Source organism: Streptomyces aurantiaciflavus (genome assembly GCF_049808595.1).
GTDB lineage: Bacteria > Actinomycetota > Actinomycetes > Streptomycetales > Streptomycetaceae > Streptomyces.
This window is the reverse complement of record NZ_JBNCAQ010000004.1, coordinates 57,015-172,357: the sequence shown is the minus strand read 5'-3', so window position 1 is coordinate 172,357 and position 115,343 is coordinate 57,015. Positions and strand designations below refer to the sequence as shown.

Genomic DNA, 115,343 nt, shown 5'->3' with positions numbered 1-115,343 from the left:
GATCTGCGCGAGCGCGGCCAGCGCAAGATGGCCGAGATCCTCGACGGGCGGGAGTGGACCGGTGTGGTCCCCTTCCGGATGCCGGACACCGCCGACGGCCGGCGCGGTGAGGAGGGCCTCGCCGAGGTGTACGTCATGCCGACGCGCACTCAGGAGGGCGAGAAGGCCGCCGTGTGCATCGTCGTCGACGTCCGCACGCTGCGCAGCATCGAGACCGATCTCGCCGCATCGCAGGCGATATTCGGTCAGTCTCCGTTCGGATTCCTGCTGATCGACCCCGAGTTGCGGGTCCGCCGCGCCAACGAGCGGTTCGCCTCCGTCTTCGGGGGCACCCCCGACGACCACCGCGGCAAGGGCGTGCACGACTACCTGCCCCGGTCCGAGGCCGAGCGGGTCAGCGCGATCCTGCGCCGGGTGCTGCAGACGGGCGACTCCATCACGGACATGCACGTCACGGGCTTCGTGCCCGGCTCCGACGAGCGCCGCCACTGGTCGATCAACCTCTACCGCGTGAACAGCGGTTCGGGCCGCCCGATCGGCGTCGCCTGGCTCGGCATCGACAACACGGCTCGCCGCGCCGCCGCCCGCGAGGCCGCCGCCGCACGGCGCAATCTCGCCCTTCTGAACGAGGCGGGCGCCCGCATAGGGAACTCCCTGGACCTGGAGACGACGGCGCGCGAACTCCTCGACGTCGTCGTGCCCGGCTTCTGCGACCTGGCCACCGTCGACCTCTACCAGGGCCTCCTCGTCGGCGACGAGACCCCGCCCGGGCTCGCCGACGGCAGCGCCGAACTGCGCCGCGTGGCCTTCGCGTCGGCGGTCTCCGACGCCCCCTTCGCCGGCACCGGCGCGCCCGTCGCGGTCGGCGCGGTCCACCACTTCCCGTTCAACTCGCCCTGCGCGGACGCCCTGCGCACCGCCCGCCCGCAGTCCATCCCCGGCGAGGACGGCGGGCTCGTGCAGTCCACGCTCGCCATTCCGATGGTCGCCCACGACACCGTCGTAGGCCTCGCGCAGTTCTCGCGGACGAAGGGCAGCGAGCCGTTCGGGGACCGGGACCGGGATCTGGCGGTGGAGTTGGCGGCGCGGGCCGCCGTCTGCATCGACAACGCGCGGCTGTACCGGCGTGAGCACGAACGGGCGTTGATACTGCAGCGGTCGCTGTTGCCGCCGGGCGACCCCGTGGCCTCCGGCCTGGACATCGCCTGCCGCTACCTGCCCGGGAACGCCTCCACCGGACGCCCCAGCGAGGTCGGCGGCGACTGGTTCGACGTGATCGAACTGCCCGGCCACCGTACGGCGTTGGTGGTGGGCGACGTCATGGGCCGCGGCCTGCGCGCGGCCGTGGCCATGGGCGAACTCCGCACGGCGGTGCGCACCTTGGCGCTCCTGGACCTCGAACCGGCCGAGGTGCTGTCCGCGTTGGACGAGATCGCCCGGGGACTCGGCACGCCCGGCGGGGTCCAGCAGGCCACCCGGGCCGCCCGCCGCCCCCGCGAGGCCGACCTCTCCGAGGTCTACCTGGCGACGTGCGTGTACGCGGTGTACGACTCCGTGACGCGCCGGTGCACCTTCGCCAACGCCGGTCATCTGCCGCCGGTCCTCGTCGAACCCGGCGAGCCGGCCCTGATGCTCGACGTGCCGCCGGGCATGCCGCTCGGCGTCGGCGGGGAGCCCTTCGAGGAGGTCGAGGTCGAACTCCCCGAGGGCGCGCTGCTCGCGCTCTACACGGATGGACTGGTCGAATCCCGCGACCATCCGCTCGACGAGGGCCTGCAGGCGTTCGTCGGAGCGCTCACCGACCCCTCCCACCCGTCACCCGACCACCACTCCTCGACGGCGGCGGCACGCGCCGACACCCATCGAAACCTGGAGGACGTCTGCGACCACGTCCTCAACACCCTCGACACCCACCACGGCGAGGACGACATCGCGCTGCTGATGGCACGTGTACAGGGCCTGCCCGCCGAGTCCGTCGGCGACTGGACCCTGCCGCGCGAGCCGCGCAGCGTGGGCCGCGCCCGCGAGTACGCCCGCGGTCAGCTCCTCAGCTGGGACATGGAACCGCTCGTCGACACGGCCGAACTGCTCGTCAGCGAGCTGGTGACGAACGCGCTGCGCTACGGCGAGGGCGAGATCAGGCTGCGGCTGCTGCTCGACCGGACGCTGGTGTGCGAGGTCTGGGACGCGGGTCTGGTCCAGCCTCGCCGTCGCCGGGCCCGGGACACCGACGAGGGCGGCCGGGGCCTGCAACTGGTCGGCCTGCTCTCCGCGGCCTGGGGCTCGCGGCGGACCGGACGCGGGAAGACGGTGTGGTTCGAACTGCCGCTCCCGGACGGGGAGACGGGGCTCACGGACCCGGCCGAGGCGCTGCTGAGTCTGTTCTGAGACGAGGGGACGAGGGCCCGGGGCTCAGCTCCCCGACGGCTGCGGACGGTCGCGGCGGGCCGCCGTGCGGGGGCCGCCGAAGCTGTTCGCGGGGGCGGGGTCCAGGGCCGGGTTTCCGTGCAGGCGCACGTCCTGTTCGGCGAGTTCCCGTGCCCGGCGGGCCAGGGTGTCGGCGTGCATCCGGCCCGTGAGGGTGGCGGATGTCGGGGCCGGCCCCTCCGCCACGGTGTCCGGCCGGGTGGGTTCCGCCTGCAGTGTGTCCCGGGCCGCCGCCAGCAGGGTGCGCGCCTCGGCGCCCACCACCGCCCGGTGCGTCTGCACGAAGCCGTCCGCGCCGGCGATCGCGCCGCGTGCCGTGAGCAGGGCAGCCGCCGCGAGGACGCCGGTCCGTCCGGCGGCGATCGGTGCGACCGCCTCGACGATCCGGCGCAGGAGGTCGAGCGGGTCGTCGCGCTGCCCACCGGTCAGCGCGCGTCGTACGGCGGTCAGGACGGTGTCGGCGTGGCCGAGCCGCGCCCGCAGCTCGCCCTCGGGGAGGTTCGGCGCGGCGGCGTCCGGCTGCCTCGGCGCACCCGCGAGCACCTCCCTCACCACCGCCAGTTCCGTCTCCGCCCCGGTCAGCGCCGCCGGCACCAGCCCGGCCGCCGTCCTCAGGTCCCCGGCGAGCCGGTCGACCGCGGTGAGGAACACGTCGGCCTGGGCCACGGCGCTCTCGGCGGCACGGAGGCTGTGCACCGCGCGGTCGGTGTCGTCCGCGTCGCCGGCCTGACGGGAGTGGTTGAGGTGGGTCGTGGCGAGGACCAGACGGTTCTTCGCTTCTTCGACGTATCCGGTGACCGGGGCGGTGGCGGAGGGGGCGTACCGCCGGGTGAGGCCGGTGACGGTCGCCTCCGTGACCGGAGTGCGGGCGGTCAGCTCCCGGAAGCGTGTCTCCGCGATCCGCACGGCGTCGCCGGCCTCCCGTTCCAGAGCGCGGAGTTGGTCGAAGGCGGGTGCCTGCGCGTCCAGGCGGCTGCCCGCCTCGTGGCAGCGGCCCACGATGCCGGCGAGCGCGTGCCGTCGGGACGGCTGGTCCGCCGGGACGCCGGCGTCGTAGCGCCGTCGTATGCGGAAGGCGGCGGAGAGTTCGCTCTCCGCGTCGCGCAGGGCCCGGGCGAAGGGAGCGACGGCCTCGGCTCCGTGGCGGGCCTCGGCGAAGGTCAGTTCCTCGCGACTGGTGCGGATCCAGTTGTCGGCCTCGGTCAGCAGGGCCCGGGACTGGGCGTCGAGGTCGGTGAGGGGCGGGGCGGCCGGCGTGACGGGAGCGCCGCCGGGGGTCGTGCGGTCCCTGGCCCGACGGGTGCGTCGTATGTAGGCGTACCCGGCGAGTGTGCCCGCCGCGGCCATCACGACGACCGGCAGGGCCAGGTCCGTGGGCGACGTCTTCTCGTCCTGCGACTCGGCGGCGGCGACCGGGGTATCGGCCTTGATCGCAACCGGAACATCCGTACTGATCGTCGTCCCTGGCAACAGCAGCCACCCGACCCCGGCCGCACCGCCCAACAGGGCATGCGCCACCCGCACGGCTGTGTGCGAGGCAGGACGCCGGGGCCGGCCCCGTATCAAGGAAGACGTCACATTTGGGAGCGTATGAGGAGTAATGCGGGCACGCGAGCGGGGTGAGGTGGGTGGGGGTACGCCGATGAGAAGGGGGAGCGCGATGGAACGTTCCGGCGGGACGGGGCCAGAGACAGGGACGGACACGGAGTCGGAGAAGGAGACGGAGACGGAGACGGAGACGGAGAAGGAGACGGAGAAGGAGAGGGAGTCGGAGAAGAAGCCGGGAAGGGAAGAGGAGCAGGCGCCGGAGCGGGATGCGGGAAGCGAGTCCTCCGAGGGCGCCGAGGGGGAGCGGGGCGTACCGGAGCCGGGGACCGGGCGCCGGCCCTGGGTCCGCCGGGCCCGGCGCACCGCCCTCGGTCTCGTCCTCGCCCTGCTCCTCCCCGTCCTGGCCGCCCTCACCGCCCTGCGGATCAACTACATGGGCGACCCGGCCGACGGCACCCACACCCGAGGCAAGGACGCTCTCTGGCTCGGGCACGCCTGGGTCGACGGGCGCAAGAAGGACGCGGACGTCACCGCGTTGGCCGACCGCCTGAAGGACACCGGCATCCGCGACCTGTACGTCCACGCCGGACCCCTGGAGCACGACGGCACGCTCCCCGAGTCGGCCTACGCCAACGCGCGGTGGTTCATAGCCGCCGTCCACCGAGAGGCTCCCGGTGTCCGGGTCCAGGCCTGGCTCGGTGACGTGCTCGCCAGTGAGGGATCGCACGGCATGCGGCTGGAGCGCGCGCGGACCCGCGCCGCCGTCGTGCGGTCGACCCGCGAGATCCTCGCCACCGGCTTCGACGGCGTCCACTTCGACCTGGAGCCCCTGCACTCCGACGACCGGAACTACCTCACGCTCCTCGACGACCTGCACCGCGTCACCGCGGCCCAGGACGTCCCGCTCTCCGTCGCCGCCCACCAGATCGACCCGCTCCCGGGCCTGCACTCCGCCCGGGGCGCCGTCACCGGCCACCCGAAGTGGTGGTCGCAGGAGTTCTTCGGGCAGGTCGCCCGCCGCGTCGACCAGATCGCCCTCATGTCGTACGACACCATGCAGCCGCTGGAGAGCACCTACGGCGGCTATGTCGCCCAGCAGACCTCGCTGGCCCTGGAGGTCACCCCGGAGAGCACCGACCTGCTGATGGGCCTGCCCTTCTACCACCAGAAGGGGTTCGGCCACTGGGAGCACGCCGAGACCGTCTCCGCCGCCGTCCGCGGCGTCCGCCTCGGCCTGTCCCGCACGGACGCCGACCGTGCCAACTTCGGCGTCGCCGCCTACGTGGACTTCGCGGCGACGGAGGAGGACTGGACGGCGTACCGGGAGGGCTGGGTGCGGTCAGCGACCCGGGACTGAAGCCCCGGGCCTGCCCAGCGGGCGCCACGGCACCGGCGACCCGATCCGGTCTCAGCCCGACGAGGTCCGGCGGCGGATCCTGTTCCCGAGCCACACGATCGGGTCGTACTTGCGGTCCACGGCCCGTTCCTTCAGGGGGATCAGCGCGTTGTCCGTGATTCTGATCCCCTCGGGGCAGACCTCCGTGCAGCACTTGGTGATGTTGCAGTAGCCGAGGCCGTGCTCGTCCTGGGCCGTGCGCTTGCGGTCCAGGCCGGTCTCCTCCGCCGCGTCCAGCGGATGCATGTCCAGCTCCGCGACCCGCATCAGGAAGCGGGGGCCGGCGAAGGCCCGCTTGTTCTCCTCGTGGTCGCGGACGACATGGCAGGTGTCCTGGCACAGGAAGCACTCGATGCACTTGCGGAACTCCTGCGGCCGGTCCACGTCCTCCTGGAACATGCGGTACTCGCCGGGGCCCACCCCCTCGGGCGGGACGAACGCCGGGACCTCCCTCGCCTTCTGGTAGTTGAAGCCGACGTCGGTCACCAGGTCGCGGATCACCGGGAAGGCGCGCAGGGGAGTGACGGTGATCGTCTCGTCCCGCTCGAACACCGACATACGGGTCATGCACATCAGCCGGGGCCGGCCGTTGATCTCCGCGGAGCAGGAACCGCACTTGCCGGCCTTGCAGTTCCAGCGGACGGCGAGGTCGGGGGTCTGGGTGGCCTGGAGCCGGTGGATGATGTCCAGCACCACCTCGCCGTCGTTGACCTCGACCTCGAAGTCCTCCAGGCCGCCGCCGTCCGCGTCACCCCGCCACACCTTGAAGCGGGCCTCGTAGCTGCTCACTCGTAGAGCTCCTCTTCGGCGAGGTACTTGACCAGCTCCTCCTTCTCGAAGAGGGCGAGCAGGTCGGGGCGGATGGGGTCGGTGGTCTCGCGGGCGAGGGTGATCTGGCCGTGCGTCGGGTCGGTGGCCGCCAGGGCGCCCGTCGGATCGGTCAGCCGGCACAGCAGGTTCACGTTGCGCCAGGCGCGGTCCATCGACGGATGGTCCTCGCGGGTGTGGCCGCCGCGCGACTCGGTGCGTTCCAGCGCGGCCCGCGCCACACACTCGCTGACCAGCAGCATGTTGCGCAGGTCCAGGGCGAGATGCCAGCCGGGGTTGAACTGGCGGTGGCCCTCCACCCCGGCCCGCCGGGCCCGTACGCGCAGGTCCGCGAGCTTCTTCAGGGCCTGGGCCATCTCGCTCTCGCGGCGGATGATGCCGACCAGGTCGTTCATGGTCTGCTGGAGTTCCTGGTGGAGGGTGTACGGGTTCTCCGGCTGGGCCCCCGCCGGTTCCTCGCCCTCCGCCGAGAAGGGGCGCAGCGCCTCCGCGGCGGCCAGGTCGACCTGGACGTCGTCCACCACCGGGCGCTCGTGGGCCAGCCCCGCCGCGTACTCGGCCGCGTGCCAGCCCGCCCGGCGGCCGAAGACCAGCAGGTCGGAGAGGGAGTTGCCGCCGAGCCGGTTCGAGCCGTGCATGCCGCCGGCCACCTCGCCGGCCGCGTACAGCCCCGGCACCCCGCGCGCGGCGGCCGTGTCGGAGTCGACGGCGATGCCGCCCATCACGTAGTGGCAGGTCGGCCCGACCTCCATCGCCTCGGCCGTGATGTCGACGTCCGCCAGCTCCTTGAACTGGTGGTACATGGAGGGCAGCCGGCGCTTGATGACCTCGGCGGGCATCCGCGTGGACACGTCGAGGAAGACACCGCCGTGCGGGGAGCCCCGGTCCGCCTTGACCTCGGCGTTGATGGCGCGGGCGACCTCGTCGCGCGGCAGCAGCTCCGGTGGACGCCGGTTGTTGTCGGGGTCCTCGTACCAGCGGTCGGCCTCGTCCTCGGACTGGGCGTACTTCTCCTTGAAGACGTCCGGGACGTAGTCGAACATGAACCGCTTGCCCTCGGAGTTCCTGAGCACCCCGCCGTCGCCGCGCACGGACTCGGTGACGAGGATGCCCTTCACCGACGGCGGCCAGACCATGCCCGTCGGGTGGAACTGCACGAACTCCATGTTCAGCAGGGGCGCCCCGGCGAGCAGGGCGAGGGCGTGGCCGTCGCCCGTGTACTCCCACGAGTTCGACGTCACCTTGAAGGACTTGCCGATGCCGCCGGTCGCGATCACCACGGCGGGGGCCTCGAGGACGAAGAAACGGCCGGTCTCGCGGTCGTAGGCGAAGACCCCGGAGACCCGGCCCGCCCCCGCGGCGGAGCCGCTGGCCGGCACGGTCTTGAGGATCCGGGTGACCGTGCACTCCTGGAAGATCTTCAGCCCGGACTCGTAGTCACCGGTCTCCTTGTGGTCCTGCTGCTGGAGGGCGACGATCTTCTGCTGGAGGGTGCGGATCAGCTCCAGGCCCGTGCGGTCGCCGACGTGCGCGAGACGCGGGTACTCGTGGCCGCCGAAGTTGCGCTGGGAGATCCGGCCGTCCTTCGTGCGGTCGAACAGGGCGCCCCAGGTCTCCAGCTCCCACACCCGGTCCGGGGCCTCCTGCGCGTGCAGCTCGGCCATCCGCCACTGGTTGAGGAACTTGCCGCCGCGCATGGTGTCGCGGAAGTGGACCTGCCAGTTGTCGTGCTCGTTGACGTTGGCCATCGCCGCCGCGATGCCGCCCTCGGCCATCACCGTGTGCGCCTTGCCGAACAGCGACTTGCAGATCACGGCCGTACGGGCGCCCCGCTCGCGCGCCTCGATGGCGGCGCGCAGGCCGGCGCCACCGGCCCCGACCACGACGACGTCCCACTCCTGCCGGTCGACCACGGACATCACAAGGCCCCACTCATCTAGAAGAAGCGCGGATCGTCGAAGACGCCGGACGCGACGAGATAGACGTAGAAGTCGGCGAGCGCCACGCTCACCAGCGACGCCCAGGCGAGCTGCATGTGCCGGGCGTTCAGCTTCCCCACCCACTGCCACATCCGGTAGCGCACGGGATGCCGGGAGAAGTGTTTGAGCTTGCCGCCGACGATGTGCCGGCAGGAGTGGCAGGAAATGGTGTACGCCCAGATCAGGACGATGTTGATCAGGAAGACGAGGGTGCCGAGGCCCATGTGGCCCCACGCGTGGTGCTCGTCGCGGAAGGCGAGCACGGTGTCGTAGGTCAGGATCCCGGCGACGAGGATCGCCGCGTAGAAGAAGTACCGGTGGATGTTCTGCAGGATCAGCGGGAAGCGGGTCTCGCCGGTGTACGTCCGGTGCGGCTCGGCCACCGCGCAGGCCGGCGGGGAGGCCCAGAAGCCCCGGTAGTAGGCCTTGCGGTAGTAGTAGCAGGTCAGGCGGAAGCCGAGCGGGAAGATCAGGATGATGATCGCGGGGGAGATGCCCCACCAGCCGCCGAAGATCTCCCAGTTCGGGCCGGCGTGCATGGGCTCGCAGCGCTCGGCCAGGCAGGGCGAGTAGAACGGCGAGACATAGGGCGCCGCGTAGTAGTCCGCGTCCGCGAAGGCCCGCCACGTCGAGTACACGACGAAGGCCAGCAGGCCGGCGGCGGTGGCCGCGGGGGCCAGCCACCACCGGTCGGTGCGCAGATGCGGGGCGTCGATCGCGGCGCGCGTACCGGTGCGTACGCCGCCGCTGCCGGGATGGGGTTCCGTACCAGTGGCCAATTCATGACTCCGGTCGGCTCGGGACTCCGGGCGGTTCAGGGGGCACGGCGGTCACGGGCGCCGAGACCCTCGTCGTCCGTGTCGATCCACAGGGAGTCGTCGTAGGGGGTGTCGGGGATGGTGACGAGGTCGGGGCGCTTCTGCGTGGCCGGGGTGGAGGCCGCCTCGCGCAGCAGTGCGACGCTCTCGCGCAGGTGGTCGGCGTCGGCGCGGACGCGGCGCATCTCCAGCCCGCGGGTGCCCAGGTGCTGCTCCAGGCGGCTCACGGACCGCGACAGATCGTCGAGACAGCGCTGAACCGATGCCAGATCGTCTTGCACGGACATGACGTGACCTCACTTCCGCGGGCCCGGGGGCCCTGGACGGCGACGCTCATGTGCGCCTGCGAGTGTTGCGCGTCACACCTGTCGGTGTGAAGGCGTGTGCAGCGATTGGCCGATCGTGCACCACCGCCGCACGCCCGAACGCGCGCTGTGTGCGCCGGGGCGTGCGTTGCTCCGCACGGGTGGGGTTGTGCGCCCCCACCGCCGTGTCGCCCCCGGCAGGCGAACCCTTTCCTCTTCAGTGAGCCGTAGATCAGATCAGCTCCAAAATACTGCCAAATGTGAACATAACGCACTCGAATCAGCGGCGGCAGCGGCTCCACGGAGGTACCTGAGATGTCCCACGACGGCGTCGGACCCCGCGCGGTCACGCGCTCGGTCGCCTTCCTCACCGCGGGTGTGCTCGCGATCCCCACGCTGGCCGCCTGCGGCACCGACGACCAGGCCGGCAAGCCGCTGGCCGCCCAGGACATCGCCCCGGCCGCCCGCGCCCAGGTCGCCGACGGCGGCACCCTGCGCTGGGCTGTGGACTCCGTGCCGGAGACCTTCAACACCTTTCAGGCCGACGCCGACGCCACCACCACCCGGGTCGCCCAGGCCGTCCTGCCGTCGATGTTCCGGCTCGACGCGAGCGGGCGGCCCGTGCGCAACCCCGACTACCTGGAGTCCGCGAAGGTCGTCGAGACCGAGCCCAAGCAGGTCGTCCTGTACAAGCTCGACCAGCAGGCCGTGTGGAGCGACGGCCGCGAGATCGGCGCCGCCGACTTCGCCGCCCAGTGGCGTGCCCTGTCCGGCCGGGACAGCTCCTACTGGACCGCCCGAAACGCCGGCTACGACCGCATCGAGAAGATCGAGCGCGGCGCGAACGACCTGGAGGTCCGGGTCACCTTCGGCCGCCCCTACTCCGACTGGCAGTCGCTGTTCTCGCCGCTGTACCCGAAGGACGTCATGGGCACGCCCGACTCCTTCAACGACGGGGCGCGGCGCAAGCTGAAGGTCACCGCGGGGCCGTTCGTGGTGAAGCAGGTCGACCGGGGGAACGCCAGGATCCGGCTCACCCGCAACCCGCGCTGGTGGGGACGGCCCACCAAGCTCGCCGAGATCGCCCTGACGGCCGTCAAGCGCGAGCAGCGGGCCGCCGCGCTCGCCTCCGGCACGATCGACCTGGCCGACGTCGATCCGGCCACCGCCGAGCGCATCGACGGCGCCGCCCAGGGCGCCGCCGGACCGCTGACCGGCTCCGGCGGCCGCTCCGCCGCCAAGGCGCTGCGCTCCTGGGCCATCGCCCACGGCTCCGACGAGAGCGCGGCCGAGGACGAGCAGCACGCCCGCAGGAAGCTGAGCCAGGCGATGGCGACCTGGGAACGCCAGCAGAAGGCGCTGCGCGACTACGAGGTGCGCAAGTCGCTGGAGCCGGCGTACACACAGCTCGCGCTGAACGGCGCCGACGGCCCGCTCGCCGACGAACGGGTGCGCCGGGCGGTGGCCCGCGCGCTGGACCGCAAGGAACTGGTCAAGCTGGTGCTGGGGCCGCTGGGCCTGCCCACCGTGCCCCTCGGCAGCCACCTCGCCCTGTCCGGGCAGGAGGCGTACGCCGACAACAGCGGCGCGCTCGGCGGGCAGGACAGGAAGGAGGCGCAGGCGCTGCTCGCGGACGCCGGCTGGGTGCCCGGCGGCCCGGTCAAGGAGCAGAAGAAGACGGAGAAGGCGGCCGGACCCAAGGGCGAGAAGGCCGACGCCGACGCCACCGACCCCTCCGAGGGCGGCGACGACGGCACGTACATCGTCGGCGAGGACGACAAGGCGCCCGCGGAGACGGACACCGGGCAGCTCGCACAGGACGGCAGGCAGTCCGTCACCGGGCACGGCGCGCCCGGCGCCTACGCCCCCCGCGGCACCGCCGCCCCGGCCGGCGCCGCGGGCGGGGCGCTGGCCAAGGACGGCAAGGCGCTCACCCTGCGGTTCGTGCTGCCGAGCGGTCCGGGCGCGGAGCCCCTGCACCTGGTCGCCGGGCGGATCGCGCGGATGCTGGACAAGGTCGGCATCGGCACCGAGCTCACCAAGGTCTCCGACGAGAGCTACTTCAAGGACCACATCGCCTCCGGCCAGTTCGACCTCGCCCTGTACTCCTGGCCCTCCTCCGCCTTCCCGGCCACCGACGCCCGGCCGATCTACGCCAAGCCGGTCCCGGCCGCCGACGGCTCGCTGAGCGTCGAGCAGAACTACACCCGGGTCGGCACCGACCAGGTCGACCAGCTCTTCGACGAGGCGATCTCGACCCTGGACGAGGAGGAGGAGCGGTCCCTGATCCGCAAGGCGGACTCCCGTATCTGGGCGGCTGCCGGATCGATTCCCCTCTACCAGCGCCCCCAGCTCACGGCCGCGAAGAAGAACGTGGTCAACGCCGGTGCCTTCGGCTTCCAGACGCCGGTCTACGAGGACATGGGCTTCCTGAAGAAGGGCGCGAGGATCCCGGCGAGCGCGCCGGCCGAGAAGTGACGTGAGGTGAGCCTCGTGGCCCTGTGGAAGTCGTCCGCCGCGGGGCCACGTACCATGGGGTGAGGCCGTGGCGTGTCAAGCCCGGCAGGGCCCGCGTAACACAGACGTACGCAGCAGGGCCGGTCCTCACACTCCGGGAGAACGCCGCTTTATGGCCGTGTCCACAACACGTCACGACATCCGCAACGTAGCCATCGTCGCCCACGTCGACCACGGCAAGACGACCATCGTCGACGGCATGCTGAAGCAGGCCGGCGCCTTCGCCGCCCACCAGCTCGACTCGGTCGACGACCGCATGATGGACTCGAACGACCTGGAGCGTGAGAAGGGCATCACGATCCTCGCCAAGAACACCGCGGTGAAGTACCACCCGAAGGACGGCGGGGACCCGATCACCATCAACATCATCGACACCCCCGGCCACGCCGACTTCGGCGGCGAGGTCGAGCGCGGTCTGTCGATGGTCGACGGTGTCGTCCTGCTCGTGGACGCCTCCGAGGGCCCGCTGCCGCAGACCCGCTTCGTGCTGCGCAAGGCGCTCCAGCAGCGGCTGCCGATCATCCTGTGCATCAACAAGACGGACCGGCCGGACTCCCGGATCGACGAGGTCGTCAACGAGACCTACGACCTCTTCCTGGACCTGGACGCGGACGAGGAGCAGATCGAGTTCCCGATCGTCTACGCCTGCGGCCGTGACGGCATCGCCTCGCTGACCAAGCCGCAGGACGGCACGGTCCCGGCCGACTCGACCAGCCTGGAGCCGTTCTTCTCCACGATCCTGGAGCACATCCCGGCCCCCACCTACGACGCGGACGCCCCGCTCCAGGCCCATGTCACCAACCTGGACGCCGACAACTTCCTCGGCCGTATCGCGCTGCTCCGCGTCCACCAGGGCGAGCTGAAGAAGGGCCAGACCGTCGCCTGGCTGAAGCGCGACGGTTCGGTCGCCAACGTGCGCATCTCCGAGCTGATGATGACCGAGGCGCTCACCCGCAAGCCGGCCGAGAAGGCGGGCCCGGGTGACATCTGCGCCGTCGCCGGCATCCCCGACATCATGATCGGCGAGACGCTCGCGGACACCGAGAACCCGGTCCCGCTGCCGCTGATCACGGTCGACGAGCCCGCGATCTCCATGACCATCGGCACCAACACCTCGCCGCTGGTCGGCCGCGGCGGCACCGGCAAGGGCGCGGACAACAAGGCCGCCGTCAAGGACCGCAAGGTCACCGCCCGCCAGGTCAAGGACCGCCTCGACCGCGAGCTGATCGGTAACGTCTCGCTGCGCGTCCTGGAGACCGAACGCCCCGACGCCTGGGAGGTCCAGGGCCGTGGCGAGCTGGCGCTGGCCATCCTGGTCGAGACCATGCGCCGCGAGGGCTACGAGCTGACGGTCGGTAAGCCGCAGGTCGTCACCAAGGACGTCGACGGCAAGGTCTACGAGCCGGTCGAGCGCATGACGATCGACGTGCCCGAGGAGCACATGGGCGCGGTCACGCAGCTGATGGGCGTCCGCAAGGGCCGGATGGACAACATGTCCAACCACGGCTCCGGTTGGGTGCGCATGGAGTTCGTGGTGCCCTCCCGTGGTCTGATCGGCTTCCGGACCGAGTTCCTCACCCAGACCCGTGGCACGGGCATCGCCCACTCCATCCACGAGGGCCACGAGCCCTGGTTCGGCACCCTGCAGACCCGCAACAACGGTTCGCTGGTCGCCGACCGCGCCGGTGCCGTCACCGCGTTCGCGATGACGAACCTTCAGGAGCGCGGTGTGCTCTTCGTGGAGCCCGGCACCGAGGTGTACGAGGGCATGATCGTCGGTGAGAACTCCCGCTCCGACGACATGGACGTCAACATCACCAAGGAGAAGAAGCTCACCAACATGCGGTCGTCCACGGCCGATGTGGCCGAGTCGATCGTGCCGCCGCGCAAGCTGTCGCTGGAGCAGTCGCTGGAGTTCTGCCGCGACGACGAGTGTGTGGAGGTCACCCCGGAGGCGGTTCGCATCCGCAAGGTGAACCTGGACGCCCGCGAGCGCGCCCGCGCGGCGAGCCGCGCCAAGCACGGCTGACGCTTTTTCACCCGGCCCCGGCTCTCCGTCAGGAGGGCCGGGCGTTCGGCGTGCCCGCACAGCCGGCGTGGGGCGCGGTCCGGGCACGCTCCCGGCGCCGGCCGAAGGCTGACTGTTCGCGTCCGTGATGTGACCGTCCGGTTATCGGTTAACAGGCCAGCACGTTGCGGACATGTAAACCAAAATTGCTTACTTTATGTCCGAATTGCTAAACTGTCATCCGGCGTGTCAAGCGCGCGCAGGTGTCAATCTTTGCAATTTTTCCTCAAAATATGGACGGTAGGGAGATCCCTACGCCTTGTGCCCTTGACGCGCGTTGAACACTTTGGCGAAAGTTCCCCCAAACCACAGAACCTGCCGGTATCTGTGCTGCGCTCAACTCTCCAACCCCCCGGGGGAAGAACACACATGACCAGTCCAGTCAAGGCCGAGGGCTCCGGGTCCACGGTCGCCATGGACCCTGAGCTCGACGCGACCTCCGATGTCGCCAAGGGCGAGAAGAAGCTTGAGGGCCGCTCCCCCGGTCAGTTGATGTGGCAGCGCTTCAAGCGTGACCGTACCGGGGTCGTCTCCGCATGCGTAGTGATTTTCTTCTTCGCTGTGGCCGCGCTCGCCCCGGTCATCTCCAAGGTGTACGGCAAGGACCCGTACACGCTGTACGCGCAGGAGCCGGACTACCCCTTCCTGCTCGACGACTTCGCCATGCCGACGGGCTCGTTCGGGGGCATGTCGGGCGACTTCTGGTTCGGTGTCGAACCGAAGCTGGGCCGCGACGTGTTCACCATGCTGCTGTACGGGATGCGCACGTCCCTCTACATGGCCGTGGTCGTGACCTTGGCCAGCGTGGCCACGGGCGTGCTCGTCGGCATGGTGGGCGGCTACTTCGGCGGCAAGGTCGACTACTGGCTGGGCCGGGTCACCGACTTCTTCCTGGCCTTCCCGAGCCAGCTGTTCTTCATCGCCTTCATGCCCGTCGTCACCGCGATGTTCGTCTCCCCGCGGGACGAGACCCCCACCTACCTGCGGGCCGTCGCGATCATCCTGGTGATGTGGTTCCTCGGCTGGATGGGCATGGCCCGTCTGGTGCGAAGCTCCGTGCTCTCGCTGCGGGAGCGTGAGTTCGTCGAGGCCGCCAAGGTGTCGGGCGCCTCTCCCTGGCGCATCGTGCGCAAGGAGATCCTGCCCAACATCGTCACCCCGATCCTGGTGCAGGGCACGTACATCCTGCCCAGCACGATCCTTTCCATCGCCTTCCTGTCGTACGTCGGTGTCGGCTTCGTCGAGCCGACGCCGGACTGGGGCCGCATGTTCGCCATCGGCTCCGAGATCTACGAACAGGACCCCATGTTCATGGTCTTCCCGGGCGTGGCGATGGTGGTCTTCGTGCTGGCGTTCAACCTTCTCGGAGACTCCGTCCGGGACGCATTCGACCCCAAGACCGGGCGCTGAGCCGTCCGCTGGTGGTGGGGGGGACTGCCACCCCCGATCCGGGATTCCCGGACCGTCAGGCAGTACTCGTGGACAACTATCGACAGGCAGGTGCATCGGCATCATGACGCCCATCAGAACGCGCAGCGTGCGCGCCGTAGCGGTGGCCATCGTGGCCGGATCGCTGGCACTGACCGGCTGCTCCGACAACAGCAAGAACAGCTCCAAGGACACCTCGAAGTCCAAGGACGACGCCGCCGAGCAGTCGAAGCCTGTCGCCTACGGTGACGCGAAGGCCTCCACCGGCCCGGCCCAGGAAGTGGCCGGCGCCAAGCCCGGCGGCACGATCAACGTCTACATGCAGTCGGACCTGAGCCACATGGACCCGGGTCAGATCTACGTCAGCGACGCCGGCCAGTTCGCCAACCTGGTCCACCGCGGCCTGACGAACTACCAGGAGGACGCCAAGGGCAACCTGACGGTCGTCGGTGACATCGCCACCGACTCCGGCAAGTCCTCCGACGGCGGCAAGACCTGGACGTACACGCTCAAGGACGGCGTCAAGGACGACCAGGGCAACGTCATCACGTCCGCCGACGTCCGCCACACCGTCGAGCGGCTGTACTCGAAGGTCATCTTCGACGGCCCGACCTACCTCCAGAGCTGGCTGTCCGGTTCGGACTACCGCAAGGCGCTGCCGGACGGCCCGTACAAGGGCAAGCACCTGCCCAACACCGTCCTGGAGACCCCGGACGCCAAGACGGTCGTCTTCCACTTCGACAAGCCGCGTCCGGACCTGCCCCAGGCCCTGGCCATGGCCGGCTACTCCATCGTGCCCGCGAAGCGCGACACGAAGGAGAAGTACGACAAGGCGCCCGCCTCCCTCGGTCCCTACAAGATCTCGGACTACAAGCCGGGCAAGTCGCTCACGCTGGTCAAGAACGACCAGTGGGACCCGAAGACGGACGCGGTGCGTCACCAGTACGTCAACGGCTACCAGTTCACCACCACGATCGACCAGGGCAGCCAGACCAAGCGTCTGATCGCCGACCAGGGCGACGCCAAGAACGCCATCCAGTTCACCGACTCGGTGGACCCGGCCCAGCTCTCCACGGTCATCGGCAACGCCGACGCCAAGAAGCGCACGGTCCAGGGCTACCAGCCCTACGTGTGGCAGATGACCTTCAACCTGGACCGGATGAAGGACAAGAAGGTCCGGGACGCCATCACCTACGCGATCCCGAGCCAGTCCATGGTCCAGGCCGACGGTGGCCGCTACGGCGGTGAGGTCGCCGGTGGTCTGATGGCCCCGACCCTGCCGGGCTTCGACCCGAAGTACGACCCCTTCGGCAAGCTGAAGAAGCCGAACGGTGACCTGGAGAAGGCCAAGCAGCTGCTGAAGGAGGCGGGTGTCAAGGAGGGCACGAAGCTCACCTACGCCTACTCCAACAGCCCGCGTGGCCAGGCCCAGATGGTCATCATCAAGGACGCTCTCGCCAAGATCGGCTTCAACGTCCAGGCCAAGGAGATCGAGCGCGCCAGCTTCTACGAGCAGATCGGCAAGCTGAACAACCCGTACGACCTGTACATGACCGGCTGGGGCCAGGACTGGTCCTCCCCGTCCACGGTCATCACCCCGGTCTACGACGGCACCCTGGTCGCCGACGGCGCCTCGAACTACTCGCACATCAAGGACGCCCAGGTCGACGCCCTCATCCAGAAGGCGCTGACCCAGCAGCCGACCGAGGCCGCCAAGACCTGGGAAGAGGCGCACCACCGCATCGTGGAGCAGATCAACCCGGCTGCCCCGGTGTACTACTCGAAGCAGATCCAGCTCTTCGGTTCGAACATCGGCGGTGCCCGGTACAGCACCGAGTCGAGCTACATCGACATCAACGACCTGTTCCTGAAGCAGCCGTAACCGGTCAGCTCGGCTGACCCGCGGGGGTGTGCGCCAGGCGGAGCGCACCCCCGCGGTCGTTACCCCCTCACACCGCCGTATTTCGAAGAGAGCATCCACCCGCCATGCTTCAGTTCCTTCTCCGCAGGCTGACCGGCGCCGTCGTGATCTTGTTCCTGATCGGTGCCTTCACCTTCTTCCTGTTCTACACAATCCCCCAGGACTTCGCCGAGCTGTCCTGCGGCAAGAACTGCACCCCCGAGAACATCGCGGTGATCCGCGAGAACCTCGGGCTCGACAAGCCCATCACCTCCCAGTTCTGGGAGTTCATGCTGGGCATCGTGTCAGGCCGGGACTTCCCCCAGGGGCACTGCTCCGCGCCCTGTCTGGGTGTCTCCTTCAGCACCGGCGAGTTCGTCTGGGACTCCATCATCGACCGCTTCCCGCTGACGCTGTCGCTGACCGTGGGCGGCCTGGTCATCTTCCTGCTGTTCGGTCTCGGCACCGGCCTGCTCGCCGCCTGGAAGCGCGGTACCGTCGTCGACAAGGTCGTCAGCGGCGCGTCCATGGTCCTGAGCTCGTTCCAGATCTACTTCCTCGGACCGATCGTCCTCGGGATCCTCGTCTACAGCACGGGCTGGATGGACGACCCCAAGTACGTCCCGTTCACGGACAATCCGGGCGCCTGGTTCATGGGCATGCTGATCCCCTGGCTCGTGATGTCCACGATCTTCACCGCGCAGTACACGCGTATGGCGCGTTCGACCATGATCGAACAGCTGCAGGAAGAGCATGTCCGCACCGCGCGGGCGAAGGGCATGAAGGGCGGGTACGTCTTCTTCCGCTACGCCTGGCGCGGATCGCTCATCCCGATCGTCACTATCATCGGTATGGACCTCAGCGCGCTCCTCGCCGGAGCCGTGGTCACCGAGTTCACCTTCGACCTCGCCGGCATCGGCCGTCTCGCGGTCGAGTCCTCGCTGACCAAGGACCTGCCGCTGACGATGGGCGTCATGCTGTTCGGGGCGTTCTTCATCCTCGTCCTGAACATCATCGTGGACCTCGCCTACGCCTACATCGACCCGCGCGTGCGCCTCGCCTAGGAGAAATACCGTGACCACACTGACCAAGACCGAAGGTGCCCAGGCTCCGACCGGGCCCGAAGCCTTCCTGTCGGTCCGTGATCTGCGGGTGCGGTTCTCCACCGAGGACGGCATCGTCAAGGCGGTCGACGGGCTCTCCTTCGACGTCGAGCGGGGACAGACCCTCGGCATCGTGGGCGAGTCCGGCTCGGGCAAGTCGGTGACCAACCTGACCATCCTCGGCCTGCACAACCCCAGGACCTCCACCGTCGAGGGCGAGATCGTCCTCGACGGCAAGGAACTGGTGACGGCGACCGAGCGGGAGATGGAGAAGCTGCGCGGCAACAAGGTCGCGATGATCTTCCAGGACCCGCTGACCGCGCTGTCGCCGTACTACACGGTGGGCCGGCAGATCGCCGAACCCTTCATGAAGCACACCGGAGCCTCCAAGAAGGAGGCGAAGGACCGTGCCGTGGAGATGCTGGCCAAGGTCGGCATCCCGCAGCCCAAGACGCGCGTCGACGACTATCCGCACCAGTTCTCCGGCGGTATGCGCCAGCGCGCGATGATCGCCATGGCGCTGATCTGCAACCCCGACCTGCTGATCGCGGACGAGCCGACCACCGCCCTCGACGTGACCGTGCAGGCGCAGATCCTCGACCTGCTCAAGGACCTCCAGCAGGAGTTCGGGTCGGCGATCATCTTCATCACCCACGACCTCGGCGTGATCTCGCACATGGCCGACGACCTGTTGGTGATGTACTCGGGCCGGGCGGTCGAGCGCGGCAGCGTGCGCGAGGTGCTGCGCAACCCGCAGCACCCCTACACCTGGGGCCTGCTGGGCTCGATGCCGCGGCTGGGCGGCGACACGGCGCACCCGCTCACCCCGATCCCCGGCAACCCGCCGAGCCTGCTCAACCCGCCCTCGGGCTGCCCCTTCCACCCGCGCTGCGCCTACCGGTCCGAAGTGCCGGGGACCGCGTGCACGGACGAGCGGCCGCCGCTGGCCGAAGGACGCGCGGCCGCCTGCCACCTGACGGCCGAGCAGAAGCAGACCATCTTCATCGACAAGATCCAGCCTCGGCTGCGCTAGGAGATCCGAGACATGAGCGACAACGTCACACTCTCCGCGCAGCAGAGCTCCACGGACACTGCCAGGGAGACCCTCCTCCAGGTCGACGGGCTGACGAAGCACTTCCCGATCTACGGCGGCTTCCCGATCAAGCGCAAGGTCGGCGCCGTCCAGGCCGTCGACGGCGTCGACCTGACCGTCGGCGTCGGCGAGAGCGTCGGCCTGGTCGGCGAGTCCGGCTGCGGCAAGTCGACCACGGGCCGGCTCATCACCCGGCTGCTGGAACCGACCGGCGGCAAGATCACGTACGCCGGGCAGGACATCACGCACGCCTCGCGCCGGCAGATCGCGCCCGTGCGGTCCGAGATCCAGATGATCTTCCAGGACCCGTACTCCTCGCTGAACCCGCGCCAGACGGTGGGCACGATCATCAAGTCGCCCATGGAGGTCAACGGGATCAACCCGCCGGGCGGCCGGGAGAAGAAGGTCAGGGAGCTGCTGGAGCTGGTCGGTCTCAACCCCGAGCACTACAACCGCTTCCCGCACGAGTTCTCCGGTGGTCAGCGCCAGCGCATCGGCGTGGCCCGTGCGCTCGCCCTGAACCCGAAGCTGATCGTCGCCGACGAGCCGGTCTCCGCGCTGGACGTGTCGATCCAGGCGCAGGTGGTGAACCTGCTGCAGAAGGTCCAGGAAGAGATGGGCATCGCCTTCCTCTTCATCGCCCACGACCTGGCCGTGGTGCGGCACTTCTCGCAGCGGGTCGCGGTCATGTACCTCGGCAAGGTGGTGGAGGTCGGCGACCGCGAGTCCATCTACAACCGGCCTCGGCACCCCTACACGCACGCCCTGCTGTCGGCCGTGCCCGAGGTCGAGATCGAGGACGAGGACGCCGACCGCGAACGGATCCGTCTCTCCGGCGACGTCCCCTCGCCGATCCACCCGCCGTCCGGCTGCCGCTTCCGCACCCGTTGCTGGAAGGCCCAGGACAAGTGCGCCACCGAGGAGCCGCCGCTCGTCCAGATCTCCGGCAACCGTGAGGGCCACCTGACGGCCTGCCACTTCCCGGAGGACCCGACCACGGAGGCCCGCGACGAGGACGTCGTGATGGACCCGGCGCTCAAGGCGCTGGAGGAGAACGCGGAGGCGGACGCGGACGTCACGAAGGACTGACCCGCGCCCCACAGCCACTGGAGCCGGCCCGTCGCTCACCACGACGGGCCGGCTCCGGTCTTTCGATCGCCCCGGCCTCGCTGATCGGTGCGTTCGGGAGGCTCGTCCCACCGGGCGCGCCGCCCGTCGGCGGCACGGGAGGGCGGCTCGACGACCCTGCCCCTACCGGCCCCGACCCGTGCGCACCCCGGCGGGTTCCCCGGCTCCGGTCGCGGCCTCCGGGTGGTGGCACGCCGTGAGGTGACCCGTGCCGTTGCCCTCGATCCTGGTCAGTGGCGGCGCCTGAGTCGCGCACCGCTCCGTCGCCTTCCAGCAGCGCGTGCGGAAGCGGCAGCCGGAGGGCGGGTCGATGGGGGAGGGGACGTCGCCGGTGAGGAGGATGCGTTCGCGGCGCGGGGCGTCCCGGGCGGTGACCTCGGGGACCGCCGAGAGCAGCGCCCGGGTGTACGGATGGCGCGGGTTGTCGTACAGGTCGGAGCGGTTCGCGATCTCCACGATGCGGCCCAGGTACATCACCGCCACCCGCTGGGAGAAGTGGCGGACCACGGACAGGTCGTGGGCGATGAAGACGAAGGCGATGCCGAGGTCCCTCTGGAGGGTCTGGAGGAGGTTCACCACCTGCGCCTGGATCGAGACGTCCAGGGCGGAGACCGGTTCGTCCGCCACGATCAGCTTGGGGGACAGGGTCAACGCCCTCGCGACACCGATGCGCTGACGCTGGCCGCCGGAGAACTCGTGCGGGAAGCGGTTGTAGTGCTCGGGGCTGAGGCCGACGGTCTCCAGGAGTTCGCGGACCTTCTTCTCCCGGCCGCCCTTCGGGTCGATGTCGTGGATCTCCATGGGCGACTTGATGATCGTGCCCACCGTCTGGCGCGGGTTCAGCGAGGAGTACGGGTCCTGGAAGATCATCTGGATCTCCGGGCGGACGGTCGCCAGTTGCTTGCGGGAGGCGTGGGTGATGTCCCGGCCCGCGTAGGTGATCCGGCCGGCGGTCGGTTCCAGGAGCCGGGTGATCAGGCGGCCCGTGGTGGACTTGCCGCAGCCGGACTCGCCGACCAGGCCCAGGGCCTCGCCCTCGGCGACCTGGAAGTCCAGGCCGTCGACCGCCCGTACGGCACCGATCGTGCGTCTGACCGGGAAGCCACCGCGGATCGGGAAGTTCTTCGTCAGGCCGCTGACGTCCAGGAGGGGGTCTGGGGTGGTCATGCGTGGGCCGTTCTTTCTCTCGTACGCCAGTCGACCTGCTCCACCGCGTAGTCCGCGAAGTACTCCCGGCGCTGCTCCGCGGTGAGGTGGCAGGCCGCCCCATGACCGTCGGGTGCTTCCAGCGGTGGCTGCCGCGTGGCGCACAGCCCGTCCGGGACCTTCTCCGCGAAGGCGCACCGCGGATGGAAGCGGCAGCCGGGCGGCGGAGCGAGCAGGGAGGGCGGGAGGCCCGGGATCGGGGAGAGCGGCACGTCCACCGGGCCGTGCAGGCTCGGCATCGAGCCCAGCAGGCCCAGCGTGTACGGGTGCCGGGGCGCCCCGAGGACCTCCGCGCGCCGTCCCTTCTCCACGCACCGGCCGCCGTACATCACCAGGACGTCGTCGGCCATCCCGGAGATCACCCCGAGGTCGTGCGTGATGAAGATGATCGCCGTGCCGAACTCCTGCTGAAGGTTCCTGAGCAGGTCCATGATCTGGGCCTGGACCGTCACGTCCAGGGCCGTCGTCGGCTCGTCCGCGATCAGCAGCTCGGGGTCGCAGACCAGCGCCATGGCGATCATCGCGCGCTGCCGCATGCCTCCGGAGAACTGGTGCGGATAGTCGTCCACCCGGACGTCCGGCTGGGGGATGCCGACGCGGCGCAGCATCTCGACCGCCCGCTGCCGCGCCTCATGGCGTGACGCCCCGGTGTGCTTGCGGTACGTCTCGCCGATCTGCGCGCCGACCGTGTGGTACGGCGACAGGGAGGCCAGCGCGTCCTGGAAGATCATGGACATCGTGTTGCCGCGCAGCCGCTCCAGCTCCCGCTCGGTCGCCCCGAGCAGATCCCTGCCGTCCAGCAGGACCTCGCCGTCGAGGTCGGTGCGCGCGCGGTCGTGCAGGCCCAGGATCGCCAGGTTGGTGACGGACTTGCCGGAGCCCGACTCGCCCACGATGCCGAGGGTGCGGCCGCGCTCCAGGTCGAAGGAGAGACCGTCGACCGCCCTGACCACACCGTCCTCGGTGGAGAAGCGCACCCTCAGGTCCCGTACGGAGAGGAAGGGCGCACCCGCGTTCCTCTGTGTGCCTGTGCTCATCGGTCCTCCTAGACCAGTCGGACCCGTGGATCGATGAGCGCGTACACCGCGTCCACCACGATGTTCGCCAGGACGATGGCCGCGGCCGCGACGAGGACGACCCCGAGCAGCAGGGGCAGGTCGTTGTCCCGTACGGCCTTGATGGACAGCGCCCCGATGCCGTGCAGTCCGAAGGTCTCCTCGGTGATGATCGCGCCGCCGAGCAGGTAGCCCAGGTCGAGGCCGAGGATGGTGACGATCGGGCCCATGGCGCCGCGCCAGGCGAACCGGAAGAAGACCGTGTGGCGGGCCAGGCCCTTGGCCCGGGCCGTCCGTACGTAGTCCTCGTTCAGCGTCTCGACCAGCTGTGAGCGGGTCATGCGGGTGTAGTTCGCGGTGAAGATGAGCGCCAGGACCAGCCAGGGCAGCAGCAGGCCCTTGAACCAGGCGGCGGGGTCCTGGGTGAAGCCCGCGCTGTCCTGCGGGCGGGGCAGCAGATGCCACTCGTCGGAGAGGTAGTACATCGCGACCACGCCGACGATGTAGATCTGCAGGGACGAGCCGACCAGCGACGCCGACGACGCGATCTTGTCCAGGGCCTTCCCCTGGTTGAGCGCGGCGATCATGCCGGTGCCCACGCCGAAGACGACGAACACCGCCGCGCTGCCGAGCGACAGCGAGAGCGTGGTCGGGAAGCGGTCGGTGATCAGGCCCAGGACCGGTTCGTGGTTGGTGAACGAGTAGCCGAGGCACGGGGCCGAGCAGTGCCCGAGCCCCGTGTAGTCCCGGCCGGCGAACACGCCCACCAGCCAGTGCCAGTACTGGACGGGAAGGGGATCGTCGATGCCCAGGTTGTGGCGGACCAGGGCGAGGGTCTGCGGGGTGCAGACCTTGCCGCAGGCCGTGCGGGCGGGGTCGCGGGGGGCGACGTAGAAGAGGACGAAGGTGATGGCGCTGATGATCAGCAGGATCAGCAGCGCGCTCAGTGTCCTGCGGGCGATGAAGCGCAACATGGCGGACGTCAGGCCTTGGCGTACAGCTTGTAGAGGATGAAGGCGGAGAACAGCGGGTCGAACTCGGCGCCGCCGACCTTGGCGCCGTACAGGTAGTAGCGCCGCTGGTACGTCTCCGGGATGATCGGCGCCTCCTTCTGCATGATCTGCTTGTCCAGCGCCGCCCAGGCCGCGTTGGCCTTGGTGACGTCGGTGATCGCGGCGTCCGTCTTGATCGCCGCGTTGACCCAGCTGACGTTGAGCTGCGAGACGTTGTTGGCGCCGTTGGCGATCGTCGTGCCGTCGAAGAGGGGCTGGATGAGGGTGTAGGCGGCGGGCCAGTCCGGGGACCAGCCGAACCACATCACGTCGAACTGGTTGTCGATCTGCTGGACCTGGTCGTAGTAGCTGGTGGAATCCACCGGCTTGACGACCGGGTCGAAGCCCGCCTCCTTCAGGGCGTTGGCGATGACGACCTTGGTCTTGTCGTACGCGTCGTTGGCGCCCTGCGGATAGGTGTAGACGATCTTCTGGCCGAGCTTGCCGGCCTCCTTCAGCAGCGCCTTGGCCTTGGCCGTGTCGCCCTGCGGCTTGGTGAGCTTGCCGTAGATGTCGTACTTCACGCGGCCCGCGATGTCGGGGCTGAGGATGGTGGTCGCGTAGTCGCCCGCGGACGGGCCGCCGTAGATCGTGCGGATCTGCTCCAGCGGCCAGGCGTAGTTGAGGGCCTGACGCACCCGTACGTCGGTGATGCGCTTGCAGTTGATGGCGTAGTAGTACAGGCCGGTCAGCAGGCCGTCGACGGTACGGGCCTTGAGGTCGGGCGTGGTGATCACCTTCTGGATGCGCTCGGCCGGGACGCCGCTGTAGGCCATGACCGCGTACTGGTCGGTCCCGGAGTCCGCGATCAACCGGTCGGTGGCCTGGAGGGCCTCCGGGCCGAACTCGAAGGCGAAGGAGTCGGGGTAGGCGGTGCGGATGGCGTCCGTCGCCGGGTCCCAGTGCGTGTTGCGCACCAGCGTCATGGACTTGTCGACGGAGTGCTGCTTGATCCGGTACGGGCCGCAGGAGACCGGGTCCTTGTCGTACTTCTCCTTGGTGTCCTGCCCGACCGGCACGGCGCCGTAGGAGTGCATCGCCAGCGCCCAGTTGAGGTCCCCGCGGGGTGTCTTCAGATGGAAGGTGATGGTCTTCTTCGCGGTGTCCGTGACGATCGAGTCCAGGTGCTTGCCGCCGTACGGGCCCTTGTAGATCGACCGGAAGTCGGGGGAACCGGTCAGCCAGGTCTGGACGTAGGTGGCGCCCTCGGTGGTGAAGCTCGCGAAGCCGCGCTCGATGCCGTGCCGTACGTCGTCGACGGTCAGCTCGCTGCCGTCCTCCCACTTCAGCCCGTCCTTCAGGGTGAAGGTCCAGGTCTTGCCGCCGTCGGACATGGTGCCCGCGTCGGTGGCGAGGTCGCCGACGAGCTTCATCGAGCCGTTGGGGGCGATCTTGTAGCCGGTGAGGCAGCGGATGTAGAGGTTGCCGACCGTGGAGTTCCAGGCGAAGTAGATGCGCTGCGGGTCGAGGTGGGAGAAGTCGTCCGGGCCCAGGGCGTGGATCGTGCCGCCCTTCTTCGCGCCGGTGACCTCGGGGGCGGGTCCGGTCGAGTCGTCCTTCGTGCCGATCGTGACCGAGGAGTACTTGGCGGAGGCGGCCGAGCCGCCGCCCGTGTCACCGCCTCCACCACTGCTGCACGCCGAGAGGACCATGGAGCCACCCGCCGCGACCGAGGTGGCGATGACGAAGTTTCTGCGGGAGAGAGACATGCGGTGTCCTGCCTGAATCAGGGAGAGGGGGGAGCTGTGCGTCTCCGGCGGGCCCCGTCGCCCGGGCCGGAGGAGAGGGGATGCGGCGCGGGTCAGCGCCGGATCTTCGGGTCGAGCGCGTCGCGCACGGAGTCGCCGAGGAGGTTGAACGCGATCACGAAGATCACCATCGACAGACCGGGGAAGAGCATGTACGTGATGTCGTTCTGGTAGACCTGGGAGCCGCGCTGGATCATCACGCCCCAGTCGGGCGTGGGGTCCTGGAGCCCGACGCCGAGGAAGGCGAGGGCCGCCTCCGTCGTGACGTACATGGGCAGCGCGAGGGTCGCCTGGATGAGGATCGGCGTCCACAGGTTGGGCAGCAGTTCCTTGAAGATGATCCGGGCCGGTGAGGCGCCGGTGACCTTGGCCGCCTCGACGAACTCCCGTTCGCGCAGGGCGAGTACCTCACCGCGCAGCAGCCGGGCCATGGGCGCCCAGCCGAACGCGGTCATCACCGAGATCAGGCTGACGACGACCAGCCAGGTCGGCGTGTTGTCCTCCGGCGAGACGAACATCGAGATCATCACGGGCCAGAAGGCGAGGAAGAAGAGCGTGGAGGGGAAGGCCAGCAGGATGTCGATGACCCGGCCGACCAGGTTGTCGATCCGGCCGCCCAGGTAGCCGGCGGTGATGCCGACGACGATGCCGAGCACGATGACCAGCAGGGTCGTCACCGTGGCGATCAGCAGTGAGTTGCGGATGCCGTACAGCAGCAGGGTGAGGACGTCCCTGCCGAGCTGGGGCTCGATGCCGAACCAGTAGGAGCCGCTGATGCCGCCGTTCGGCTTGACGGGGAAGCCGAAGTCGTTCAGCAGACCCGGCTGGTTCTGGCCGTACGTCGTGTACGGGTCCTTGCCGTACAGCTTCGCGATCAGCGGCGCCGCGATGCCGGCCACGAAGAAGAACAGCACCACCCAGCCCGAGACGACCCCGGTCCGGTCGCGGCGGAAGCGTTGCCAGGCGATCTGCCGGGGGGAACGGCCGGCAGCGCCCTGTGACGGGGCGGCGGGCGCCGGGGGTACGGCACCCGGATCCGTCGCCACCTGCAACGGGGCGGCGGCCGGTGGCATGGGGGAGGTCATGGTGCTCCTGGCCTGGATGGGGCGAGGGGGCGGCGCGGGGTGTGTGCCGTCGGTACGACGGAACCCGACGCGCCGTCAGCACGGAGCGGACCCGCGTGCCGACAGCGCACCGCCGACTCCCGAGCCGTCGGGGCGGCAGAACTGCGGACTGTCGGTACGCGGCATCCCCGTGCCGGCGGCATGGGGGATGCCCATGCGGTCGGCACGGCGATGACTCCGTGCCGTCGGCACGAGGTGAACCGACGTGCCAAGCGCGACTTTTCAACTCCGTTCAGGCCAGCGTCAATGAATCGTTTACGGCTTTGATCTGCTCTTTTGCCGTTTGACCCCGGTGTGGGGGGCCGCATGGTGCCGCTTTGTACTGCGATGACCAAAGCGGGGGACGCGGCGCGCGCCGGCTGGTGGGTCCGATATGCGGGAGCCGGCCTGTCGGAATGCGTACATCCGGACGGCCGCGGCCCTCGCACGGCCGGGGAGAATGTGCGCCATGTGTGCAATAGGGCGATATGGGCCGGTAATGAACGGAGCCCGGCGCCCGGATCATCACGAGGAGGCCGTCATGCGTGCGGCCCTGGTGGTGGTCCCGCCCGAGGTGACCCGGGGGAATCATGGCGTCGCGGGCGCATACCAGCACATTTGTGCAGCAACTGCGTTAACACGCAGGCAACTTGGCTGACCCGATTCCGATATACGGACGCGTCAGGCTGAACAGCGTACGGCCGTGCGGGTGCCGTGAACGGGCCGGGGACGCGCCATGTCGTCCCCGGCCCGTTGCTGTGCCTAGACCAGGCCGAGCGAGCGCTTCAGGAAGTCCACCTGAAGCAGCAGCAGGTTCTCGGCGACCTGCTCCTGCGGGGTCATGTGGGTGACGCCGGACAGCGGCAGGACCTCGTGCGGGCGGCCGGCGGCCAGGAGGGCGGAGGACAGCCGCAGGGCGTGGGCGACGACCACGTTGTCGTCCGCCAGACCGTGCACGATCATCAGTGGACGGTGGGGCTCGGCGGGGGAGGAGAGTCCCTCGTCCGTGACGAGCGAGTTCCTCGCGTACGTCTGCGCAGCGGCCGTCGGGTCTCCGAGGTACCGCTCGGTGTAGTGGGTGTCGTACAGCCGCCAGTCCGTGACCGGGGCGCCCGCGATGCCCGCGTGGAAGACGTCCGGGCGGCGCAGCACCGCCAGGGCCGCCAGATAGCCGCCGAAGGACCAGCCGCGGATCGCCACCCGGGTCAGGTCCAGGGGGTGCGTCTCGGCCAAATCCCGCAGCGCCTCGATCTGGTCGTCGAGGGCGACCGTGAGGTCCTGGTGGATCGCCTTCTCCCAGCCGGGGGAGCGGCCCGGTGTGCCCCGCCCGTCGGCGACGACCACCGCGAACCCCTGGTCGGCGAACCACTGGGAGGTCAGATGCGCGTTGTGCGCGGCGAGGACGCGCGGTCCGTGCGGCCCGCCGTAGGGGTCGAGGAGTACGGGGAGAGGGGTGGCGTGCGAGGTGTCACCGGGGTAGTCCGTAGGCATAAGCACGGCGCACGGGATCCGCCGTGCGCCCCCCTCGGTGAGCTTCACGCGGGGGGACAGGCCGGGATCTTCCGCAAACGACCGGACAGTCGCCACCGTCGCCCAGCCTCCGGCCGGGGGGACCCCCATCTCCCTGCGCCCGCCGTCCCGCAGCACCCGCACCTGGCTCCCCGGCCGGTCCGGCACCGCCGAGACCAGCACGGTCACGTTCCCCGAGCGCACCGCCGAGTGGACCCCGGGCTCCTGGGAAAGGCGCTCGACGCCGAGCTCGTTGACGCGGTAGACATGCACCTCGCCGATCTCCGGACGCTCGGCCTCCGCTCCGGCCGAGGCGGACACCAGCACGTCGTCGGCCGTGACGTCCAGCACCGCCCGCACATGCAACTGCGCTCCGGTCAACGGCCGTTCGCCCACCGCGAGGACCCGCGCACCCCCCTCGTCGGCGATCCGCACGAGCTGTCCCGAGGGGCTCCAGCACGGCACCCCAGCGAAAAGATCCAGCCAAATCCGATCTTCGTCGGCGTGCACCATCCGGGTCGCCCCGGAGCCGGTGTCCACCGCCAGGTACAGCTGACTGCGCTGGTCGCGCGCCTGTACGAGCAGCAGCGGCGCACCCGCCGCTGACCAGTGCACTCGCGCCAGATACGGATAGCGCGTCCGGTCCCAGACGACCTCCGTGCGCGCCCCGTCGAGGCCGGTCAGGAACAGCCGGACCTCCGCGTTTGCCGTCCCGGCAGCCGGATACCGGACGTGTTGTGGGTCACGTTTCGGCTGGGCCGGATCCGAGATCCACCACTGCTCCACCGGCGTGTCGTCCACCCGCGCCACGAGCAGCCGGTCGGACTCCGGAGCCCACCAGAACCCCCGCGCCCGCCCCATCTCCTCGGCCGCGATGAACTCGGCCAATCCATAGGAAACCGCCTCCGACTCCGGTTCGGCGAGCGCCCGATCGCCCTCCCCCTCGGCGCCCACCACCCGCAGGGCGCCCTGCGCGACGTACGCGACGAGCCGCCCGTCGGGCGAGGGGCGGGGGTCGATCACCGGCCCGGCGACGGGGAGTTCGCGTGCCGTGCCGGCCCGCAGCTCCGCCGTGAAAAGCCGCCCTGACAAGGCGAAAGCCGCCAACTCGACGGCCTCGTCGGTGGCGTAGCCGACGATCCCCGCACCACCCTCGCGGCTGCGTTCGCGGCGCGCCCGCTCCTCGGGCGAGAGGTCCTCCGAGGCGCCTCCCAGCAGCGCGCGGGGGTCCGCGGCCACGCGCTCTTGACCGTCCGCCGGATCCAGCACCCACAGCGCGTTGGCGCGATCCGTGCCGGAGTGCGAGCGCAGGAACACGACTCGGGAGCCGTCGGGGGCCACCGTGAACGAACGCGGCGCGCCGAGCGTGAAACGCTGGGTGCGGGCGTGCCGCCGGGGGAAGGAGTCGGACTCGGTCTTCATGCCCTGACCATATTGGCCATGCGCCCCCTTGTGCGGCTGTGCGCCACTCGATGCGCACGCACTCATAGTTATGATCACTAGCGCTGTGTGGGTATGAACCTGCTGGCAGTTGTATGGATTTACAAGTTCCCTCGCTCTGTTTCCCCCACGTACCCGGGTTCTTGGAGGTGAGCCGCCGTGGCACTCTCGATTTCGGCGGTGGTGCTGCTGGCGATCATCGTCTTCTTGCTGATCAAGAAGTCAGGACTGAAGGGTGGTCACGCAGTCGTCTGCATCCTGCTCGGCTTCTACCTCGCCTCCTCGACGGTCGCGCCCACGATCAGCGATCTGACGACGAGCGTGGCGAGCATGATCGGCAGCATCAAGTTCTGACGCGGATCGCGCCGCGGGCTCCGGTGGGCGGTCGACCGGAGCTCGTCCTTCACCGCCACAGTCCGCGCCTTCCCCGCATTCGGATCCGTAAGCCTGCCGGATCCGGGACGGGTACGGGGCTGGAGCGGGGGCGTGAACGGTCACGGCGCCGCGGCGATCTCGCGGCCATGGACACGACGGCCGGAGCCGTGACGCCACACGGGGGGCCCGCCTCGTAGGGTTGCCCCATGACGGAACCGCCCTCCCGGCGTCTGCTGCTGGTGCACGCGCACCCGGACGACGAGTCGATCAACAACGGCGCGACCATGGCCAGGTACGCGGCCGAGGGGGCCCACGTGGCCCTGGTCACCTGCACCCTCGGTGAACGCGGCGAGGTCATCCCGCCGGAGCTGGGGCATCTCACCGGCGCCGCCCTGGGCGGGCACCGCCTGCGTGAGCTGAAAGCCGCCATGGCCGAACTGGGCGTCGACGACGTCCGGCTGCTCGGCGGCGCCGGCCGTTACGCCGACTCCGGGATGATGGGCATCCCCGACAACGACGACCCCGCCTGCTTCTGGCAGGCCGACGTCGACACCGCCGCGGCCTCCCTCGCCGAGGTCGTCCTCGAACTGCGCCCCCAGGTCCTCGTCACGTACGACGACGACGGCGGCTACGGCCACCCCGACCACATCCAGGCCCACCGCGTCGCCATGCGCGCGGTGGAGCTCGCCGCGCACGCCGGCTGGAACGTTCCCAAGGTGTACTGGAACCGCGTCCCGCGCTCCGTCGCCGAGGCCGCCTTCACCCTGCTCCAGGAGGAGCTGCCCGGCCTGCCGTTCACCAAGAGCGCCTCCGTCGCGGACGTACCCGGCGTCGTCGACGACGACCGCGTCACCACGGAGATCGACGGCACCGCGTACGCCGCCGCCAAGGCCGCCGCCATGCGCGCGCACGCCACCCAGATCGAGGTCGCCCCCGACGGCCGCTCCTTCGTGCTCTCCAACGAGCTCGCCCAGCCCCTCTTCGTCACCGAGTACTACGAGCTGGTGCGCGGTGAGCGGGGCGGGACGGGGGTCCCGCCGGCGGGAGGCCGGGGGAGTGCGGAGAGCGGCGGCCGGGAGACCGATCTGTTCGCCGGGCTGGAAGGGGTGGTCTGATGTCCGACCGCGGTTCGATGCTCGCCCAGCCCCTCCAGGGGCCCTCCGCCGGACGGATCGCCGCCTACCTCGGGCTCCTGCTGCTCGGCGCGGTCGCCGGCCTGGCCGGGGCGCTCGTGCAGGCCGGCTGGTTCCCCGGCGGGCTGCTGCTCGCGCTCGCGGGCGCCGCCGGGCTCTTCCTCGGCGGGGCACGCGCCGTCCGCAGTCGGGGCGGGGCCGTCGCGCCCGCCGCCGGCTGGCTGATCTCCGTCATCCTGCTCACCGCGGCCCGCCCCGAGGGCGACTTCCTGTTCGGCGCGGGAAGCGGCTCCTACCTCTTCCTGCTCGGCGGCATGGCCCTGGCTGTGATCTGCGCCACCCTTGGCTCCGGGCGGCAACCGGTCGGCGGCGACGTCCGACTTGGCAAGTGACGTACCACTTCTCCACGGCGCGGGCGTGCGAGTCCGGTGTGGGTTTCCCCGGCGGTCGTGGGATACGCGCCAGAAGTGGCCAGTATGGTGGTGCGCGCCGCCGAGCTGCCCGTGAGGTCGTGGCGGGCGGCGGAGCCAACCTGGAGAACCTGCCTTGAGTCGTGAAACTGACAGTCCGTCCTCCGGTCCGAACGGGCGCGGCGGAGCCGCATACCCCTCGGGCACGCCGCCGTACGGCACCCCCGTGGTGTCCGACGGCGGTGCGGACACGGGCCGTTCGGCCGTGCAGCCGGAGGAACGCAAGACCACCGAGACGACGCTGACGACCCGGATCCGGATCAACATCCCCGGGTCGCGGCCCATTCCGCCGGTCGTCGTGCGCAAGCCCGTCGCGGAGGCGGAGGGCGCGGGCGAGGACGGCGGCGCCGACGCGCGGGCCGCTGGCCCCGCCACGGGAACGCGCGCCCCGAAGGCCTCCGGACCGGCCGGCGGCGGGAGTTCCGCTCCCTCCGCGGGAACCGCCGAGGCACCGGCCGAACCGGCGCCGCCCGCCGGGGAGAAGACGAGCGACTGGTTCGCACCGCGCAAGTCCGGGCCCGCCAAGGGCGGTCAGGGCGGCGGCTCCGCCAACGGGGCGCCGACGGCGGGCGGTTCGGCCGCGGGCCCCGCGACGGGTGCCGGCGCCGCTTCGGGTGCCGCCGCCAACGGCGGTGCGCGTCCGGCCGGTTCGGGTTCCGGTGCGCCCGGTGGCGCACGTCCGGGAACCGGGCGGCCCGGCGGTGTCGTCGGCTCCATGAGCGCGCCGGGCGCCACCCGCCCCGGCGGCACGAACGGCGCCGGGCTCCCCGGCGCCACCGGCGGTCCCGTGGCTCCGGGACACGGCGGCGGCACCGGCTCCTTCGACGTGACCGAGGCGCTCGCCGCGGGCCCCCTGGGCAACGGCGCGCGTCCGGGACAGGGCGCCGCCGAGCCGCGCCGCGACGACCTGCCGTACTTCACGGACAACGACGGCGGCCGCGGCGGCTACCACGGGACCAACGGCCAGGGCGGCGCCCCGGGCGGTCCCGGCGCCCCGGGCGGCCCCAGCGACTTCAACGGGCCGGACGGCCCCGGCCGCCGCGGTGGCCGGGGCGGGCCGCAGGGCCCCGCCGGTCCGACCACCGGCCCGGTCACCGGCGACGGCCCGATGGTGCCGCCGATGAACGGCTCGGCCCCCGGCGCGCCCGCCGGTGCCGTGGGCGCGCCGCACGCGCCCGGTGGCCCCGGCGCCCCCGCCGGTTTCGGCGGCCCCGGCACCGGTCGCCTCCCCGGCGGCGGTCTCAGCGACGACACCGCGATCCTCACCCCGCAGAAGCCGGCCCCCGAGCCCGCCGCCGGCGGCTACGGCCGGCACGACAACGTCTCCGGACAGACCGTCACCAGCGGCATCCCGGTCGTGCCCCCGCCCGGCCAGGGCACCGGTCCCGGCGGGCCGTTCGCCCCCGGCGCGCACACCGACGGGCCGGCGCGGCAGACCCCGCCGAAGCGGCCCGAGCCGACCGCGCAGAGCACGCCCCCGGCCGCCTCGAAGAAGACGAAGAAGAAGGGCCGCAGCAAGCTGGTCCTGCTCGGCGGCTTGGTCGTCCTCGGCGGAGTCGGCGTCTACGGCGCCGGGCTGCTGATGAACCACTCCGACGTGCCCAAGGGCACCACCGTGCTCGGCGTCGACATCGGCGGCGGCACCCGCGACGACGCCGTCAAGAAGCTCGACGACGCCTTCGACGGCCGGGTGAACCAGGCACTGAAGCTGTCCGTGGACGGCACCACCGTCACCCTCAAGCCGGAGCAGTCGGGCCTGCAGTTCGACATGCAGGCCACGGTCGACGCGGCCGCCGGGAGCGACTACAACCCGGTCTCGGTGATCGGCTCGCTGTTCGGGGAACACCGCGTGGTCGAACCGGTCATGCCGGTCGACGAGGAGAAGCTCCGGGCCGCCCTGGAGACCGCCGCGGGCGGCTCCGGCTCGGCCACCGACGGCACCATCAAGTTCGAGTCCGGCAAGGCCGTCGCCGTCTACGGCAAGGCCGGCAAGGGCATCGACGCCGCGAAGGCCGAGACGGCCGTCGTGGACGCCTACCGCGCCCAGGTGGAGACCGGCACGCCCACCGAGGTCAAGGTCCCCACGACCACCAGGCAGCCGACGGTGTCCAACGCCGAGGTCGACCGGATGATGAAGGAGTTCGCCGAACCGGCGATGTCCGCCAAGGTCACCGTCGAGACCGACCCGGCGCACTCCGTCCCGATGAGCCCGAAGAACTCCCTGTGGAAGTTCCTCGGCGTCAAGGCCGTCAACGGCAAGCTCGTCGAGTACTACGACAAGGCCGCCCTGAAGGAGCTGTACGGCGGCGCCTTCGACGGCGTCCTGATCACCCGCGGCAACGGCCAGAAGACGCCCGTCACCGTGGAGGACGTCATCAGCGCCCTGCGCCCGGCCCTGACCAGCAAGACAGACCGGGTCGGGGTCATCGACACCGACCCGAGCTGACGCCGCACTTCAGCGAAGGGCACCCGGCTCCGCCGCCGGGTGCCCTTCGCGCATGACATCTGTCATACGGCACTCCGGACGCCCGACACTGCCGCCGGCCCGGCCCCCGCGGCGATGATCGACGCATGACGACGACACCACCGGTGGTCGAGTTCGACCAGGTGAGCAAGGGTTTCGGAGACGTACGGGCGGTGGACGGGCTCAGCCTCGCACTGCACCCGGGGGAGACCGTGGCGCTGCTCGGGCCCAACGGGGCCGGCAAGTCGACCACCCTCGACCTCCTCCTCGGCCTCAAGTACGCCGACAACGGCACGGTCCGCGTGTTCGGCACCAGCCCGCGCGAGGCGATCGTCGCCGGGCGGGTGGGCGCGATGCTGCAGAGCGGCGGCCTGATGGACGAGGTCACCGTCGCCGAACTGGTCCGCCTCGCCTGCGAGCTGCACCCGCGGCCGTACCGGCCCGCCGACGTGCTGGCCCGCGCGGGCGTCACCCAGATCGCCGACCGCAAGGTCGACAAGCTCTCCGGCGGCCAGGCCCAGCGCGTCCGCTTCGCCCTCGCCACCGCCGGCGACAGCGACCTGATCGTCCTGGACGAGCCCACCACCGGCATGGACGTCACCACCCGCCGGGCGTTCTGGGCCACCATGCGCGAACAGGCCGACCAGGGCCGCACGGTCCTCTTCGCCACCCACTACCTGGAAGAGGCCGACGCGATCGCCGACCGCGTCCTCGTCCTGCACCGCGGCCGTCTGCTCGCCGACGGCACGGCCGCCGAGATCAAGGCGAAGGCCGGTGCGCGCCGTATCTCCTTCGACCTGGACGGCGAGATCGACGAGCCGGCCCTGCGCGCCCTGCCCTTCCTCACCACGCTGACCGTGTCCAAGAGCGGCTCCGCCGCGGGGTCCGGCCAGACCGTCCGCATCCAGTCCGGCGACGCCGACGCCACCGTGCACGCCGTCTACGCCCTCGGCCTCTACCCCCGCAACCTCGAGGTCACCGGCCTCGGCCTGGAGCAGGCCTTCGTCACCCTCACCGCCGCCGAGGAGGCACGCACGTCATGAACGGCATGATCAAACTGGAGCTCACCCGCGCCCTGCGCAACCGCAAGTTCCTGTTCTTCTCGGTGATCTACCCCTCGGTGCTGTTCCTGCTCATCGCGGGCAGCGCCGACGGCACCTCGAAGGTCGACGGCACCGGCCTGACCCTGCCGACCTACATGATGGTCTCCATGGCCTCCTTCGGCGCCCTCACGGCCGTCCTGATGGGCAACAGCGAGCGCATCGCCAAGGAACGGCAGAGCGGCTGGGTACGGCAGCTGCGGCTGACCCCGCTGCCCGGCCGCGGCTACGTCCTCGCCAAGACCGCCAGCGCCGCCGTCGTCAGCCTGCCGTCCATCGTCGTCGTCTTCGCCGTCGCCGCCGCCGTGAAGGACGTTCGGCTGGACGCCTGGCAGTGGCTCGCGCTCACCGGCGCGATCTGGGCCGGCAGCCTCGTCTTCGCCGCCCTCGGGGTCGCGATCGGCTACCTCGCCAACGGGGACGCGGTCCGCCCGATCACCATGATCACCTACTTCGGCCTGTCGATCCTCGGCGGCCTGTGGATGCCGACGACGACCTTCCCCACCTGGCTGCAGGACATCGCGAAGTGGGTGCCCACACACGCGTACGCTGCCCTGGGACAGGCCATCGAGCAGAACCAGGCGCCGCACGCCAAGGACATCGCCGTCCTCGTCGTCTTCTTCGCCCTGTTCACCGGCGGCGCGGCCTGGCTGTACCGGAAGGACACGCTGAAGGCGTGAGCGGCATCGGCATCGGGCAGCGCCCGGAGAACCGCAAGCAGCGGATCGTGAAGTCCCTGTGGACCGGCATCTGGCTGGTGTACCTGAGCGCGCCCGTCACCGACCTGCTCCACGGCGGTCACAGCACGGGCGCCCGGGTCCTCGGCTGGATCGGCCTGGCCGCCTTCGTCGGCTGGTACATGGTGCTGGTCTTCCGCACCGGCCGCGGCGAGCACAACAACCTGGTGCTCGGCTCCCTCGGGGTCCTCGCGGCCCAGTCCACCCTCCTCGCCCTCACCCTGGGCCGCGAGTGGCTCGTCCTCTTCGTCTACGTCTCGATCGCGTCCGGCGCGGCGCTGCCCCTGCGCCTCGCCCGCTGGACCATCCCGGCCACGTCCGCCCTGATGGCGGCGCTCGCGTTCGCGGTGCCGGGCGGCAAGGCCTACCTGGCCGGACTCCTCATCCCGGCGCTGCTGGGCGGCTTCGCCATGACCGGCGTACGCGAACTCGTCCGCACGACCATCGCCCTGCGCGAGGCCCGCGCCACCGTCGCCCAGCTCGCCGCCAACGAGGAGCGCCTCCGCCTCGCCCGCGACCTGCACGACCTGCTGGGCCACTCGCTGTCCCTGATCACCCTGAAGAGCGAGCTCGCCGGCCGTATGCTCCCCGACCACCCCGACAAGGCGGCCCGGCAGGTCGCCGACATCGAACAGGTCAGCCGCCAGGCCCTCGTCGACGTCCGCGAGGCCGTCACCGGCTACCGCCGCCCCCGCCTCACCGCCGAACTCGCCGGCGCCCGTGCCGCCCTGACCGCGGCCGGCATCACCGCCGACATCCCCGCCGAACCCGACCTCGCCGGAGTCTGCGAGGACAGCGAGTCCGCGCTCGCCTGGGCCCTTCGCGAGGCGATCACCAACGTCGTACGGCACAGCGGCGCCCGCCGCTGCACGGTGGAACTGCTGCGCCGCCAGACCCTCGACGGCCCCGTCCTCGAACTCGCCGTCGAGGACAACGGCTCCGGCGCCCCGGGCCAGGGCCACGGCAACGGCCTCACCGGGCTCACCGAGCGCCTGGAGAAGGCGGGCGGCGTCCTGGACGCGGGCAGCACCCGGCAGGGCTTCCGCCTGGTCGCCCGCGTCCCGGCGGGCTCTTCGCCGGACGTAGGATCCCGGCCATGAGTGGCACGATCAAGGTTCTCCTGGCCGAGGACCAGTCGATGGTCCGTGAGGCGCTCGCCGCCCTGCTCGGCCTCGAGGACGACATCGAGGTGGTCGCCCAGGTGGCCCGCGGCGACGAGGTCCTCGCGGCCGCGCGGACCCACGGCGTCGACGTGGCCCTCCTCGACATCGAGATGCCGGGCGCGACGGGCATCGAGGCGGCGGCCCTGCTCCACAGAGAGATCCCGGGGGTGAAGCTGGTCGTCCTCACCACCTTCGGCCGCCCCGGCTACCTCCGCAGCGCCATGGAGGCCGGCGCCGACGCCTTCCTCGTCAAGGACGCCCCCGCCGCCCAGCTCGCCGACGCCATCCGCAAGGTCCTGCGGGGCGAACGGGTCATCGACCCCACCCTCGCGGCAACGGCCCTGGCCGAGGGCGCGAACCCGCTGACGGAGCGGGAGCGGGAGATCCTGAAGGCAGCGGCGGACGGCTCCACGAACGCGGAACTGGCGACGGCGCTCCACCTCTCCCAGGGCACGGTCCGCAACTACCTGTCGACGGCGATCCAGAAACTGGCGGTACGGAACCGGGCGGAGGCGGTACGGGTGGCAAGGGAGAAAGGCTGGCTGTAGCCGCCCCCGGGCTCCCGTGGACGCCGTACGACCTCAGTTGAGCCTCGCCCGCGCGGCGGACGCCTGCTCCCGCACCCGCTCGGCCGCCCCCTCGTCCACGGCCCCCAGGATCTCCGCGTACGCCTCCAACTCCACCGCCCCCTCGACGAAGTCCCCCCGCTGCACCAGCACCTGCGCCCGCTCGTAGCGCAGCCGGGCCGGATGAGAAGGCAGCAACAGCGACAACTCCACCGCCCACAGGGCGACATCCGACCGCTCCGGCCGTGCAGCGGCCCAGGCCCGGACGTTGTTCAGGATCCGCAGCACGACGTCCAACGGCTCCGCCGGCACCAGCATCGACGGATCCAGCGGAGCGCCCGTCGCCCCCGCGACCAGCAACTCCGCATCACGCCCCGTCAGCACCCGCCCCCCGTCGAACGGATCGACCAGCACCTGCTGATCCGGAGGACCGAACCCCACCACGAAGTGCCCCGGCAGGGCGACCCCGTACACCGGCGCCCCCGCCCTCCGGGCGACCTCCATCCACACCACGGAGAGCAGGATCGGCAACCCGCGCCGACGCCGCAGCACCTCGTGCAGCAGCGAGGACTCCAACCGCTGGTAGTCCGCGGCGGAGCCATGGAACCCGTACCGCTCACCGAGCAGCTCCCGCAGCGCCACCGCCCACGACCGCGGCCCGCCGGGCCGGAACGGCACCTGCCCCGCCAGCAGGTCCAGCTCGACCTGCGCCGCGTCGAGCCCGGCCTCGTCGAGCGTCCCGTCGGCCTCCGCGCCCACCAGCAGGCACAGCGCGGCCAGGTCGGGCCGCTCGGCCCGCGCCTCCTCGGCGAACCGCCGCCGCACCTCGGCGGGCTCGAACCCGGTCACGGCGCACCAGCCTCCGGTTCCCGGTAGTGGTGGTACGAGTGGTGTGCGCCGAAGCCCAGCCCGGCGTACAGCGCCCGCGCTCCCTCGTTGTCCTCCTCGACCTGCAGCCAGGCAGCGGAGGCCCCTTCCTCCAGCGCCCGCCGCGCCAGCGCGGCCATCACCACCGTCGCCAGTCCCCGCCGCCGCTGCCCCGGATCCACCTCGATCGCCGCGAACCCGGCCCACCGCCCGTCCACGACACACCGCCCGATGGCGGCCGGCGCCGCGCCCGCCACGCCCGGCACGGACGCGAACCACACCGACGGCCCTCCCCCGCTCTCGGCTTCGTTCGAGCGGTTCGCGCGGGAGGGACCCCCGTGCGCGGGGGATGCCGACCCCAGCACCTGCAACGCCACGTCGCTCACCCCCTTGCGCTGATACCGCGCCAGCCACGCCTCGTCGGCGGCGCGGGCGAGCACCACACCCTCAGCCTCCGCCCGGTCGGCGACCGGCGCCAGTGCCCCGATCCACAGCTCGGCGGTCACCTCCCGTATCCAGCCGCGCCGCTCCAGCTCGGCGCACAGCAGCTCCTGGGTGCCCTCCGCCCCGGTCGCGGTCTGCACATAGGCGGGCAGCCCGCGCTCGCCGTACCAGCGCCGTACGGCGTCCAGGGCCGCGTCGAGCGGCAGACCGGGGTCGCCGAGGGGGAGGACGGAGTTCGCGCGGCGGGTGAATCCGGCGGCGGCCCGCAGCTCCCACTCGCCGAGCCGCTCGCTCTCGACGGGCCGCCAGGCCCGCGAGGCGACCCGCGCGAGTTCCTCGTACGAGGCGGCCGGCCCCCGGCGGCGCGCCGGAGCGGCCGGGACGACCTTCCCGGCGACCAGCGAGGCCTCGTCGATCCGGACGCTCTCGCCGCTCTTCCGTGTGATCACCAGCACACCGGCGTCCCATGATGTGAGAACACCCACCGTGTCGGTGAATTTCCCCTCCGTGACTCCAGGTTCGCTCAAGCGCCGTACGGAGACACGTTTGCCCACGTCAGCAGCGGTGATTCGGACCTCGAGGCGTCCAGCGGCCGAGATTTCCACAGGTCGGTCCACCCCTCCTGTTCGGATCATGCCCAAGAACGGAGATACTAGGGGCGGGCATCGACGACGCCGCGCTCCCGCGCGCCAGGCGGCGGAGCCTGAGGAGGCCCGCCAGCGCCCTATCGAGGAGGAACGACAGCGTGACCTACGTCATCGCGCAGCCTTGTGTCGACGTCAAGGACAAGGCGTGCATCGAGGAGTGCCCGGTCGACTGCATCTACGAGGGCTCCCGGTCCTTGTACATCCACCCGGACGAATGCGTCGACTGTGGTGCCTGTGAGCCGGTCTGCCCGGTCGAGGCGATCTTCTACGAGGACGACGTGCCGGAGGAGTGGAAGGACTACTACAAGGCGAACGTCGAGTTCTTCGACGAGCTGGGCTCGCCCGGCGGCGCCAGCAAGCTGGGGCTGATCGAGCGTGACCACCCCTTCGTCGCCGCGCTGCCGCCGCAGGCCGAGTAACCACGCAAGCGGCCCGCGTCACCGCGCCGCCTCGGTCCCGTACGGCCTGATCGCCCTTGATCGCCGTACGGGACCGAGGCGTTTGCGGTACGAGCCGCCGTACCGACGAAAGTGAGCCAGTAACCGTGTCCGCAGTCTCCGACCGCCCGCCCGTCGCCCGCCACCACCCTTCCAAGGAGTCGCTGCGCGACCGCCTTCCCACTTTCCCGTGGGACAAGCTGGAGCCGTACAAGAAGACGGCCGCCGCGCACCCGGACGGCATCGTCGACCTCTCCGTCGGCACCCCCGTCGACCCGGTCCCCGAGCTGATCCAGAAAGCGCTGATCGACGCGGCGGACTCCCCGGGCTACCCGACGGTCTGGGGCACCCCCGCGCTGCGCGACGCGATCACCGGCTGGCTGGAGCGCCGCCTGGGCGCCCGTGAGGTCACCCACCGCCACGTCCTGCCGATCGTCGGCTCCAAGGAACTCGTCGCCTGGCTCCCCACCCAGCTGGGCCTCGGCCCCGGCGACAAGGTCGCCCACCCACGCCTGGCCTACCCCACCTACGAGGTCGGCGCCCGCCTGGCCCGCGCGGACCACGAGGTCTACGACGACCCGACGACCCTGGACCCGACGAACCTCAGGCTCCTCTGGCTGAACTCCCCGTCCAACCCCACGGGCAAGGTGCTGTCGAAGGCCGAGCTGACGAGGATCGTGGCCTGGGCGCGGGAGCACGGCGTGCTGCTCTTCTCCGACGAGTGCTACCTCGAACTGGGCTGGGAGGCCGACCCCGTCTCGGTCCTCCACCCGGACGTCAACGGCGGCTCCTACGAGGGCATCGTCGCGGTCCACTCCCTCTCGAAGCGCTCGAACCTGGCCGGCTACCGCGCGGCCTTCCTCGCCGGCGACCCGGCCGTCCTGGCCCCTCTCCTGGAGATCCGCAAGCACGGCGGCATGATGACGTCCGCGCCGACGCAGGCGGCGGTGGTGGCCGCCCTCGGCGACGACGAGCACGTCCGCGTCCAGCGCGAACGCTACGCGGCCCGCCGCGCCCTGCTCCGCGAGGCCCTGGTGCACCACGGCTTCCGCATCGAACACAGCGAAGCCAGCCTCTACCTCTGGGCCACCAGGGACGAGTCCTGCTGGGACACGGTCGCCCACCTCTCCGACCTCGGCATCCTGGTCGCCCCCGGCGACTTCTACGGCCCGGCGGGCGAGAACTTCGTACGCGTGGCACTGACGGCGACGGACGAGCGAGTGAAGGCGGCGGTGGAGCGCCTCAGGAGCCGCTAGCCGCCCGCAGCGCCGCGCACCGGGAGACCGGCCCCGGCCGCTGCCGACGCAGGCCGGCACAACGCGACGGGGCCCAGGGAAGCACCCTGGGCCCCGTCGCCGTTCAAGCCGCTGCTCAGCCGAGCGGCAGCGTCTTCCCGGTCTTGGTCAGCGAGTCCGTCGACACCCCGTTCTTCTTCGCGGTCGACTCGGCGTCACGGAGCACACCGCCGGCGGCGCCCGCCGTCTGCTTCACGGCCTTGTCGCCGGTCTTGTCCACGGTCGGCACCGCCTGCTTGACCGTGTCGACCGTGTCGCCGACGTTCGTCCCGTCCGCGGCGGTCACACCGCCGAGGTCCGGGGTGGTGGGCAGGGCGGGCGCCGCACTGGCGGAGCCGGCCGCACCGACCCCGGCAGCCGCTCCCGCAGCGACGAGCAGCGCGGCACGGGCGATCCTGCGGGACAGGGGGAGGGACATGATGCTCCTTCGACGGGTGGAACAGTCGTTGAACGTCCGGGCTCGGACGCAGTGACTACCGCTCGAAGCCCGCGAAGGTTGCGGACGGCCAACGTAAAGAGTTGGCAATACGTCGCATTATCGGCTGCGGATGAAAGGGGGCGAAAAGCCCCCGACGTGAAGGCCCGCCAAACCCCCGGAGCCCTTTGTTCTCAACGGTTTCGGCGGATACGGGGGTGAGGGCGCGAAAACCTGACCGCACGGCATCCCAGGCCCGCCGGACATAACTCGTGAGGGTGAGGACCCGTACTACCGCGCGGTGACGATCCGTACGGCGCTCGTACCGGAACCGGCCGTCGAACCCGAGGTCCCGGCGGCCTCCGTCCCGCCCGTCCTGGTCGCCCGCCACTTGCTGTCGGTGTTCCCGGCGACCCACTCCCGGCCGCCGTACGTGACCCGCTCGATGTGCAGGGCCGAGGCGTTGGCCACCGCCCAGTGGGCGAGCTGCCAGCCACGCTCGCTGATGCCGCGCCCGGCGGCGGTCTCGTCGGTCACGGGCAGCGTCACGGTCCGCCCACTGGTCTCGGCGGCGGGCACGTCCGCCGCCGCGGAGGGCGTGGCGGCCGCCTCCTCGACCTGCGCGCCCGCCTGTTCGAGCGCGCCCCGCCCGAAGTCCCGGACGAGCGCCGCGCGCACCGCGTCCGGACCGGTGGCCGTCGCGGTCTGCGGGCGCCCTTCGCAGGTCAGCGTGGCCGCCGAGGCGCCGGTGAGCGCGGCGGCCAGCAGTGTGGCGTCCGGCTCGTGCTTGGCGTACGCCTCCGGGTAACCGCTGCGCTGCACGCGCTGCGCGGCGACGGTGAGCGGCAGTTCGGTGTAGTCGCGCACCTTGGCGAGGTGCTCGTAGAAGATGTTGGCCGCGTAGGCGGGGTCGGTGACCTCCCGTGCGGTGCCCCAGCCCTGCGAGGGCCGCTGCTGGAACAGGCCGAGCGAGTCCCGGTCGCCGTGGTCGAGGTTGCGCAGCGCCGACTCCTGCAGCGCGGTCGCCAGCGCGATGGTCACGGCTCGTTCGGGCATGCCCCGGTTGGTGCCGACGGCCGCGATCGTGGCCGCGTTCACCGCCTGCTCCGGCGAGAACTCGTACGTCGTTCCCCCGCCCTCGGAGGAAACGACTCTGCACCCCGGATCGCCCGCGCCGCCGGTGACGTACTGGACCACGACATAACCCGCGACGGCGGACAGGACCACACAGGCCGCCCCGAAACGGAGGAGGCGGCCGCGGCGCTTGGGGGAGGGTGTCGGCTCTGGCACGCGTACAAGGTACTGGAGAGTAGGGAGGCTGGGGAGGTGAGATGCGAACGGTGGGGCCAGCGCGACGCGCAGTCGGCGCGTTAGGGTCGACGGCATGGCCGAGACCCCGCTTGACCTCACGCTGGATGCCGCTCTGCTCACCGCGCAGCTCGTCGACTTCCCCTCCGAGAGCGGCACCGAGAAGCCGCTCGCGGACGCGATCGAGACCGCCCTGCGCGCCCTGCCGCACCTGACGGTGGACCGCTACGGCAACAACGTGATCGCCCGCACCCGGCTGGGCCGGCCGGAGCGGGTGATCCTCGCCGGCCACATCGACACGGTCCCGATCGCCGAGAACGTCCCCTCCCGGCTCGACGAGGACGGTGTGCTCTGGGGCTGCGGCACCTGCGACATGAAGGCGGGCGTCGCGGTGCAACTGCGCATCGCGGCGACGGTCCCGGCCCCGAACAGGGACCTGACCTTCGTCTTCTACGACAACGAGGAGGTCGCCGCCGACCTCAACGGCCTCAAGCACGTGGCCGAGGCGCACCCGGACTGGCTGCGGGGGGACTTCGCGGTCCTGCTGGAGCCCTCCGACGGCCAGGTGGAGGGCGGCTGCCAGGGCACCCTGCGGGTCCTGCTGAAGACGAAGGGCGAGCGGGCGCACTCGGCGCGCGGCTGGATGGGCTCCAACGCGATCCACACGGCGGCCCCGATCCTGGCCCGCCTCGCCGCGTACGAGCCGCGCTACCCGGTCATCGACGGCCTCGAGTACCGCGAGGGCCTCAACGCGGTGGGCATCAGCGGCGGCGTGGCCGGCAACGTCATCCCCGACGAGTGCGTCGTCACGGTCAACTTCCGCTACGCGCCGGACCGCAGCCCCGAGGAGGCCGTCGCCCATGTCCGCGAGGTCTTCGCCGACTGCGGGGTCGAGGAGTTCGTCGTCGACGACCACAGCGGCGCGGCCCTGCCCGGCCTGTCCCACCCGGCCGCCGCGGCCTTCATCGAGGCGGTGGGCGGCACCCCGCAGCCCAAGTACGGCTGGACGGACGTCTCCCGCTTCTCGGCACTCGGCATTCCCGCGGTCAACTACGGCCCCGGCAACCCCCACTTGGCGCACAAGCGGGACGAGCGCGTGGAGACGGCCAAGGTCCTGGCGGGGGAGGAGCGGCTGCGGGCGTGGCTCACGGCGTGAGGGACCCCCGTCGGCGCTTCATGGCGGACACGCCGACGTCCCCCGCCCGTAACCCGCGTAGATCTAGGCTGAGGTGGAACAACCCGCAAGTGGAGGGAGCTCATATGGCTACCGGCAACCCCGAGGGCAAGAAGCAGCCACCGGAGGAACAGCGCCTGGGACCGGTCCTCCGAAGGCGGGATCAGGTGCAGCCGAGCACCACGGACCAGCGACTGCTGGACGAACGCGCCCCCTCCGACTGGGTCCACACGGACCCCTGGCGGGTCCTGCGCATCCAGTCGGAGTTCATCGAAGGCTTCGGCACGCTCGCCGAACTCCCGCCCGCGATCAGCGTGTTCGGCTCGGCCCGGACACCGGAGGACTCACCCGAGTACGACGCCGGCGTGCGGCTCGGCCGCGCCCTGGTCGACGCCGGCTGGGCGGTCATCACGGGGGGCGGCCCCGGCGCGATGGAGGCGGCCAACAAGGGCGCCAGCGAGGCGGGCGGCATCTCGGTGGGACTGGGCATCGAACTGCCCTTCGAGCAGGGGCTGAACCCCTACGTCGACATCGGCCTGAACTTCCGTTACTTCTTCGTCCGCAAGATGATGTTCGTGAAGTACGCGCAGGGCTTCGTGGTCCTGCCCGGCGGCCTCGGCACCCTGGACGAGCTCTTCGAGGCCCTCACCCTCGTCCAGACCCAGAAGGTCACCCGCTTCCCCATCGTCCTGTTCGGCACGGAGTACTGGGGCGGCCTGATCGACTGGCTGCAGAACACCCTGATCGCCCAGGGCAAGGCGTCCGAGAAGGACCTCCTCCTCTTCCACGTCACGGACGACGTGCAGGAGGCGGTGGCGCTGGTGTCCAAGGAGGCCGGGCGGTAGAGGTTGCCGGTCGGCGGACCGGCCTGTCCGGAGGTGCCCCTCTGAGGGAGTTCGCGGACGAGGCCCGTGCAGGGCCGACGCGGGCGTCCGGGGGCGGCAGCCCCGGAGGACGAGAAGGGCAGGGGCGGCGGGGGCGGGAAACTACGCCAGCCCCCGCCGCGCCACCGCCGGAGGCCGATGCCCCGCGATCGACGCGACCATGTCCACCACCTGCCGCGTCTCCGCGACCTCGTGCACCCGGTACACCTGAGCCCCCAGCCACGCCGACACCGCCGTCGTCGCGAGCGTCCCCACCACCCGCTCCTTCACCGGCCGGTCCAGCGTCTCCCCCACGAAGTCCTTGTTGGACAGGGAGACCAGCACCGGCCACCCCGTCTCCACCATCTCCCCGAGCCGCCGGGTCGCCTCCAGGCTGTGCCGGGTGTTCTTGTTGAAGTCGTGCCCGGGGTCGATGAGGATCGACTCCCTCGGCACACCCAGCCCCGCCGCCCGCTCGGCGAGCCCGACGGTCACCCGCAGGATGTCGGCCATGACGTCGTCGTACGTCACCCGGTGCGGACGGGTCCGCGGCTGCGCACCCCCGGCATGGGTGCACACCAGCCCCACCCCGTACCGCGCGGCGACCTCCGCCAGCCGCGGGTCGACGCCGCCCCACGCGTCGTTCAGCAGATCCGCGCCCGCCTCGCAGACGGCCTCCCCGACCTCCGCCCGCCAGGTGTCCACGCTGATGACCACGTCCGGGAAGCGCCGTCGCACCTCGGCGACGAAGCCGACCGTCCGTCGCGCCTCCTCCTCGGCGGTCACCTCCTCGCCCGGCCCGGCCTTGACCCCGCCGATGTCGACGATCGCGGCGCCCTCCGCCACCGCCTGCTCCACCCGCGCCAGCGCCGGCTCGTCACGGAAGGTCGCACCCTGGTCGTAGAAGGAGTCCGGGGTCCGGTTCACGATCGCCATGATCACCGGCTCGTGCGCGCCGAACTCCCGCCTGCCCAGCCTGAGCATCCCCTGTGACCTCTCCTAGTACGTCTTGGACATCCGCCGCCTGCGACCCTAACGGTCACACCCGCATGGCACGATCGGACCCTGACACATTCGACACCGAGCACAGCGAGCGTGGGGACCCACCGATGGTTATGTTCTTGTTCCTGGTCGTCGCGCTCGCCGTCGTGGTCGCCGCGGTGACACTCGCCGTGGTGGGCGGCGGCGAGGGCACCGGCCCGCTGCCCGACGTCGCCCCGGAGCGGCTGCACGACCCGCTGCCCCCGGACCGCCCCCTCAACCGGTCCGACGTCGACCGCCTCCGCTTCCCGCTCGCCCCCCGCGGCTACCGCATGGCGGACGTCGACGACGCCCTCAACCGCCTCGGCGCCGAACTCGCCGAACGCGACGCCCGTATCGCCGAACTGGAGTCCGCCCTGGCCGGTGCCCAGCCCCACGAGGCCCACCAGCCCCACATCTCCATGGAGAAGCCCGAGCAGGGGGAGCAGCGGTGAGCGACGGCACCGCCCTCGCCGGACCGGACGGCGCGCTGCGCTGCCCCTGGGCCCTGTCCACGCCGGACTACGTGACCTACCACGACGAGGAGTGGGGCCGCCCGGTCCACGGCGACGACGCGCTGTACGAACGCCTCAGCCTGGAGGCCTTCCAGTCCGGCCTGTCCTGGATCACCATCCTGCGCCGCCGCCCCGGCTTCCGCGCCGCCTTCGCCGACTTCAAGATCGCCTCGGTCGCCGCCTTCACCGACGAGGACCGGGCCCGCCTCCTCGCCGACCCGGGCATCATCCGCAACCGTGCCAAGATCGACGCCACCCTCGCCAACGCGCGCGTGCTGGCCGAGTGGACCCCGGGCGAACTCGACGACCTGATCTGGTCCCACGCCCCAGACCCGGCCGGACGCCCGGTCCCGAAGAGCCTGGCCGACGTCCCGGCGGTCACGCCCGAGTCGACGGCCCTGTCGAAGGCGCTGAAGAAGCGCGGGCTGCGCTTCGTGGGACCGACGACGGCGTACGCGCTGATGCAGGCGTGCGGGCTGGTGGACGATCACCTGGAGACCTGCGTGTCGAGACACGCCGCCTAGTGCCGCGGCAGGCAACGTTTGCCCGGTGAGGAGCGGCGTCCGGTGCGTGCTCTCGGTGTGCCGGCCGGAAGCCCTCGTACTGGATGTACTTGGGCTTTCGGCCGGTGCGGCGAGAGGGCGTGCCGGGCGTCGCGACGGGGCGAACGTTGCCTGTCGCGGCACTAGTTTCCAGGGGACGCGGGCCGTAGCAGTCTGCGGCTCCACCGAGACGGGGGTCCCCCGCTCCAGCGGAGCCGAGAGTGGGGGAGCGACCGGCGACGACGGTCCCGCGACCCCCGACGACTCCCGAGGCCCCGGACTCAGCGGCCCAGGTACTTCGGCTTCTCCTTGTTCACGAACGCCTGCACCGCGATCGCGTGGTCCTCGGACTGGCCCGCCCGCGTCTGCAGCTCGTCCTCCTTCTCCAGCGTCTCGGCCAGCGAGTGGGAGAAGCCGTACGACACAGCCTCCTTCAGCGCCGCGTACGCCACCGTCGGCCCCTCGGCCAACGCCCGCGCGACCTTCTCGGCCTCGGCCCGCAGCTCGGCGGAGGGAACGACCCGGTTGGCGATGCCCAGCTCGTACGCCTCCTGCGCCTTGACGCTGCGCGGGAAGAGCAGCAGGTCGGTGGCCCGGCCGGGGCCGACCACGCGCGGCAGGGTCCAGGAGACGCCGGAGTCGGCGGTCAGCGCCACGCCCGCGAACGACGTGTTGAAGGCCGCCGTGTCCGCCACGATCCGGTAGTCCGCGGCGAGCGCGAAACCGAAGCCCGCCCCGGCCGCGACCCCGTTCACCGCGGCGACGACCGGCTTGGGCGCCTCCGTCAGCGCCCGCACGATCGGGTTGTAGTGCTCCCGGACGGTGGTCATGGTCTGCCCCGAGCCGGTCTCCCGGTCGGCGGCCAGCAGTCCGATGTGCTCCTTGAGGTCCTGGCCGACGCAGAAGGCCCGGTCGCCGGCGGCGGTCAGCAGCACCGCGCGCACGGCCGTGTCCTCCGCCGCCGAGCGCACCGCCTCCCGCAGGGCGACCTTGGTCGCGATGTTCAGCGCGTTCATCGCCTCCGGGCGGTTCAGGGTGATCGTCGCGAGCCCGTCGCTCACCTCGTAGAGCACGGTGTCGGCCATGGGGTGTCCCCTCCGGTGTCGCGGCTGCGGCGTACTGACCAGTACGCCTGTCTCCGAAGGACAGCATGAAGGACGGGGACCGCGCAGCACGTGTGACCTGCGTCAAAGAATTCGGGACGATTTCCGGTCGGGGGAAGTCCGTGCGGATGCGAAGTATCGCAGTCACATCGCCGAATTGAGTGGTTTTGCTCGGGCGCGTTGCCCAAGCGATGCCAACCGATGTTGGTCATCGGGTCCTGAGATGCGGGATAATGGCCTGGAAGCAATGTGTTCGATGCCGGTGTCGCGTGTCCCTCGGGCCGCGCGTGCCCTTCACGGGCCGTCGGCTTTGACGATGAGCTGGTTTCAGGAAGGGGAACGAGCATGGCGGCCATGAAGCCGCGGACGGGCGACGGCCCGCTCGAGGTGACCAAGGAGGGGCGGGGCATCGTCATGCGCGTTCCGCTCGAAGGCGGCGGTCGGCTCGTCGTCGAGCTGACCCCGGACGAGGCCGACGCGCTCGGCGACGCCCTCAAGAAGGTCGTCGGCTGACGCAAGCGACCATACCCTTTCAGCCGCCCCGGCATCCTCTTCGGACGCCGGGGCGGCTGTTTCGCGGTCAGCGCTTGACCGCGCAGAGCAGCCCGTCCCCCACCGGAAGCAGCGACGGCACCAGCTCCTGGCTCTCCCGCACCGCCCGCAGCAGTTCGCGGATCCTTATGACCTCGGTGGGCTGTGGACCGGAGTCGATCGTGCGGCCGTTGGCGAAGACCCCCTCGAACACCACCAGGCCCCCGGGGCGCAGAAGCCGCAACGATTCAGCGAGGTAGTCCATGACCTCGAGGCGGTCGCCGTCGCAGAAGACGAGGTCGTAGCCGGCGTCCGCGAGGCGGGGCAGGACGTCGAGGGCGCGGCCGGGGATGAAACGGGCCCGGTTGCTGGCGAAGCCGCAGGCGCGGAAGGCCTGCCGGGCGAACTGCTGGTGCTCCGGCTCGGGGTCGACGGTCGTCAGAACACCGTCGGGGCGCATCCCGTACAACAGGTGGATCCCGGAGACGCCGGTGCCGGTACCGATCTCCGCGACCGCCTTCGCGTCCACGGTGGCGGCGAGCAGACGCAGTGCGGCGCCCGTGCTGGGCGACACCGAGCGCAGCCCTGCCTCACGGGCCCGGTCGCGGGCCCAGCGCAGCGCTTCGTCCTCGGCGACATAGGCGTCGGCGAACGCCCAGCTCGTCTGCCGGTTGCCGGTAATGACCCTCTCCTGTCCCCATGGTTGCCTGGGCGTGACTGTATCCGTTGCCGCCGGGAACCCGCAGATGGGACCGGTCGTTTGAAGGGGTGGGAAAGACGACGGGGGGACACAGTTGGATCACGACGAGGGACGAGACGTCGAGCAAGTGCTGACGCAGCCGCATGAGCCGTGTCAGCACAGATCAAATTCTCGTAAAACCGCTTATCCGGAGCTAACGGGCGAGGTGGCTATGGTAGGGGCTCCACTGGACACCACCAGAGCCGACAGGGGAGGTGCGGCTGCGCCTGTGGGCCGGGGAGGAGTGCTACGGCGCTTCCTCGGGTCGGCAGGCAAGCCGAAATCCGTGAACGACACCGCTGACCACAGCCACGCCGCCGGCCTCGCCGCCGGCCCTGCCCAGACCGCGACCTTCTCCACCGACGCGGACGGGCAGGCGTGGACTCCGCCCACGTGGGAGGAGATCGTCAGCATGCACAGCGGCCGGGTCTACCGGCTCGCCTACCGTCTCACCGGCAACCAGCACGACGCCGAGGACCTCACCCAGGAGGTCTTCGTCCGCGTCTTCCGCTCCCTGTCGACCTACACCCCGGGCACCTTCGAGGGCTGGCTGCACCGCATCACCACCAACCTCTTCCTGGACATGGTCCGCCGCAAGCAGCGCATCCGCTTCGACGCGCTCGGTGAGGACGCCGCCGAGCGGCTGGCCAGCAAGGAGCCCACCCCGCAGCAGGTCTTCAACGACGCCCACTTCGACGCGGACGTCCAGCAGGCCCTCGACACCCTGGCGCCCGAGTTCCGCGCCGCGGTCGTCCTGTGCGACATCGAAGGACTGTCGTACGAGGAGATCGCCGCGACCCTCGGCGTCAAGCTCGGCACGGTCCGTTCGCGGATCCACCGCGGCAGGTCGCAGCTGCGCAAGGCGCTCGCGCACCGCTCGCCCGAGGCGCGCGCGGAGCGGCGTTCCTTCGTGGCCCGCGTACCCGCTCTGGGGGGAGGGGGCGCGACCGCGTGAGTGGATCCCGTCCTACCCCGGCAGAGCAGCACCTCGGCGACCGACTGTCCGCCCTCGTGGACGGCGAACTCGGTCATGACACGCGCGAGCGCGTCCTGGCGCACGTGGCGACCTGTCCCAAATGCAAGGCGGAGGTCGACGCGCAGCGCCGGCTGAAGAACGTCGTCGCGGAAGTGGCCCCACCCGCCCCCTCCGAGAGTTTCCTGGCCCGTCTCCAAGGGCTCCCCGCAGGAGGTGACACGGACGGCGGCGGTATGCCGCCCGGGGGAGGAATCGACGACCGCTTCGGCTCCCGCCCCGGATCGTCCGGAGTCTTCGGAGTGAGACGGGACGAGCCGTTCGAATTCGGCTACGTCCCCGCGCGGGATCACGGCTCCGTGCTCACGCCCTCCGCGGACCGCGGTTTCCGTATCCACCCCGTCGGCCGTGGCGACGCCGAGCGCTCCCGCAGCCTGCGGTTCGCCTTCGTCGCCGCCGGCGCGGTCTCGCTGGCCGCGATCGCCCTGGGCGGAGTGAACGCCGGGGCCCCGGTCGACACGGACGCCCGCGGCGGCTCCGGCAGCAATGTGACCCCGGCCCGCAGCCAGGGCACCGGCACCAGCACGGCCCCCGACAGCCAGCGCCGCCGTACCACCGGGCCGCTGCTCGCCCAGAGCGGCCAGCTGCTCAGCGAGACACCGGTCGCCCCGACCCAGGTGTCCGCGCCGCTGCTGCCCGGAGTGCCGGCCCCCGCCGCGGGGCAGACCGACCAGGCCCTGCACGGGCTCACCACACCCGTGGTGGCCGGCGCCGCCGCCATGTCCCCGCTGATACGTCCGCTGGGCACGACCCCGCCGATCGCCCTGACCTCCTGGATCACCGCCCCCGAGGTCACGGCGCCCGGCCTGTTCGCCGCACCCGTCCCCCACACCACCTCCGCTCCCAGCACCTCTGCCTCTCCGCAGAACGCCCGCTGACCCGGTCCCTGCGCCGGTGCGCCGCGAACCTGGTTGAATCCTGGGAGGACCGCGCCCGAGCCCGGCGGCCGGGCGCGGGCGCGGAGTTCGACGAGCTGCGGCCCCCCGCCGACGAGCCATGCCGCGACGGGGCCCGAGTGCGGGGAGAGCATGAACGAGGGGAAGCCCACGAAGGCGAAGTGGTGGAGCCGGCCTCGACCGCAGAGCCCTGGCGGGCAGGAGAGCGGCCGGGAGAACACCGAGGGCGACTTCGAACTGGCGCGGCCGGTCGGGGCGGCGGTGGAGGAGAACGCGGCTGCCGGGCCGGTCGTCGCGGCCGAGGGCGGCCGTGACGACGGCGACTACGAGCTGAGCCGACCGGTGAGCGAGGGTTCGCCGGAGGCGGAGGCGAAGGTCCCGGCGGAGACCGAGCCCGAGCCGGCGGTGGGCGCCTCGGCCTCCGCCGGGTCCGCCCACCTCGCGGCGGCGGATGAGGTGTCGCAGCCAGTGGCTGCGGGTGAGCCGGTGTCGGCGCAGGGCGCTGTCGAGGTGGCGCGGTCGGTCGCCGCACATGATGTCGTCGACCCTGTGGCGGGCGTTGATGCGGTGTCCCGGCAGGGGCATGTGGAGGCCACTCGGCCGGTTGCCGCGACTGAGCACGTCGAGCCCGCGGCGGCCGACGCACCGTCGTTCGCGCCGGATGCCGCCGAGTCGGTCGAGTCCGTTCCGACGGGGGAGGCCCCGGAGCCGGCGGCCGAATCCGTGCCCGGGGGCGAGGCCCCCGAACCTGTCAGGCTGCCGCCGAGCACAGAAGAACGTCCCAAGCCCCTGCACGACCCCGACCCCTACAGCACCCCGCCGTACGGCGAGCCGGGCCCGTGGGCGCCCGCACCGCCCGTGCAGCACCCGGCGGCGGCCGCGGCGGCCCAGGGCGCTGCCCCACCCATGCCTGCCCTGCCCACACCCGTCCCTGGCTCGCCTGTCCCCGGCTCGCCTGTCCCCGGCTCGCCTGTCCCCGGTACGTCCGCGCCCGCCGTGCCCGTCCCCGGCATGCCTGTCCCCGGCGAGTTCACTCCCGCCGCTCCCATCCCTGGCACGCCTGCCGCGGGCGCCCTCACTCCCGCCGCTCCTGTCCCTGCGCCCGGCGCGACGGCTTCTGTGCCTGCCGTACCCGTCCCCGGTACGCCTGCCCCCGGTGAGTTCGCCCCCGCCGCTCCTGTCCCTGCGCCCGGCGCGACCGCCTCTGCGCCGGCCGTACCCGTCCCCGGCACGCCCGCCCCCGGCACTGCCACCGCCGCCCCGCCCGCTCCCACCCCCACCGCGCCCGACCCCGCGTCCGCGGCGGCCGTCTCTCCCCCCGGCGTGGGCATACCGTCCGGGCCCTCGGGCCCCGGTGGAGCACCTGCGCCGATCGCCTCCGTCCCCGGAGCCCCGGCCGCCCCCACCGACCCCTGGCACCGCTACGACCCCTGGGCCGCCCCCGCCGGTCCCCTCCAGCAGACCGGGGCTGCCGTGCTCACGGAGGGGCAGCGGCGCAGGCGGGTGCGGAAGAAGCTTGTCGGGGGAGCCATGGCCCTTGCCCTTGTGTCCGGGGTGTTCGGCGGGGTCGTGGGCGTGTACCTGGAGCGCAACGGCGGGCTGGACGGCGTGGAGCTGCCGCAGGCCTCCGCGGAGCCCGCCGGGCGGCCCGCCGACAGCGTGGCCGGGATCGCCGCCCGCGCCCTGCCCAGCGTCGTCACCCTGCATGTCAGCGGCACCGAGGAGTCGGGGACGGGAACCGGCTTCGTGCTCGACTCGCTCGGCCACATCCTGACCAACAACCACGTCGTCGAGCCCGCCGGATCCGACGGCGAGATAACGATCGTCTTCAACGGGGGCCAGACCGCCAAGGCCGAGGTCGTCGGCGGGGACAGCGGTTACGACCTCGCCGTCGTCAAGGTGACCGGCGTGAAGGGGCTGAAGCCCCTGTACCTCGGCAACTCCGACAACGTCCGGGTGGGCGACCCGGTCGTCGCCATCGGCGCCCCCTTCGACCTGGAGGGCACCGTCACCTCCGGGATCATCAGCGCCAAGGAGCGGCCCATCACGGCCGGCGGCGAGAGCGGCGACGGCAGCGACATGTCGTACGTCGACGCGCTGCAGACCGACGCGCCCATCAACCCCGGCAACTCCGGCGGCCCTCTCCTCGACGCGCAGGGCCATGTCATCGGCATCAACTCCGCGATCCGCTCCGCCGCCGACGGCACCGACTCCGACAGCGGCCAGGCCGGCTCGATCGGCCTGGGCTTCGCCATCCCGATCAACCAGGGCAAGCGGGTCGCCGAGGAGCTGATCAACACCGGTAAGGCGACCCACCCGGTCATCGGTGTCACCCTCGACATGGACTACTCCGGCGACGGCGCCCGCGTCGGCGCCAAGGGCAGCGACGGCGGATCCCCGGTCACCCCGGGCGGCCCCGGCGACCGGGCCGGCATCCAGGCCGGCGACGTCATCACCGAGGTCGACGGCCGGCCCGTCCACTCCGGCGAGGAACTGATCGTCAGGACCCGCGCCCACCGCCCCGGCGACCGCCTGGAGCTGACGATCCAGCGCGACGGGAAGAAGCGCACCCTCTCCCTGGTGCTCGGGTCCTCCGATTGACAGAAACCTCACAGGCCAGGACCCGAATCGTGGCCCCACAAGGCAAACAACGCGAAAAACAGGTCGCCCGTACGCACTCGGACACCTCGGGACGGTACCGGTCGGACAGGTGCGACAGGTACCGTGGACCCGGCCCGGACCACGGAAGACCCGAACTGACCACCGAGGGCCGAGGACCGCGGACATCGCAAGGAGCTTCAGGTGTTCAATGACATAGGGCCGCTCGAGCTGGTGACGATCATCGTCCTGGCCGTGCTCGTCTTCGGTCCGGACAAGCTCCCGAAGGTCATCCAGGACGTGACGCGCACGATCCGGAAGATCCGTGAGTTCTCGGAGAGCGCCAAGCAGGACATCCGGCAGGAACTCGGCCCGGAGTTCAAGGACTTCGAGTTCGAGGACCTCAACCCCAAGACGTTCATCCGCAAGCAGCTGGAGAACGAGGACCTGGGGCTGAAGGAGATCCGCAACGGCTTCGACCTGAAGAAGGAGATGGCCGAGGTCACCGACGCGGTCCACAGCCGTGAGTCGGAGTCGTCGTCGGGATCCTCTTCGGGTTCGTCGGGCAGCCGTGTCGACATGGAGAAGAAGCCCGAGACTCCGGGCAAGGACGACCGCCCGGTCTTCGACGCGGACGCCACCTGAGCCACCCGGGCCGCCCGGTGTGAGGGGGCGCACGCCCCACGCGCCGGGCGGCTTCCCCTCAGCCGACTCCAGGATGGCTATGCTGCCTGGTTGTTGTGCGGACCGGACGAGTACGCCCGAAGGGGGGCGGGCCGGGACGGTCCGGCGAGAGCGAGGAGGCGTCCGGGCACATGGAGACGACGAGTCGGGCAGTCGAACAGGCGCCGGCCGCGGAGGGTGGACAACAGCTGCCCTCCGTCCGGCGCACGGTCGACGGCTACCTGGAGGCACCCTTCCCCTGGTACGGCCTCGACGAGGCCTTCACGGGACCCCGCTGGCTGATGCAGGTCGGCGCGACGGCCGACGGGGCCGTCGAGCACGGTTCGATCGGGCACGGTGACGAGCCCTCCGTACGGCACGAGACGGCCGGGGAGGACCGTGGGAAGTTCGCGGTCGTCGTGACGGTCGCCGCCAACCCCGTACGGCGCAGCGCGGACGGCACGGGGCTGCTGGAGGCCACGTCCGTGTCCTCCGCGGCCTGGCTGGCGGGCGTGGGGCTGCTGTCCTTCACCTGGCCCGGCCATATGGACCACAGCCTGCGCGACGACTGGCTGGAGCAGCAGACCGAGACGGCCTGGGTCCTGGCCGACGACCTCTCCGGCCCGGACTGGTCCACCCTCTCCCTCCCGGTCGACGGCGTGCCCACCCCCTTCCACTACCGCGAGTCCGAATTCGGCTGGGTCCTGGCCGGTTCGACGAAGGAAGGGGTGCACGTGGGGGCGTACGGGAGAGGCATGAGCGCATACGGGCTCGGCTTCGCCGTGATCAAAAACATCTCGGAGTACGAGTAGTCACCGCCGCGACAAGCGGCCACCGTGACGACGACTGGCCACCGTGACGACGACTGGCCACCGTGACGACGACGGGGGCGCCGTCCCTGCCGGACGGCGCCCCCGTCGTCGTACGGGTAGCGGGAGTCGTGCTGCGCGTGTCAGAACTTGTTCTTGGGGGTGATCCCCAGGGACAGTCCCGACAGGCCGCGCTGCCGTCCCCCCAGCTTCCCCGCGATCGCGCGCAGCGCGGAGCCCGCCGGGGAGTCCGGGTCGGTCAGGACGACCGGCTTGCCCTCGTCGCCGCCCTCGCGGAGGCGGACGTCGATGGGGATGTTGCCGAGGACGGGGACGGAGGCGCCCGTCGTGCGGGTCAGACCGTCGGCGACCAGCTGGCCGCCGCCCGTGCCGAAGACGTCGACCATCTCGCCGCAGTGGGGGCAGGGCAGCCCGGACATGTTCTCGACGACGCCGACGATCTTCTGGTGGGTCTGGACGGCGATGGAGCCGGCCCGCTCGGCGACCTCGGCGGCGGCCTGCTGAGGCGTCGTCACGACGAGGATCTCGGCGTTCGGGACCAGCTGGGCCACGGAGATGGCGATGTCGCCCGTGCCCGGGGGCAGGTCGAGCAGCAGCACATCCAGGTCGCCCCAGTACACGTCCGCGAGGAACTGCTGGAGGGCGCGGTGGAGCATCGGGCCGCGCCAGACGACCGGGGCGTTGCCCGGGGTGAACATGCCGATCGAGATGACCTTCACGCCGTTGGCGGACGGCGGCATGATCATGTTCTCGACCTGGGTCGGACGGCCGTCCGCGCCCAGCATGCGCGGCACGCTGTGGCCGTAGATGTCGGCGTCGACGACGCCCACCTTCAGACCGTCGGCCGCCATCGCTGCCGCCAGGTTCACCGTCACCGAGGACTTGCCGACGCCGCCCTTGCCGGAGGCGACCGCGTACACGCGGGTCAGCGAGCCCGGCTTGGCGAAGGGGACCTCGCGCTCGGTCTGGCCGCCGCGCAGCGCGGACGCCAGCTCCTTGCGCTGCTCGTCGCTCATCACGTCGAGCGTGACGTCGACCCGGGTGACGCCCTCGACCCGGGAGACCGCCTCGGTGACGCGCTGCGTGATCGTGTCGCGCATCGGGCAGCCGGAGACCGTCAGGTACACGGTGACCGCGACCGCTCCGTCCGCACCGATCTCCACCGACTTGACCATCCCCAGTTCGGTGATGGGGCGGTTGATCTCGGGGTCGTTCACCGTCGCCAGTGCCTCGCGCACCGCGTCTTCCGTAGCCATAAGGACGATGGTACGGCGCTGTACCGGGGCGTAGGAAAGGCTGTCAGCGGTCGTCTGCGTCACGTCCGCGTGACCGTTCCGCCGGGAATACGACGGGGTCGTGGCGGTGGCCGTTCTGCCGTTCCTCCAGCTCCTTGACCAAGTCCTGCAGCTCCGAGCGGATCCAGTCCCGCGTCGCGACCTCCCCGAGGCCGATGCGCAGGGCGGCGACCTCGCGGGTGAGGTACTCGGTGTCCGCGATGGACCGCTCGTTCTGCTTGCGGTCCTGCTCCAGGTTGACCCGGTCGCGGTCGTCCTGCCGGTTCTGCGCGAGCAGGATCAGCGGGGCCGCGTACGAGGCCTGCAGGGACAGGACCAGGGTCAGGAAGATGAACGGGTACTCGTCCCAGCGCAGGTCGCGGGGTGCGGAGATGTTCCACAGCACCCACACGATGATCACGACCGTCATCCAGACCAGGAACCGTCCGGTGCCGATGAAGCGGGCGATGCGCTCCGACAGCCGTCCGAAGGCCTCCGGGTCGTACTCGGGCAGGATCCGGCGCCGGGGCGGGCGCGGCTGGTCCAGGCGGGCCCGGGGACGACCGGTGGCCGTGGCGCCGGCCGGGGCGCGCTCGGTGCGGACGCTCTCGCGCTCAGGAGGCATCGGGCACACCTCCCTCCTCCAGGTGGAACTCCGTCTCCCGCCAGTCCTCGGGCAGCATGTGGTCCAGGACGTCGTCCACGGTCACCGCGCCCAGCAGCGACCCCGCCTCGTCGACGACGGGCGCCGCGACCATGTCGTACGTCGCGAAGAACCCGGCGACCACGGGCAGCGCCGCGTCCGGCTCCAGCGGTTGCAGATCGTCGTCGAGGATCGAGCTGACCAGGGTGTACGGGGGGTCGCGCAGCAGGCGCTGGAAGTGGACCGTGCCGAGGTACTTGCCGGTGGGGGTCTCGTCCGGCGGGCGGCAGACGTAGACCTGGGCGGCGAGTGCGGGGGACAGGTCGCGGTTGCGGACCCGGGCGAGGGCGTCGGCGACGGTGGCGTCGGGCCGCAGCACGATCGGCTCGGTCGTCATCAGCCCGCCGGCCGTGTGCTCCTCGTACGACATCAGGCGGCGCATGTCGGCCGCGTCGTCGGGCTGCATCAGGCTCAGCAGCCGTTCCTTGTCGGCCTCCGGGAGCTCGGCGAGGAGGTCGGCCGCGTCGTCGGGGTCCATGGCCTCCAGGACGTCCGCGGCGCGCTCCTCCTTCAGCTTGCCGAGGATCTCGATCTGGTCGTCCTCCGGCAGCTCCTCCAGGACGTCGGCGAGGCGGTCGTCGTCGAGGGCGGAGGCGACCTCCGCGCGGCGCTTGGGGGAGAGGTGGTGCAGGACGTTGGCGAGGTCGGCCGGGCGCAGCTGTTCGAAGGTGGCGAGCAGGCTCTCGGCGCCCTGCCCGTGCTCCTCCAGGGAGAAGCCGGTGACGGCCGACCACTCCACGGTCAGTTTCTCGCCCCTGCCGCGGCGGAAGGCGCCCGCCTTCCGCCCCTTCTGCACGAAGACCCGGTCGATCTCCCAGTCCCGGCGGGCCTGCAGATGGTGCACCGACAGGTCGAGGACGGTGACCTCCTCGCCGGTCTCGGCGAGCGTGACGCGCCGGTCGAGCAGCTCGCCGAAGACGAGGCGCTCGGTGGGCCGCTGCTCGAAGCGGCGGACGTTGAGCACACCGGTGGTGATGATCTGCCCGGACTCGATGCTGGTGACCCGGGTCATGGGCAGGAAGATGCGGCGGCGGGTGGACAGTTCGACGACCAGCCCGAGCAGCCTCGGTGGCTTGCGCCCGACGCGCAGCATCACGACCAGGTCGCGCACACGGCCCACCTGGTCGCCGGCGGGGTCGAACACGGCGACGCCGGAGAGGTGCGAGACGAAGATCCGGGGGACGCCCGCGGCCATGGCCGCACCTCCTTCTCGTACGCGCACGTACGGGGTGGTTCCTGCAGTGATGGGTGGGGTGTTGCCGGTGAGGCTCTTATCCCGATTGCCCGCTCGTGCGGGCTTCAGGCTAGCCCGTCCCGATCGGGTACGCCCTGGTGAGCGGTCCGGACGGACTGGCTCCGCCGGGGGCCGGCGACCCCGGTACGCTGCGGTACGCCGGTCAGGACACCCCCGCAGAAAGGCAGCCTTCTCTGTGACTGCGATTCCCCAGGGCCGTACCCACCGCCGGGCCGCGCTGATGAGCGCGATGTGCGCACTGGTCGTGACGGGCATGGGTGTGACGGGGTGCAGTGAGGATCCGGACGCGGGCACGAACGGGGTCGGCAAGCTGCCCGCCGACAAGATCCAGGCCGAGACGAAGTCGGCCGCCGGCGCGGTCGACACGGTACGGCTGTCGGGGACCGTGGTCGCCGGCGGGAAGTCGTACAAGCTCGACATGCGCCTGAAGTCGGACGGCGGCACCGGGTCGGTCACCGCGCAGGGGGCCAGCTTCCACCTGCTGCGGGTCGGGGAGCAGCTGTACCTGAAGGCGGACGCGGCGTTCTGGAAGAGCGATGACGGCAAGGCCGGTTCCGGCGACTCGGACACGGCGGCCGCGGAGAAGCTCGACGGCAAGTACGTGAAGGTGCCGACCGGCGACCCCTCGTACAAGAAGTTCAGCGGCTTCACGGACAAGGACCTCCTTCTCGGCGATCTGCTGACGCTGCACGGTTCGCTGGGCAAGGACGGGCATCATGAGCAGGCCGGGGTGCGCACGATCCGCATCACCGGCGACGGGGGCTCCGGCGGCACGCTGGACGTCTCCCTGGAGGGCAAGCCCTACCCGCTGCGCCTGGTGCGCGCCGGCGGCGCCGGCACGCTGACCTTCTCGGCCTGGGGCAAGGACTTCGCCCTGCAGAAGCCGGCCAAGGGCGAGACCGTGGACTACGGCAAGGAGCTGCCGACGTCGTAGCGGCGGGAGCGGGCGGCGTCGTGGCGGGCAGGGACGGACGGCGTCGGCCGCGGCTGCTCCGGCCTGCGCCGAGCAGGAATCAGGCCTGCTTCCGTTTGCGCTTCTTCAGCAGCAGCCGGTGAAGCCCCGCGGGGATCGGCTCACGTGTGGTGGCCGGTGACGGCACGGGCGCCGCCGCCAGGTCGCCGTCGGGCAGCGGCAGCGTGCCACCCGTGGGCTCCAGGCGGACGACCCTGCACTCGGCCGCCCACCGCTCGGTCATCGCCTCGCCGTCCGGCGCGTTCAGCCGCTTGCCCTTGAGGTCGGCGACGGCCGCGTCCCACGCCTCGGTGCCGGGGGAGAGCTGCACGACCCGTGCGGTCCAGGAGACCAGCCGGCCGCCCTTGTCCTTGCTGCGCACGGTGACCTCGGCCGACGAACCGTCCGCCAGCCCCGCCAGCGGCTGCTCGCCCGGCCCGTCGCCGACCAGGCAGGCCGCGCCCTCGTGCCACACGTGCCACAGCGCCCGCGCGGCCGGAACACCGGCGGCCTTGACCCAGATGAGGCCGGACTTCTTGGTGGCCTCCTCGACGAGGGCCTGGTCGAGCAGCTCGCGTGTCATGGCCCCAGCCTATCCAGCAGCGTTCAGAGCCAGCCGTTGCGCTTCAGCGTGCGGTGGATGCCCAGGCAGAGGGCGACCGTGACCGACATGATCACGGGATAGCCGTACTTCCAGTGCGTCTCCGGCATGTAGTCGAAGTTCATGCCGTAGACACCGCACACCATGGTCGGTACGGCGATGATGGCCGCCCAGGACGTGATCTTGCGCATGTCCTCGTTCTGGGCGACGGACGCCTGTGCGAGGTTGGCCTGGAGGATCGAGTTGAGCAGCTCGTCGAAGCCGATGACCTGTTCCTGGACGCGGGCGAGGTGGTCGGCGACGTCCCGGAAGTACTTCTGGATGTCGGGGTCGATCAGCCGCATGGGCCGCTCGCTCAGCAGCTGCATCGGGCGCAGCAGCGGCGACACGGCGCGCTTGAACTCCAGGACCTCGCGCTTGAGTTGGTAGATCCGGCCGGCGTCCGTGCCGCGCGGGGCGCCCTTGCGGCCCGGCGAGAACACCTCGGTCTCCACCTCGTCGATGTCGTCCTGCACGGCGTCCGCGACCGCGATGTAGCCGTCGACGACGTGGTCGGCGATGGCGTGCAGCACGGCCGAGGGGCCCTTGGCGAGCAGCTCGGGGTCGTCCTGCAGGCGGTGGCGCAGTCCGCGCAGCGAGCCCTGACCACCGTGCCGGACGGTGATGAAGAAGTCCTTGCCGGTGAAGCACATGACCTCGCCGGTCTCGACGACCTCGCTGTTGGCGTCGAGCTGCTTGTGCTCGACGTAGTGGATGGTCTTGAAGACCGTGAACAGGGAGTCGTCGTAGCGCTCCAGCTTCGGCCGCTGGTGGGCCTGCACCGCGTCCTCCACGGCCAGCGGGTGCAGCCCGAACTCGCTCGCGATACCGGCGAATTCGGCCTCGGTCGGCTCGTGCAGCCCGATCCACACGAAGCCGCCGTCGCGCCGCACCTGGCGCATGGCCTCGTGCGGGGTGAGCGGCGTCGCGGTCGGGACGCGGGCACCGTCGCGGTAGACGGCGCAGTCGACGACGGCCGAGGGCGTGGCGGGGTCGCGGGTGGTGTCGTACGCGCCGCCGTGGTCCTTGCGCAGGGAGGGGCGGGACGGGCGGACCACGGCACGCAGGTCGCGGATCATCGACATGGCAGGCTCCTTCGCGACAGGCAACGAAAGGCACCGACGACGGGTGGAACCACCCGGAATGAGGACGTCCTGAGTGCGGATGTTTGGCACGTCCACAAAGCGGGGAGCACCGCACCGTCGCGGTGGCGGGTTTCGTTACTGATTCAGCTACTGCTTCAGATCGGACGGATCGGCCCGATCGGATCAGGCGGATCGGATCGGCCCGATCGAACAGATCAGGCGGATCCGGTAAAACGAAACGAAGTGCTCTTCCGTGTGAAGACGCGAGCGCGAGAGGCGGCGGTCAGCCGGAGCCACAGAGCTACATCAGCGGCGGGAAGAGCGAGTGGTACTGCACGGTCGACTTCGATCCATGACAGCCCCACCTCCTCCAGCCGGTCCCCCGTAAGGGAATCCCTTGGGCGTCGGGGTTCGATCGCGACTCCCCCAGTGCCTGAACGGCCTGGGCGGTGCCCCCGTCTGCGTGCTGCCCCGAAGCACCGGGCAAGAGTATCAGCCGACCGAAGTGTCAAGGCGCTGCTTTGCCCGGTACTGACGAGTTCTATGCTCGCGACATGGTTGATGTTCTCCCTTTGGTCGAGGCCCGGTTGCGTACCGCGCTGGGCGAGCCCGACGCCCGCGCCGCGGTCACCTTCCTCGGCACGGACCGCGTCGAGGTACTGCGTTTCCACGAGGGTGACATCGTCCGCTACGCCACGCTCGGCATGTCCGCGCAGCCGATGGGCGACCCCACCGCGATGCTCGCCGACCCGGTCAAGGGCCCGCGCGCCGAGCTGGTCCTGTCCGTGCGCGGCGGCCTCGCCGACACCGACAAGGTGCTGCGCCCGCTGGCCGTCCTCGCCGCGTCCCCGCAGGTCGAGGGTGTGATCGTGGCGCCAGGCGCCTCCCTCGACGTCGGTGAACCGCTGTGGCCCGGCGCGCCGTTCACCTCGGTGCTGGTCGCCGAGCCGGGCGGTCTGGTCGAGGATCTGGAGCTCGACGAGCCCCTCGACCCGGTCCGCTTCCTGCCGCTGCTTCCGATGACTCCCAACGAGGCCGCCTGGAAGCGGGTGCACGGCGCCCAGGCCCTCCAGGAACGCTGGCTGACGAACGGCACGGACCTTCGGGATCCGTCCCGGACGTCCGTCCCGCTGGACTGACGCCGCGTGAGGAAGGTCACCAACCGGTCGCCGACAAGCACCAGTTGGCGAAGACGGTGACTGCGCCCTCCGATGTGCCCTCCGGCTCCGGCTGCCGATTAGCGCACCTAACTAATGTGGAGTGCATATACCCGCCTGCTTCCGCCCGGACGGGTGATCGTCCTTGACGTGGGCGGGATGGGGTAGGACCGTGGGGCCCTATGAGGGGCGAACCCAGTTGCCCGAAGTGTGGTGGCCGGGTCAGGGCTCCCGGACTCTTCGCCGATTCCTGGCAGTGCGATGTGCACGGGACGGTGCATCCGCTGCAGCCCGTGATCCCGCCCAGCGTCGAGGCCCTCAGTGTCGTCGTGCATCGCACGCAGGTGCCGGTGTGGATGCCGTGGCCGTTGCCGGTCGGCTGGCTGTTCACGGGTGTGGCGTACGCCGGTGACGACCGCAGCGGCGGCCGTGCCACCGCCGTGGCGTGCTCCGGACCGGGTCCGCTCGGTGGCGTGGGCGAGCTGATCCTGGTCGCCGAGGAGCTCGGCGTCGGCCTCGGCGCGCGGTACGCCGGGATGGACGGCCCGGACCCCGGCCCGTACATGAACGTCGAGAAGCCGCCCCAGGCCAAGGTTCTGGCCGCCGGCCGCCCGACGCCGCTCTGGCATGTCTCCGGCGTCCCGGACGACCGTGCCGTCTTCGCCGGCGAGGCACGGGGGCTGTGGCTGTGGGCGGTGGTGTGGCCCGAGCCGGCCGGCCTGCTGATGTACGACGAACTGGTGCTGACGGACCTGCGGGACGCCGGCGCGGAGGTGGAGCTGGTGCCGTGCGGAGCGCTGTCGCCGCGCCTGCTCAAGCCGTGACGCTCCGCTCGGGTGTGCCGGGTGGGGGGTGCCCGCTCGGGTGCGGGGTGTCAGGCGTGCCGGGCGGCTGCGGGTCGGAGTGGGCTGGGCGGTGCCTGCGGGCGCGGTGGGCCGGCCGTGGAGTTCCCGCCTCCGGAGTGGTGCTCGCGCCGTGCGTGTAGGGGGCGATCGTCCGGTGCGGGTGTGACAGGGGGCGTTCGACTTCCCGTTATGCTGGAGCGTCCCCGTCCGTCCCTCATCGCCTGGAGTCCGCGTCGTGCGCATCGATCTGCACTGCCACTCCACGGCCTCCGACGGCACGGACACCCCGGCCGAGCTGGTCCGTCACGCGGCCGCGGCAGGGTTGGACGTCGTCGCGCTCACCGACCACGACACCACGCGCGGCCACGCCGAGGCGATCGCCGCGCTGCCGCGGGGGCTCACCCTCGTCACCGGCGCCGAGCTGTCCTGCCGTATCGACGGCATCAGCATGCACATGCTGGCCTACCTCTTCGACGCCGAGGAGCCCGCGCTGCTCGCCGAGCGTGAGCTGGTGCGCGACGATCGGGTGCCGCGGGCCAAGGGCATGATCGCCAAGCTCAACGACCTGGGCGTGCCCGTCACCTGGGAGCAGGTCGCCCGGATCGCCGGCGACGGGTCCGTCGGGCGGCCGCACGTCGCGACCGCGCTGGTGGAGCTGGGCGTCGTCCCCACCGTGAGCGACGCGTTCACGCCGGACTGGCTGGCCGACGGCGGCCGGGCCTACGTCGAGAAGCACGAGACCGACCCCTTCGAGGCGATCCGCCTGGTCAAGGCCGCGGGCGGGGTCACCGTCTTCGCGCACCCGGCCGCGAGCAAGCGGGGCCGTACGGTGCCGGAGTCCGCGATCGCCGAGCTGGCGGCCGCCGGCCTCGACGGCATCGAGGTCGACCACATGGACCACGACGCGGACACCCGCGCGCGGCTGCGGGGGCTCGCCAAGGAGCTGGGGCTGCTGGTGACGGGGTCCAGCGACTACCACGGCAGCCGGAAGACATGTGTGCTCGGCGAGTACACGACCGACCCCGAGGTGTACGGGGAGATCACCCGGCGGGCCACCGGGGCGTTCCCGGTGCCGGGGACCGGCGGGGCCTGAGGTCGACCCCCGTCCCCCGTTCACCTTCTTTCCCGCAAGGCCTCTGCACTGATGTTCGACGTCGCCGTCTTCGGCTCCCTGTTCCTCACCCTTTTCGTCATCATGGATCCCCCGGGGATCACCCCGATCTTCCTCGCGCTGACCGCCGGACGCCCCGGCAAGGTGCAGAAGCGGATGGCGTTCCAGGCCGTCTGTGTGGCCGGCGGCGTGATCGCCGTCTTCGGGCTGCTCGGGCACCAGATCCTCGACTACCTGCATGTGTCCGTGCCCGCGCTGATGATCGCGGGTGGGCTGCTTCTCCTGCTGATCGCGCTCGACCTGCTCACCGGCAAGACCGACGAGCCGAAGCAGACCAAGGACGTCAACGTCGCCCTGGTCCCGCTGGGCATGCCGCTGCTGGCCGGTCCGGGCGCGATCGTGTCCGTCATCCTGGCCGTCCAGAAGGCCGACAGCGCCGCCACGCAGGTGTCGGTGTGGGCGGCGATCCTCGCCATCCATGTCGTCCTGTGGCTCGTCATGCGCTACTCGCTGCTGATCATCCGGGTCATCAAGGACGGCGGGGTCGTCCTGGTGACGCGGCTCGCGGGCATGATGCTCTCCGCGATCGCCGTGCAGCAGATCATCAACGGCGTCACCCAGGTGATCCGGGGGAGCTGAGCCCCGGCGCGCGAACGCGCGGAGCCCCGTACGGCCATCCGGATGATGTCGTACGGGGCTCCGAAGTGTGTGTAAGGGACCCGTGGGTTACGAGGCCGAGGTGTCGGCCGGACGGATCCACAACCGCTGCCCGATGGCGGCGGCCTGCTGAACGATCCGGTTGACGGAGGCGGCGTCCACGACGGTGGTGTCCACGGGCGTGCCGTCGACGTCGTCGAGTCGCATGATTTCGAAGCGCATGGCTTCTCCCTTCGTCTGGTCATCCTCCTGAAGGAGAACTACTGGTGAGTGGCCCACGGGACGACGGTGCCCCCTGTTCCGTACGTACTCAACGCGATGCTTGTTACAAACATTCCCTACGCTAAAGAAATTTTTCGAACGACTAATTACTGACGGGTAAGCGGGTCTCGGGACCGAACGGGACCGGTTGTGTTCGCAGCGTGACCGCCGGGACAATGGAGGTGATGAACGACGACCTCGCGGCCCTCGCCGCCCGCATCGACCGCACGAACGAGCTGCTGACGCGCATGCTCGCCGAGGTGGCCAAGACGCCCTCGACCCATGCGATCTTCGTCGACGCGGGGTACCTGTACGCGGCCGCGGGCCGGCTGGTCGCCGGGACCGAGGACCGCCGGGCCTTCGACCTGGACGCGGAGGGCCTGATCGAGGCGCTCATCGACCGGGCCCGGACGATCTTCGCGGACAGCCGGCTGCTGCGCGTCTACTGGTACGACGGCGCCCGGCGCCGCATCCACACCGCCGAGCAGCAGTCCATCGCCGAACTCCCGGACGTCAAGGTCCGGCTGGGCAATCTCAACGCCAACAACCAGCAGAAGGGCGTCGATTCCCTGATCCGCAGCGACCTGGAGTCCCTCGCCCGGCACCGTGCCATCAGCGACGCGGCCCTGCTGGGCGGCGACGAGGACCTGGTGTCGGCCGTGGAGGCCGCTCAGGGCTACGGCGCCCGCGTCCACCTCTGGGGCATCGAGGCTCCCGAGGGCCGCAACCAGGCCGAGCCCCTGCTGTGGGAGGTCGACAGCCAGCGCACCCTCGACCTCGACTTCTTCAAGCCGTACGTCTCACGGCGCACCGCCCCCGCGTACGAGGCGGCCGGCGCCTCCCGGCCCACCCGCGAGGACGTCCGCTTCGTCGGCGCGCAGATCGCGGCGAAGTGGCTGGCGGCGCGGGGCAGGGAGTCCCTGGTGGAGCTGCTGCCCGGCCACCCGTACCTGCCCGGCTCCGTCGACCAGGACCTGCTGGTGGAGGCCGAGGGCATCCTGCAGTACTCGCTGCGCGGCCAGGCGGACCTGAGACGCGCACTGCGGGACGGGTTCTGGGAGCACTTGCAGACGCAGTACTAGCGCTTGCCCCCCGGGGCCGTCCCGTGTCCTGGTCCTGCGCTTCGTCCCAGACCTGCGCTCTCTCCCAGGTCGGTGCCCGCTCCTAGGCCTGGGGGTACTTGTCCCAGAAGTCGGCCAGGGCGTGGGCCGTCGGCAGGGGCTGGTCCAGGTTGGGGGAGTGCTCGGTTCCGGGGACGACGGTCCGGTGCGCGCCGAGTCGTACGGCCATGTCGTCCAGGACGGTCACCGGCCAGGTGTCGTCGCGGGCGCCGGACAGGACGTGGAACGGCAGCGAGACGGCGGCGAGTTCGTCGACCCGGTCCGGCTCGACGAGCAACTGACGGCCGGTGGCGAGGAGTTGGGCCGGCTTGTGGTTCAGCCAGCGCAGGCGCAGCATGGGCAGCTCGCCGAAGCCGCGGGCGGGGCCGCCGACCTCCTCCGGCGGGCCCATCGCCAGGATGGCCTCCCACACCTCGGGCATCGTCATCACCGCGAGCGCGTCGTGGAGCAGCTTCACACGCTGCTGCTGGGAGACGGAGATCTGGGCCGGACCCGAGGCGACCAGGGTGAACGAGACGAAGGGGGCGTGGTCCAGGAGGACCGCGGCCCGGGCGATCTGACCGCCCAGGGAGTGGCCGACGAGGTGCACGGGCGTGTCGAGGGCGGCCGCCTGCGCGAGCACGTCCCGTGCCAACTCGTCCTGCGCGTACGGTGATTCGTCGTCGGCGGGCCCGTCCGACTCGTTCTGCCCGCGTCCGTCGACGGCGACGGTCCGGTATCCGCGCACCGCGAGGGGCTGGTGCAGGAGGTGGAAGTCCTCCTTGCTCCCGGTGAACCCGGGCAGCAGCAGCGCGACGCCCCGCGGTTCGACACCGGCGGCCACGGGCGAGTCGACGACGGCGAACTCGCCGCGCGCGGTGCGCAGGGAGTAGGCGCGGGCGCCGGGGGGAGGGGTGAAGCTGATCGGCGTGGTCACGGGGTGAGGCTACCGGGAGGGCGCGGGGAGAGGCGGGGGCGGCTCCACGAACGCCTACGGCCCGGCCCCTCCGAGGGAGGGACCGGGCCGTAGGGCTGACTGGACGTCAGCCGTCCGTGGGCTCCGCGGCGGCCGTCGTCTTGCGCGTACGCCGGACCCTCGGCTTCGCCTCGGCCGCGTCGGCCGTGGCTTCCGCCGTCGCCGCGGTCTTGCGGGTGCGGCGGGGCTTGACGTCGGGTTCCTGCGTGGCCTGGGCCGGGATGTCGGCGGTGGTGGCCGCCGTCGGCTGGGTGGCCTTGCGGGTGCGGCGCGGCTTGGCCTCCGTGGCCTCGGCCGTGTCGACCGTGGCTTCGGCCGGGGCCGTCGCCTTGCGGGTGCGGCGCGGCTTGACCTCGGTGGCGTCCGACGCCGTCTCCGGTGCCTCGACGGTGGCGGAGGCCGCGGCCTTGCGGGTCCGGCGCGGCTTGGCTTCCGTGGCCTCGACGGTGTCCACGGCGGCTTCGGCCGGGGCCGTGGCCTTGCGGGTGCGGCGCGGCTTGGCTTCCGTGCCTTCCGCCGTGTCGACCGCGGCCTCCGCCGTCGCCGCGGTCTTGCGGGTGCGGCGGGGCTTGACGTCGGGTTCCTGCGTGGCCTGGGCCGGGATGTCGGCGGTGGTGGCCGCCGTCGGCTGGGTGGCCTTGCGGGTCCGGCGCGGCTTGGCTTCCGTGGCCTCGACGGTGTCGACGGCGGCTTCGGCCGGGGCCGTGGCCTTGCGGGTGCGGCGCGGCTTGGCTTCCGTGCCCTCGGCCGTGTCGACCGCGGCTTCCGCCGGTGCCGTCGCCTTGCGCGTACGGCGCGGCTTGACCTCGGTCGTCTCCGTCACCGTCTCCGAGGCTTCGGCGGTGGCGACCGTGGCTTCCGCCGGGGCCGCGGTCTTGCGGGTGCGGCGGCGCGGCTTGGTTTCCGTGGCCTCGACGGTGTCGACGGCGGCCTCGGCGGCGGGGGGTACCGCAGCCGTCTCCGCCGGTGCCGTGGCCTTGCGCGTACGGCGCGGCTTGACCTCGGTCGTCTCCGTCACCGTCTCCGAAGCTTCGGCGGTGGCGACCGTGGCTTCCGCCGGGGCCGCGGTCTTGCGGGTGCGGCGGCGCGGCTTGGTTTCCGTGGCCTCGACGGTGTCGACGGCGGCCTCGGCGGCGGGGGTTTCCGCCGTCGTTTCGACGCTTTCGACGGGGGCCGTGGCCTTGCGGGTGCGGCGGCGCGGCTTGGTTTCCGTGGCCTCGACGGTGTCGACGGCGGCCTCGGCGGCCGGGGTCTCCGCCGTCGTCTCGGTAGCCGTCTCCGCCGGGGCGTCCGCGGTGCGGCGGGTGCGGCGGCGGCGCGGCTTCGTCGGGGTTTCCGGGGTGTCGAGGGCCGGGCCCTCCGCCGTCGTCACGGCCGCTTCGGCAGCCTCGGGGGCGGTGGGCTCGACGGCGGCCGTCGCGGGGGCGGCGGCGACCGCCTCCTGTGCGGCCCCGCCCCGCGTACGGCGACGGCGGCGCGGCGTGCGGGACGAAGCCGACTCCTCCGTCGCGGGGGCCGTGGCCTCGGTCGCCGGCGTGGCGTCGAGGGGCGCCCCGCCCCGCGTACGACGGCGGCGGCGCGGCGTACGGGCGGGGCGCTCGCGGTCGGCGGAGCCGGACTCGTCCCGGCCGCCCCGGCGGTCACCGCGACCGCGTCCACCACGGCCGCCCGGCTCGCCCAGGTCCTCCAGCTCCTCCGCGTCGAGCCCGGCGCGCGTACGCTCCGAGCGCGGCAGGACGCCCTTCGTGCCCGCGGGGATGCCGAGGTCCTCGAAGAGGTGCGGGGAGCTCGAGTACGTCTCCACCGGGTCGTTGAAGTCGAGCTCCAACGCCTTGTTGATCAGCTGCCAGCGCGGGATGTCGTCCCAGTCGACGAACGTGATCGCCGTACCCTTCGCGCCCGCGCGGCCCGTACGGCCGACCCGGTGCAGGTACGTCTTCTCGTCCTCGGGGGACTGGTAGTTGATGACGTGGGTCACGCCCTCGACGTCGATACCGCGCGCGGCGACGTCGGTGCAGACGAGGACGTCCACCTTGCCGTTGCGGAAGGCGCGCAGCGCCTGCTCGCGGGCGCCCTGGCCGAGGTCGCCGTGGACGGCGCCGGAGGCGAACCCGCGGCGCTGGAGCTGTTCGGCGATGTCGGCCGCCGTGCGCTTGGTGCGGCAGAAGATCATCGCCAGTCCGCGGCCCTCGGCCTGCAGGATCCGGGCGACCATCTCCGGCTTGTCCATGGAGTGCGCGCGGTAGACGAACTGCTTGATGTTCGCGACCGTCGCGCCCTCGTCGTCCGGCGCGGTGGCGCGGATGTGCGTGGGCTGCGACATGTAGCGGCGCGCGAGTCCGATGACCGCGCCCGGCATCGTCGCCGAGAAGAGCATGGTCTGGCGCTTGGCCGGGAGCATGCTGATGATCTTCTCGACGTCGGGCAGGAAGCCCAGGTCGAGCATCTCGTCGGCCTCGTCGAGGACCAGGCTCTTGATGTGCTTGAGGTCGAGCTTCTTCTGGCCGGCGAGGTCCAGCAGGCGGCCCGGGGTGCCGACGACGACGTCGACGCCCTTCTTCAGGGCCTCGACCTGCGGCTCGTAGGCCCGGCCGCCGTAGATCGCGGTGACGCGTACGTTGCGCACCTTGCCGGCGGTGAGCAGGTCGTTGGTGACCTGCGTGCACAGCTCGCGCGTGGGGACGACGACGAGCGCCTGCGGGGCGTCGGTGAGGTCCTCGGGCCGGGCGCGGCCGGCCTCGACGTCGACGGGGACGGTGACGCGCTCGAGGAGCGGAAGGCCGAAGCCGAGCGTCTTACCGGTGCCGGTCTTGGCCTGGCCGATGACGTCCGTGCCCGACAGGGCCACGGGGAGCGTCATCTCCTGGATGGGGAAGGGGGTGGTGATGCCGACGGCTTCCAGGGCCTCGGCGGTCTCGGGAAGGATCCCGAGCTCTCGGAACGTCGTAGTCAGGGTGCTGCCTCTTCTGTGTGCGCGGTGCGAGGCGAGCGCGGGGGTCGTGTCGGACCGTGCCGGGGGACGTCGGCCGCCTCTCACGGGCAAGCCGTCAGGACACGGGACCTCGTCCGACGCTCTAGCCTTCGAACCGCTGAGGTGTCCCTCCGATCCCCGTACGCACAGTGCCGTACGGTCAGGGAGGGCTGTCGGGTCGGAGCCGATCGGGCCACCGACCGGGCATCCTCATACGTGCGGCCCGTCGAATACTCGGCAGGCGCATTACCACCATACCCCGGAATCGCGCACACGCGATGGCTGATTCGGTCACGTTGTGGTTGTCACACCGACGCGCCCGGTCCGTCGGGTCCTCGTGGGCACACAGATTGACCAGGGACTTCCGTCGGGCGGCGAGCGGGCTATTGTGCGCTTCATGACCACCTCTGACAAGTCTGAGAACGCCACCGCCGGTATCGCCTCCCAGGACTGGGCGCATGCCTCCGCCGATCCCCAGTACCGTGCCGCGGTCGTGGACCTGCTCGGCGCACTGGCGTACGGCGAGCTGGCGGCGTTCGAACGGCTCGCGGAGGACGCCAAGCTGGCGCCCTCGCTGGAGGACAAGGCGGAGCTGGCGAAGATGGCGTCGGCCGAGTTCCACCACTTCGAGCGGCTGCGCGACCGGCTCACGGAGATCGGTGAGGAACCGACGCACGCGATGGAGCCGTTCGTCGCCGCGCTCGACGGCTTCCACAAGCAGACGGCCCCCTCGGACTGGCTGGAGGGCCTCGTCAAGGCGTACGTCGGCGATTCGATCGCCAGCGACTTCTACCGCGAGGTCGCGGTGCGCCTGGACTCCGACACCCGCGCCCTGGTGCTGGCCGTGCTCGACGACACCGGTCACGCCGGTTTCGCCGTGGACCGGGTGCGCTCGGCCATCGACGCCGACCCGCGCGTGGGCGGACGCCTCGCGCTGTGGGCACGGCGGCTGATGGGCGAGGCCCTCTCGCAGTCCCAGCGGGTGGTCGCGGACCGCGACGCGTTGTCCACGATGCTCGTGGGCGGGGTCGCCGACGGCTTCGACCTCGCCGAGGTCGGCAGGATGTTCTCCCGCATCACCGAGGCCCACACCAAGCGGATGGCCGCGCTGGGGCTGGCGGCCTGAGGACGCGAGCGCCTGCCGGGCGGATCAGTGCGCAGGGAACCGGCGGTGTCTCATCGCCGCGGATGGGCGTGCCGAGCGCCGCGCCCGCGGCGTGATCCGCCGGACGGGCCCCGACGGCGCCGGCTGCTACGCCGGCGCCGATCGTCGCCGGAGGCGGCCCGCGGGGCGCAGCAGCAGGGAGAGCGAGGCGGCGGAGATGGCCGCCGCGCCCAGGAGGCTCGGCAGTACCGCGCCCGGGCCCAGCGCGCTGTGGGTGACGAAGTCACCGAACAGGGCTCCGGCGACGCCTGTCGCGAACACGAGGGTGGGCGCGGGCAGGCGGTGGGACAGGCGGTGGACCGCCGCCCACGCGAGCACGAGACCGAGCACAGCGGAGCCGAGCGCTTCCAAGATCATGCGGGTCCCTCCCAGACGGCGGGCTGTGCATCAAGGTCGTAGCCCGTCATACCCGTGACCTGCGGAATGCAATCCTCCCGTGTGGACGACTTGTGCGCCATCTGTGGAGAAGTTCCGGTGGTGAGCCGGATGCGGAAGCGGCGCTCGGAGAGGCAGCGGAGCAAACGGCGGTGGGGTGACCGCGTGGGGAACGGTGGGGAAACGGTGGCGGGTCCCCGCGTGGGGAACAGCGGGGAAACGGTGGTGGGTCCCCGCGTCGGGAACGGTCGGGCAACACCGCGGGGAGGTGCGGAACGGTCGGGCAGCACCGCGGGGAAGTGGGGAACGGTCGGGCAGCACCGCGGGGAAACGGTCAGGGGCCCGGCGGCCTGTCCGGCCGCCGGGCCCCTGTCGCTGGGCGTTCGCCTAGAGCGCGCCGAAGCCCACCTTGCGCGGGGCCGGCTCGCCCAGCTCGACGTAGGCCAGGCGGTCGGCCGGGACCAGGACCTTGCGGCCGTGCTGGTCCTCGAGGCTGAGCAGCTGCGACTTCCCGGCCAGTGCCTCGGCCACTACCCGCTCGACCTCCTCGGGGCTCTGACCGCTCTCCAGAACGATCTCGCGGGGCGCGTGCTGCACGCCGATCTTGACCTCCACGGCTATGTCCCTCCGACGGTCATGGGTGCGCGGGCGTCCGCGCCGTACGCTGCACACATTAGCCCGGTGAGGGGACGGACACGGCGCTGCCGTCCACGCCAGGAGCGAACAGCGGGCGGGAACAAACGGCCGAGGTGCGCGCGGCTCAGTGCTGTTCGGTGCCGTGCAGCGGGAAGCCGGCGATGCCGCGCCAGGCGAGGGAGGCCAGCAGCTGCACCGCCTCGTCGCGCGGCACGCTGCGGTCGCTGTGCAGCCAGGAGCGGGCCACCACCTGGGCGAGGCCGCCGAGGCCGGAGGCCAGCAGCATCGACTCCGCGCGGGAGAGGCCCGTGTCCTCGGCGATCACGTCGCAGATCGCCTCGGCGCACTCGTTGGTGACCTTGTCGACGCGCTCGCGCACCGCGGGCTCGTTCGTCAGGTCCGACTCGAAGACCAGGCGGAAGGCGCCGCCGTCGTCCTCGACGTAGGCGAAGTAGGCGTCCATCGTGGCGCGGACGCGCTGCTTGTTGTCGGTCGTGGAGGCGAGCGCGCCCCGCACCGCCTGGATGAGGGATTCGCAGTGCTGGTCCAGCAGGGCGAGATAGAGGTCGAGCTTGCCCGGGAAGTGCTGGTAGAGCACCGGCTTGCTGACGCCGGCCCGCTCGGCGATGTCGTCCATCGCGGCCGCGTGGTAGCCCTGCGCGACGAAGACTTCCTGGGCGGCGCCCAGCAGCTGGTTCCGTCGGGCACGGCGCGGCAGGCGCGTGCCCCGCGGGCGCGCCGCCTCAGTTTGCTCGATGGCTGTCACGCCGCCTCCCAAAGTCGTCCTCTTGCGGTGTGCCGCCGCGCCGCCATCGTACTTTTCGGTAACCGTGGTGTGCGCGGTGAGAGCGCAGAATTTCACGTACCGGACGATGACAAAAGCGGTGCGGAAGGTTTCAAACCGGGGCGATGCGGGCAGACTGCGGCCCCACTGCAGCTCGGCGCACGGTGCCGGCGTCAGCGATAGTCGTCCTCGTCGAGCGAGACGACGCGGGCCTGTTCGACGAGGTCGGCCTCGTTCGCACGGGCGGGGTCGACGCCCTCCAGCGGGTCGTCGCGCTGCGGCGTGACGTCCGCGTGCTGTTCGGCGGCATCGTTCTCCGGGGCCTCGACGTCGAACTCCGCGGCGCCGCCGTCGTCGTCCACGAACGTCTCGGGATCGGTGGGGTCGATGGCCATGGTGGGCTCCCTTCCTACGAACGTCCCCGGGGCGCAGGGGCCACACGCGGGTGCCCTCTGTACGAGCCTAGGAGACACTCTTTGCGGACGCTATGCGATGTGCCCAGGAATCGCGCCCCTATCTGTACGACGTACAGCCCGTCGTCTGTGACGGCGAACACACAAGTCCGGGCGTGATCGTCTCGTAACATTGCGGGCATGTCTTCGACCGAGTTGCCGTCCGTGCCGCCCACCAGTGTGCTGCCGAAGGCGGCTTCCGTCCGGGTCGCCGAGGGCGAGCGACTCCGATCGGTCGGACTGCCGGGCGTCAGCCTGACGATCCGCTCCAGGCCGCCCGCGCGCGCGGGACTCGAACCCGCGCTGTTCGTGCACGGGCTCGGCGGTTCCTCGCAGAACTGGTCCGCGCTGATGGCGCTGCTGGACGGGGTCGTCGAGAGCGAGGCCGTCGATCTGCCCGGCTTCGGCGACTCCCCGCCACCGGACGACGGCAACTACTCCATCACGGCACACGCGCGTGCCGTGATCCGCTACCTCGACGCGCAGGAACGCGGACCCGTCCACCTCTTCGGCAACTCCCTCGGCGGCGCGGTGTCCACGCGCGTCGCCGCGGTCCGGCCCGACCTCGTCCGCACGCTCACCCTCGTCTCGCCCGCCCTGCCGGAGCTGCGCGTCCAGCGCACCGCGGTGCCCACGGGCCTGCTCGGCATGCCCGGCGTGGCCGCGCTCTTCAGCCGCTTCACCCGCGAGTGGACGGCGGAACAGCGGGTCCGCGGGGTCATGGCCCTGTGCTACGGCGACCCCGGGCGGGTTTCGCCGGAGGCGTTCCGTCACGCGGTGGAGGAGATGGAGCGGCGGCTGCAGCTGCCGTACTTCTGGGACGCGATGACGCGGTCCGCGCGCGGGCTCGTCAACGCGTACACGCTCGGCGGCCAGCACGGCCTGTGGCGCCAGGCCGAGCGCGTCCTCGCCCCGACGCTCCTCATCTACGGCGGCCGTGACCAGCTCGTCGGCTTCCGCATGGCCCAGAAGGCCGCGCGCAGCTTCCGTGACTGCCGTCTGCTCACGCTGCCCCACGCGGGGCACGTGGCGATGATGGAGTACCCGGGGACCGTCGCCACGGCGTTCAGGGAACTACTGGCGGAGACGGGTTCGGCAAGGGGGCCGGGAACCGGTGCGGTCTCCGGCACGTTGTCCGAGCGGGCCGGTGGGTCCGCGAGTGCGGGGAGCTGAGGGGGGGGGGTCGTGGGACGCCACAGTCGACGGGGACCAGCGCCCAAGGGCGCGTCGAAGGGCAGTTCCGGGAGCGCCTCCCAGGGAGCTGAGCAGGGGGACGCACGGGGTGGCCGTGGCCAGGGGGCCGGCCGTCCCTCGGGCGGTACGCCGGTTCGTGGGGTGCCCCGGCTTCCCGACGGGACGCCCGCGCACGGTTTTCCCCGGCTTCCCGACGGCACTCCTGTCCGCGGCGTGCCCGGATCGCCCGACGGAACTCCCGCTCACGGCTTCCCCCAGGTCCGTGGCGGTCATCCCGAGCAGCGTGAAGGCGGGGGCGGCTGGGGGGAGTTGAGAGGGCGGACGGAGAGCGGGGCCGGGCCCCTGATTCCCCGCCAGAGGCCGGCGGGTGCCGGAGGCCCGCGCAGGGAGTACCTCGACGCCTTCGCCGAGGAGGACGACGACGTCTTCGCGCACCGCAGGCCCGCGTCCGTCGCCACGTCCTCACACGCGAACAACGCCTACGACCCGTACGCCTCCGTCACCGACTGGGACCCGGCCACGCGCGGGCCCGCCCCGGCCGACGACGACGCGCCGCCCACCGGCCGACCCGTGGTCGCCAAGGGCACCAAGGGGCGGACGTTCACCGGGATCGCGGCCGCCGCCGTCACCACCGTGCTGGCCGTGGTGGTGGCCGGGCAGGTCACCGACGCGCGGGACGAGGACTCCGCCCGGTCGCAGTCCACGACGGACCAGGCCGACCGTGACGCCCGCGACTCCGCCGCGCGCGGCAACGACCGGCCGAGCCCCTCGCCGTCCGCCAGTGTGGCGCCGCTGACGTACGAGCAGAAGATGGACGAGAAGTACGCCCTCAGTGCCACGCTCAAGGGGCCGGGGAAGTTCGACGCCGTGCCCGGCATCGACAAGGCGCCCGGCAAGGGGCAGAAGTACACCTACCGCGTGGACGTGGAGCAGGGGCTGGGGCTCGACGCCGAACTCTTCGCGCAGGCCGTGCAGAAGACGCTGAACGACAAACGCAGTTGGGCCCACGGCGGCGCGCGGACCTTCGAGCGGATCTACTCGGGCAAGCCCGACTTCGTCATCACGCTCGCCAGCCCCGGCACCACCGCCGACTGGTGCGCGAAGTCCGGCCTGGACACCACCGTGGACAACGTCTCCTGCAACTCGGCCGCCACCGAGCGCGTGATGATCAACGCGTACCGGTGGGCGCAGGGGTCGAAGACCTACGGCGACAAGATGTACGCCTACCGGCAGATGCTCATCAACCACGAGGTCGGCCACCGGCTCCGCTACGACCATGTGACCTGCGACAAGAACGGCGAACTCGCCCCGGTCATGCAGCAGCAGACGAAGTTCCTGGAGCACAACGGGATCCGCTGCCTGCCCAACCCCTGGCCCTACCCCAAGGGTTGACGCGTGGCTCGTGAGCCATGCCGGCATGCCCTCCGCACGCCCTCCGGGTGCGTGCCCCTCGCTGCGCGGCGCCGGATGACGCGCCTGGCGTAACGTTTCGCGACCGCATGATCTCTTAGCGCGACGGAACGCGACCCGCACGGGAAAGTTACGACCGTTCACCCCTTTTGGTGGCGCTGCGGACAACCGTCCGTCGCGCCACCGTCTTGTCCGCATACCTTCTTCCCGCTGCGAGCCGCCGGGTCAACGGTGGCTCCCCAAACGGGAGATCGGGGGTGCACACGTGCGCATCGGACTGCTTACGGAGGGTGGCTATCCGTATGTGAGCGGTGACGCCGGACTCTGGTGCGACCGGCTCGTGCGCGGGCTCGGGCAGCACGAGTTCGACCTCTACGCGCTCAGCCGCAGCGAGCACCAGGAGGCCGCGGGCCGGGTCGCACTGCCGCCGCAGGTCCGCCAGGTGCGGACAGCGCCCCTGTGGAGAGCCGAGGACGACGGGGTCGCGTACGGGCGGCGCGCGCGCCGGCGCTTCGCCGAGTGCTACGGCGAGCTGGTGGCCGTCCTGTGCGAGGGGGGCTCCGGCGAGGCTTCGGGGGAGCGTTTCGCGGCGCAGGCGGACCGTTTCGGCACTGCGCTGTACGGGCTCGCCGAACTCGCGCGCGACGAGGGCGGACTGGTGGGAGCGCTCCGCTCGGAGGGCGCCGTGCGCGCCCTGGAGCGCGCCTGCGGTGCGCCCGGCGCACTGCGTACGGCGCGTGAGGCGCGCGTTCCCGACCTGCTCGCCGTGGCCGCGCACCTGGAACGGCTGCTGCGCCCCCTCTCGCTCGACTGGTACGAGGACGGCGGCGCCGACGGGGCCGACGGGCTGGGCTCGGCGGACCTGTGTCATGCGGCGTCGGGGGGTGCGGCGGCCCTGCCGGGGCTGCTGGCGCGGCACTTCTTCGGGGTGCCCCTGGTGGTGACGGAGTACGGGGTGCGGTTGCGGACGCACTATCTGAGCTCCGGGGCCGGGGCGGCTTCCTCGGCTTCGTCGACCTCGTCGTCCTCCTCGTCCGCTTCCCCGGTCTCCGAACCGGCCCCCGCCGTGCGGGCGTTGCTCGCCGCGTTCCACGGGCGGCTCGCCGCCGAGGTGTACCGGCAAGCCGCGTGTGTCACGCCCGGGAACGCGCACGCCCGCCGCTGGCAGGAGCGGTGCGGCGCCGACCGCGCCAGACTGCGCACCGTCTACCCGGGCATGGACGCCTCCCGCTTCGCCGAGGTCGGCGACTCGCCGGACACCGCCGACCCGCGCACGCTGGTCTGGGTCGGCCGGGTGGAGCCCGCGAAGGACCTGGTGTCCCTGCTGCACGCCTTCGCGCAGGTCAGAATGGAGGAGCCCGGGACCCGCCTGCGGATCATCGGCGCACCGGCCGGGCCGGAGGGACAGGCGTACCTCGGGCACTGCCGGATGCTGGCCGCGCAGCTTTTCCCGGACGAGGCGGACGGGCCGCACGCCGTCGGCGACAACCCGGTCTCCTTCGAGGAGATCGGCGGCCCGGAGCTGCCCGGCCTCGCGGAGGCGTACGCGGCCGGTGCCGTCGTCGTCCTGTCCAGCGTCGTCGAGGGCTTCCCGGTCGGCCTGGTCGAGGCGATGCTCTGCGGGCGCGCGACCGTCTCCACGGACGTCGGTGCGGTGGTCGAGGTCATCGGCGGTACGGGGCTGGTCGTCCCACCGCGCAACCCGCGGGCGTTCGCGGAGGCGTGCGTGGCGCTGTTGCGCGACCCCGAGCGCCGTGCGCGCCTGGGCGCGGCCTCCCGCGCACGCGCCCTCGAACTGTTCACCGTCGAGCAGAACGTCGCGGCATTTCACGGCATTTACCTGGAGGTCCTCTCCCACAGCCCGGTCCGCCGGGTCGCCGTCGACGAAGCCGGCGAGCCCCGGCCGTTCGCCGTCCCGGCGGAAGCGTGGCTCCCCGACCGCTGGACCGGCCCCGACGGGCGGGCCCGAGATGTGCGCGGGTCCGGCCGGGGGGAGGGGCCCGCGCCGGCGCGGGGGACGGGCGCGGTGTCCGGTGCGTCGGCGGTGCATGGTGCATCGGCGGCTCCCGGCGGGGCGCCGGTGCCCGGCGCGGCGGTAATGCCCGGCATCTCGCCGGTCCGGCCCGGGGCACGGGTCGCCGCCACGGAGGGGGTGCGATGAGCGGCCTGGGTGAACTCGACCGGCCCGGGACACCGGGGAGCCCGGCGTCCCGGGACGAGCGGTCGGAGGAGTGGCTCCCGGGGGAGGAGAGCGCGGTGGGGGAGGAGAGCGCGGCGGGAGAGAGCCGGGAGTGGAGTGTCGGTGACGTGTTTTCGGGTGGGGGTAAGGAGCGAGGGGTCGGTGAGGTGGTTCCGGGTGGGGGCAAGGAGCAGGGGGAGAGTGACGAGGTTTCGGATGCGCGCCGGGAGCCCGGAGCCGGTTGCGTTTCTTCAGGTGAAGGCGCGGGGCGGGTAGTTGGTGACGCGTCTGCCAGTGAGGGAGGGGAGCGCGGTGCGGGTGACGCCTCTTTAGGTGAGCGATCGGGGCGGGGCGTTGGTGGCGCGTCTTTGGGTGAGGGCTGGGACCGGGGTGTTGGTGGCGCGTCTTGGGGTGCGGACTGGGGGCGGGGGGCTGGCGACGCTTCTTTGGGTGGGGGCTGGGAGCGAGGTGCCGGCGACGCGTCTTTGGGTGAGGGCCGGGAGCAGGGCGTTGGTGGCGCGTCTTCGGGCGAGGGGCGGGAGCGCAGTGTCGGTGACACGTCTCCCGGCGAGGGCCCGGACTCGTTCTCCGTCGTCGGCCCGGACATCGACGCCGCGCCCGCCGCCACTCCTCACACCCCGCCCACCCCTCGCCGAGGCGCCGCCGACCCGGTGAAGGCCCTGATGCACCGCCACCGCGAGCTGTGCGAACGGGCCGTCGACCCCTTGGACATCGCGGCCGGTCTGGAGGCCCACGGCGTCACCGACCGGACCGCCGCCCGCTTTCGGCACCGCGATGTCTTCTCCCTCGCGGAGGAGATGTACGCCCGCGTCCCGCGTGACGCCGACACGCCCCCGCGTCCGGCGCCGTCCGCCGCGAGCCCGTCGGCCCGCCTGGACTGGGCGCTGCTCACCCTGCTGCCGGGCGCCTTGTACGCCGCGACCGTCGCAGGCTTCCACCTCACCCAGGGGCGGGTGCGCTTCTTCGTCGTGACCGCGGGCGTCCTTGCCGTGGTTCTCGCCGTGCGGGCGGCCCTGCGGCGGGGTCCGCTGGGCCCGCGAGGCCGCACGCACCCCGGCGCCTACCCGACCGGCTGGACTTGCTGGCTCCTGGCCTACGCCGCCCTGGGGGACGGACTGCTGCGCGCCGCCGTCGACGGCGGCCCCGACGGCCTGCCCACCGGGACGCCGCACGGTCCCTGGCCCTTCGCCGCCGCGCCCCTGCTCACCCTGGCCCTCGCCTGCGCGCCCGCCGCCTGGAGCGCCCACCTCCTCGCCGTACGCGTCGGTCGCCGACTGAACGCCAGCCGGCGCCTGGAGGAGTTCGCCGCCTCCGTACAGCCGTTGCTGCTCGGCGCGGTCGCCCTCTTCCTGTGCTCGCTCGCGGCGCTGACCGGACTGTGCGCGGCGGTCCTGGACGAGCCCGCCGGGTATGCGCAGACCCTCACCCTGGGTGTGCTGCTCTTCCTCGCTCGCCTCCTTGCCGTGCACGGCTTCGGCCACGCCCCGGCGCTCGCTCTCGGGACCGCCGGCGCCTTGGAGGCGATCGCCCTGGCCACCGTCTTCGCGGGCCGTCTGCCCGGCTGTGACGTCCTGGCCATGCCCGTCGACGCCCTCGTGGCCGCGTGGGGCCCGGCCGGCGTGCCGGCCCTCGCCTGCGGAGCGGCGGCCCTGACCCTGCTGATCCACGCGACCCGCACGCTGACCAGGGCCTCCGCTCACGCGCGGACGGACCCGCCGTGCTGACGCGGAGCCGCCGCTCACGGGTCGGCCTCGGCGGGGCCCGGGGGCTGGATCTCCGCCCGCCCCGGCGGCCGCCCGCCGCCCAACCATCGCGCGCAGCGCCACCCCCACCGTGCACGGACCGCACGACGCATGCGCTCCTCCACCCACGCAACACCCCCGAAGGAGAAACCAGATGACCACCTCCCGATCCGGAGCGACCGGAACCACCGGGGCACCCGCGGTCGCAGGAGCCCCCGCGGCCACGGGAGCAGCCGCAGCGCACACCCCGGGAGCCGCACGATGAGGGTCCTGCTGATCGGAGCCAACGGTTACATCGGCCGCTTCGTCGCCGACCGCCTGCTCGCCGACCCGGCCGTCCAGCTCACCGCACTGGGCCGTGGCGACGACGCCGACGTCCGCTTCGACCTCGCGACCGGCAGCCCCGGCGCTCTCACCCGCTTCCTCGACGCGGTCCACCCCCAGGTCGTCGTCAACTGCGCGGGCGCCACCCGCGGCGGTGCCCGGGAACTCACCCGGCACAACACCGTCGCCGTCGCCACCGTCTGCGAGGCCCTGCGCCGCAGCGGCTGCGGCGCCCGCCTCGTGCAGATCGGCTGCGGCGCCGAGTACGGCCCGAGCCAGCCCGGCTCCTCCACGGCGGAGGACGCGGTTCCGCGCCCCGGTGGCCCGTACGGCGTCAGCAAGCTCGCCGCCACCGAACTGGTCCTCGGGTCGGGTCTGGACGCCGTGGTGCTCCGCGTCTTCTCGCCGGCCGGTCCCGGCACACCCGCAGGCTCCCCGCTCGGGCGGCTCGCCGAGGCCATGCGCCGCGCGATGCAGTCCGGCGACGGCGAGCTCAAACTCGGCGGCCTGGGCGCCCAGCGCGACTTCGTCGACGTCCGTGACGTCGCCCGCGCCGTGCACGCCGCCTCGCTCTCCGCCGCGCAGGGCGTCATCAACATCGGCTCCGGTCGCGCCGTCCGCCTGCGCGACGCCGCCGCGATCCTCGCGCGCGTGGCCGGATACGCCGGCGCCCTCCACGAACTCGACGGCCCGCCCGGCGCCCACCTGCGGCCGGCCATCGGCCATCCCCGCGGCGACTCAGACCAGGCGGCCCCGGTCGCGTACCCGTACCCGGACGGCTGCGGCAGCTGGCAGCAGGCCGATGTGCGCACCGCCCGCGACCGGCTCGGCTGGCGGCCCCGGATCAACCTCGAGGAGTCCCTCGCCGACATCTGGATGGAGGCGGCGTGTCGTATCTGACAGGCACCCCGGCGGGCAGCGCGCGCGCCGGGACCACCGACGTCCGCACCGGCCTCGGCGTCCCCGGCCTCGCGCACCCCCTCCTCGCGCCGGCCGAATGGGGCGAACTCACCCGCCCCGGCCGGCCCCTGCACTGGGCCGTCCTCGACGTCGCCGCCGGGCCCGGCGCCCGCCCCGACCCGCACTGCCTGGAGGCCGCCGGCCGGCTCCGCACCGCGGGCGTCCGCGTTCTCGGCCGTCTGGACCTCGCCTACGGCGCCCGCGCCTTCGCCGAGGTGGTCTCCGACGCGAGCCGGTACCTCGACTGGTACCAGGTCGGCGGCTTCCTCCTGGACCGCTGCCCGGCCGAACGCAGCGCGCTCCCCGAGGTCCGCCGCACCGTCGGCACGCTGCGCACGCTCCATGACGCGCTCCACGTCGTCCTCGGCCACGGCACCCACCCGTACCCCGGCTACGCCGACAACGCCGACCAGCTCGTCACCTTCTGCGGCCCCTGGAGCGACTACCGCTGGTCGCAGGCGGCCGACTGGACCGCCGCCCATCCGCCCGAGCGCTTCTGCCACTTGGTGCACGGCGTACCCCGCGGCCACCTGGAGGAGGCGCTGCGCATCGCCCGCTGGCAGGGCGCGGCGACGGTCTGGTTCACCGACCGGCCGGACCGCGGCGGCCTGCTCGACCCCTGGGAGACCATGCCCGGCTACTGGGACGAAATCGTCTCGCGGATCGGAACGGGTGTCTCGGAATGAAGATGGCCATGGCAGTGTTACAGGGAGAACAACTGTAGTGATTGACCGACCAACGGAGTCCCCGTGTCGCTGCCACCCCTGGTCGAGCCCGCCTCCGAGCTCACCGTAGACGAGGTCCGCAGGTACTCCCGCCACCTGATCATCCCCGACGTCGGGATGGACGGGCAGAAGCGGCTGAAGAACGCCAAGGTGCTCTGTGTCGGCGCCGGCGGCCTGGGCTCGCCGGCGCTGATGTACCTGGCCGCGGCGGGCGTGGGCACGCTCGGCATCGTGGAGTTCGACGAGGTCGACGAGTCGAACCTGCAGCGCCAGATCATCCACAGCCAGGCCGACATCGGCCGCTCCAAGGCCGAGTCCGCGCGGGACAGCGTCAAGGGCATCAACCCGTACGTGAACGTGATCCTTCACGAGGAGCGGCTCGAGGCCGACAACGTGATGGACATCTTCAGCCAGTACGACCTGATCGTCGACGGCACGGACAACTTCGCGACCCGCTACCTGGTCAACGACGCGTGCGTGCTGCTGAACAAGCCGTACGTGTGGGGTTCGATCTACCGCTTCGACGGCCAGGCCTCCGTCTTCTGGTCGGAGCACGGCCCCTGCTACCGCTGCCTCTACCCGGAGCCCCCGCCGCCCGGCATGGTCCCCTCCTGCGCCGAGGGCGGCGTCCTGGGCGTGCTGTGCGCGTCCATCGGCTCCATCCAGGTCACCGAGGCGATCAAGGTCCTCACCGGCACCGGCGAGCCGCTGGTCGGCCGACTGATGATCTACGACGCCCTGGAGATGCAGTACCGCCAGGTCAAGGTCCGCAAGGACCCGAACTGCGCGGTCTGCGGCGAGAACCCGACCGTCACCGAGCTCATCGACTACGAGGCCTTCTGCGGCGTCGTCTCCGAGGAGGCCCAGGAGGCGGCCGCCGGTTCGACGATCACTCCCAAGCAGCTCAAGGAGTGGATCGACGACGGCGAGAACATCGAGATCATCGACGTCCGCGAGCCGAACGAGTACGAGATCGTCTCCATCCCGGGCGCCAAGCTGATCCCGAAGAACGAGTTCCTGCTGGGCACCGCGCTGGAGGGCCTGCCTCAGGACAAGAAGATCGTCTTGCACTGCAAGACGGGTGTCCGCAGTGCGGAAGTCCTCGCGGTCCTGAAGTCCGCGGGCTTCGCGGACGCCGTCCACGTCGGCGGCGGCGTGATCGGCTGGGTCAACCAGATCGAGCCGAGCAAGCCGGTCTACTGAGCCGACCTGACCGCCCGGACGGCGGGGGCTTCGCGCACCACGGGTGCCCGGAGCCCCCGCCGTCGTCATGAGCAGACCGTGCCGTCCTTCGGCACCGTGCCGTTCAGCAGATAGCCGTCCACCGCCGAGTCGACGCAGTCGCTCCCGCTCCCGTAGGCACCGTGCCCCTCGCCCTTCCAGGTGAGCAGCACACCGACGCCCTTGCCCAGTTCGTCCGCCATCTTCCGCGCCCCTTCGTAGGGGGTCGCCGGGTCCCCGGTGTTGCCGACCAGCAGGATCGGCGCCGCGCCCGCCGCGCTCACCTCCGGGGTGTCGAACTGCCCGGCCACCGGCCAGTCGTGGCACCAGCCGGCCGCGTCCCAGCCCAGGAAGGTGCCGAACACGGGCGAGATCTTCTCGAACTCCGGCAGCAGCTTCTTCGTCTCCTCCAGCGTCGGCCGCTGCTTGTCGTCCAAGCACGATATGACCCGCTGCGAGTGGGTCGTCGTGCCGTAGTGCCCCGAGGAGTCCCGCTCGTTGTAGGCGTCGGCGAACGTCAGCAACTCGGAGCCGTCGCCCTGTTCGGCCGACTCCAGGGCGCTGGTCAGACCGGGCCAGCTCTGCCGGCTGTACAGCGGCAGGACGATGCCGGTGACCGCGAGCGTCTGCGTGAGCTTGCGCCCGGACGACGTCGGCAGCGGATTCGCGTCGATCCGCTTCAGCAGAGCCGCGATCTTCGCGCTGCCCTGCTCGGGGTCCTGGCCGGTCGACTTCAGGTAGTTGTCGAGCGCCAGCTGGAAGCCCTTCGCCTGGTTCTTCGCGTGGCCCACCGAGTCGGCGCTCGGATCGACCACCGCGTCGAGGATCAGCCGCCCCACGTTCTTCGGGAACAGGTGGGCGTACACGCCGCCCAGTTCGGTGCCGTAGGAGATGCCGAAGTAGTGCAGCTTCGTGTCGCCGAGGACCTGGCGCATCAGGTCCATGTCGCGGGCGGTGTCGGTGGTCGAGACGTGCGCCATCAGGGGGCCTGCGGCCTTCTCGCAGCCCTGGCCGAAGTCGTCGGCATCCTTGAGGTACGTCTGCTCCTCGGAGGGGGTGTCCGGGGTGGAGTCGACGGACTCGGCGGCCTGGATCTCCTTGTCGCTGCGGCAGCGGACGCCCTCGCTGGCGCCGACCCCGCGCGGGTCCCAGCTCACCAGGTCGTAGCGCTCGCGCAGTGACGCGACCGTGGAACCGTACGACGGCAGTGTCGACACGCCGGAGCCGCCCGGACCGCCGAAGTTGAACAGCAGCGAGCCGATCCGCTCGCCTCCGGCGCCACCGGCTTTGGCGCGGACCAGCGCCAGGTCGATGGTGTCGCCGGCGGGCTTCGACCAGTCCAGCGGCGCCTTCAGCGTGGCACACTGCCACTCGCTGCCCGGCGCGGGCGAGTCCGAGGTCTCCTTGCAGCGTCCCCAGTCGAGCTTCTGGCCGGTCAGTGAGGCGGGCAGGGCCGCCGGCGCGCCCGTCGTCGCGGAGGAGCCGGCCGACGGCCGCGCGTCCGCCGTACCCCCCTTGCCGTCCTCGCCCCCGTCCGACGCGCCGCTGCTACAGCCCGCCACGAGCAGCGCGGCGGCGGCTCCCAGTGCCGTCCACCGTACGAATCGCGCCATGTGCACACCCCCTCGCAGGCCGTCCGCATCGGGCGGCGGACGGCTGTCCTGCCATAGTAGGTGGATCGAGCCACGCTCGTACGGGCCTGTGGATAACCGTTTGACCTGCGGATTTGTCAGGCGGGTGGGGGAGGTGCGTCATGAGCAGACCGTCCCCGCGGCCGGCACCTTCCCGTCGAGGAGGTAGCCGTTCACCGCCGACTGCACGCACTTGTTCTTGCTGTCGTACGCGCCGTGCCCCTGCCCCTTGTACGTCAGCTCCACCCCGACGCCCCTGCCCAGCGCGGCCACCATCCTGCGCGCCCCCTCGTACGGGGTCGCCGGGTCGCCGGTGTTGCCGATGACGAGGATCGGCGCCGCCCCGGGCGCCCGCACGTCGGGATGGTCGGCGGCGCCCGGCACCGCCCAGTCGGTGCAGCTGACCATGCCCCAGGCCAGGAAGTCACCGAACAGGGGCGAGGCGGACCGGAACTCGGGCAGCCTTCTCTCCACGTGGCCGACGGAGTAACGCGGCTTGTCGTCCGAGCAGTTGATGGAGGCGTTGGCGGCGGCGATGTTGCTGTACTCGCCGTTCTCGCTGCGCCCGTTCATCGAGTCGGACAGCAGCATCAGGATCCTGCCGTCGCCGGCGTAGGCCTGCTCCAGGCCCTCGGTGAGGTACTCCCAGAAGTCCTGCGAGTACAGCGCCTGCGCGATGCCGTTGGTCGCGGCGCTCTGGGTCAGCTCGCGCGGGAAGATGCCCGGGATGGGCTTGCTGTCGAGGTCCTTCAGCAGTTCGGCGATCCGGTCCTTCACGTCCTGCGCGGTGTCCCCGACGGGGCAGCCCTCGGTCTTCGACGCGCAGTCCTCGGCGAAGTTGTCGAGCGCGCGCTGGAACCCCCTGGCCTGTCCGAGCGCGCCCTGTTCGGGCGTCTGCGTGGGGTCGACGACCGCGTCGAAGACGGCCCGCCCGACGTTGCGGGGGAACAGGTGGGCGTACACGCCGCCCAGTTCGGTGCCGTAGGAGATGCCGAAGTAGTGCAGCTTCGTGTCGCCGAGGACCTGGCGCATCAGGTCCATGTCGCGGGCCGCGTCGGTGGTGCGCACGTGCGGCAGCATCCTCTTGGAGTTGTCCTCGCAGGCCTCGTTGAACTCCTTGGTGTTGTCCAGGAGCGTCGTGCGCTCGACGGAGTCGTCGGGGGTCATGTCCTGCTGGAAGTAGGCGTCGAGCTGCTGGTCGTTCTCGCAGCGGACGGGGGCGCTGCGGCCGACCCCGCGCGGGTCGAAGCTCACCAGGTCGTAGCGGGTGCGCAGGGCCGCGTAGTCCTCGCCGAACGCGGGCAGCGTGGTGACGCCGGAGCCGCCCGGGCCGCCGAAGTTGAACAGCAGCGAGCCGATCCGCCGGCTCTCCTCACCACTCGCCTTCGCCCGGATCAGCGCGATGCCGATCGTGTCGCCCTCGGGGTCGTCCCAGTCCAGCGGTGCCTTCATGGTGGCGCACTGCCACTCGTCGCCGTTCGGCAGAGGGGACGGCGGGCTGCCGCCGCCCTCCGCCTGGGACGGGGTCGGGCAGCCCTCCCACTCCAGCTTCTGCGTCGCCAGATCCTCGCCGCCGGACTCGTCGCCGCAGCCGGCCACCGGCGAGCACAGCAGGAGGGCGGTCGCGGTCAGGGCGGCGGCGCGCAGGCGGGAGGGACTGGGCATGCTCCCATCCTGGGGCCGTGCCCGCCCACGCGCGCGGGACGCGGTCCGTACGAGGTACGCCCGCTGCGGCGTCCCTAGAGGGCGCCCTTGCGCGTCAGGTGGTTGAAGGCCAGCCAGCCCGGCAGCACCGGCAGCCACAGCGTCAGCAGCCGGAACAGCAGGACCGCCGGAGCGGCGACCTCCTTGGGGAGGCCGACGGCGATCAGACCGACCGTCAACGTCGCCTCGACCGCGCCGACACCGCCCGGCGTCGGGGCGGCCGAGCCGAGCGCGTTGCCGGCGAGGAAGACGACGGCGACGCTGGCGATGCTGATCGACGTCGCCTCGTCACCGAACGCGCGGATCGACGCGTCCAGGCACATCACGAAGCAGGCCGTCAGCAGCAGCATGCCGCCGATGCCGGTGACCAGCTTCTGCGGCCGCTGCAGCACGTCCAGCATGCGCGGTACGACACCCGCGAAGAGCGACCTCACGCGCGTGACGACGAATTTCCGCAGGAACGGCACCGAGGTCACCACGAGCACGAGCACCGCCACCGTCAGCAGACCCGCGATGACCGTGCGGGACGGCGACAGCGACGGCGTCTTCTCGGTACCGGTCAGATAGCCGAAGGACAGCAGCATCAGGATGTGGCAGCCGAGGCCGAACAGCTGGGAGGCGCCCACGCTCGCCACCGCGAGCCCCGGCCGCACTCCCGCGCGCTGCAGGAAGCGCGTGTTGAGGGCGACGCCGCCGACCGCGGCCGGCGCGACGATCTTCACGAACGACCCGGCGACCTGCGCCGCCACGGTCCGCGGGAAGGGCACCCGCTCCGGCACGAACCCCAGCAGGCTCATCGCCGCGGCGAGGTAGCTCAGCGCCGAGAACAACACCGCCGCGGCGACCCAGCCCCACTCGGCGTTGGCGATCAGCGGGCCGAACTCGATGTGAGTGAGCTGCGTCAGCAGGAAGTACGCGCCGATGGCGCCGGCGATGAAGCTGATCAGGGTGCGTGGCCGCACCCGCTCCAGCCGGGCGGGCTCGACCGGCGCCTGGGGCCGGATCCGCAGCACCTCGTGCCGGATCTGCGTCAGCAGATCCTCCTCGCGGGCCTCCTCCAGCGCCTCGTCGATGGCTCGTTTCTCGGCCCGTGCCTCCGCGCGCTCGGCCTTCTTGGCGGCCTTGTCGAGGGCCGGTCGCGTCTCGTCCTCGGCCGCCTCGTGACGGGCCTGCCTGGCCTGCCGGGACGCCTCCAGCACCGCCTCGCGCTCACGCTCTGCCCGCTCCCGGGCCAGTCTGCGCAGCGTCGCGCGCGTGGAGCGGCTGAGCGCGATGGGCTGCAGCATCGGCAGACAGTCCGCCACGGCGTCGGGGCCGAGCACGCTCACCGCCGAGGCGACGGCGCGCTCGGCGCCCACCCGCAGACCGAGCGTCACGAGCAGCTGGGAGGTGTCCATGCGCAGCAACAGGTCACCGGCCGCGATCTCGCCGACCCGCAGGTCGGTGAGGATCACCGTGCCGGAACGATCCACCAGGACCGCGTCACCCACCAGCCTGCGGTGCGCGATGCGCCGGGACTGCAGGGCGCGCACCTGGTGCCAGGTGTCGCGCAGCAGCTCGTCGGTGATGTCCTCGTCCGGCAGCGAGTCCAGGGTGCGGCCGCCGGTGTGCTCGTAGACGAGCATCACGGCGTCGGGACCGAGTTCGGAGGTCGCGATCAGCTTGGGCGCGTTGGCCCCGGCCGCGATGGCCGCGTAGGCCAGCAGCGCCTCCTGCTCCAGCGCCTGGCGCAGCGACTGCAGGCTGCTGCGGGTGGCGAAGCCGCGCAGGGTCAGATTGCGCCACGCGCGGTAGAAGAAGCCCTGTGCCTGCTGCTCCCGGTCGACCACCGTGACGTCCAGCGGCGGACCGTCCTCCAGGGTGACGAAGTAGCGCCGGCCCCGGTCGCCGGTCTCCGGCGTGTCCGAGACCTCCTGGCGGGCCGCGCTCACCGGGCGGAAGCCGACGTGCCGCAGACCCGCCATCAGCGTCCGTCCCGTGGGGCGGACGTTCGGCGAGCCCACCGCGTACAGCGTCCCGTAGGCGACCATCCAGCCGATCAGCACCGTCAGGATGATCGAGAACGGCGTCGTGTAGCCGGTGACGAGCATCGAGAACGCGTCGAGGAGCAGCACGATCCACAGCACCGCGCGCCATCGGGGCCGGCGTGACATGCCGACGGCCGTCATGTACGCGATGACCGGCGCGAGATAGCCGTGCACGGGGTCGGTGAGGGCGTTGAGGTCGCCGGGGGAGGGCTGGGTAAGCGCCTCCTGGATGGACTCGGGGGCGGCCTTGGCCACCCACAGGTCGGTGGCGAGGGTCACCCCGTGCGCGAGGACCGCCGCGAGAACGCCGTCGGCGATGCGCAGCCCGTCCCGCTTGATCAGCCGCTCGATGGCGAACGCCACCGGCACCAGCAGGATCGCGATGCTGGACGCCAGCCCCGCGATCTTGATGAGGAGGTCGGGTGCCTGCCCGGTGCCCTTGTTGATGTCCTGTTCCAGGCCCGAGGTCGTCCCGTGCGCAAAGGCGGCGATGGCCAGCAGCACGATCACCCCGAGCACGCCCACCAGCAGCCGCATCAGGTCGGAGGGGCGGTGCACGCGCGCGGGGAGCAGCGGTTCGTCGCCCTCCACCTCGTCGATGTGCGTCACGTCGACGAGGTCGGAGGCCTGTTCCGCCGCGCGGGCGCTGTCCGGGCGCGACGCGGCGTCAGAGGTGCCCTCCGCGTCATCGGGATGCACACCCTGCTGCTTCATCGTCTCTTCTTGATCTCGTATCACCGGTCACCGCCCGCACGATGGTGGCATGCCCCACCGACACACGGGGGCATCAGGGTGCAAACGCGGGGCGCACAGTCTGCCCGAAGCGCCGCGCGGGGGCGAGGGCCACCCACGGTGGCGGGCCCGTCGCATTGTCGGTGGGGTGGGGCAGGATGGGACGGATGAGCGAGCAGAGCCTTCCGGACGACGCCCGCCCGGAGTACACCGACGCGCTGCCGGAGTACGCCGAGCGGGTCCTCGACGTCGCCGAGCTGATCCCGCCCGGGCGGGTGATGACGTACGGGGATGTCGCCGAGTGGCTCGCGAGTGAGGACAGCGAGCGCGAAGCGCTCTCCGGCAAGGGTGGTGGTGAGAGACGGGTGGGAGGCCCCCGGCAGGTCGGCCGGGTGATGGCCCTCTACGGAGGAGCCGTGCCCTGGTGGCGCGTCGTGCGCGCCGACGGGGTGCTGCTGCCGGGCCACGAGTTGCGGGCCCTGGACCACTACCGCGCCGAGGGCACGCCCCTGAAGGAGGCGAGCAGGGCCGCCGAGGGCCATCTGCCGCGCCTCGACATGAGACGCGCCCGATGGGACGGCGGCGAACACACGGAGGGTCACACCTGACAGCTTCCGCCATCGGACCCGCCCAAGGGGACCCCGTTCCCCGTTCGGGGGAAACGGGGCACCACCGCGACATGGCGTACGTTCGAGAGTCGAGGGACACACGTGGCTCGCGGGGCCCACGGGCCGGGAGGGAAGAAGCGGAAGCCTCTCTTCCGGGTCACCCGTCGGCGTAGCGTCGCGGGCACACGTCCCCCTCATACCGCGACCACCGCCCTCCACGAGCGGCGGTCCTCCGACCCACCACCCGACCACCACCCCCCGACGACGGCGCGCCGCGCCGGCAGTGACGACCTGCACACCCACCAGGACCGGCGAACCACGTGAGCTCCTCTTCCTCCACCAGGCGCCTGTCGCCCCCGCACGGGCGACAGGGGAGCCGTGGCGCTTACCGACTGGTACGTACCCCGCCGGCCCAGGTGGTCCCCCCTCGTCTGGACGCCGCACAGCGCTCCGTGGTTGACCACGCCGCCGGCCCTCTCCTCGTCCTCGCAGGCCCCGGCACCGGAAAGACCACGACCCTCGTCGAGTCCGTGGCGGCCCGCGTCGCCCGTGGCGGCGACCCCGCGCGCATCCTGGTGCTCACCTTCAGCCGCAAGGCCGCCGTCGAACTGCGCGACCGGATGGCCCTGCGCATGGGCGCCGCCCGCGCGCCCCAGGCGACCACCTTCCACTCGTACTGCTACGCCCTGGTCCGCGCCCACCAGGACAGCGACCTGTTCGTCGAGCCGCTGCGGCTGCTGTCCGGCCCCGAGCAGGACGTGGCCGTCCGCGAGCTGCTCGCCGGCCAGCTCGACCTGCAACGGCTCGGCCTCGCGCACGTGCGCTGGCCGGACGACCTGCGCGCCTGCCTCACCACCCGCGGCTTCGCCGACGAGGTCCGCGCGGTGCTCGCCCGCAGCCGCGAACTCGGCCTGGGCCCCGAGGCCCTGGACGCGTTCGCCCGCCGCATCGGCCGCCCCGACTGGCGAGCCGCGGCGACCTTCCTCGCCGAGTACCTCGATGTCCTCGACCTGCACGGCGTGATCGACTACGCGGAACTCGTCCACCGCGCGGTCCTCCTCGCCCACCGCCCCGAGGCCGCCGAGCGGCTCGCCGCCCAGTACGACGCCGTCTACGTCGACGAGTACCAGGACACCGACCCGGCCCAGGTGCGGCTCCTGCACGCCCTCGCCGGCGGCGGCCGCACCCTGGTCGCCTTCGGCGACCCCGACCAGTCGATCTACGCCTTCCGGGGCGCCGACGTGAACGGCATCCTCGAGTTCCCGCGCGCCTTCCCACGCCCGGACGGCCGCCCGGCCCCCGTCGAGGTCCTGCGCACCTCCCGCCGCTCCGGCGCCGCGCTGCTGGCCGCGACCCGGCTGCTGACCCAGCGCATGCCGCTGACCCGCCTCCCGGCGGAGAAGGTCCGCGCCCACCGCGACCTCGCCCCGGTGCGCGACGGCGGCCGCGTCGAGGTCCACACGTACCCGACGCCCGGCACCGAGCTGGACAACATCGCCGACATCCTGCGCAGGGCGCACCTGGAGGACGGCGTCCCCTGGCGCGAGATGGCCGTGCTGGTGCGCGCGGGCTCCCGCACGATCCCGACGGTCCGCCGCGCCCTCACGGCCGCCGGCGTCCCGCTCGACATCGACGGCGACGACCTGCCCCTACGCCACGAACCCGCGGTGGCGCCCCTGCTGACGGCCCTGAGAGCGGTGGCCACGGCAGAGGCGGCGGCCACCGGGGCGGAGGAGACGGTACGGGCGGAGGGGGCCGCACGGGCGGAGGAGGCTGCCGAGACTGCCGCCGTACCGACGGGCGAGGGCACCGGGGTCCCTGCCGCTCCTGCGGAGGACGGCACGGATGCTGCCGCCGCCTCTTCGGAAGGGGGCGCTGCTGCCGCGCCTGCGGGGGAGGACGCCGAGGCTGCCGCCGCGCCTGCGGACGGGGACGCCGAGGCTGCCGCCGCGCCTGCGGACGGGGACGCCCAGGTTGCCGCCGCCGGCGGGGAGGAGCCCGCCGGTTCTGCCGCTGACGCAGGGGAGCCTGGCCCCGCCGCCGCGGACCCCTGCTGGCTCGACACCGAAACCGCTCTCACCCTCCTCACGTCGCCCCTCGCCGGCATGGACACGGCCGACCTGCGCCGCCTCGGGCGCGCCCTGCGCGAGGAGGAGCGGGCCGCGGGCAACCCACTGCCACCCCCCTCGGACGAGCTGCTCGCGCGGGCGCTGGCCGAACCGGAACGCCTGGTCACGCACGACCCGACGTACGCGCGCGGCGCCCAGCGTCTCGGCGCGCTGCTGCGCAAGGCCCGTGAGCGGCTCGCGGGCGGCGGTACGGCCGAGGAAGCGCTGTGGGACCTCTGGGAGGGCACGCCCTGGCCCACGCGCCTGGAGCGGGCCGCCCGGCGCGGCGGCGCGGCCGGCCGCAACGCCGACCGCGACCTGGACGCCGTATGCGCGCTGTTCGCCACCGCCGCGCGCGCGGAGGAGCGCACCGGCGGCCGCGGTGCCCTGAACTTCCTCGCCGAGATCGAGGCCGAGGACATCGCCGCCGACACCCTCACCCGCCGTGCCGTGCGCCCCGACGCCGTACGCCTGATGACCGCGCACCGCGCCAAGGGCCTGGAGTGGAGCCTGGTCGTCGTGGCCGGCGTGCAGGAGGGGCTGTGGCCGGACCTGCGCCGCCGCGGCTCCCTGCTGGAGGCCGACCGCATCGGCCGTGACGGCCTCGCCGAACCGCTCACCCCGGGCGCTCTGCTCGCCGAGGAACGACGCCTGTTCTACGTGGCCGCCACGCGCGCGCGTGAGCGCCTCGTCGTGACGGCGGTCAAGGCGCCCGCGGACGACGGCGACCAGCCGTCCCGCTTCCTCACCGAACTCGGCGTCGAGCCCAGGGACGTCACCGGCCGCCCGCGCCGTCCCCTGTCGGTCGCCGCGCTCGTCGCCGAACTGCGGGCCACGACGGTCGACCCGCGCGTGTCCGGCGCCCTCAGGGAGGCCGCCGCCCGTCGCCTCGCCCGCCTCGCCGCCCTCGCCGACGAGGACGGCCGGCCCCTGGTGCCGTCGGCGCACCCCTACCGCTGGTGGGGCATGTTCGAGCCGACCGAGAGCAAGGTGCCGCTGCGCAACCGCGACCAGCCCGTCGTGCTCTCCGGCAGCGCCCTCGACCAGCTCGCCAACACCTGCGCCCTGCAGTGGTTCCTGGGGCGCGAGGTCAAGGCCGACGCGCCCGCTACCGCCGCCCAGGGCTTCGGCAACGTGGTGCACGTCCTCGCCGACGAGGTCGCCTCCGGGCACACCCCGGCCGACCTCGACGTCCTCATGGAGCGCCTCGACTCCGTGTGGAACGCGCTCGCCTTCGACGCGCCCTGGAAGTCGGCGCAGGAGAAGCAGAACGCGCGCGTGGCGCTCGAACGCTTCCTGAAGTGGCACGTCATGGACCGCACGGGCCGCACACCGGTGGCGAGCGAGCACGACTTCGACGTCACCCTCGAGGCCGGCGACTACGAAGTGCGCATCCGCGGCCAGATGGACCGCGTCGAGACGGACGGCGAGGGCCGCGCCTACGTCGTCGACTTCAAGACCGGCAAACAGGCACCCACCGCGCGCGAGGTGGAGCGCCACCCCCAGCTCGCCGTGTACCAGCTCGCCGTCCGTGAGGGCGCCGTCGACGAAGCCTTCGACGGCGTACGGCCCGAACCGGGCGGCGCCGAACTCGTCCAGCTGCGCCAAGGCGCCGCCCAACGGGACGGCGGTGACAGCCTGCCCAAGGTGCAGGCACAGGAAGCCCTTGAGGGGGCGGCGGAGGAGTGGGTCGGCGAGCTGCTCGCCACCGCGGCCGGCAAGGTCCTCGACGAGCGGTTCACACCGACCGCCGGACAGCACTGCACACACTGCGCGTTCCGGGCGTCGTGCAGCGCGCGGCCCGAGGGCCGGCACGTCGTGGAGTGAGCACGTCGCAGGCGGCGCGCCGAGCAGCGATCGCACCGGTGTGATCGACCGCACCACACGCGATGACCTGCGCTTCTTCGAGCACGACGAGGTGATGTGTCATCGACTGTCAGTGCCCGCCGCTAGCCTCTCCGACATGCCCGCCCGTATCACCGACCCCGAGCAGCTCAAGGAGCTCCTCGGTATCCCCTTCACCCCGGAGCAGACGGCCTGCATCGTCGCGCCGCCCGCCCCGCAGGTGATCGTGGCTGGAGCCGGGTCGGGCAAGACGACCGTGATGGCCGCGCGCGTGGTGTGGCTGGTCGGCACCGGCCAGGTCGCCCCCGAGGAGGTCCTCGGCCTGACCTTCACCAACAAGGCCGCCGGCGAACTCGCCGAGCGCGTCCGCAAGGCGCTGATCAAGGCCGGCGTCACGGACCCCGACGTCATCGACCCGGACAACCCGCCCGGCGAGCCCGTGATCTCCACGTACCACGCCTTCGCGGGCCGCCTGCTGACCGATCACGGTCTGCGCATCGGCCTGGAGCCGACGTCCCGGCTGCTCGCCGACGCCACCCGCTACCAGCTCGCCGCGCGTGTGCTGCGCGAAGCCCCCGGCCCCTATCCGGCGCTGACCCGCTCCTTCGCCGACCTCGTCAGCGACCTCCTCGCCCTCGACGCCGAGCTCGCCGAGCACCTCGTACTCCCCGAAGACCTGCGCACGTGGGACGCCGGGCTGCTGCGCACCCTGGAGGGCGCCAGGCTCACCAACGCCGACCTGCGCAAAGTGCCCGAGACCGCCGCCGCCCGGCGCGAACTCGCCGACCTCGTCCTGCGCTACCGGGCCGCCAAACGCGAGCGTGACCTGCTCGACTTCGGCGACCAGATCGCCCTGGCGGCGCGGCTCGCCGGCATCCCCGAGGTCGGCCGCATCCTGCGCGACGAGTTCCGAGTGGTGCTCCTGGACGAGTACCAGGACACGTCCGTGGCCCAGCGCATCCTCCTCGCCGGCCTCTTCGGCGGCGGCACCGGCCACCCGGTGACCGCCGTCGGCGACCCCTGCCAGGCGATCTACGGCTGGCGCGGCGCCTCCGTGGCCAACCTCGACGACTTCCCCGAGCACTTCGCCCACGCCGACGGCCGCCCCGCCGCCCGCCAGGCGCTCAGCGAGAACCGCCGCAGTGGCGGCCGCCTCCTCGACCTCGCCAACGGCCTCGCCGAACCCCTGCGCGCCATGCACGCGGGCGTGGAGGCCCTCCGCCCGGCCCCCGGCGCCGAACGCGACGGCGTGGTCCGCTGCGCTCTCCTGTCCACCCACGCCGAGGAGATCGACTGGATCGCCGACTCCGTAGCCCACCTGGTCAACACCGGCAAGGCGCCCGGCGAGATCGCCGTCCTGTGCCGCACGGCCACCGACTTCGCGCAGATCCAGGGCGCGCTGGTCGCCCGGGACGTCCCCGTCGAGGTGGTCGGCCTCTCCGGGCTGCTGCACCTGCCCGAGGTCGCCGACCTCGTCGCCGTCTGCGAGGTCCTCCAGGACCCCGGCGCCAACGCCTCCCTCGTCCGCCTGCTCACCGGCCCACGCTGGCGCATCGGCCCACGCGACCTCGCCCTCCTGGGACGGCGGGCCCGGCTGCTGGTCTCCCACGCGCGCGGGGACGACACCGACGACCCCGACCGGCGGCTCGCCGAAGCAGTCGAGGGCGTCGACCCGTCCGAGGTGATCTCACTCGCGGACGCCCTCGACACGTTCCTGGAAACCCCCCTGAACGGAGCCGCCGGGGACGACGACGGGCTGCCCTTCTCCCCGGACGCGCGCGTGCGCTTCGCCCGGCTCGCCGCCGAACTGCGCGACCTGCGCCGCTCCCTGGCCGACCCCCTCATGGACGTCCTGCACCGCGTTCTCGCCGTCACCGGCCTCGAGGTCGAACTGTCGGCCTCCCCGCACGCCCTGGCCGCCCGCCGCCGCGAAACCCTCTCCAACTTCCTCGACGTCGCCGCCTCCTTCGCCGCCAACGAGAGCGAGGCCGGCCTGCTCGCCTTCCTCGGCTTCCTGCGCACCGCCGCCCAGTACGAGAAGGGCCTCGACAACGCCCTGCCCGGCGGCGAGAACACCGTCAAGGTGCTCACCGCGCACAAGTCCAAGGGCCTGGAATGGGACGTCGTCGCCGTCCCCGGCCTGGTCACCGGCACCTTCCCCAGCGGCCAGGGCCGCGAGAAGTGGACCGCCCAGGCCAAGGTCCTGCCGCACGAACTGCGCGGCGACGCCGACACCCTCCCCGACATCGACGCCTGGGACTCACGCGGCATGAAGGCCTTCCACGAGGCCATGAAGGACCACCAGCACACCGAGGAACTCCGCCTCGGCTACGTCACCTTCACCCGCCCCCGCTCCCTCCTCCTCGGCTCCGGCCACTGGTGGGGCCCCACCCAGAAGAAGCCTCGCGGCCCGTCCGCCTTTCTCCAGGCCCTGTACGACCACTGCGCGGCCGGCCACGGCGAGATCGAGGCCTGGGCGGACGAACCGGAAGAAGGCGCGGAGAACCCCACCCTCCACCGGCCCACCGCCGACCAGGTCTGGCCGCTGCCCCTCGACGAAGCCGCCCTGGCCCGCCGCCGCGCCGCCGCCGAGACCGTCCTCACCCACCTGGACGACCTCGCCTCCCCCGCGGACGCCCTCGACACCTACGACGACCCGGACTGGCCGCTGCCGCCGGACGAGGACGAGCCCCCACCCGTCGAGCCGCCGTACGAGGAAGCCCCCTACGACGAGTCGCTGTACGAGGAAGCCCCCTACGACGAGTCGCCGTACGACGAATCCCCGTACGGCGACTTCCCCCACGACGAAGACGGGTTCCCCCACGACGCAGCCGTCTCCCCGCAGGACACCTCGCCCCCCTGGGACGAGTGGACCCCCACCCGCCCAGCCGTCCCTCACCAGGCCAAGGCCCCCGAACCCCCCGCCGCGCGCCCCCACCCGCCCGGGCCGCGACGTACCCCCCTCACCCCCGAGGAGGCCCGCACCGTCGCCTCCTGGGACCGCGACCTCGACGCGCTCACCGGAGAACTCCTGCGCACCCGGCAGAGCGTCACGGACGTACCCCTGCCGACGACGCTCACCGCCTCGCAACTGCTGCGCCTGGCCGCCGACCCCGACGGCTTCGCGCAGGAACTCGCGCGCCCCATGCCACGCCCCCCGCAACCGGCCGCGCGCCGGGGCACCCGGTTCCACGCGTGGGTGGAGGCCCGCTACGAGGAACTCACCCTGCCCCTCCTCGAGCCGGAGGAGCTCCCCGGCAAGGACGCGGAGATCACCGACGAACACGACCTGCAGGCCCTCAAGGACGCCTTCGAACGCACCGAGTACGCCCACCGCACGCCCCACCGCGTCGAGGCCCCCTTCCAGCTCACCCTCGCCGGCCGCGTCGTACGGGGCCGTATCGACGCCGTCTACAAGGAAGGCGACGGCGAGACGGCGACCTACGAGATCGTCGACTGGAAGACCAACCGGGGCCGCACCGCCGACCCGCTGCAGCTCGCGCTGTACCGGCTCGCCTGGGCCGAGCAGCACGGCATACCCGTGGAATCCGTCACAGCGACGTTCCTGTACGTGCGCACCGGCGAGGTCGTACGACCCGACGGTCTGCCGGATCGGGCAGAGCTGGAGCGCCTCTTGACGGACCAAGAGGCCTGCGACGACGGTCACCGGGGGCCCACCGGGCAAGGAAACCGTACGGAACCGCCCGGCGAGGATGTCGGCGCGGGCCGATAGGCTCGTGACCATGAGCCATCCCGTTGACAGTGTGGTCAGCGCCGTCCGCACATACATCGAGCGCCACCGCGCCGCCTTCCTCGACGACCTCGCCGAGTGGCTGCGCATCCCGTCCGTGTCGGCCCAGCCCGACCACGCGCCCGACGTACACCGCAGCGCCGACTGGCTCGCCACCAGGCTCAAGGAGACCGGCTTCCCGACCGCCGAGGTCTGGCAGACCCCCGGCGCCCCCGCCGTCTACGCCGAGTGGCCCTCCGACGATCCGCAAGCGCCCACCGTCCTGGTCTACGGCCATCACGACGTGCAGCCCGCCGCCCGCGAGGACGGCTGGGACAGCGATCCCTTCGACCCCGTCGTCCGCGACAACCGGCTCTACGCGCGCGGGGCGGCCGACGACAAGGGTCAGGTGTTCTTCCACACCCTCGGCGTGCGCGCCCACCTCGCCGCCACCGGCCGCACCACCCCGGCCGTCACCCTCAAGCTGCTGATCGAAGGCGAGGAGGAATCCGGCTCCCCGCACTTCCGCGCCCTGATCGAAGAGCACGCCGAGCGACTCACCGCCGACACCGTGATCGTCTCCGACACCGGCATGTGGTCCGAGGACACCCCCACGGTCTGCACGGGCATGCGCGGCCTCGCCGAGTGCGAGATCCGGCTGTCCGGGCCCGACCAGGACATCCACTCCGGCTCCTTCGGCGGCGCCGTCCCCAACCCGGCCACCGCCGCCGCCCGCCTCGTCGCCGCACTGCACGACGAGCACGCACGCGTGGCGATCCCCGGCTTCTACGACGGCATCGTCGAACTCACCGACCGCGAGCGCGAGCTCTTCGCCGAACTGCCCTTCGACGAGGAGCAGTGGCTGCGCACCGCCAATTCGCACGCGACCCACGGCGAAGCGGGACATACCACCCTGGAGCGCATCTGGGCCCGCCCCACCGCCGAGGTCAACGGCATCGGCGGCGGCTACCAGGGCCCCGGCAGCAAGACGATCATCCCGTCCTCGGCCTTCGTGAAGCTGTCCTTCCGGCTGGTCGCCGGCCAGGACCCCGACCACATCGAGAAGGCCGTCCGCGCCTGGGCCGACGAACAGACGCCCGCGGGAATCCGGCACGAGATCACGTTCAGCCCGGCCACACGCCCCTGCCTGACCCCACTGGACCACCCGGCGCTGCAGTCCGTGGTCCGCGCCATGGGCCGCGCCTTCGAAGGCCCCGTCCGCTTCACCCGCGAAGGCGGCTCGGGACCGGCAGCCGACCTCCAGGACGTCCTCGGCGCCCCGGTGCTCTTCCTCGGCATCTCCGTCCCCTCGGACGGCTGGCACGCCCCGAACGAGAAGATCGAGCTGGACCTCCTCCTCAAGGGCGTCGAGACCACCGCGTACCTCTGGAGCGACCTCGCCCAGACCTGGCGTCATGCACCCTGACGACCCCGCCAGGGTCCGGAGCGACACCGCGCGCGGGGCACACTGGACACACCGCCCCACACCGCGACACCGCACCGAAACCCGGTCGCCCCCTGCCGCACGTCCCGCTGAACCGCCCGCCGAAACAACCGTTCCACCGGGGGAGTTGGAAGCACCCGTGACCACCTGGACCGACCAGAACGCCGACCGACCCGTCTCACTCACCGCACCGAGCGGCATCGACCGGGCCGCCCACCACCGGCTCGACGAGGCCTGGCTCGCCGCGGCGTGGAGCCACCCCACCACCCGCTGCTTCGTGGTCTCCGGCGGCCAGGTCCTCATCGACGAGACGGCGGACGGCCGCACCGAACTCGTCATGACCCCCTCCTTCGAAGCACCCCTCACCGAGGCACACCGCTACTTCCTCGGCATCGACCAGGACGGCGTCAGCTACTTCGCCCTGCAGAAGGACGCCCTCCCCGGCCGCATCGACCAGTCGGCGCGCCCAGCCGGGCTGCGCGAGGCCGGCCTGCTGCTGTCACCACGCGACGCGGGCCTGATGGTGCACGCCGTCGGCCTGGAGAACTGGCAGCGCACCCACCGCTTCTGCTCCCGCTGCGGCGAGCGCACCGTCATCGCCGCGGCCGGCCACATCCGCCGCTGCCCCGCCTGCGGCGCCGAGCACTACCCGCGCACCGACCCCGCCGTGATCATGGCCGTCACGGACGAGGACGACCGCATCCTCCTCGGCCGCCAGGTCCACTGGCCGGAAGGCCGCTTCTCGACACTCGCCGGCTTCGTCGAACCCGGCGAGTCCATCGAGCAGTCGGTGCGCCGCGAGGTCTTCGAGGAAGCCGGCATCACCATCGGCCAGGTCGAGTACATCGCCAGCCAGCCCTGGCCGTTCCCGTCCAGCCTCATGCTGGGCTTCATGGCCCGCGCCACCTCCACCGAGATCGACGTCGACGGCGACGAGATCCACGAGGCCCGCTGGTTCTCCCGCGACGAACTGGCCGCCGCCTTCGAGTCCGGCGAGGTCCTGCCGCCCTACGGCATCTCGATCGCGGCCCGCCTGATCGAGCTCTGGTACGGCAAACCGCTGCCGACCCGCAGCTTCCTGTGAGGCACCCCACAAAAAGCGAGGCGACACAAAAAGGGCGGCCCCCGACACCTCGGAGGCCGCCCCTGCCCGCGTGACTACGCGCCGATCTTCTGCTTGACCTGAGCCAGCGACGGGTTCGTCAGCGTCGAACCGTCCGGGAACAGCACGGTCGGCACCGTCTGGTTTCCGCCATTCGCCTTCTCCACGAACGCCGCGGACTCCGGGTCCTGCTCGATGTTGATCTCGGTGTACGCGATGCCCTCACGGTCGAGCTGGCTCTTCAGCCGACGGCAGTAGCCGCACCACGTGGTGCTGTACATCGTCACAGTGCCCAGCATGTCTCTCGCGCTCCTTCGGCGGGTCGGCGAACGGGATCGTCGCAGTGGGAGAACATACGTGAAACGGCCACCATTCCCGACGGACACCAAGGCCTGAAGGTGACCTCCGCCGCATTAATACGACTGCGGACGCCCGCCTGTGGACAACCGGCCCGCCCGTCTCCAGCGACCTGGCAGCATGGCGGTGTGACAGCAGCAACGCACTCCACCCTCTTCCCGCAGGTACCGGACTCGGCCGACGCGGTGCTCGAAGGGCTCGACCCCGAGCAGCGCGAAGTGGCCACCGCCCTGCACGGCCCGGTGTGCGTGCTGGCCGGAGCCGGCACGGGCAAGACCCGAGCCATCACCCACCGCATCGCCTACGGTGTACGCGCCGGCATCCTGCAGCCCTCCAGCGTCCTCGCCGTCACCTTCACCAACCGCGCCGCCGGCGAGATGCGCGGCCGGCTGCGCCAACTCGGCGCCCAGGGCGTCCAAGCCCGCACCTTCCACTCGGCGGCCCTGCGCCAGCTGCAGTACTTCTGGCCGAAAGCCATCGGTGGCTCCCTGCCCCGGCTCATCGACCGAAAGATCCAACTCGTCGCCGACGCGGCCACCGTCTGCCGCATCCGCCTCGACCGAGGCGAGCTGCGGGACGCCACCGCGGAGATCGAATGGTCCAAGGTCACCCAGACCGTCCCCGCCGACTACCCCCCGGCCGCCGCCAAGGCAGGCCGCGAGACCCCCCGCGACCCCGCCGAGATCGCCCAGCTCTACGCCGCCTACGAGGACCTCAAACGCGAGCGCTCCGTCATCGACTTCGAGGACGTCCTGCTGCTCACCGTCGCCATCCTCCAGGACCGGCACGACATCGCCGAACAGGTCCGGGCCCAGTACCAGCACTTCGTCGTCGACGAGTACCAGGACGTCAGCCCCCTCCAGCAGCGCCTGCTGGAGCTGTGGCTCGGCGAGCGGGACAACCTCTGCGTCGTCGGCGACGCCAGCCAGACGATCTACTCCTTCACCGGAGCCACCCCCGACCACCTCCTCGACTTCCGCACCCGCCACCCCGGCGCCACCGTCGTCAAACTGGTCCGCGACTACCGCTCCACCCCCCAGGTCGTCCACCTCGCCAACGGCCTGCTCGCCCAGGCCCGAGGCCGCGCCGCCGACCACCGCCTGGAGCTGATCTCCCAGCGCGCCCCCGGACCGGAACCCGTCTACAGCGAGTACACCGACGAACCCGCCGAGGCCGAGGGCGCCGCCCGCCGCATCCGCGAGCTGCTCGACGCCGGCGTCCCGGCCGCCGAGATCGCCGTCCTGTTCCGCACCAACGCCCAGTCCGAGACCTACGAACAGGCCCTCGCCGACGCCGGCATCCCCTACCAGCTACGCGGCGCCGAACGCTTCTTCGACCGGCCCGAGGTGCGCAAGGCGATCACCGCCCTGCGCGCAGCCGCCCGCTTCGGCCGCAACGACACCCTCCTCGAGGACGCCGTCGACCTGCCCTCCCAGGTCAGCGCCGTCCTCTCCGGCGAGGGCTGGACCCCACAGCCGCCCGCCGGCTCCGGCGCCGTCAGAGAACGCTGGGAGTCGCTGGCCGCGCTGGTCAACCTCGCACAGGACTTCACCGCCGCCAGACCCGGCGCGACCCTCGCCGACCTGGTCGCCGAGCTCGACGAGCGGGCCAACGCCCAGCACGCCCCGACCGTCCAGGGCGTCACCCTCGCCTCGCTCCACTCCGCCAAAGGCCTGGAGTGGGACGTCGTCTTCCTGGTCGGCATCGCCGAGGGCATGATGCCGATCACCTACGCCAGGACCGACGAGCAGATCGAGGAAGAGCGCCGACTCCTCTACGTCGGCGTCACCCGTGCCCGCGAGCACCTCCACGTGTCCTGGGCGCTCTCCCGCTCACCCGGCAGCCGCCCCAACCGCCGCCCCAGCCGCTTCCTGGACGGCCTGCGCCCCGGCTCGGGCAGCGCCGCCGGCCGTGGCGGCACCGGCGGCTCCGGGGGCGTCGAGCGCGGCTTCGGGGGAGCGATGACGGGCACTTCCACCGTGCCCGGCCGGAGGCAGCGCACCCCGGCCCGCTGCCGGGTCTGCGGGCGCAGCCTGACGGACGCCGGTGAGATGAAACTGATGCGCTGTGAGGACTGCCCCTCCGACATGGACGAAGGGCTCTACGAGCGGCTGCGGTCCTGGCGAGCGGTCCAGGCACGGCGCAACGGGCAGCCCGCCTTCTGCGTCTTCACCGACAAGACACTGATGGCGATCGCCGAGACCGTCCCCGACGAGGCGGGCGAGCTCGCGCGGATCCCGGGGGTCGGCATGCGCAAGCTCAACCGCTACGGAGCCGATGTCCTGGCCATCTGCGCAGGCCAGGACCTGGGGGAAGAGGCTGAAAGTGACTGACGCGAACTCGTCGAAAAAATAGTTTGCGCATGCCCCAGCAATCCCCATAGGTTCTTAGGCACGAGAACAGAGGCCTTCTCGAAGGCCCTGATTCCGTGCTGTACTTGCATATCCGTCGGACCGGGTTCGCGCCCAGTCCCCCGAGACGCCGAGAGGAGGCGATTCCAGTGATCATCAACAACACCAGCTCCACCCGCACCGTCAAACTGACCGATCGCTCGATCGTCTCCCTGTGCATGCTCGGCGCCTCGAACCTGGGCACCGGTCTGTCCGGCATCCGTGCCGACCGGCCGGCGTCCTCCTCCGTTGCCCCCGCGGGCCTTCCCGTCCGCGAGCGCAGCGAGCGACCGACCAAGGCACTGGAAGCGGCAGTAGCGGCACAGGCGAAGGCCTATGCCTTTACGGCGACCGGTGCCGGATTCCGGAAGCAGACGACGCAGCACCACCTGATGTGGGCCTTCCGTGGGCCAGAACCCTGGAGTGATCCAGCCTGATCTCCGATCAGGCCGGCGCCTTCAGGGCCGCGGAACCCCATCCGGGATCCGCGGCCCTTCTGTTTGTCCTCCAACGGGGATGACGGAGCGAAGGGGCCTCGGGACAAGAAAAGAACCCGGTACCCAGCCGCCACCGGCCCAACAGGGCCGGACCGACCAGACGAGGAAGACGAACCGTGCAACTCGAAGCGCACGCCCCGTCCGTACCGCCTTCCGAAACGATCCCCCCGCCCGGCCTCACGGAGGACTCCACCTTGACCCCGCTGACCGCGCTCACCGCGCTCGACGACGCCATCGAGAACCTCGGCGTACCCGTCCCCTGCCGCTCCTACGACCCGGAGGTCTTCTTCGCCGAGTCGCCGGCCGACGTCGAGTACGCCAAGTCCCTCTGCCGCACCTGCCCGCTGATCGAGGCCTGCCTCGCCGGCGCCAAGGAGCGGCGCGAGCCCTGGGGCGTCTGGGGTGGCGAGCTGTTCGTCCAGGGAGTCGTCGTCGCCCGGAAGCGGCCGCGTGGCCGCCCGCGCAAGAACCCGGTCACGGCATGAACACCGCAGGAACGATCGACCGCCCCCTCACGCACGACCCCAAGAAGCAGGCCCCGATGAAGCCGTCCACCAGCGAGCCCGCAGGCTCCGCGACCGAAGACGTCACCACCACCGGCGCGAACGACTCGCGTCAGAACAGGACCCGAGAGATGCAACTCATCCCAGAAGCCCTGGCTCGTGCGCATATGCACGAGCGACTGCACGAGGCCGAGCAGGAACGCCGGGCCGCGAGCCTGGCGACCGCCCGCCGGATGCAGCGCCGGGCCGAGCGCGCCTCGCTGCGCGCCCGCCGCGCGCTCGCCATGGCCGTGATGCAGTAACACCGCCCACCTGAAGCGGTGGCCTCCCCCACAGGAGGCAAAGCTCTCCCCGCGGGGGCCGGTCCGTCCGAACGGACCGGCCCCGCGGTGCGTTGTGCCCGGCGATCCATCGGCTGCGGCGCTATCGTCCGAGGGTGTCGAGTCATCCCGGCAGTGACCACGGCGGCTCCCCGACAGAGCCCCGCCCCCTCGTATGCGCCCGCTGCGGCACCCGGACCGAGGAACCCCCACCCATCACCTGGACCTGCTCCGTGGAGAACGGGGCGCGTCAGTACTTCTGCGACAGCTGCGCGCGGGAGAACCTCAGGGCCATTGAGGGGCGGCTGGACTCGGCCTGGTGGTAGGGCCACCACTCGGGGGGCTTCCCCCCTCCCCTCCCCTCCCCCCACCCCACCCCGCCCCACCCCCGAACGGCAACGCGCAGCCCCCATCGGCTTACGCCTCCGCCACTGACTCCTCCGCGTCCAGGTCCTCCTCAGGAAGGAATCCCGGAAGCCACTCCTCCAGCTCTTCGCGCAGCCGCACCGTCGCGCCGAGCTGGCACAGTACGCCGATGGTGCTGAGCGTCACCCGGTGTATCAGGAGGTAGGCCGGTGGCAGGTTGAGCTGTTTGCCCAGCTGGTGGGCGGGGGAGCGGGGGTCGGCGATCCGGGCCGCCTGGCTGCGCATCCAGTCGCGGGTGAAGGTGAACTCGTCGGCCCGGGCCGGTTCGATGATCGGCAGGAGGTAGTCGAGGACCGCGTCGGGGTCCAGCTCGATGGACTCCTTGACGAAGCCCTCGGCGCACAGGAGTTCGTAGACCGCGTCCGCCTCTCCGTCGAGTGTCATCCGCAGGGACTGGCCGATCGGCTCCGGGAGACCGCCCTGGAGCCGGTCGACCGTGCCGAAGTCCAGGACGCCCAGGCGCCAGTCGTCCTCGCCATCGGGGCCGCCGGGCAGCAGACGGAAGTTGCCCGGGTGCGGATCGGCGTGCAGCAGTCCGGTGCGGGCCGGGCCGGAGAAGAGGAAGCGGGACAGCAACTGGCCGGCGCGGTCCCGCTGGTCCCTGGTGCCGTCGGCGATCACCTCGGACAGGGGCACGCCGTCGATCCACTCGGTGATCAGGACCTGGTCGCTCTGGTGGACCACCGCCGGGACCATCACGTCGGGGTCGTCGGCGAACTCCTCCGCGTGGGCCTGCTGGGCCCGGGCCTCCAGCTCGTAGTCCAGTTCCTCGGAGACACGGTCGCGCAGCTCGGTGATCAGGGGCTTGACATCCATGCCCGGGATGAGGGGGCCCAGCAGGCGGGCGAAGCGGCTCAGCTGGTTCAGGTCGGACAGCAGGGCCTCGCCCGCCCCCGGGTACTGGACCTTGACCGCGACTTCCCGGCCGTCGTGCCACACGGCCCGGTGCACCTGGCCGATCGAGGCGGCCGCGGCCGGTTTGTCGTCGAACTCGAGGAACAGCTCGGACCAGTCCTCGCCGAGCCGCTCCGCGAGCACGGCGTGCACTGTGCGGGTCGGCATCGGTGGGGCCGCGTCCTGGAGCTTGGTGAGGGCCGCGCGGTAGGGGCCGGCGATCTCCTCGGGCAGGGCCGACTCGAAGACGGACAGCGCCTGCCCGAACTTCATGGCGCCCCCCTTCAACTCACCGAGGACTTTGAAGAGTTGCTCGGCCGTGCGCTGCTGGAGCTCACGGCCGACGATCTCCGCGGACTCGCCCACGATCCTTTTGCCCAGGCCCCAGGTCGCCCGGCCGGCGAAGCCGAGCGGGAGCGCGGCGAGCTTGGCGGTCCGGGTGACCGCCTTCCGGGGAAGATCAGACATGCGCCCTCCAAGTCCCAGCAAGCCGCGCCGCGTCTGTCGTACGGCGTAACTCCGTCGAATGCCGTTGCTCCGCCATTGTCTCGCGCGAACCCATGTCCTCGGAGGTGTGTTCCCCCTTACCTTTCTCCGCGGCACCGCACGGGCACGCGGAGTGGGCCCACACCGGTCGCGCATGCCACTGGAGGGCGGGGAAGGAGACCTCCCAGCGTGCCCCCGCGCTGGACGGGAGCCGGCCGTCGAGGAAGGTGAGCGCGTGCGCGGCCGCCAGCGCGGCGACCGTCGTGGCCAGCGTCAGGTCACAGGCGCGGGTCCGGCGCTGCTTCCCGGAGTGCCATTGTGCGACCAGCCGCGGCCAGGTCGGGTCCCGGTCGGTGCGCGCCTGGTGCAGGCAGCCGGCGCAGCCGGTCTCGCCGGGCAGGACGAGCGGTCCGACCATGCCGGTCGCCTCCACCACTCCGGCGTGGAGGTGCGGTGTGCCCGAGGCGATCAGGGGTTCGGTGGCCGAGGGCGTCGGTGCGTGCACGGCCACGTCGTCGCGTGGGGCGAGGATCACCAGGGAGAAGCCGGGGGTGTCCGTCTCGGCCGGGGACCGGGTGTTCCTGCGGGGTGGGCGGTCCGGGGCGGCCCGGCGTACCGCGCGGCGGGCGGCCTCGTCCCTGCGCTCGCCGATCGCCTCGGCGGGCAGCCCGCCCGGTGCCACGTCGCCCGGCTCGACCCGCCCGCCGTCGCGCACGTCCACCTCGCCGACCCCCGCCCCCGACAGCAGCGTGGCCAGCACCGCGCCGACCCGGCCCGCGCCCCGCACCTGTACCCGCTGCCGGCGTCGGGCCGCGAGGTGCCCGAGGGCCTCGCCCGGCTCCGACGTGGTCAGCGACAGGGACTCGAGGTCGGGGCGCAGTCGGTCCATGACCTCTTTCTTCTGCCGCAGGGTGTCGGCGTCCGGTCCGCCGCCGCGGGCGTCGTCGAGCAGCCCCGCCCGCGCCAGCCGCTCCACCAGCCGGTCGACATGGCCGTCGGGCAGGTCCATCCGGCGTCCTTCCTCGCGCAGGAGGGCCAGTCCGCGTGTGCCGTCCAGCAGTTCCAGGAAACTGCCTGTCGCCGTGTCCACCGGGCCGAGTGTCAGCGCGTGCGCCGGGGTCATCCCGAACTGCACGGTGTTGAGATCGCGCCAGCCGCGCCGCAGCGCGGGCTTCACCATCGGATGCATCGAAGACCCCCGTCCTCCTGGAAACGCTCCGTACGCCGGCGGAGCGGGGGCGTGGGGGCGACCTCGCTCCGCCGGCGAGTGCCAGCATGCCGGGTCTCGTCGGGGGACGCCGAAAGTTATCCACAGGGAGGGGAATTCGTCATACAAGTCCGTCTTGGGAGGCAGGAGCGGGGGTGGGGATCGGAACCCGACCGTTCCGGAGCCGGGACTTCCGCCGTGTGCAGCGGGTAACGTCTTGGCGTGCCCGCCGACCCACTGCACCGCGCCGGAACGCCACAGCGCAGCACGACGAGCCAGCCGCCGAGCGGCTCCGGGGCGAGCGCGATCGAGGTTCGCAGGAGCGCCCGTCGACGCCGGACGGTCTCCGCGTACCGCGAGGGCGATCGCACCGTCGTGCTCATTCCTGCCCGGATGTCCGAGGCCGAGGAGCGACGCTGGGTGAGCGTCATGCTCGACAAGCTGGCCGCGCAGGAGAGTCGGCGTGTTCCCGGCGACGCCGAGTTGGCCGAGCGCGCCGAGCGGTTGTCGGCCCAGTACTTCGACGGCAGGGCCCGGCCCGCGTCGGTCCGCTGGGTGACGAACCAGAACACGCGTTGGGGCTCGTGCACCCCGGCCGAGGGCAGCATCCGTCTGTCGCACCGGCTGAAGGGGATGCCCGAGTACGTCGTCGACTACGTCCTTCTCCATGAGCTCGCGCATCTGCTCGTGCCCGGTCACGGCCCCGACTTCTGGCGGCTGCTGGAGGCGTATCCGCGCACCGAACGGGCTCGCGGCTACCTGGAGGGCGTGGTCGCCGCGGGGCGCCTGCCGCATCTGCCCGGCGCGCGCGAAGAGTGAGCCCACCCGCGAGCCCACCCGCGCGCGGGTCGTCCGCCGTCGTCCCGCGCGGGTTGTGTACCGGGTCTGTACCGACTTCGTCCGGTGTCGGAGTTTGCCGTTAGCCTGGCGCGACGCACTCGCATTCGGGATGGGGGACGGTCGTTACGCATGCCCAGGGAATTCCAACGCGGCCACAAGGCCAGGATCAGTGACCTCACGGCGGGCACGGATCTGTACGTAGGCGTGCAGATCTCCGCCCCCGGCCTGACCTTCGACATCAGCTGCTTCGGCCTCGACGCCGACGAACGGCTCTCGGACGACCGCTACTTCGTCTTCTTCAACCAGCCGAAGTCCCCCGAGGAGTCCATCCAGCTCCTGGGCGCCCAGGCGGGCGACACGGAGTCCTTCCGCGTCACGCTCGACCGGATCCCGCCGCAGATCCAGAAGCTGTCCTTCACGGCGACCATCGACGGCGCCGGGCAGATGTCGCAGATCAACCCCGGGTACATCCGCATCGTCGCGGGCGGCGAGGAGGTGGCCCGGTACGCGTTCGACGGTTCGGAGTTCTCCACCGAGCGGGCCGTCATGCTGGGCGACTTCTATCTGAAGGACGTGTGGCGCTTCGCGGCCGTCGGACAGGGCTTCGACGGCGGTCTGGAGGCGCTGCTGAAGAACTTCGGCGGCGAGGTCGCCGAGGAGGAGGCGCCCGCCGCTCCGCAGCAGCCGCAGGCCGGCGCCGCTCCCGGCTTCGCCCCGCCGGCCCAGGCGGCCGCCCCGCCCGCGTTCGGTGCCCCGTCCGCTCCGGCGCCCGCACCCGCTCCGGCGCCCGCCCCGCAGCAGCCGCAGCCCACGGCGCAGCCCTTCACCCCGCCGGCTGCCCCGCCGCCGGGGTCGACCCCACCGCCGGTGCACACCGCGCCCACCATCGTCGCGCCCATGACACCGCCTGGCGGCGTCCAGGTCCCGCCCCCGGCCCCGGCGCCCGCGCCCTACGGTCAGCAGCCGCCCTACGGCCAGCCGCCCCAGCAGCAGCCGTACGGCCAGGCCGCCCCCACCGCCCCGCCGCCCCCCGGCTACGCCCAGCCCCAGGCACCGCAGGCGCCCCAGGCGCCGCCCGGCTACGGGCAGCCGGCACCGCCGCCGGGGTACGGCCAGCAGCCCCCCTTCGGCCAGGCGCCGGCCCAGCAGGCCTACGGTGTGCCGCAGGGAGCGCCTCAGGGCGGAGCCGGTGTGGCCGCCGCGCTGCAGCAGTTCAAGGAGACGCCCACCGGCCAGCGCTGGACGCAGCAGAACCGGAAGTTGGTCCGCGTCGACCTCGGCATCGGCGGTCAGCCCGTGCTCGCCCGCCAGGGCAGCATGGTGCTCTACCAGGGCAAGGTCGACTTCAGCTACAAGGGTGCCGGGTTCGCCGGCCGCCTCGTCGGCAACGCGACCGGCCAGGAGATGCAGCTGATGCGCTGTACCGGCCAGGGGCAGGTGTTCCTCGCCGAGAACTCGACCATGCTGCACCCGATCGAACTCCAGGGTGACGGCATCTGCGTCTCCGCCGAGAACGTCCTCGCCTTCGACGAGGGCCTCCAGTACGAGGTCCGCCGCATCGAGGGACACGGCATTCCCGGCGGGGCGCTGTTCACCATGCAGTTCACGGGCACCGGCACGATCGTCGTGAAGACGCACGGCACACCCGTCGTCCTCCCGGTCACGCCCACCACCTTCGCCGACTGCAACGCCGTCGTCGCCTGGTCGGCGGCCTCCCAGGTCGTCGTCTCCAGCCAGGTGCGGATGCGCCGCAACGCCTACCCGGGCGACACCGGCGAGAGCGTCAACCTCCAGTTCCGGGGTGCGCCCGGCAACTTCATCGTCGTCCAGCCGTACGAGGTCTGAGGGAGCCCGTCATGAACCAGCCGCTCGCGGGCTACGCCCCCGCACCCGTCACCGCCCGCATGGAGAACCACGGCAACCACATGCTGAAGGTCGCCATGCAGACCGGGAACGACCTCTTCGCGCGCGTGGGCTCGATGGTCGCCTACGAGGGCTTCGTCCAGTACGAGCCCAACCCGCCGGCCGTGCGCCAGATCGCGCGCGACTGGATGACCGGCGAGGGCGCGCCCCTGATGAAGTGCTCCGGCGACGGTCTGCTCTACCTCGCCGACTACGGCGCCAACGTCGTCGTGCTCAACCTCAACGGCGACGGCATCTCCGTCAACGCCACCAACCTGCTCGCCTTCGACGCACATCTGACGTGGGGTGTCGAGCGGGTCAAGGGGCTGGCGAAGTTCGCCGGACAGGGTCTGTGGAACACCAAGATCTCCGGGCAGGGCTGGGTCGCGCTGACCTCCCGGGGAAAGCCGATCGTCGTCGACTGCGGCGGCGGCGAGAACGAGACGTACGTCGACCCGGACGCGCTCGTCGCCTGGTCGCCGAACCTCAAGGTGAAGGGCAAGCGCAGCTTCAGGGCGCAGTCGCTCATCGGCCGGGGCAGCGGCGAGGCCTATCAGATGGCCTTCTCCGGGGAGGGCATCGTCGTCGTCCAGCCCAGCGAGGACAGCACCGACCGCCTCCGGATCCGGGGCTGAGGGGGAGCCAGAGTCACCATGCAGAGCCCGCTTTTCGCCTACAACGACCAGCAGACCCAGGAGCGCTGGAGCCTGCAGAACAAGCAGATGCTCCGCGTCACCCTGGAGGGTCACGACGACATCCTCGCCCGCAAGGGCACCATGGTCGCCTACCAGGGCCTCGTCGAGTTCGACGCCGAGTTCCAGAGCAACAGCCAGTCACGCGCGCGTGCGCGCACCGGCGAGGGCCTGGACCTGATGCGCTGTCACGGCCAGGGCACCGTGTATCTCGCCAACCTGGCCCAGCACATCCATGTGGTGGACGTGGAGCAGGACGGCCTGACCGTCGACAGCAGCTACGTGCTGGCGATGGACTCCTCGCTGCACCACGAGGTCATCGCCGTCGACAGCCTCTACGGCATCTCCGGCTCCGGGAAGTACCAGCTCAACATCACCGGCCGTGGCCGGGTCGCCCTGATGACCTCGGGCGCCCCGCTGATGCTGCAGGTCACGCCCGACAAGTACGTCAACTGCGACGCTGACGCCATCGTCGCCTGGTCCACCGGGCTGCGCGTGCAGATGCAGGCCCAGACGCACTCCTCCGGGGTGTGGCGGCGCCGCGGCAACACCGGAGAGGGCTGGGAGCTCAGCTTCATGGGCACCGGCTTCGCACTGGTCCAGCCGAGTGAACTGCTCCCGCCGCAGAACGCCCAGATCGGCTCCGGCCTCGCCGCGCAGTACGGCATGGGCCAGCAGGGGGCGCGTGGGCAGAACCAGGGCAACGTCTGGAGCTGACCGTCCAGGAAGCAAACGTAAGGGGCGACCGCCTGGGCGGTCGCCCCTTACACGTTCGTGCTCTGCATGTCCGGCGCACGGCGCGCGTCCGGCTCACAGCCGGGCGCGCGTCGCTTCCAGCAGGCGTACGACCGACTCGTCCGCCACGTCCGGGACCTCTGCGTAGGGGAACCAGCGCAGGTCGAGGGACTCGTCGCTGATCGCCTGCAGCGCGCCGGACGGGGCCACGGCCGCGTACTGGACGTCGAGGTGCCAGTGGCACGGTGCGGGGATCGGATGCCGGTCCAGGCGGACCGGGCCGCCGGGCAGCAGAGTCAGGCCCGCGATGCCGGACTCCTCGGTGGCCTCACGCAGGGCGGCCGCCTCCAGGGAGGTGTCCTGCGGCTCGCAGTGGCCGCCCATCTGCAGCCACATGCGGAGCTTCTTGTGCAGGGTCAGCAGCACCCGCCCGTGGTCCGGGTCGATCACCAGGGCACTCGCCGTGATATGCCCGGCCTCGCAGGCCTTCCACATCCCGTCCGGGTGGGCCTCCAGGTGCTCCAGGTAGGTCTGGCGCAGCTCGTCCTGGCCCTCGTACCCCTTGAGGACGAGGACCGCGTCGTCGTGAAGGCTCACTCGGTGTCGTCGCCCTTGTCGTCGTTCTTCTCGGTGTCCTTCTTCTTCAGGTCCGGCTGCTCGCCGGAGCCGCCGGACGCCGCCTCGCCGAGCATCTTGTCCCACTCGGAGAAGTCCATCTGCTCGCGGTGCACGAAGCCGTCCGGGTCGTCCAGGTCGGCGGCCGTCGGCAGCATGTCCGGGTGGGCCCACAGGGCGTCGCGGCCGTCGACCCCGCGCGCGTCCGTGAGCGAGGCCCACAGACGGGAGGCGTCGCGCAGGCGGCGCGGGCGCAGCTCCAGGCCGATCAGCGTGGCGAACGTCTGCTCCGCCGGGCCGCCCGTGGCACGCCGGCGGCGCAGGGTCTCGCGCAGGGCGTCGGCGGACGACAGGCGCGGCTTCGCGGCCGCGTGCACCACCGCGTCCACCCAGCCCTCGACGAGCGCCAAGGCCGTCTCCAGACGGGCCAGGGCGGCCTTCTGCTCCGGGGTGTCCTCCGGCTGGAACATGCCCTGCTGCAGGGCGTCCTGCAGCTGCTCGGGGTTCTGCGGGTCGAACTGGCCGACCACGTCCTCCAACTTGGCCGTGTCGACCTTGATCCCGCGCGCGTAGCCGTCGACCGCGCCGAACAGATGCGAACGCAGCCACGGCACATGGGCGAAGAGGCGCTGGTGGGCGGCCTCGCGCAGGGCGAGGTAGAGCCGCACCTCGTCCTGCGGCACCCCCAGGTCCTTGCCGAACGTCTCGATGTTCACCGGCAGCAGCGCGGCCTTGCCGGCCGGGCCGAGCGGAAGGCCGATGTCGGTCGAGCCGACCACCTCGCCCGCGAGCACGCCGACGGCCTGACCGATCTGCGAGCCGAACATGGCGCCGCCCATCGAGCGCATCATGCCGATCAGTGGGCCGGCCATGGCCTGCATCTCCTCCGGCAGGACGTCACCCATGGCCGCGCCCACGCGCTCGGCGACCGGGTCGACGAGCTCCTTCCACGCGGGCAGGGTCGCCTCGACCCACTCCGCGCGCGACCACGCCACGGCCGAGCCGGCGCCGGACGGCAGGGACGTCGCGTCGTCCAGCCACAGGTCGGCCAGACGGACGGCCTCCTGGACCGCGGTGCGCTCGGAGGGTCCGACGCTCGCGTCCTTGACGCCGTCGGCGGTGCCCTGGGAGACCGTCTGGCGGGCGATCTGCTTGGCCATGTCCCAGTTCACCGGGCCGCCCTCGTAGGAGAGCATCTGGCCCAGCTGCTGGAACGCGGCACCCAGGTCGGTGGGGTTCAGCGAGCCGAACATGGCAGCGAGCGGGTTGTCCCCGCCGGGGCCGCCAAAGCCTCCGGCGCCGGGCAGCCCGCCGAAACCGAACGGGTTGGCCGGTCCCTGACCACCGCCGCCCTGCGGGTCCTTCTTCTTGCCCTCGTCGCCGTCGTCCGGCTCCTCCGGCGGAAGGCCGAATCCGAATGGGGTGTCACTCACGGGATTCCTCGGCTGGTAAGGCCACCGGCTCTCGGCCGGCGGCGCGGCTGCCCTGCAACACCACCCAGCGTAGACACCCCGGCTCGATCGGGCCTCGGTGCTTCGCCGACTCTCGGCCTGCGGCAGGATGGATGCCACCTGGTACGTACGCGTCACTCGCGCCCGTATGGAAAACAACCGCTGGAGACACCTGGTGAGTTCCCCAGATCCGCAGGTTCGCGCAGCGCGAAACCACTCAACCCCGGCCGGTGGGCGCGGGCCTGTCGTCGCCGTCACCGGCGCCGCGACCGGGGTGGGCGCGCTGCTCACCGAGCGGCTCGCCGCGTCGGACGAGATCAAGCAGGTCGTCGCCATCGACGAGCGGCGGGGCGAGTGCGACGCGGCACAGTGGCACATCCTCGACGTCCGGGACCCGGCGATCGCCGACAAGCTGCGCGGCGCGGACGTGGTGGTCCACCTCGCGCTCGACCTCGACCTGGGGAGTGACAGCGCCGCCCGAACGGCCTACAACGTGCGCGGAACGCAGACCGTGCTGACCGCCGCGGCGGCGGCCGGAGTGCACCGTGTGGTGCTGTGCACCTCCGCCATGGTCTACGGCGCGCTGCCCGACAACGAACTGCCGCTGTCGGAGGACGCGGAACTGAAGGCGACGGCCGAGGCGACCGGGGTCGGGGACCTCCTGGAGATCGAACGGCTGGCCCGGCGCGCCCCGCGGGCGCATCCGGGGCTCAACGTCACCGTGGTGCGGCCCGCGGTGCTGGTCGGCGGCACCGACACCGCGCTGACCCGGTACTTCGAGTCGCCCCGGCTGCTCGTCGTCGCCGGTTCCCGGCCGGCCTGGCAGTTCTGCCACGTCGAGGACCTGTGCGGTGCTCTGGAGTACGCCGTCCTGGAGAAGGTCGACGGGGAGCTGGCCGTGGGGTGCGACGGGTGGCTGGAGCAGGAGGAGGTCGAGGAGCTCAGCGGGATCCGGCGGATGGAGCTGCCGTCGGCGGTCGCGCTGGGCGCCGCCGCTCGGCTGCACCGCATCGGGCTCACGCCGTCCCCGGCGGGGGATCTCGCGTACACGATGTACCCGTGGGTGGTGAGCGGGAGCCGGCTGCATGATGCCGGGTGGCGGCCGCGATGGACCAATGAGGAGGTGCTCGCGGAGCTGTTGGAGGAGGTGTCCGGGCGGCACACGGTGGCCGGACGGCGGCTGGGGCGCAAGGACGCGACGGCGGCGGGGGCCGCGGGAGCGACGGTCGCTCTGCTGGGCGCGGCGGCTGTGGTGCGCAGGGCTCGGAAGGCTCGGCGGAGGTAAGGAGGGGCCGGTGGCGGCCGGCCCGCCCCGGGCTTGCCCCCGCCGGTCTTCCCGCCGA

General features: G+C 71.8%; 96 protein-coding genes (1 of these 96 only partly in view). 58 read left to right on the top strand and 38 right to left on the bottom strand.

Annotated features, from left to right (window positions below; translation table 11 throughout):
* Window positions 1-2,388, top strand: the 3' portion of a protein-coding gene (locus tag ACPT94_RS05735; RefSeq protein ID WP_425245263.1) for a SpoIIE family protein phosphatase. 309 nt of this gene lie to the left of the window's left edge; the window shows 2,388 of its 2,697 coding nt (coding positions 310-2,697); its start codon lies beyond the left edge, outside the window; it ends in the stop codon at window positions 2,386-2,388.
* Window positions 2,389-2,412: 24 nt separating this feature from the next.
* On the opposite strand, the gene ACPT94_RS05730 is transcribed toward ACPT94_RS05735, so the two are convergent.
* Entirely contained in the window at window positions 2,413-3,945 is a 1,533-nt protein-coding gene (locus tag ACPT94_RS05730) for a hypothetical protein (protein ID WP_425245262.1), read from the bottom strand.
* A 142-nt stretch (window positions 3,946-4,087) separates the two neighbouring features.
* Here ACPT94_RS05730 and ACPT94_RS05725 point away from each other — a divergent pair, with 142 nt between their 5' ends.
* Window positions 4,088-5,332: a glycoside hydrolase family 18 protein gene (locus tag ACPT94_RS05725; RefSeq protein ID WP_425245261.1), complete on the top strand. Its 1,245-nt coding sequence runs from the start codon at window positions 4,088-4,090 to the stop codon at window positions 5,330-5,332.
* 51 nt (window positions 5,333-5,383) lie between these two features.
* Here ACPT94_RS05725 and ACPT94_RS05720 read toward each other — a convergent pair whose 3' ends face one another.
* The 4 genes from ACPT94_RS05720 to ACPT94_RS05705 are packed head-to-tail and all read right to left on the bottom strand — an operon-like array spanning window position 5,384 to window position 9,283.
* Entirely contained in the window at window positions 5,384-6,160 is a 777-nt protein-coding gene (locus ACPT94_RS05720) for a succinate dehydrogenase/fumarate reductase iron-sulfur subunit (protein WP_425245260.1), read from the bottom strand.
* A complete protein-coding gene (locus ACPT94_RS05715; RefSeq protein WP_425245259.1) occupies window positions 6,157-8,118 on the bottom strand; it encodes a fumarate reductase/succinate dehydrogenase flavoprotein subunit in 1,962 nt (653 codons plus the stop codon). The genes ACPT94_RS05720 and ACPT94_RS05715 overlap by 4 nt, the downstream gene beginning before the upstream one ends.
* A gap of 17 nt (window positions 8,119-8,135) precedes the next feature.
* Entirely contained in the window at window positions 8,136-8,957 is an 822-nt protein-coding gene (locus ACPT94_RS05710; RefSeq protein ID WP_360336228.1) for a hypothetical protein, read from the bottom strand.
* Window positions 8,958-8,992: 35 nt separating this feature from the next.
* On the bottom strand, window positions 8,993-9,283 hold the full coding sequence (locus ACPT94_RS05705; RefSeq protein ID WP_360336226.1) for a hypothetical protein: 291 nt from the start codon (window positions 9,281-9,283) through the stop codon (window positions 8,993-8,995).
* A 333-nt stretch (window positions 9,284-9,616) separates the two neighbouring features.
* Here ACPT94_RS05705 and ACPT94_RS05700 point away from each other — a divergent pair, with 333 nt between their 5' ends.
* From ACPT94_RS05700 to ACPT94_RS05670, 7 genes are all read left to right on the top strand, one after another.
* Entirely contained in the window at window positions 9,617-11,779 is a 2,163-nt protein-coding gene (locus ACPT94_RS05700) for an ABC transporter family substrate-binding protein (protein ID WP_360336224.1), read from the top strand.
* A 151-nt stretch (window positions 11,780-11,930) separates the two neighbouring features.
* Window positions 11,931-13,847 (top strand): translational GTPase TypA, encoded by a 1,917-nt coding sequence (gene typA, locus ACPT94_RS05695; protein WP_360336222.1) that lies wholly within the window; start codon window positions 11,931-11,933, stop codon window positions 13,845-13,847.
* A 408-nt stretch (window positions 13,848-14,255) separates the two neighbouring features.
* On the top strand, window positions 14,256-15,296 hold the full coding sequence (locus ACPT94_RS05690) for an ABC transporter permease (RefSeq protein ID WP_360336220.1): 1,041 nt from the start codon (window positions 14,256-14,258) through the stop codon (window positions 15,294-15,296).
* A gap of 103 nt (window positions 15,297-15,399) precedes the next feature.
* Window positions 15,400-17,196 (top strand): ABC transporter substrate-binding protein, encoded by a 1,797-nt coding sequence (locus ACPT94_RS05685; protein WP_360336218.1) that lies wholly within the window; start codon window positions 15,400-15,402, stop codon window positions 17,194-17,196.
* 104 nt (window positions 17,197-17,300) lie between these two features.
* Window positions 17,301-18,278, top strand: coding sequence for an ABC transporter permease (locus ACPT94_RS05680; RefSeq protein WP_360336216.1), 978 nt, complete (start codon window positions 17,301-17,303; stop codon window positions 18,276-18,278).
* Between the two features lie 10 nt (window positions 18,279-18,288).
* Window positions 18,289-19,350 carry an ABC transporter ATP-binding protein gene (locus ACPT94_RS05675; protein WP_360336214.1) on the top strand — a complete coding sequence of 354 codons (1,062 nt, stop codon included), beginning with the start codon at window positions 18,289-18,291 and terminating at the stop codon, window positions 19,348-19,350.
* A 12-nt stretch (window positions 19,351-19,362) separates the two neighbouring features.
* Window positions 19,363-20,499: an ABC transporter ATP-binding protein gene (locus ACPT94_RS05670; protein WP_360336213.1), complete on the top strand. Its 1,137-nt coding sequence runs from the start codon at window positions 19,363-19,365 to the stop codon at window positions 20,497-20,499.
* A 162-nt stretch (window positions 20,500-20,661) separates the two neighbouring features.
* Here ACPT94_RS05670 and ACPT94_RS05665 read toward each other — a convergent pair whose 3' ends face one another.
* The 6 genes from ACPT94_RS05665 to ACPT94_RS05640 all read right to left on the bottom strand — a co-directional run bounded on the left by ACPT94_RS05665 (window position 20,662) and on the right by ACPT94_RS05640 (window position 29,633).
* A complete protein-coding gene (locus tag ACPT94_RS05665; RefSeq protein ID WP_360336211.1) occupies window positions 20,662-21,705 on the bottom strand; it encodes an ABC transporter ATP-binding protein in 1,044 nt (347 codons plus the stop codon).
* Window positions 21,702-22,781, bottom strand: a complete 1,080-nt coding sequence (locus ACPT94_RS05660; protein ID WP_425245258.1) for an ABC transporter ATP-binding protein — start codon at window positions 22,779-22,781, stop codon at window positions 21,702-21,704. The genes ACPT94_RS05665 and ACPT94_RS05660 overlap by 4 nt, the downstream gene beginning before the upstream one ends.
* Before the next feature lie 8 nt (window positions 22,782-22,789).
* Complete coding sequence (locus ACPT94_RS05655) at window positions 22,790-23,773, bottom strand: ABC transporter permease (RefSeq protein ID WP_360336207.1); 984 nt, start codon at window positions 23,771-23,773, stop codon at window positions 22,790-22,792.
* Between the two features lie 8 nt (window positions 23,774-23,781).
* Complete coding sequence (locus ACPT94_RS05650; protein WP_425245257.1) at window positions 23,782-25,560, bottom strand: ABC transporter substrate-binding protein; 1,779 nt, start codon at window positions 25,558-25,560, stop codon at window positions 23,782-23,784.
* Window positions 25,561-25,652: 92 nt separating this feature from the next.
* A complete protein-coding gene (locus ACPT94_RS05645; RefSeq protein WP_425245256.1) occupies window positions 25,653-26,684 on the bottom strand; it encodes an ABC transporter permease in 1,032 nt (343 codons plus the stop codon).
* Between the two features lie 780 nt (window positions 26,685-27,464).
* Window positions 27,465-29,633 (bottom strand): S9 family peptidase, encoded by a 2,169-nt coding sequence (locus ACPT94_RS05640; protein ID WP_425245255.1) that lies wholly within the window; start codon window positions 29,631-29,633, stop codon window positions 27,465-27,467.
* A 177-nt stretch (window positions 29,634-29,810) separates the two neighbouring features.
* On the opposite strand from ACPT94_RS05640, the gene ACPT94_RS05635 reads away from it, so the two are divergent.
* From ACPT94_RS05635 to ACPT94_RS05600, 8 genes are all read left to right on the top strand, one after another.
* Window positions 29,811-30,005, top strand: a complete 195-nt coding sequence (locus tag ACPT94_RS05635; protein WP_189934182.1) for a hypothetical protein — start codon at window positions 29,811-29,813, stop codon at window positions 30,003-30,005.
* A gap of 227 nt (window positions 30,006-30,232) precedes the next feature.
* Window positions 30,233-31,141 (top strand): N-acetyl-1-D-myo-inositol-2-amino-2-deoxy-alpha-D-glucopyranoside deacetylase, encoded by a 909-nt coding sequence (gene mshB, locus ACPT94_RS05630; RefSeq protein ID WP_425245254.1) that lies wholly within the window; start codon window positions 30,233-30,235, stop codon window positions 31,139-31,141.
* The gene (locus tag ACPT94_RS05625; RefSeq protein ID WP_360336181.1) at window positions 31,141-31,551 is read left to right on the top strand and encodes a DUF6113 family protein; all 411 of its coding nucleotides are present in this window, start codon (window positions 31,141-31,143) and stop codon (window positions 31,549-31,551) included. The genes mshB and ACPT94_RS05625 overlap by 1 nt, the downstream gene beginning before the upstream one ends.
* 154 nt (window positions 31,552-31,705) lie before the next feature.
* The gene (locus tag ACPT94_RS05620) at window positions 31,706-34,075 is read left to right on the top strand and encodes a peptidoglycan binding domain-containing protein (protein ID WP_425245253.1); all 2,370 of its coding nucleotides are present in this window, start codon (window positions 31,706-31,708) and stop codon (window positions 34,073-34,075) included.
* A 125-nt stretch (window positions 34,076-34,200) separates the two neighbouring features.
* Window positions 34,201-35,136, top strand: coding sequence for an ABC transporter ATP-binding protein (locus ACPT94_RS05615; RefSeq protein ID WP_360336177.1), 936 nt, complete (start codon window positions 34,201-34,203; stop codon window positions 35,134-35,136).
* Window positions 35,133-35,873: an ABC transporter permease gene (locus ACPT94_RS05610; RefSeq protein WP_425245252.1), complete on the top strand. Its 741-nt coding sequence runs from the start codon at window positions 35,133-35,135 to the stop codon at window positions 35,871-35,873. The genes ACPT94_RS05615 and ACPT94_RS05610 overlap by 4 nt, the downstream gene beginning before the upstream one ends.
* Window positions 35,870-37,030 carry a histidine kinase gene (locus tag ACPT94_RS05605; RefSeq protein ID WP_360336173.1) on the top strand — a complete coding sequence of 387 codons (1,161 nt, stop codon included), beginning with the start codon at window positions 35,870-35,872 and terminating at the stop codon, window positions 37,028-37,030. The genes ACPT94_RS05610 and ACPT94_RS05605 overlap by 4 nt, the downstream gene beginning before the upstream one ends.
* Window positions 37,027-37,641 (top strand): response regulator, encoded by a 615-nt coding sequence (locus ACPT94_RS05600; protein WP_425245251.1) that lies wholly within the window; start codon window positions 37,027-37,029, stop codon window positions 37,639-37,641. Before ACPT94_RS05605 ends, ACPT94_RS05600 begins: the two co-directional genes overlap by 4 nt.
* A 33-nt stretch (window positions 37,642-37,674) precedes the next feature.
* Here the strand turns inward: ACPT94_RS05600 and ACPT94_RS05595 are convergent, their stop codons facing one another.
* Together ACPT94_RS05595 and ACPT94_RS05590 are read right to left on the bottom strand one after the other, a co-directional pair.
* A complete protein-coding gene (locus ACPT94_RS05595) occupies window positions 37,675-38,508 on the bottom strand; it encodes a transglutaminase family protein (protein WP_425245250.1) in 834 nt (277 codons plus the stop codon).
* On the bottom strand, window positions 38,505-39,575 hold the full coding sequence (locus ACPT94_RS05590) for a GNAT family N-acetyltransferase (RefSeq protein WP_425245326.1): 1,071 nt from the start codon (window positions 39,573-39,575) through the stop codon (window positions 38,505-38,507). Before ACPT94_RS05590 ends, ACPT94_RS05595 begins: the two co-directional genes overlap by 4 nt.
* 140 nt (window positions 39,576-39,715) lie before the next feature.
* Here ACPT94_RS05590 and fdxA point away from each other — a divergent pair, with 140 nt between their 5' ends.
* Both fdxA and ACPT94_RS05580 read left to right on the top strand, forming a co-directional pair.
* Window positions 39,716-40,036: a ferredoxin gene (gene fdxA, locus ACPT94_RS05585; protein WP_003998156.1), complete on the top strand. Its 321-nt coding sequence runs from the start codon at window positions 39,716-39,718 to the stop codon at window positions 40,034-40,036.
* A gap of 125 nt (window positions 40,037-40,161) precedes the next feature.
* Window positions 40,162-41,310 carry a bifunctional succinyldiaminopimelate transaminase/glutamate-prephenate aminotransferase gene (locus ACPT94_RS05580; protein ID WP_425245249.1) on the top strand — a complete coding sequence of 383 codons (1,149 nt, stop codon included), beginning with the start codon at window positions 40,162-40,164 and terminating at the stop codon, window positions 41,308-41,310.
* 115 nt (window positions 41,311-41,425) lie between these two features.
* Here the strand turns inward: ACPT94_RS05580 and ACPT94_RS05575 are convergent, their stop codons facing one another.
* Together ACPT94_RS05575 and ACPT94_RS05570 are read right to left on the bottom strand one after the other, a co-directional pair.
* On the bottom strand, window positions 41,426-41,767 hold the full coding sequence (locus ACPT94_RS05575; protein WP_360336165.1) for an ATP-binding protein: 342 nt from the start codon (window positions 41,765-41,767) through the stop codon (window positions 41,426-41,428).
* A gap of 288 nt (window positions 41,768-42,055) precedes the next feature.
* Window positions 42,056-43,054, bottom strand: coding sequence for a VldE C-terminal domain-containing protein (locus ACPT94_RS05570; RefSeq protein WP_425245248.1), 999 nt, complete (start codon window positions 43,052-43,054; stop codon window positions 42,056-42,058).
* A 94-nt stretch (window positions 43,055-43,148) separates the two neighbouring features.
* Here ACPT94_RS05570 and dapE point away from each other — a divergent pair, with 94 nt between their 5' ends.
* Window positions 43,149-44,228 carry a succinyl-diaminopimelate desuccinylase gene (gene dapE, locus ACPT94_RS05565; protein WP_360336161.1) on the top strand — a complete coding sequence of 360 codons (1,080 nt, stop codon included), beginning with the start codon at window positions 43,149-43,151 and terminating at the stop codon, window positions 44,226-44,228.
* 104 nt (window positions 44,229-44,332) lie between these two features.
* Window positions 44,333-45,091, top strand: coding sequence for an LOG family protein (locus ACPT94_RS05560; protein WP_360336159.1), 759 nt, complete (start codon window positions 44,333-44,335; stop codon window positions 45,089-45,091).
* 141 nt (window positions 45,092-45,232) lie between these two features.
* Here ACPT94_RS05560 and folP read toward each other — a convergent pair whose 3' ends face one another.
* Window positions 45,233-46,093 (bottom strand): dihydropteroate synthase, encoded by an 861-nt coding sequence (gene folP / locus ACPT94_RS05555; RefSeq protein ID WP_360336157.1) that lies wholly within the window; start codon window positions 46,091-46,093, stop codon window positions 45,233-45,235.
* 125 nt (window positions 46,094-46,218) lie between these two features.
* On the opposite strand from folP, the gene ACPT94_RS05550 reads away from it, so the two are divergent.
* Together ACPT94_RS05550 and ACPT94_RS05545 are read left to right on the top strand one after the other, a co-directional pair.
* Window positions 46,219-46,584 (top strand): DivIVA domain-containing protein, encoded by a 366-nt coding sequence (locus ACPT94_RS05550; RefSeq protein WP_360336155.1) that lies wholly within the window; start codon window positions 46,219-46,221, stop codon window positions 46,582-46,584.
* Window positions 46,581-47,168 (top strand): DNA-3-methyladenine glycosylase I, encoded by a 588-nt coding sequence (locus ACPT94_RS05545; RefSeq protein WP_425245247.1) that lies wholly within the window; start codon window positions 46,581-46,583, stop codon window positions 47,166-47,168. Before ACPT94_RS05550 ends, ACPT94_RS05545 begins: the two co-directional genes overlap by 4 nt.
* 299 nt (window positions 47,169-47,467) lie before the next feature.
* On the opposite strand, the gene chcB is transcribed toward ACPT94_RS05545, so the two are convergent.
* On the bottom strand, window positions 47,468-48,271 hold the full coding sequence (gene chcB, locus ACPT94_RS05540; protein WP_425245246.1) for a 2-cyclohexenylcarbonyl CoA isomerase: 804 nt from the start codon (window positions 48,269-48,271) through the stop codon (window positions 47,468-47,470).
* Between the two features lie 363 nt (window positions 48,272-48,634).
* Here chcB and ACPT94_RS05535 point away from each other — a divergent pair, with 363 nt between their 5' ends.
* A complete protein-coding gene (locus tag ACPT94_RS05535; RefSeq protein WP_003966491.1) occupies window positions 48,635-48,802 on the top strand; it encodes a DUF3117 domain-containing protein in 168 nt (55 codons plus the stop codon).
* A 67-nt stretch (window positions 48,803-48,869) separates the two neighbouring features.
* Here the strand turns inward: ACPT94_RS05535 and ACPT94_RS05530 are convergent, their stop codons facing one another.
* On the bottom strand, window positions 48,870-49,568 hold the full coding sequence (locus ACPT94_RS05530) for an O-methyltransferase (RefSeq protein ID WP_360336286.1): 699 nt from the start codon (window positions 49,566-49,568) through the stop codon (window positions 48,870-48,872).
* Between the two features lie 235 nt (window positions 49,569-49,803).
* Here ACPT94_RS05530 and sigE point away from each other — a divergent pair, with 235 nt between their 5' ends.
* The 5 genes from sigE (at window position 49,804) to ACPT94_RS05505 (ending at window position 55,561) form a co-directional block, all read left to right on the top strand.
* Window positions 49,804-50,514 carry an RNA polymerase sigma factor SigE gene (gene sigE / locus ACPT94_RS05525; RefSeq protein WP_360336284.1) on the top strand — a complete coding sequence of 237 codons (711 nt, stop codon included), beginning with the start codon at window positions 49,804-49,806 and terminating at the stop codon, window positions 50,512-50,514.
* A complete protein-coding gene (locus ACPT94_RS05520) occupies window positions 50,511-51,470 on the top strand; it encodes an anti-sigma factor family protein (RefSeq protein WP_425245245.1) in 960 nt (319 codons plus the stop codon). Before sigE ends, ACPT94_RS05520 begins: the two co-directional genes overlap by 4 nt.
* Before the next feature lie 1,029 nt (window positions 51,471-52,499).
* Entirely contained in the window at window positions 52,500-54,089 is a 1,590-nt protein-coding gene (locus ACPT94_RS05515; protein WP_425245325.1) for a S1C family serine protease, read from the top strand.
* 201 nt (window positions 54,090-54,290) lie between these two features.
* A complete protein-coding gene (locus ACPT94_RS05510; RefSeq protein ID WP_360336145.1) occupies window positions 54,291-54,731 on the top strand; it encodes a sec-independent translocase in 441 nt (146 codons plus the stop codon).
* A 170-nt stretch (window positions 54,732-54,901) separates the two neighbouring features.
* A complete protein-coding gene (locus ACPT94_RS05505; RefSeq protein WP_360336143.1) occupies window positions 54,902-55,561 on the top strand; it encodes a hypothetical protein in 660 nt (219 codons plus the stop codon).
* Window positions 55,562-55,701: 140 nt separating this feature from the next.
* On the opposite strand, the gene ACPT94_RS05500 is transcribed toward ACPT94_RS05505, so the two are convergent.
* Genes ACPT94_RS05500 through ACPT94_RS05490 form a run of 3 tightly spaced genes read right to left on the bottom strand, consistent with a single transcriptional unit; the run spans window position 55,702 to window position 58,751 of the window.
* Entirely contained in the window at window positions 55,702-56,835 is a 1,134-nt protein-coding gene (locus ACPT94_RS05500; RefSeq protein ID WP_360336141.1) for an Mrp/NBP35 family ATP-binding protein, read from the bottom strand.
* 43 nt (window positions 56,836-56,878) lie between these two features.
* Window positions 56,879-57,478 (bottom strand): DUF1003 domain-containing protein, encoded by a 600-nt coding sequence (locus ACPT94_RS05495; RefSeq protein ID WP_360336139.1) that lies wholly within the window; start codon window positions 57,476-57,478, stop codon window positions 56,879-56,881.
* On the bottom strand, window positions 57,468-58,751 hold the full coding sequence (locus ACPT94_RS05490) for a magnesium transporter MgtE N-terminal domain-containing protein (RefSeq protein ID WP_360336137.1): 1,284 nt from the start codon (window positions 58,749-58,751) through the stop codon (window positions 57,468-57,470). Before ACPT94_RS05490 ends, ACPT94_RS05495 begins: the two co-directional genes overlap by 11 nt.
* Window positions 58,752-58,986: 235 nt before the next feature.
* Between ACPT94_RS05490 and ACPT94_RS05485 the strand changes: the two genes are divergently transcribed.
* A complete protein-coding gene (locus ACPT94_RS05485) occupies window positions 58,987-59,745 on the top strand; it encodes a hypothetical protein (RefSeq protein ID WP_360336135.1) in 759 nt (252 codons plus the stop codon).
* A gap of 79 nt (window positions 59,746-59,824) precedes the next feature.
* Here ACPT94_RS05485 and ACPT94_RS05480 read toward each other — a convergent pair whose 3' ends face one another.
* A complete protein-coding gene (locus ACPT94_RS05480) occupies window positions 59,825-60,346 on the bottom strand; it encodes a hypothetical protein (RefSeq protein ID WP_360336133.1) in 522 nt (173 codons plus the stop codon).
* Window positions 60,347-60,369: 23 nt separating this feature from the next.
* Window positions 60,370-61,488: a magnesium and cobalt transport protein CorA gene (locus tag ACPT94_RS05475; RefSeq protein ID WP_360336131.1), complete on the bottom strand. Its 1,119-nt coding sequence runs from the start codon at window positions 61,486-61,488 to the stop codon at window positions 60,370-60,372.
* Window positions 61,489-62,042: 554 nt separating this feature from the next.
* On the opposite strand from ACPT94_RS05475, the gene ACPT94_RS05470 reads away from it, so the two are divergent.
* From ACPT94_RS05470 to ACPT94_RS05455, 4 genes are all read left to right on the top strand, one after another.
* On the top strand, window positions 62,043-62,627 hold the full coding sequence (locus tag ACPT94_RS05470; protein WP_425245244.1) for a suppressor of fused domain protein: 585 nt from the start codon (window positions 62,043-62,045) through the stop codon (window positions 62,625-62,627).
* A gap of 200 nt (window positions 62,628-62,827) precedes the next feature.
* Entirely contained in the window at window positions 62,828-63,469 is a 642-nt protein-coding gene (locus tag ACPT94_RS05465; RefSeq protein ID WP_360336127.1) for a DUF6758 family protein, read from the top strand.
* A gap of 256 nt (window positions 63,470-63,725) precedes the next feature.
* A complete protein-coding gene (locus tag ACPT94_RS05460; RefSeq protein ID WP_425245243.1) occupies window positions 63,726-64,583 on the top strand; it encodes a PHP domain-containing protein in 858 nt (285 codons plus the stop codon).
* 51 nt (window positions 64,584-64,634) lie between these two features.
* Window positions 64,635-65,240, top strand: coding sequence for a MarC family protein (locus ACPT94_RS05455; RefSeq protein ID WP_360336123.1), 606 nt, complete (start codon window positions 64,635-64,637; stop codon window positions 65,238-65,240).
* Window positions 65,241-65,327: 87 nt separating this feature from the next.
* On the opposite strand, the gene ACPT94_RS05450 is transcribed toward ACPT94_RS05455, so the two are convergent.
* On the bottom strand, window positions 65,328-65,480 hold the full coding sequence (locus tag ACPT94_RS05450; RefSeq protein ID WP_129801357.1) for a DUF8834 family protein: 153 nt from the start codon (window positions 65,478-65,480) through the stop codon (window positions 65,328-65,330).
* 215 nt (window positions 65,481-65,695) lie between these two features.
* Here ACPT94_RS05450 and ACPT94_RS05445 point away from each other — a divergent pair, with 215 nt between their 5' ends.
* Window positions 65,696-66,601, top strand: a complete 906-nt coding sequence (locus ACPT94_RS05445; protein ID WP_360336282.1) for an NYN domain-containing protein — start codon at window positions 65,696-65,698, stop codon at window positions 66,599-66,601.
* An 82-nt stretch (window positions 66,602-66,683) separates the two neighbouring features.
* Here the strand turns inward: ACPT94_RS05445 and ACPT94_RS05440 are convergent, their stop codons facing one another.
* Window positions 66,684-67,556: an alpha/beta fold hydrolase gene (locus tag ACPT94_RS05440; RefSeq protein WP_425245242.1), complete on the bottom strand. Its 873-nt coding sequence runs from the start codon at window positions 67,554-67,556 to the stop codon at window positions 66,684-66,686.
* A 106-nt stretch (window positions 67,557-67,662) separates the two neighbouring features.
* Entirely contained in the window at window positions 67,663-70,455 is a 2,793-nt protein-coding gene (locus tag ACPT94_RS05435; protein WP_425245241.1) for a DEAD/DEAH box helicase, read from the bottom strand.
* Window positions 70,456-70,954: 499 nt separating this feature from the next.
* Here ACPT94_RS05435 and ACPT94_RS05430 point away from each other — a divergent pair, with 499 nt between their 5' ends.
* On the top strand, window positions 70,955-71,692 hold the full coding sequence (locus ACPT94_RS05430; protein ID WP_360336119.1) for a ferritin-like fold-containing protein: 738 nt from the start codon (window positions 70,955-70,957) through the stop codon (window positions 71,690-71,692).
* A 126-nt stretch (window positions 71,693-71,818) separates the two neighbouring features.
* On the opposite strand, the gene ACPT94_RS05425 is transcribed toward ACPT94_RS05430, so the two are convergent.
* The 4 genes from ACPT94_RS05425 to ACPT94_RS05410 form a co-directional block, all read right to left on the bottom strand.
* Complete coding sequence (locus ACPT94_RS05425) at window positions 71,819-72,088, bottom strand: hypothetical protein (RefSeq protein ID WP_360336117.1); 270 nt, start codon at window positions 72,086-72,088, stop codon at window positions 71,819-71,821.
* 405 nt (window positions 72,089-72,493) lie between these two features.
* On the bottom strand, window positions 72,494-72,721 hold the full coding sequence (locus tag ACPT94_RS05420; RefSeq protein WP_189934263.1) for a DUF3107 domain-containing protein: 228 nt from the start codon (window positions 72,719-72,721) through the stop codon (window positions 72,494-72,496).
* 145 nt (window positions 72,722-72,866) lie between these two features.
* Window positions 72,867-73,508 carry a TetR/AcrR family transcriptional regulator gene (locus tag ACPT94_RS05415; protein ID WP_189934265.1) on the bottom strand — a complete coding sequence of 214 codons (642 nt, stop codon included), beginning with the start codon at window positions 73,506-73,508 and terminating at the stop codon, window positions 72,867-72,869.
* Between the two features lie 191 nt (window positions 73,509-73,699).
* Entirely contained in the window at window positions 73,700-73,921 is a 222-nt protein-coding gene (locus ACPT94_RS05410) for a hypothetical protein (RefSeq protein WP_360336115.1), read from the bottom strand.
* A gap of 198 nt (window positions 73,922-74,119) precedes the next feature.
* On the opposite strand from ACPT94_RS05410, the gene ACPT94_RS05405 reads away from it, so the two are divergent.
* The 7 genes from ACPT94_RS05405 to moeZ all read left to right on the top strand — a co-directional run bounded on the left by ACPT94_RS05405 (window position 74,120) and on the right by moeZ (window position 83,736).
* Window positions 74,120-75,151 carry an alpha/beta fold hydrolase gene (locus tag ACPT94_RS05405; RefSeq protein ID WP_360336113.1) on the top strand — a complete coding sequence of 344 codons (1,032 nt, stop codon included), beginning with the start codon at window positions 74,120-74,122 and terminating at the stop codon, window positions 75,149-75,151.
* Window positions 75,152-75,163: 12 nt separating this feature from the next.
* Window positions 75,164-76,564 carry a DUF3152 domain-containing protein gene (locus tag ACPT94_RS05400; protein WP_360336111.1) on the top strand — a complete coding sequence of 467 codons (1,401 nt, stop codon included), beginning with the start codon at window positions 75,164-75,166 and terminating at the stop codon, window positions 76,562-76,564.
* Window positions 76,565-76,847: 283 nt separating this feature from the next.
* Complete coding sequence (locus tag ACPT94_RS05395; protein WP_425245239.1) at window positions 76,848-78,743, top strand: DUF3492 domain-containing protein; 1,896 nt, start codon at window positions 76,848-76,850, stop codon at window positions 78,741-78,743.
* A gap of 503 nt (window positions 78,744-79,246) precedes the next feature.
* Entirely contained in the window at window positions 79,247-80,506 is a 1,260-nt protein-coding gene (locus ACPT94_RS05390; protein ID WP_425245238.1) for a hypothetical protein, read from the top strand.
* Between the two features lie 279 nt (window positions 80,507-80,785).
* Window positions 80,786-81,748, top strand: coding sequence for an NAD-dependent epimerase/dehydratase family protein (locus tag ACPT94_RS05385; protein ID WP_425245237.1), 963 nt, complete (start codon window positions 80,786-80,788; stop codon window positions 81,746-81,748).
* Window positions 81,736-82,494: a spherulation-specific family 4 protein gene (locus ACPT94_RS05380; protein ID WP_360336103.1), complete on the top strand. Its 759-nt coding sequence runs from the start codon at window positions 81,736-81,738 to the stop codon at window positions 82,492-82,494. Before ACPT94_RS05385 ends, ACPT94_RS05380 begins: the two co-directional genes overlap by 13 nt.
* Before the next feature lie 63 nt (window positions 82,495-82,557).
* Window positions 82,558-83,736, top strand: a complete 1,179-nt coding sequence (moeZ, locus tag ACPT94_RS05375; RefSeq protein ID WP_360336101.1) for an adenylyltransferase/sulfurtransferase MoeZ — start codon at window positions 82,558-82,560, stop codon at window positions 83,734-83,736.
* Between the two features lie 65 nt (window positions 83,737-83,801).
* On the opposite strand, the gene ACPT94_RS05370 is transcribed toward moeZ, so the two are convergent.
* The 3 genes from ACPT94_RS05370 to ACPT94_RS05360 all read right to left on the bottom strand — a co-directional run bounded on the left by ACPT94_RS05370 (window position 83,802) and on the right by ACPT94_RS05360 (window position 89,830).
* Entirely contained in the window at window positions 83,802-85,367 is a 1,566-nt protein-coding gene (locus tag ACPT94_RS05370; protein WP_425245236.1) for an alpha/beta hydrolase, read from the bottom strand.
* A gap of 138 nt (window positions 85,368-85,505) precedes the next feature.
* Window positions 85,506-87,050, bottom strand: a complete 1,545-nt coding sequence (locus ACPT94_RS05365) for an alpha/beta hydrolase (RefSeq protein WP_360336097.1) — start codon at window positions 87,048-87,050, stop codon at window positions 85,506-85,508.
* Window positions 87,051-87,124: 74 nt separating this feature from the next.
* Window positions 87,125-89,830 (bottom strand): lysylphosphatidylglycerol synthase transmembrane domain-containing protein, encoded by a 2,706-nt coding sequence (locus ACPT94_RS05360; RefSeq protein ID WP_360336095.1) that lies wholly within the window; start codon window positions 89,828-89,830, stop codon window positions 87,125-87,127.
* Window positions 89,831-90,015: 185 nt separating this feature from the next.
* Here ACPT94_RS05360 and ACPT94_RS05355 point away from each other — a divergent pair, with 185 nt between their 5' ends.
* The 5 genes from ACPT94_RS05355 to nudC all read left to right on the top strand — a co-directional run bounded on the left by ACPT94_RS05355 (window position 90,016) and on the right by nudC (window position 100,667).
* Window positions 90,016-90,456: an MGMT family protein gene (locus tag ACPT94_RS05355; RefSeq protein WP_425245235.1), complete on the top strand. Its 441-nt coding sequence runs from the start codon at window positions 90,016-90,018 to the stop codon at window positions 90,454-90,456.
* A 320-nt stretch (window positions 90,457-90,776) separates the two neighbouring features.
* A complete protein-coding gene (locus ACPT94_RS05350) occupies window positions 90,777-94,391 on the top strand; it encodes an ATP-dependent helicase (RefSeq protein ID WP_425245234.1) in 3,615 nt (1,204 codons plus the stop codon).
* A 136-nt stretch (window positions 94,392-94,527) separates the two neighbouring features.
* On the top strand, window positions 94,528-98,142 hold the full coding sequence (locus tag ACPT94_RS05345) for an ATP-dependent helicase (RefSeq protein ID WP_425245233.1): 3,615 nt from the start codon (window positions 94,528-94,530) through the stop codon (window positions 98,140-98,142).
* Window positions 98,143-98,152: 10 nt separating this feature from the next.
* The gene (locus ACPT94_RS05340) at window positions 98,153-99,565 is read left to right on the top strand and encodes a dipeptidase (RefSeq protein ID WP_425245232.1); all 1,413 of its coding nucleotides are present in this window, start codon (window positions 98,153-98,155) and stop codon (window positions 99,563-99,565) included.
* 157 nt (window positions 99,566-99,722) lie between these two features.
* On the top strand, window positions 99,723-100,667 hold the full coding sequence (nudC, locus tag ACPT94_RS05335) for an NAD(+) diphosphatase (protein WP_360336086.1): 945 nt from the start codon (window positions 99,723-99,725) through the stop codon (window positions 100,665-100,667).
* Window positions 100,668-100,741: 74 nt separating this feature from the next.
* Here nudC and ACPT94_RS05330 read toward each other — a convergent pair whose 3' ends face one another.
* Window positions 100,742-100,984, bottom strand: coding sequence for a mycoredoxin (locus ACPT94_RS05330; protein WP_189942747.1), 243 nt, complete (start codon window positions 100,982-100,984; stop codon window positions 100,742-100,744).
* A gap of 186 nt (window positions 100,985-101,170) precedes the next feature.
* On the opposite strand from ACPT94_RS05330, the gene ACPT94_RS05325 reads away from it, so the two are divergent.
* The 5 genes from ACPT94_RS05325 to ACPT94_RS05305 all read left to right on the top strand — a co-directional run bounded on the left by ACPT94_RS05325 (window position 101,171) and on the right by ACPT94_RS05305 (window position 105,078).
* The gene (locus ACPT94_RS05325; protein WP_360336084.1) at window positions 101,171-103,375 is read left to right on the top strand and encodes an ATP-dependent DNA helicase UvrD2; all 2,205 of its coding nucleotides are present in this window, start codon (window positions 101,171-101,173) and stop codon (window positions 103,373-103,375) included.
* A 167-nt stretch (window positions 103,376-103,542) separates the two neighbouring features.
* On the top strand, window positions 103,543-103,869 hold the full coding sequence (locus ACPT94_RS05320; protein ID WP_425245231.1) for a hypothetical protein: 327 nt from the start codon (window positions 103,543-103,545) through the stop codon (window positions 103,867-103,869).
* Between the two features lie 176 nt (window positions 103,870-104,045).
* Window positions 104,046-104,414, top strand: a complete 369-nt coding sequence (locus tag ACPT94_RS05315) for a WhiB family transcriptional regulator (RefSeq protein WP_019072119.1) — start codon at window positions 104,046-104,048, stop codon at window positions 104,412-104,414.
* On the top strand, window positions 104,411-104,734 hold the full coding sequence (locus ACPT94_RS05310) for a hypothetical protein (protein WP_360336082.1): 324 nt from the start codon (window positions 104,411-104,413) through the stop codon (window positions 104,732-104,734). The genes ACPT94_RS05315 and ACPT94_RS05310 overlap by 4 nt, the downstream gene beginning before the upstream one ends.
* A 134-nt stretch (window positions 104,735-104,868) precedes the next feature.
* Window positions 104,869-105,078: a hypothetical protein gene (locus ACPT94_RS05305; RefSeq protein WP_360336080.1), complete on the top strand. Its 210-nt coding sequence runs from the start codon at window positions 104,869-104,871 to the stop codon at window positions 105,076-105,078.
* Between the two features lie 91 nt (window positions 105,079-105,169).
* Here the strand turns inward: ACPT94_RS05305 and ACPT94_RS05300 are convergent, their stop codons facing one another.
* Both ACPT94_RS05300 and ACPT94_RS05295 read right to left on the bottom strand, forming a co-directional pair.
* Window positions 105,170-106,540, bottom strand: coding sequence for an ABC1 kinase family protein (locus ACPT94_RS05300; RefSeq protein WP_360336078.1), 1,371 nt, complete (start codon window positions 106,538-106,540; stop codon window positions 105,170-105,172).
* The gene (locus tag ACPT94_RS05295; RefSeq protein WP_425245230.1) at window positions 106,533-107,747 is read right to left on the bottom strand and encodes a TOMM precursor leader peptide-binding protein; all 1,215 of its coding nucleotides are present in this window, start codon (window positions 107,745-107,747) and stop codon (window positions 106,533-106,535) included. Before ACPT94_RS05295 ends, ACPT94_RS05300 begins: the two co-directional genes overlap by 8 nt.
* A gap of 240 nt (window positions 107,748-107,987) precedes the next feature.
* On the opposite strand from ACPT94_RS05295, the gene ACPT94_RS05290 reads away from it, so the two are divergent.
* From ACPT94_RS05290 to ACPT94_RS05275, 4 genes are all read left to right on the top strand, one after another.
* On the top strand, window positions 107,988-108,584 hold the full coding sequence (locus ACPT94_RS05290) for a M48 metallopeptidase family protein (RefSeq protein ID WP_360336074.1): 597 nt from the start codon (window positions 107,988-107,990) through the stop codon (window positions 108,582-108,584).
* Window positions 108,585-108,734: 150 nt separating this feature from the next.
* Window positions 108,735-110,450 (top strand): TerD family protein, encoded by a 1,716-nt coding sequence (locus ACPT94_RS05285; RefSeq protein ID WP_425245229.1) that lies wholly within the window; start codon window positions 108,735-108,737, stop codon window positions 110,448-110,450.
* A gap of 11 nt (window positions 110,451-110,461) precedes the next feature.
* Window positions 110,462-111,142 (top strand): AIM24 family protein, encoded by a 681-nt coding sequence (locus ACPT94_RS05280; protein ID WP_360336070.1) that lies wholly within the window; start codon window positions 110,462-110,464, stop codon window positions 111,140-111,142.
* Between the two features lie 18 nt (window positions 111,143-111,160).
* Window positions 111,161-111,916, top strand: a complete 756-nt coding sequence (locus ACPT94_RS05275) for an AIM24 family protein (RefSeq protein ID WP_360336068.1) — start codon at window positions 111,161-111,163, stop codon at window positions 111,914-111,916.
* A 93-nt stretch (window positions 111,917-112,009) separates the two neighbouring features.
* On the opposite strand, the gene ACPT94_RS05270 is transcribed toward ACPT94_RS05275, so the two are convergent.
* Both ACPT94_RS05270 and ACPT94_RS05265 read right to left on the bottom strand, forming a co-directional pair.
* On the bottom strand, window positions 112,010-112,531 hold the full coding sequence (locus ACPT94_RS05270) for an NUDIX hydrolase (protein ID WP_425245228.1): 522 nt from the start codon (window positions 112,529-112,531) through the stop codon (window positions 112,010-112,012).
* Window positions 112,528-113,982: a zinc-dependent metalloprotease gene (locus ACPT94_RS05265; RefSeq protein ID WP_425245227.1), complete on the bottom strand. Its 1,455-nt coding sequence runs from the start codon at window positions 113,980-113,982 to the stop codon at window positions 112,528-112,530. The genes ACPT94_RS05270 and ACPT94_RS05265 overlap by 4 nt, the downstream gene beginning before the upstream one ends.
* A 193-nt stretch (window positions 113,983-114,175) precedes the next feature.
* Here ACPT94_RS05265 and ACPT94_RS05260 point away from each other — a divergent pair, with 193 nt between their 5' ends.
* Window positions 114,176-115,285, top strand: a complete 1,110-nt coding sequence (locus ACPT94_RS05260) for an SDR family oxidoreductase (RefSeq protein WP_360336062.1) — start codon at window positions 114,176-114,178, stop codon at window positions 115,283-115,285.
* Window positions 115,286-115,343 lie beyond the last annotated feature (58 nt).

Bases quoted from the DNA above. Each gene is read 5' to 3' on its own strand.
- ACPT94_RS05725 (WP_425245261.1), top strand. From the start codon at position 4,088: ATGGAACGTTCCGGCGGGACGGGGCCAGAGACAGGGACGGACACGGAG.
- ACPT94_RS05715 (WP_425245259.1), bottom strand. From the start codon at position 8,118: ATGTCCGTGGTCGACCGGCAGGAGTGGGACGTCGTCGTGGTCGGGGCC.
- ACPT94_RS05705 (WP_360336226.1), bottom strand. From the start codon at position 9,283: ATGTCCGTGCAAGACGATCTGGCATCGGTTCAGCGCTGTCTCGACGAT.
- ACPT94_RS05700 (WP_360336224.1), top strand. From the start codon at position 9,617: ATGTCCCACGACGGCGTCGGACCCCGCGCGGTCACGCGCTCGGTCGCC.
- typA (WP_360336222.1), top strand. From the start codon at position 11,931: ATGGCCGTGTCCACAACACGTCACGACATCCGCAACGTAGCCATCGTC.
- ACPT94_RS05690 (WP_360336220.1), top strand. From the start codon at position 14,256: ATGACCAGTCCAGTCAAGGCCGAGGGCTCCGGGTCCACGGTCGCCATG.
- ACPT94_RS05685 (WP_360336218.1), top strand. From the start codon at position 15,400: ATGACGCCCATCAGAACGCGCAGCGTGCGCGCCGTAGCGGTGGCCATC.
- ACPT94_RS05680 (WP_360336216.1), top strand. From the start codon at position 17,301: ATGCTTCAGTTCCTTCTCCGCAGGCTGACCGGCGCCGTCGTGATCTTG.
- ACPT94_RS05670 (WP_360336213.1), top strand. From the start codon at position 19,363: ATGAGCGACAACGTCACACTCTCCGCGCAGCAGAGCTCCACGGACACT.
- ACPT94_RS05665 (WP_360336211.1), bottom strand. From the start codon at position 21,705: ATGACCACCCCAGACCCCCTCCTGGACGTCAGCGGCCTGACGAAGAAC.
- ACPT94_RS05660 (WP_425245258.1), bottom strand. From the start codon at position 22,781: ATGAGCACAGGCACACAGAGGAACGCGGGTGCGCCCTTCCTCTCCGTA.
- ACPT94_RS05655 (WP_360336207.1), bottom strand. From the start codon at position 23,773: ATGTTGCGCTTCATCGCCCGCAGGACACTGAGCGCGCTGCTGATCCTG.
- ACPT94_RS05650 (WP_425245257.1), bottom strand. From the start codon at position 25,560: ATGTCTCTCTCCCGCAGAAACTTCGTCATCGCCACCTCGGTCGCGGCG.
- ACPT94_RS05645 (WP_425245256.1), bottom strand. From the start codon at position 26,684: ATGACCTCCCCCATGCCACCGGCCGCCGCCCCGTTGCAGGTGGCGACG.
- ACPT94_RS05640 (WP_425245255.1), bottom strand. From the start codon at position 29,633: ATGAAGACCGAGTCCGACTCCTTCCCCCGGCGGCACGCCCGCACCCAG.
- mshB (WP_425245254.1), top strand. From the start codon at position 30,233: ATGACGGAACCGCCCTCCCGGCGTCTGCTGCTGGTGCACGCGCACCCG.
- ACPT94_RS05625 (WP_360336181.1), top strand. From the start codon at position 31,141: ATGTCCGACCGCGGTTCGATGCTCGCCCAGCCCCTCCAGGGGCCCTCC.
- ACPT94_RS05615 (WP_360336177.1), top strand. From the start codon at position 34,201: ATGACGACGACACCACCGGTGGTCGAGTTCGACCAGGTGAGCAAGGGT.
- ACPT94_RS05610 (WP_425245252.1), top strand. From the start codon at position 35,133: ATGAACGGCATGATCAAACTGGAGCTCACCCGCGCCCTGCGCAACCGC.
- ACPT94_RS05600 (WP_425245251.1), top strand. From the start codon at position 37,027: ATGAGTGGCACGATCAAGGTTCTCCTGGCCGAGGACCAGTCGATGGTC.
- ACPT94_RS05575 (WP_360336165.1), bottom strand. From the start codon at position 41,767: ATGTCCCTCCCCCTGTCCCGCAGGATCGCCCGTGCCGCGCTGCTCGTC.
- dapE (WP_360336161.1), top strand. From the start codon at position 43,149: ATGGCCGAGACCCCGCTTGACCTCACGCTGGATGCCGCTCTGCTCACC.
- ACPT94_RS05560 (WP_360336159.1), top strand. From the start codon at position 44,333: ATGGCTACCGGCAACCCCGAGGGCAAGAAGCAGCCACCGGAGGAACAG.
- folP (WP_360336157.1), bottom strand. From the start codon at position 46,093: ATGCTCAGGCTGGGCAGGCGGGAGTTCGGCGCGCACGAGCCGGTGATC.
- ACPT94_RS05550 (WP_360336155.1), top strand. From the start codon at position 46,219: ATGGTTATGTTCTTGTTCCTGGTCGTCGCGCTCGCCGTCGTGGTCGCC.
- chcB (WP_425245246.1), bottom strand. From the start codon at position 48,271: ATGGCCGACACCGTGCTCTACGAGGTGAGCGACGGGCTCGCGACGATC.
- ACPT94_RS05535 (WP_003966491.1), top strand. From the start codon at position 48,635: ATGGCGGCCATGAAGCCGCGGACGGGCGACGGCCCGCTCGAGGTGACC.
- ACPT94_RS05515 (WP_425245325.1), top strand. From the start codon at position 52,500: ATGCCTGTCCCCGGCGAGTTCACTCCCGCCGCTCCCATCCCTGGCACG.
- ACPT94_RS05505 (WP_360336143.1), top strand. From the start codon at position 54,902: ATGGAGACGACGAGTCGGGCAGTCGAACAGGCGCCGGCCGCGGAGGGT.
- ACPT94_RS05500 (WP_360336141.1), bottom strand. From the start codon at position 56,835: ATGGCTACGGAAGACGCGGTGCGCGAGGCACTGGCGACGGTGAACGAC.
- ACPT94_RS05495 (WP_360336139.1), bottom strand. From the start codon at position 57,478: ATGCCTCCTGAGCGCGAGAGCGTCCGCACCGAGCGCGCCCCGGCCGGC.
- ACPT94_RS05490 (WP_360336137.1), bottom strand. From the start codon at position 58,751: ATGGCCGCGGGCGTCCCCCGGATCTTCGTCTCGCACCTCTCCGGCGTC.
- ACPT94_RS05480 (WP_360336133.1), bottom strand. From the start codon at position 60,346: ATGACACGCGAGCTGCTCGACCAGGCCCTCGTCGAGGAGGCCACCAAG.
- ACPT94_RS05475 (WP_360336131.1), bottom strand. From the start codon at position 61,488: ATGTCGATGATCCGCGACCTGCGTGCCGTGGTCCGCCCGTCCCGCCCC.
- ACPT94_RS05470 (WP_425245244.1), top strand. From the start codon at position 62,043: ATGGTTGATGTTCTCCCTTTGGTCGAGGCCCGGTTGCGTACCGCGCTG.
- ACPT94_RS05465 (WP_360336127.1), top strand. From the start codon at position 62,828: ATGAGGGGCGAACCCAGTTGCCCGAAGTGTGGTGGCCGGGTCAGGGCT.
- ACPT94_RS05455 (WP_360336123.1), top strand. From the start codon at position 64,635: ATGTTCGACGTCGCCGTCTTCGGCTCCCTGTTCCTCACCCTTTTCGTC.
- ACPT94_RS05450 (WP_129801357.1), bottom strand. From the start codon at position 65,480: ATGCGCTTCGAAATCATGCGACTCGACGACGTCGACGGCACGCCCGTG.
- ACPT94_RS05445 (WP_360336282.1), top strand. From the start codon at position 65,696: ATGGAGGTGATGAACGACGACCTCGCGGCCCTCGCCGCCCGCATCGAC.
- ACPT94_RS05435 (WP_425245241.1), bottom strand. From the start codon at position 70,455: ATGACGCTCCCCGTGGCCCTGTCGGGCACGGACGTCATCGGCCAGGCC.
- ACPT94_RS05425 (WP_360336117.1), bottom strand. From the start codon at position 72,088: ATGATCTTGGAAGCGCTCGGCTCCGCTGTGCTCGGTCTCGTGCTCGCG.
- ACPT94_RS05410 (WP_360336115.1), bottom strand. From the start codon at position 73,921: ATGGCCATCGACCCCACCGATCCCGAGACGTTCGTGGACGACGACGGC.
- ACPT94_RS05405 (WP_360336113.1), top strand. From the start codon at position 74,120: ATGTCTTCGACCGAGTTGCCGTCCGTGCCGCCCACCAGTGTGCTGCCG.
- ACPT94_RS05385 (WP_425245237.1), top strand. From the start codon at position 80,786: ATGAGGGTCCTGCTGATCGGAGCCAACGGTTACATCGGCCGCTTCGTC.
- ACPT94_RS05370 (WP_425245236.1), bottom strand. From the start codon at position 85,367: ATGGCGCGATTCGTACGGTGGACGGCACTGGGAGCCGCCGCCGCGCTG.
- ACPT94_RS05365 (WP_360336097.1), bottom strand. From the start codon at position 87,050: ATGCCCAGTCCCTCCCGCCTGCGCGCCGCCGCCCTGACCGCGACCGCC.
- ACPT94_RS05360 (WP_360336095.1), bottom strand. From the start codon at position 89,830: ATGAAGCAGCAGGGTGTGCATCCCGATGACGCGGAGGGCACCTCTGAC.
- ACPT94_RS05355 (WP_425245235.1), top strand. From the start codon at position 90,016: ATGAGCGAGCAGAGCCTTCCGGACGACGCCCGCCCGGAGTACACCGAC.
- ACPT94_RS05345 (WP_425245233.1), top strand. From the start codon at position 94,528: ATGCCCGCCCGTATCACCGACCCCGAGCAGCTCAAGGAGCTCCTCGGT.
- ACPT94_RS05340 (WP_425245232.1), top strand. From the start codon at position 98,153: ATGAGCCATCCCGTTGACAGTGTGGTCAGCGCCGTCCGCACATACATC.
- ACPT94_RS05330 (WP_189942747.1), bottom strand. From the start codon at position 100,984: ATGCTGGGCACTGTGACGATGTACAGCACCACGTGGTGCGGCTACTGC.
- ACPT94_RS05310 (WP_360336082.1), top strand. From the start codon at position 104,411: ATGAACACCGCAGGAACGATCGACCGCCCCCTCACGCACGACCCCAAG.
- ACPT94_RS05300 (WP_360336078.1), bottom strand. From the start codon at position 106,540: ATGTCTGATCTTCCCCGGAAGGCGGTCACCCGGACCGCCAAGCTCGCC.
- ACPT94_RS05295 (WP_425245230.1), bottom strand. From the start codon at position 107,747: ATGCATCCGATGGTGAAGCCCGCGCTGCGGCGCGGCTGGCGCGATCTC.
- ACPT94_RS05285 (WP_425245229.1), top strand. From the start codon at position 108,735: ATGCCCAGGGAATTCCAACGCGGCCACAAGGCCAGGATCAGTGACCTC.
- ACPT94_RS05280 (WP_360336070.1), top strand. From the start codon at position 110,462: ATGAACCAGCCGCTCGCGGGCTACGCCCCCGCACCCGTCACCGCCCGC.
- ACPT94_RS05275 (WP_360336068.1), top strand. From the start codon at position 111,161: ATGCAGAGCCCGCTTTTCGCCTACAACGACCAGCAGACCCAGGAGCGC.